Source organism: Ottowia sp., assembly GCF_035325765.1.
Classification (GTDB): Bacteria; Pseudomonadota; Gammaproteobacteria; order Burkholderiales; family Burkholderiaceae_C; genus Ottowia.
In genome coordinates this window covers 56,844-167,811 of the sequence record NZ_DAOKZG010000003.1, presented here as the reverse complement: position 1 = coordinate 167,811, position 110,968 = coordinate 56,844, and the positions used below count along the sequence as shown (strand labels likewise).

Genomic DNA, 110,968 nt, shown 5'->3' with positions numbered 1-110,968 from the left:
AAGGAGAATACTGGCGCCCCACCTGTCCGAGCTGCAGCGTGAAGCTGGTGGAACGCAAGAAGCGCCGTACCGGCTCTCGCTTCTGGGGCTGCACCAACTACCCGCGCTGCACATACACCCTGCCGATGAGCGGCGCCGCGACGGACATGGCGGCGATGCCACGCTGACCTGTCCCGACACCAGTCGCAGAAGATACTGGCCCGGCGTTTGACCTGATTCCGCTCAGCCACCCATCCAGATCGACCGGCAAACCTGCAACAGCCGACACTCCATCAGACGGGGTTACCATCGGCGCCCATGCTCGCCAACCTCACCCCCTTCCTCCTGCACTGGGCCATCACGGCCTTCGGCCTGTGGGTGGCTTCGCACGTGTTCAAGGGCCTGCGCTTCGACGGCACGGGCGCGCTGGCGGTGGCGGCCCTGCTGCTGGGCCTGGCCAATGCGATCGTGCGGCCGTTGCTGGTATTCCTGACGCTGCCGCTCACCCTGCTCACCTTCGGCCTGTTCCTGCTGGTGATCAACGCCCTGGTGCTGATGCTGGTGGCACGGCTGGTGAACGGCTTTCACCTGGACGGCTTCTGGACCGCGTTCTGGGCCAGCATCTTCATGTCGCTGCTGAGCCTGGTGCTGGGACTGGTGCTGGGCGGCACGCCGGAGTTCACCATCGAGACCAGTCCGGGGCCGGGGCAGACCTGGTTGTAAGCAGTGCACCCACGGCGGCGGCGTCCGCCTCGCCTGCCGGCACCACCCTGACGTGTGCAGTGGCGGCGCGGCGTTGCTACGATTCCGCCCATGACGATCCTTCAGACTCCCTTTCCGCTGGGCTGGCAGCATTACCTGTTCGGCGGCCTGTGCGTGGGCGGCGGCGTCGCGCTGCTGTTCCTGCTCACGGGGCGCGTGGGCGGCATGAGCTCGGTGTTTTCCAGCACCTGGTCGTTCGTGCTGCGGCGCCCGTTCTTCCAGCAGCCACGACTGGTGAACACGCGCGGCTGGCGGCTCGAGTACGCGCTCGGGCTGATCCTGGGAGCCTTTGCCTGGTGGCTGTGGCGCGGCGGCGGCGTGCCCGAGACCACCGGCGTGCCATGGTGGCTGCTGCTCGTCGGCGGCTTCATCGCCGGCTACGGCGCGCGTCTGGGTCATGGCTGCACCTCGGGGCACGGCATCTGCGGCCTGGGATCGCTGCAGTGGCCTTCGGCGCTGGCCGTGCTGACCTTCATGGCCACGGCCTTCCTGACCGCCAACCTGGTGACGAGGTGGCTGGTATGAATACGGCGAAGGGACTGGCCACGCTGGCCGCAGGCGCGCTGTTCGGCTTCGGGCTGGCGCTGTCCACCATGATCCGCCCCGAGGTGGTGCTGAGCTTCCTGCAACTGCAGGACCTGGGCCTGGCCCTGGTCATGGGCGGCGGCGTGGTGGTCACGCTGCTCGCCTACAAGCTGCTGCCACGCCTGCTGAAGCAGCCATTGCTGGGAGGCGCCTTCGGCGTGCACCCGAGCGACTGGAACCGGGACACGCTGGTCGGCGCGGCCCTGTTCGGCATTGGCTGGGGCCTCACGGGCGTGTGCCCCGGCCCGGCGATCGCGGGACTGGGCGCAGGCAACCTCACGCTGCTGTGGGCGATCGCCGGCCTCGCGCTGGGCGCGCTGGCGCAGGGCTGGATGGCCGATCGCTGATGCCGCGCGGAGGGTTGCGGGCGCTCAGGCGGCGCTCGCCAGCTCACGGGCCAGATGGGCGCCCGCCAGCGCCGCGACCTCGCTTGCGGGCAGGGGCTTGAGCCGATGGTCGCTCCAGACCTGGCGCCACAGGCGCGCGCCGCGCCGGCCATGGTGCAGGCCCAGCATGTGGCGCGCGATGGCCGACCAGGGCGTGCCGTCCTCGGCCAGTTCGCGCGCCATGTAATCGACCATCTCGAACTCGACCTCGTCCGGCGTCAGTGCGCAAGGCTGTCCTCCCAGGAAGTCGGCATCCCAGCGGCTCATGATCCAGGGATGGTGGTAGGCCTCGCGACCCAGCATCACGCCGTCGACATGCTGCAGGTGCGCGGCAATCTGTGCGTCGCTGGTGACGCCGCCATTGAGCACGATGGTGAGATCGGGGAAGTCCTGCTTGAGCCGATGGACCTGCTCGTGGCGCAGCGGCGGGATTTCGCGGTTTTCCTTCGGACTCAGGCCCTTGAGCCAGGCGTTGCGCGCATGCACGATGAAGACGCGGCAGCCGGCCTCGGCGACCGTGCCGACGAAGTCCCGCACGAAGTCGTAGCTCTCCACGCGGTCGACGCCGATGCGGTGCTTGACGGTGATGGGCACATCGACGACGTCGACCATGGCCTTGACGCAGTCGGCCACCAGCGCCGGTTCGGCCATCAGGCAGGCGCCGAAGGCGCCGCGTTGCACGCGCTCGCTCGGGCAGCCGCAGTTGAGGTTGATCTCGTCGTAGCCCCAGCGCGCGCCAATGCGCGCGCACTGCGCCAGCTCGGCCGGCTCGCTGCCGCCCAGTTGCAGCGCCAGCGGATGCTCCACCGGGTCGAAGCGCAGGTGCCGCCGCTCGGCCCCGTGCAGCAGCGCGCCGGTGGTCACCATCTCGGTGTAGAGACGCGTGCGCTTCGTCAGCAGGCGGTGCAGGTAGCGGCAGTGCTTGTCGGTCCAGTCGAGCATGGGCGCCACGGACAGGCGCCAGGGGTTCGGAGCAGTGGCAGCGCAGACAACGGGCATGGTGCGATTATCCCGTTCCCCCACGAAAAACCCCGCCGCAGCGGGGTTCGGTGCTCAGGCACGGCGCGCCGTCATTCCATGTGCAGGCCGCCGTTGCAGGCAAAGTTGGCACCCGTGGTGAAGCCGGCGTCGTCGCTGGCCAGCCAGGCGACGATGGAGCCGATCTCCTCGGGCGTGCCCAGGCGCTTGACCGGGATGGTGGCGACGATCTTCTCGAGCACGTCGGGGCGGATCGCCTTGACCATGTCGGTGCCGATGTAGCCGGGGCTGACGGTGTTGACGGTGACGCCCTTGTTGGCCAGTTCCTGCGCCAGCGCCATCGAGAAACCGTGCATGCCCGCCTTGGCCGCCGAGTAGTTGGTCTGGCCGGCCTGGCCCTTCTGGCCGTTCACCGAGCTGATCTGGATGATGCGGCCAAAGCCGCGCTCGACCATGTCGGGCACCACCTGCTTGGTGACGTTGAACATGCTGTTGAGGTTGGTGTCGATCACCGCGTCCCAGTCCTCGCGCGACATCTTCAGGAACATGCGGTCGCGCGTGATGCCGGCGTTGTTCACCAGCACGTCGATCGGTCCGTGCTCGGCCTTGGCCTTGGCGAAGGCATCGGCGGTCGACTGCCAGTCGCTCACGTTGCCGACGCTGGCGTGGAAGGTGTAGCCCTGCGCCTTCTGCTCGTCCAGCCATTTCTGGAAATCGCGCGTCGGGCCGCAACCGGCAATGACCTTGAAGCCCTCCTTGTGCAGGCGCTGGCAGATGGCGGTGCCGATGCCGCCCATGCCGCCGGTGACGTACGCTACTTTCTGACTCATGTGCTGTCTCCTAGAGGACCTATGAAAATCGGTGGCTGTCGGCACGCACGGCGCGACGACGCCAATCTAACCCAAAAAGTGGTGCCTGGACGATCCTGCGGCCGGATCGCCCGCCACCATCAGGCGCGCTCCACCGCCAGCGCCGCGCCCATGCCGCCGCCGATGCACAGGCTGGCCAGGCCCTTCTTCGCGCCGGAGCGCTGCATCTCGTGCAGCAGCGTGACCAGGATGCGGCAACCGCTGGCACCGATCGGGTGACCGAGCGCGATGGCACCGCCGTTGACGTTGACCTTCTTTGGGTCGACACCCAGCAGCTTGTTGACGGCGCAGGCCTGGGCCGCGAAGGCCTCGTTCAGCTCGAACAGGTCGACGTCGCCAACCTGCCAGCCCGCGCGCCCCAGCGCCTTCTGGGTCGCCGACACCGGACCGAGGCCCATGGTGGCCGGGTCCAGGCCGCTCATGCCGTAGCTGACGATGCGCGCCAGCGGCTTGAGGCCCAGGACCGCCGCCTTCTTCGCCGTCATCACCACCACGGCGGCGGCGCCGTCGTTGATGCCGCTGGCATTGCCCGCCGTCACGCTGCCCGCCTTGTCGAACGCCGGGCGCAGGCCGGCCAGGACCTCGGCCGTGGTTTTCTTGTTCAGGTGCTCGTCGGTATCGAACACGACGGGGTCGCCCTTGCGTTGCGGGATGCTGACCGGCGTGATCTCGTCCCTGAACTTGCCGGCGTCCTGCGCCGCGGCGGCCTTGTGCTGGCTGGCCAGCGCCAGTTCGTCCTGCATCTGGCGCGTGATGCCTTCCTGCTTGGCCACGTTCTCGGCCGTGATGCCCATGTGGTACTGGTTGTAGACGTCCCACAGGCCGTCGACGATCATCGAGTCGATCATCTTCCAGTCGCCCATGCGCTGGCCGTCGCGGCTGCCCAGCAGCACGTGCGGGCTGGCGCTCATGTTCTCCTGGCCGCCGGCCACCACGATTTCGCTGTCGCCGGTGGCCACCGCCTGCGCCGCCAGCATCACGGCCTTCAGGCCCGAGCCGCAGACGGCGTTGATGGTCATGGCCGGCGTTTCCTTGGTGATTCCGGCCTTGAGCAGCGCCTGGCGCGCCGGGTTCTGGCCGCTGCCGGCCGCCAGCACCTGGCCCATGATGACCTCGCCCACCTGGTCCAGCCCGACCTTGGCGCGCTCCAGTGCCGCCTTGATCGCGATGCTGCCCAGTTCAGGCGCCGGCACCTTGGCCAGGCTGCCGCCGAACCGGCCCACGGCGGTACGGGCCGCCGAAACGATGACGATTTCTTCCATTGCTGCTTTCTCCTGAAATTAAGGCTGCCCGCGCTTGCCGAACAAGCGCTGGAAGCCGCTTCTGACGATCGAATCAGTCTCCATCCCGCATGCGCCGCTCGCGCGGCGCATGAATCGGTTCCCGGCCCGCGCGGCGAGCACGTGGGGCGCGACGACACGGGGCGTGTGTCATCTCAGGCCTTGGCCTTGACATAACGCCCCGGGGCGGGCTCGATCACCTTGTATTTCGGTGCCTTGCCGTAGGACCTGGGCGCGGCCACCTGCTTGCCCGCATGGCTGGCCAGCCAGGCCGACCAGTCGTCCCACCAGCTGCCCGGATGTTCGGTGGCGCCAGCCACCCAGTCGTTCACGTTCGGCGGAAATTCGCCGTCCTCGCGCAGCCAGTGGCTGCGCTTCTTCGCGGCCGGCGGGTTGATGACGCCGGCAATGTGGCCGGACGATCCCATGACGAAGCGCTTCGCGCCGGGGAACACCTGGGTCGAGGCATAGGCGCCGCCGATCGGCACGATGTGATCCTCGCGCGAGCCGTACAGGTAGACCGGGATGTCGATCTTGCGCAGGTCGATCTTCTCGCCGCACACCGTCACCTTGTTCGGCTTGATCAGGTCGTTCTGCAGGTAGGTGTGGCGCAAGTACCAAGTGTAGAAGGGCCCGGGCAGGTTGGTCGAATCGCTGTTCCAGTAGAGCAGGTCGAACGGCGGTGGCGTCTGGCCCTTCAGGTAGTTGCCGACCACGTAGTTCCACACCAGGTCGTTGGGCCGCAAGAAGCTGAAGGTGCTGGCCATGTCCTGGCCCTTCATCAGGCCACCCTTGCCCATCTGCTTCTCGCGGTGGCGCACCATGGCCTCGTCGACGAACACGTCCAGCACGCCGGTGTCGCTGAAGTCGATCAGGGTGGTCAGCAGGGTGAACGCCGCCACGGGCTTCTCGCCGCGTGCCGCCAGCACGGCCAGGGCGGTGGTGAGGATGGTGCCGCCGACGCAGAAGCCGAGCGCATTGATCTGCCTGGCACCGGTGATGTCCCGCACGGTCTGGATGGCCTTGATCGCCGCATTCTCGATGTAGTCGTCCCAGGTCGCCTGGGCCAGCGACTGGTCGGGATTGCGCCAGCTGACGACGAAGGTGCGGTGGCCCTCGCTCACCGCATAGCGGATCAGCGAGTTGGAAGGCTGCAGGTCCATGATGTAGAACTTGTTGATGCACGGTGGCACCAGCAGCACGGGTCGCTCGTACACCTTGGCCGTGAGCGGCTTGTATTCGATGAGCTGGAACAGCTCGTTCTCGAACACCACGGCGCCTTCGGTCGAGGCGACGTTCTTGCCCAGTTCAAACACGCTCTCGTCGGTCATCGAGACATGCCCCTGGCGCAGGTCGGCGAGCATGTTCTGCACGCCGCGCGCCAGGCTCTCGCCCTTGCTCGCCACCGCCTCCTTGAGCGCCTCGGGGTTGAAGGCCAGGAAGTTGCTCGGCGCCGCGGCGGCGGCCCACTGCTCGACCGCGAACACCAGGCGTGCCTTGGTCTTCGGATCGGCCTCGGCGGCTTCGGCGAGCGACATCAGGGTACGCGTGTTCAGCAAATAGACGGCGGCCGAGAAGGCCGCCAGCGGATTGCGCTCCCAGGCTTCGCCGGCGAAGCGCTTGTCCTTGAAGGTGAGGCTCGATTGCAGCGACTGGTTCCACAACTCGGTCGCCTGGCGCACATAGTCCTGCTGCAATTCAGCCAGCCGCTCGGGGGGGAAGGTGATCTTCGGGGCACGGGGCGTGCCGGCGCCCGCTCCCGCACCATTGAACGACTGCAACTGCTCGAGCGCCTTGGTCCAACCCGTCATGAATCCGGCCTGCGGTGCCTGGTTCGGCATCTGGGTCATGCTGCTCGCCCACTGCTGCCACATGGAAATCGCTTGATCGGGGGTCATCCGATGTCTCCTGGTCGTTCGTTTCGGTACTGCGCTGCGCTGGATCGGCCCTGTCGGCACAAGCTCCAGTATCGCCCATGGACATGCTGCCCCTGGCGCGTGCGCCATGGCGCGTGGACAGATGATGACATGTATTGCACTTTCTTATCAATGGCGCCAGATGCAGGCCGCCATGCGGCCGGTGGCGCCCAGCGTGCGCTGGTCGCGCCGGTGGGAGAAGTAGCGCGACGCGTTGCCCACCGTGCACCAGGCGGAGCCGCCGTCGTTGCCGTACACGCGTGACACGCCCAGGCGCTGCAGGCGCTGGCGCGCCAGCGCCTGAAGGTCGGCCAGATACTTGCCTGGCCGGGCCGCAATGAAGCAGGCAGCCGCCATCGGATCGCCATCGACGAAGGCCGCGTGCACCTCCGGGCCCACCTCGAACGCCTCCGGGCCGATGCAGGGTCCGAGCCAGGCCAGGACGTCCGGGCCGGACGACGCGCCCGCGCCAGGCGCCGGCCCGGATGCCGACGAAGCCCGCAAGCGCGCCAGCGTCTGTTCAAGCACGCCCGCGGCCAGGCCGCGCCAGCCCGCATGAATCGCCGCCACCCGCTGGCCCCGCGCGTCGCTCAGCAGCACCGGCAGGCAGTCGGCCACCATGATGGTGCAGGCGAGCGCGCGCTCGCTGGTCAGCACGGCGTCGGCGCTGATGCCGTCTGGCGTGTCGCCCGCCAGCGTCGCCACCCCGGTGCCATGCACCTGGCGCAGAAACACGGGGCGCGCGCCCAGGGCGTCGCGCAGCCGGACGCGATTGGTCGCCACCGCGGCCGCGTCGTCGCCCACATGGTCGCCCAGGTTGAAGAAGCGCCACGGGCCTCGCGAGGCACCGTCGCGGGCATTCATGCCGCGCAGCGTGAACACCGCACGCACCCCGTCGGGCGCGGGCCAGTCCGGCACCAGCCAGGCGGACCCCACTACGCCGCGTCGGGGCAGGCCGACGGCTGGGCCTGCTGGAACGCCTCCAGCGCCATGCAGGCGTCGAACACGCCCATGATGCGCGTCAGGCCGGCAAGATCGCAGTCGAAACGCTGGGCGTTGAAGATCTGTGGCACCAGGCAGCAGTCGGCCAGGGTCGGCGCATCACCGTGGCTGAAGCGCCCGGGTTGTTCGGCCAGGTGTGCCTCGTAGGCTTCCAGCCCGAGACGCACCCAGTGCCGGTACCAGGCCATCTTGGCGGCCTCGTCGGCCTGGAGCTGGTGCACCAGGTACTTGAGCACGCGCAGGTTGTTCAGCGGATGCACCTCGCAGGCAATCACCTGTGCCAGCGCCCGCACGCGCGCGCGGCCACCGGCATCGGCCGGCAACAGGCCCGGCTGCGGGTGCGTCTCGTCCAGATATTCGATGATGGCCATCGACTGCGTCAGGCGCCGGCCATCGTCGAGTTCGAGCACCGGCACCAGATGTTCGGCCGTGAGCGCGCCGAAGGCCGCGCTCTTCTGCTCACCCTTGACCAGGTGCACCGGCACGTAGTCGTAGGGCAGGCCCTTCAGGTGCAGCGCGATGCGCACCCGAAATGAAGCCGACGAGCGAAAGTAATTGTGCAGCCGCATGGCGGATGACTATAGCGCCTCGGCGCGACGTCATCCGGCCATGGGCCTCAGCGCACCGGCTGGCTGCCCGCGACGTCGGCACGCTCCGCCAGGAAGATCTCCACCCGCCGGTTTTGCGCGCGGCCGGCCGCCGTATCGTTGCTGGCGATGGGCTCGTGCGAGCCGCGGCCCTCGGTGCGAATGATGCGCGAATCGACGCCCCGCGCCGCGAGGTAGTCGCGCACGCTGTTGGCGCGCGCCAGCGACAGCGGGTTGTTGATGGCGTCGCTGCCGGTGGAATCCGCATGGCCGACGATGAATACCTCCATGCCCGGCTGCTCGCCCAGGCCCTGCGCGAACTGGTCGAGAATCGGCCGCAGGCGCGGCTGGAGGTCGGCGCGCCCCGTATCGAAGGAAATGTCGTTCGGGATGTGCAGCTTGAGCTGATTGTCCGCAGTCTGCGACACCTGCACCCCCGTGCCGGCCGTGGCCTGCTGCATCTGCTGGCGCTTGTTCTCCATGTACTTGGACCAGGCGTAGCCACCCAGCGCGCCCACGCCCGCCCCCACGGCGGCACCCTTGCCATTCCCGATCATGGCCCCGGCCACGGCGCCGACGCCGGCACCGATGGCGGTACCGCGCTGGGTCTCGGTCATGTTGGCGCAGCCCGTGATGGCGAACAGCACCGCAGTGGCCGTCAGGGCCAGGCCACGCGCCGGAATCTGCATTCGATGGATCATGTCGACATCCTTTCCTCGATGGGTTCTCCAGAAACGCTTGGCGGCACGCGCCCGGCGTGCTGCCAACGTCCTGATTAAACCAGCAGCCAAGCCAGGCGCTGCCAATCGCTTCGATTCAACTGCAACGCCTTGTGAGCGAAGTCGTGGTAATTCACGGCGACGTGCCGTATCCGCAACGAATGGCGCGAAAGGCGCCGGGGCGGCCGCGTCGAAGCCGAATGCACCGTCGCGCTGGCCGGCGCCATCGCGCGGGCTGGCCACGCCGGCCGGCCGTGCGCTGCCAGGCCTTGCCCTAAACTGACTGTGTGAAGTCCTCCGACCCGATCCGATACTGCCAGGTCTGCGGCACGCCGGTCGTCCACCGCATCCCCGACGATGGCGACACGCGCGAACGCGCAGTGTGTCCGGCCTGCGGCAAGATCCACTACGTCAACCCGCTGATGGTGGTCGGCACGGTGCCCTACCTGGGCGACCGCGTGCTGCTGTGCAAGCGCGCCATCGAGCCACGCCTGGGCAAGTGGACCCTGCCGGCCGGCTTCATGGAACTGGGCGAAACCATGGCCGAGGGCGCGGCACGCGAGACCGACGAAGAGGCCGGCGCCCACATCGAGATGGGCGCCTTCTTCAGCGCGATCAGCATCCCGCGTGTCGGCCAGGTGCATTTCTTCTACCTCGCCGCGCTGCTGGACGATCGGTTCGCCCCCGGCCAGGAGTCGCTGGAGGCACGCCTGTTCGCCGAGGCCGACATGCCCTGGGACGAGATCGCCTTTCTCACGGTACGCTGGACCCTCGAGTATTTCTTCGCGGACCGGCGTCGCGGCCACTTCGGCGTGCACGAGGCCAGCGTGCCCTGGTCACCCAAGCTGTGAGCGCGCCATGAGCGAAACGCCGCCGCTCGCCCTGTTGGCACCTGGCGACCCCTTCCCCTCGCCCCGCCAGGCCTGGCCTGCGGGCTCGCCCGCGCCCGGCCTGGTCGCGGCCGGCGGCGCGCTCGACGTCGCCACGCTGCGCGCGGCCTACGCCAGCAGCCTGTTCCCCTGGTACAGCGCCGGCGAGCCGATCCTCTGGTGGAGCCCCGATCCGCGCATGGTGCTGACCGTGCAGAACTTCCGGCTGCACCGCTCGCTGCGTCGCGCGGTGCAGCACTTCGCCGCCAATCCGGCCTGCGAGATCCGCTTCGACAGCGCGTTCGCGCGTGTCATCACGGCCTGCGCCCAGGCACCACGCCGCGGTCAGTCGGGCACCTGGATCGGACCCGACATGCGCGCCGCCTACCTGGACCTGCACCGGGCCGGCCACGCCCACAGCGTGGAAACCTGGATCGATGGCGAACTTGCCGGCGGCCTGTACTGTGTCGCCATCGGGCGCGCCGTGTTTGGCGAATCGATGTTCACGCGCGCGGCCAACGGCTCCAAGATCGCCCTGGCAGCGCTCGTCGCCTGGTGCCGGGAGCACGGCCTGCCCCTGATCGACTGCCAGCAGAACACCGGGCACCTGGCCTCGCTCGGCGCGGCGGAAATGCCACGCGAGCAGTTCCTCCAGGCCCTGGGCCGGCTGGTCGACCAACCCGCCCCACCCTGGCGCTTCGAGCCCGTATACTGGGCTCACCTGCTTTCCACCCAGTCAAGCCCGCGGTGACGCACCTCAAGGATCTTCCGCTCGAGACACTGCAGTTCTACGCCACGGCGCCCTACCCGTGCAGCTACCTGCCCGGGCGCATGGCGCGTTCGCAAGTGGCGACGCCCAGTCACCTGATCAGCAACGAGCGCTACGGCGAACTGGTGCGACTGGGCTTCCGGCGCAGCGGCATGTTCACCTACCGACCGCACTGCGACGGCTGCCAGGCCTGCGTGCCGGTGCGCGTGCGCGTGCGCGAGTTCCAGCCCGACCGCAGCCAGCGGCGCGCGCGCGCGCGCCATGGCGGATTGCAGGCGCGCGTGCTGCGCCTGGGCTACGTGCCCGAGCACTATCAGCTCTACCTGCGCTACCAGGCGCGGCGCCACACGGGCGGCGGCATGGACCACGACAGCATCGACCAGTACACGCAGTTCCTGCTGCAAAGCCACGTCGATTCGCGGCTGGTCGAGTTTCGCGAGCCCGCGGACGCCGCCCAGCCCGGCGCGCTGCGCATGGTATCGGTGGTCGACGTGCTGGGCGATGGCCTGTCGGCCGTCTACACCTTCTACGACCCGGACCCGCACGCCAGCTACGGCACCTGGGGCGTCCTCTGGCAGATCGAGCAGGCACGGCATCTCGGCCTCCCCTATGTCTACCTCGGGTACTGGATCGAGCACAGCCCGAAAATGGCCTACAAGGCGCGCTTCCGCCCGCTCGACCGGCTGCTGGGCGGCCAGTGGCGCAGCGACGAGGCGCCGGTCCCGCGCGCCCCGATCCAGATCACGGCGCGACGCGCCCGGGGCTGACGCAGCAGCCCGCACCGATGACCCGGCCATGCCCCGACCCAAGCCCGAAACCCATCTGACGCCCACGATCCAGGTGATCGAGCGCATGTTCACCCTGATCGACGTGCTGGCCTCGCGCGAGGAGGCGATGTCGCTCAAGGACATCAGCGAGCGCGCCGGGCTGCACCCGTCCACCACGCACCGCATCCTGAACGACCTGGCGTGCGGGCGCTTCGTCGATCGTCCGACGCCCGGCAACTACCGCCTGGGCATGCGCCTGCTGGAGCTGGGCAACCTGGTCAAGGGCCGCCTGTCGGTACGCGACGCGGCACTGGCGCCGATGCGCGAATTGCACCGCCTCACCCAGCAGCCGGTCAACCTGAGCGTGCGCCAGGGCGATGAGATCGTCTATATCGAGCGTGTATTCAGCGAGCGCTCGGGCATGCAGGTGGTGCGCGCCATCGGCGGCCATGCTCCCCTGCACCTGACCTCGGTGGGCAAGCTGTTCCTGGCCACCGAGGACCTGCAGCGCGTGCGCGCCTATGCGACGCGCACCGGCCTGGCCGGACACACGCGCAACAGCATCACCGAACTGCCGGCCCTGGAGCGCGAACTGGTGCGCGCGCGTCACATGGGCATTGCCTACGACAACGAGGAGCTCGAAACCGGCGTGCGCTGCATGGCCGCCGGCATCCACGACGACCAGGGCGAACTGGTGGCCGGCCTGTCCATCTCCGCCCCTGCTGGGCGCCTGGACGATGCCTGGGTGAGCAAGCTGCAGCAGACCGTGCGCGAGATTTCAGCAGCGCTCGGACACGGCAAATAGGCGACAACCGGCCCCCGCCCCGCCAGTTCCCCGTCCGGCGCGGCGCGCGCCAGGCCCGCGCGGACAACACCGCGCCGCATGGAGGGCGCCCCTACCCGGCGTTCGCGTGCGCAGCCATCGCGCCGCCCGCATGGCCCAGCGATTCGACCCAGCGCCGCACGCGCTCGGCGTCCGCGATCCGGCTGTACTTGCCGGTGGAATCGAGGAACACCATGACCAGCTTGCGCCCGGCAATGCGTGCCTGCATCACCAGGCAACGGCCGGCTTCGGAGATATAACCCGTCTTCTGCACGCCGATGTCCCAGTCCGGGTCGTGCACCAGGCCATTGGTGTTGCCATACTGCAGCACGCGCGAGCCGACCGCGATCTCCGAGCCGGGCGAGGTGCTCAGCTGGCGCAGCAGCGGGTCGCGCGACGCAGCCGCGACCAGCAGGGCCAGGTCCTGGGCGCTCGACTGGTTGGCGCTGGACAGTCCGGTCGGTTCAACATACCGCGTGTCCATCATGCCCAGCATCAGCGCGCGTGCATTCATCAGCGCCACGAAGCGCGCCAGCCCACCCGGATAGGTGCGTCCCAGGGCGTGGGCGGCACGGTTTTCGCTCGACATCAGGGCCAGGTGCAGCAACTCGCCGCGCGTGAGCTGCGTGCCCACCCGCAGACGCGAACGACTGCCCTTCTCGGTATCCACGTCGGCTTCCGTGATGGTGATCACCTCGTCGAGCGGCAGTCCCGAATCGGACACCAGCAGGCCCGTCATGAGCTTGGTCAGCGAAGCGATCGGCAGTACGGCATGCTGGTTCTTGCTCAACAGCACCTCGTGCGTGTCCTGGTCGACCACCAGCGCCACGCTGGACTTCAGGTCGAGCGGATCACTGGTTTCATGCAGGCCCGCGAGCTGCCCGAACGAAGCCCGCGCAGCGGGCGTGCGACGGGCCTCGGTGGCCGGGCGCTGCGCGCTGCGCTGCGTCTTGCGCGCCGCCACGCGCGACGGCTTGCCCTTGGCCGCGCCAGCCTGGCTGCTTGCGCGTGCCGTGCCGGTGCGAGCCCGATTCCTGGCTGGCGCCCTGACGGCGCGCGCCGGCTGCGCCTTCGCCGCGACCACGGGCCTGGCGGCCTTGCGCGCCTGGGCTGCCGGGGCCGCCTGCGCGCCCAGCAGACCCAGCATCGCCACCGCGACCAGCAGCGTGAATCGGCGCCACGTCCTGCCCAATTGCCTGTGTTTGCTCGCCGACCCCTGCATCACGCCATCCCAACTCGAAATCCGTTCGGGGCGGAGTGTACAGACTCAGAAAAAAAGACGCAATAACAATTGCTTGCGTCTTCTTGTTGAAGTACTGGATGAAAAATCAGGAACAATTCAGCCTTGTGCCGCGACCCGATCCGATTTGCTGTGCAACTTGTTGAGCGCGCTCAGATAGGCCTTCGCTGACGCAACGATGATGTCCGGGTCCGCCCCCACGCCGTTGACCACGCGGCCACTGTTTTGCAGGCGTACCGTCACCTCGCCCTGGCTTTCCGTCGAGCCGCTGATCGCGTTCACCGAATACAGCACCATCTCGGCCCCGCTCTTGACCTGCGACTCGATCGCCTTGAGCGAGGCATCGACCGGGCCATTGCCCTCGGCAGCAGCCCGCACCTCCTTGCCGGCCATGGTGAACACGATCTCGGCATGCGGCATTTCCCCCGTCTCGCTGTGCTGGGCCAGCGAGATGAAGCCGTAATGCTCCTTCTGCGGCGAGACGCTCTCGTCGCTCACCAGCGCCAGGATGTCCTCGTCGAAGATTTCGCTCTTGCGGTCGGCCAGCTCCTTGAAGCGTGCGAACGCGGCCATGATCTCGCCCTCGGACTCCAGCTCGACGCCCAGTTCCTGCAGGCGCTGCTTGAAGGCATTGCGGCCCGAGAGCTTGCCCAGCACGATCTTGTTGGCGCTCCAGCCGACGTCCTCGGCGCGCATGATCTCGTAGGTGTCGCGCGCCTTGAGCACGCCGTCCTGGTGGATGCCGCTGGCGTGCGCGAAGGCATTCGCGCCCACCACCGCCTTGTTCGGCTGCACCACGAAGCCGGTGGTCGAGCTCACCAGCTTGCTGGCGGGCACGATCTGGCTGGTGTCGATGCCCACTTCCAGGCCGAAGTAGTCGCGCCGGGTCTTCACGGCCATCACGACCTCTTCCAGCGAGCAGTTGCCGGCCCGCTCGCCCAGGCCATTGATGGTGCACTCGACCTGGCGCGCGCCGCCGATCTTCACGCCCGCGAGCGAGTTGGCCACCGCCATGCCGAGGTCGTTGTGGCAGTGCACGCTCCAGATCGCCTTGTCGCTGTTGGGCACCTTCTCGCGCAGCGTCTTGATGAAGTTGCCGTACAGCTCGGGCACCGCGTAGCCGACGGTGTCGGGGATGTTGATGGTGGTCGCGCCTTCCTGGATCACGGCTTCGCAGATGCGTGCCAGGAAGTCGAGGTCGCTGCGGTAGCCGTCCTCGGCACTGAACTCGATGTCGTCCATCAGGTTGCGCGCGAAGCGCACCGACAGCCGTGCCTGCTCGAACACCTCGTCCGGCGTCATGCGCAGCTTCTTCTCCATGTGCAGCGGGCTGGTGGCGATGAAGGTGTGGATGCGCCCACGCGCCGCGCCCTTGAGCGCCTCGGCGGCGCGCGCGATGTCGCGGTCGTTGGCGCGCGAGAGCGAGCACACGGTGGAGTCCTTGATCACCTGGGCAATCGCCTTGACGCACTCGAAGTCGCCGTTGCTGCTGGCGGCAAAGCCGGCCTCGATCACGTCCACGCGCAGGCGTTCGAGCTGGCGCGCGATGCGCAGCTTCTCGTCGCGCGTCATGCTGGCGCCGGGCGACTGCTCGCCGTCGCGCAAGGTGGTGTCGAAGATGATGAGCTTGTCGGTCATGGCAGGGGTTCTCCGGATGGACTGGGTTCGGCCTCGTGAGCGCGGCGGCGGGCCGGAAGCAAAAAGGCCCGCTGCGGGTGCAAACGGGCCTTTGCTGGAAAGAATTGCGCGCGCTAGCGTACCGGCCCGTTCGAGATGGCCAGTAGTCGTAGCGCCAGCAATTGCTTCATGGCCTGAAAATATAGCACACGCGGGGCGGCGCCATCAGTCGCCGTGCAGGCCGCGTTCGTCGGGCTCGTCGGTGGAGGTGCTGACGATGCTGGCATGCTGTCCCTTGGCCTTGCGCCAGGCATAGATCACATAGCCCGACAGCGCGTAGCCCACGAACACCAGGAACAGCAGGGTCGCCGGTTCGATGCTGACCAGCGCGATCGCCAGCGCGGCAACCACCAGCACCGCGAACGGCACGCTGCGCCGCCCACGCAGGTCCTTGAAGCTGTAGTAGGGCGTGTTGGTCACCATGCTGAGGCCGGCAAACAGCGTGATCGCGAACATCACCCAGGAGAAGTCGCCCCGTGCCACGCGCGCGCCGCCGAGCAGCGAGACCAGGGCGTGGAACAGCGGCACCTCCCGGTGCGCCTCGATCATGGCGCTGGTGAGCCAGATGAAGCCCGCCACCAGGGCCGCGGCCGCGGGCGAGGGCAGGCCCTGGAAATAGCGCTTGTCGACCACGCCGACGTTGACGTTGAAGCGCGCCAGGCGCAGCGCCGCGCAGGCGCAGTAGATGAAGGCGGCGAACCAGCCGGCCTTGCCGAGCGGCTGCAGCGCCCAGACGTAGGCCACCAGGGCCGGCGCCGCGCCGAAGCTGACCATGTCGGCAAGCGAGTCCATCTGCTCGCCGAACGCGCTTTGGGTGTGCGTCATGCGCGCCACGCGGCCGTCCAGGCTGTCCAGCACCATGGCGGCGAAGATGCCGGTGGTGGCCTGGCCGAACTGTCCGTTCATGGCCATCACGATGGCGTAGAAGCCGCCGAACAGCGCCGCCAGCGTGATCATGTTGGGCAGCGCGTAGATGCCCTTGCGGCGCCGCGGCGGCGGCCCGGGCTCGTCCAGCGGTCGCAGGGGGTCTGGGGTGTCGGGCATCACTCGGCAGGCGCGGGGGGATCGACGGGGCCGCGTGGCGCGCTCATCGCGCCGGCATCGGCCACGGACTGGGCAACCAGTGTAGCGGCCCGGCGTGAAGCAAAGGGCCACGCACTGCGTGGCCCTCGCGTGCCAGCGGCCGGCGGATCAGTTCTTCGACTTGTCGACCAGCTTGTTGGCCTTGATCCAGGGCATCATGGCGCGCAGCTTCTCGCCCACGACTTCGATCTGGCTCTCGGCGTTCAGGCGCCGGCGGCTTTGCAGCGTCGGCGCGCCCGCCAGGTTCTCGGCGATGAAGCTCTTGGCGTAGACGCCGGTCTGGATGTCCTTGAGCGCGCGCCGCATGGCCGCGCGGGTCTCGTCGGTGACGATCTTCGGGCCGGTCTCGTACTCGCCGTACTCGGCGTTGTTGCTGATCGAGTAGTTCATGTTGGCGATGCCGCCCTCGTAGATCAGGTCGACAATCAGCTTGAGCTCGTGCAGGCACTCGAAGTAGGCCATCTCGGGCGCGTAGCCGGCCTCCACCAGGGTGTCGAAGCCGGCCTTGATCAGTTCCACCGTGCCGCCGCACAGCACCGCCTGCTCGCCGAACAGGTCGGTCTCGGTCTCCTCGCGGAAGCTGGTCTCGATGATGCCGGCGCGGCCGCCCCCGTTGGCCATGGAATACGACAGGGCCAGGTCGCGCGCCTTGCCGCTCTTGTCCTGGTGCACCGCGATCAGCTGCGGCACGCCGCCACCCTGGGTGTAGGTGCTGCGCACGGTGTGGCCGGGCGCCTTGGGCGCGACCATCCAGACATCGAGGTCCTCGCGCGGCACGACCTGGCCGTAGTGCACGTTGAAGCCGTGCGCGAAGGCGAGCGAGGCGCCCTGCCGGATGTTGGGCTCGACCTGCTCGCGATAGACACGGGCGATGTGCTCGTCCGGCAGCAGGATCATCACGACGTCGGCCTGCTTGACGGCGTCGGCGACTTCGGCCACCTTGAGACCGGCTTTCTCGACCTTGGACCAGCTGGCGCCGCCCTTGCGCAGGCCGACCACGACCTTGACCCCGCTGTCGCTCAGGTTCAGGGCGTGTGCGTGGCCCTGCGATCCATAGCCGATGATGGCCACGGTCTTGCCCTTGATCAGCGACAGGTCGCAGTCCTTGTCATAGAAGACTTTCACGGGTTTCTCCTTTGGTGATTGAAGCGTTGTTCGGACGGGGCGGCGGCGCCACCCCGGAAATCAGATGCGCAACAGGCGCTCGCCGCGGCCGATGCCGCTGGCACCGGTGCGCACGGTCTCGAGGATGGCGCTGCGGTCGATGGCGTTCAGGAAGGCGTCGTTCTTCGCCAGGTCACCGGTCAGTTCGACGGTGTAGCTCTTGTCGGTGACGTCGATGATGCGGCCGCGGAAGATGTCGGTGGTGCGCTTGATTTCCTCGCGTTCCTTGCCGACGGCGCGCACCTTGACCATCATGTGCTCGCGCTCGATGTAGGCGCCTTCCGTCAGGTCCACCACCTTGACGACCTCGATCAGGCGGTTCAGGTGCTTGGTGATCTGCTCGATCACGTCTTCCGAGCCATGCGTCTGGATCGTCATGCGCGACAGGCTGGCGTCCTCGGTGGGCGCGACGCTGAGCGACTCGATGTTGTAGCCACGGGCCGAGAACAGACCCACCACGCGCGACAGTGCGCCCGCCTCGTTTTCAATCAGTACAGCAATGATGTGTTTCATGATTCGATTCCTCTTTTCGCCGCCCTCCCCCGCGCACGGTAATGCGCCGGCTTGGCGGGCAATAGATTCCTCTGGCTGTCGATGAACAGGTCGCGGCGCCCCGGGGGCGCCATGTCCCGGCTTGCTACAGGTCTTCCGCTCCCAGCAGCATTTCGTTGATGCCCTTGCCGGGCTGCACCATCGGGAACACGTTTTCCGTCGGGTCGGTGCGGAAATCCATGAACACGGTGCGATCCTTCAGGCGTCGCGCCTCGCGCAGGGCCGGCTCCACGTCCTGCGGTCGCTCGATCAGCATGCCGACATGGCCGAAGGCCTCCGCCAGCTTGACGAAATTGGGCAGCGCGTCCATGTAGCTGTGGCTGTAGCGGCCCGCGTACTGCAGTTCCTGCCACTGGCGCACCATGCCGAGATAGCGGTTGTTGAGCGAGACGATCTTGATCGGCGTGTTGTACTGCAGGCAGGTGGAGAGTTCCTGGATGCACATCTGCACCGAGCCCTCGCCCGTGACGCAGTACACCTCGCTGTCGGGTCGGGCCAGCTTGATGCCCATGGCGTAGGGAATGCCCACGCCCATGGTGCCCAGGCCGCCGGAGTTGATCCAGCGGCGCGGCTCGTCGAAGTGGTAGTACTGGGCCGCCCACATCTGGTGCTGGCCGACGTCGGAGGTGATGTAGGTATCGACGCCGCGCGTGAGCTGCCACAGCGTCTCGATCACGTGCTGCGGCTTGATCACGTCCTGGTTGGCGCGGTCGTACTTGAGGCAGTCGCGTGCGCGCCAGCCCTCGATGGTCCGCCACCAGTCGGCCAGCGCGGCCTCGCTGGGCCTGCTGTCGCTCTCGCGGATCATGCCGATCAGCTCCGCCAGCACGTCCTTGACGTCGCCCACGATCGGCACGTCGACCTTGACGCGCTTGGAGATGCTGGAGGGGTCGATGTCGATGTGGATGATCTTGCGCTCGTTCTGCGCGAAGTGCCGCGTGTTGCCGATCACCCGGTCGTCGAAGCGCGCGCCCACCGCCAGCAGCACGTCGCAATTCTGCATCGCGTTGTTGGCTTCCCAGGTGCCGTGCATGCCGAGCATGCCGACGAAGCGCCGGTCGGTCGCCGGAAAGGCGCCCAGGCCCATCAGCGTGTGCGTGACCGGGAAATTGAGCAGGTCGACCAGGGTGCGCAGTTCGGCCGAGGCATTCGCCAGCACCACGCCGCCACCGGTGTAGATGTAGGGCCGCCTGGCCTTCAGCAGCAACTGCAGTGCCTTGCGGATCTGGCCGCTGTGCCCCTTGGTGACCGGGTTGTACGAGCGCATCTCGATGTGCTCGGGGTAGCCGTGGTAGAGCGTCTTCTCGAACGAGACGTCCTTCGGGATGTCCACCACCACGGGCCCGGGTCGACCCGAGCGCGCGATGTGGAAGGCCTTCTTCATGACGTCGGCCATCTGGCGCACGTCCTTGACCAGGAAGTTGTGCTTGACCACCGGGCGCGTGATGCCCACGGTGTCGCATTCCTGGAAGGCGTCCTGGCCGATCGCCGCCGTCGGCACCTGGCCGGTGATGATCACCAGCGGGATCGAGTCCATGTAGGCGGTGGCGATGCCGGTCAGGGCATTCGTCACGCCGGGGCCCGAGGTGACGAGCGCCACGCCGACGTCACCGGTGGCGCGCGCGTAGCCGTCGGCCGCGTGCACCGCCGCCTGTTCGTGACGCACCAGCACGTGCTGGATGGTGTCCTGCTTGTAGAACGCGTCGTAGATGTGCAGCACAGCGCCGCCGGGGTAACCCCAGACGTGCTTGACGCCCTCGGCCTGCAGTGCGCGCACCACGATCTCGGCGCCGCGCAATTCCTGCGGAGACTGCGCTGCCTCGCCGCGCGCCGAAGCAGCAGCAGCCGACTTGAGTTCTGCCTTGGAGATTTCCATGTCGATCAACCTTTCGAGAATTTCTCTGACGAAAAACCTTGGGTGCCCCTTGCCAGCCCTCGTGAGGCCGCTTCAGGACTTGAGACCACGCGCCATGGGCGGGACCCGGAATTGCCCGCCGGACGGTGATCCGTTTGCCTTCGAGACTCGGGCCGGCCCATGCCGCTTGCCGCCCTGAGCCTCGCATTATGGCACTTCGCGGGATCTGCCGATGCGCAGCCCGTCACCGCGGCGACGCAGGCACCGATGCCATAATCCCGGGCGCCCCAACGCCGCGGGACGGAGCAGCGCGCGGCCAGTGCAGCGCCTGCCCCGACCACGCCCGCCTGCCGCCTCTGCCCCTCCCTCAAGTCCTTGGCGACCGAATCAGAACTCAGCGACTTCCTGAAGGGCGTCGAGAAGCGGGCCTTCAAGCGCGCCGTCTACCACGTCCGCGACGAGGAGGCGGCGCTGGACATCGTGCAGGACAGCATGATGAAGCTGGCGGAGCACTACGGCGACAAGCCGCTGGCCGAACTGCCGCTGCTGTTCCAGCGCATCCTGTCCAACTGCACGCTCGACTGGTTTCGCCGCCAGAAGACGCGCCATGCCCTGTTCTCGAACCTGAGCGAGTTCGAAACCCATGGCGGCGACGGCAGCGAGGACTTCGACCTGCTGGAAACCCTGGTGGGCAACAGCGGGGCCGGCTTTGGCGAGAGTGCCGAGGATGCGACCCGGCGCAGCCAGATCCTGCAAGCGATCGAGCAGCAGTTGCGGGCCCTGCCGAGCCGTCAACGCGAAGCCTTCCTGCTGCGTTACTGGGAAGAAATGGACGTCGCGGAGACCGCCGCGGTGATGGGCTGCTCGGAAGGCAGCGTCAAGACGCACTGCTCGCGCGCCGTCCACACGCTGGCGCGGGCGCTGCGCGCCAGGGGAATCTGGCCATGAACACGAATCGAGACATGCAACGCGAGCAGATCCTGCAGGAACGCCTGGGCCTGCGGCTGGCGGCGCACCTGGCCGCCGGCGCGAGCGAACTGCCCCACGAAGTCCAGGAACGCCTGCGCGCGGCGCGCGTGCAGGCAGTCGCGCGCCGTCGGCGCGGTCCGGCGCGCGTGGCACCGCGCGCCGTAGCCGCGGCCGCCGAAGTGGTCGACGCGGGCGGCGCAGCCTTGCTGCGGGGCGGCGAGCGGTTCGACCGCATCGGCCGCGTGGCAACGGCAGCGCTGCTGGCGGCGCTTGGGATCGGACTGATGCTGGTGGTCAACCTGCAGGATGAAGACGGGGCGCGCGAGGCGGCCCGCGTCGACCAGGCCCTGCTGACCGACGACCTGCCGCCGCAGGCCTACACCGACCCCGGCTTCCTGCAGTTCCTCAAGACCCGGGGCGACGTCCCGAGCACGACGCCCCGCTAGCAACACCCTGCATGCCGCGCATTCCGGTCGCAACCACCGCTCTCCTGTTGCTGGCCCTGGCCGGCGCTGCGCCGGCGCTGGCACAGGGACGGAATGCGCCTGCGACCAGCGCCGCCGCCGGCAGCCTGCCCTGGTCCGCGCTCACCAGCGAGCAGCGGGCGGCCTTGCGGCCGCTGCGCGACCAGTGGTCCAGCCTGGGCGCCGATGACCAGCGCAAGTGGCTGGCGATGGCGCGGAACTTCAACCAGCTCGCGCCGGACGAGCGCACCACGCTGCAGCGGCGCATGAGCGACTGGGCGCGCCTGAGCCCCGCGCAGCGCGCGCGGGCGCGGCTGAACTTCGGCGAGGCGCGCCGCATTCCGAGCGAGGAAAAGCGGACGCGCTGGGAGGAGTACCAGGCCCTGACGCCGGAACAGCGCGAACAACTCGCACGCGAGCGCCCGAAGCCGCCGGCGGGTGCCGCCCCGGCGCTGCGACCGGCGCCGCCAGGCCAGATCGTGCGCCCGACGGTGCCGCCCGACGAGGCGAACCGGGGCGTGCGCGGCCGGCGCCCGATCAACCGCAACACGCTGCTGCCCAAGCCGCCGCCAGCGGAAAACGGGCGTTGAAGCAAACCACCGCCGTGGCTTCACGCGCAGCGCGGTGTCGCGCGTTCCCGTCCGAGGGGGCGCAGCGACTGGCCAGGGAAATCCCGGCCACGGCGGCCCCGGGCATGGCCTGCTCCACGGCCATCGGACCAGAGCGGTTCCAGACGCCGCGCGTGACGAACGCGGGGCGCTGGTCCACTGAACAAGGGCGACGCACTCCGTGCCCCGGAAGACCCCGGCCACGGGCGCACCGACTGGCCCGCGCAGCGGCCATCGAAGGGGCCCTGCTTCATGCACCGCGGGTGATGCAGTGCATCATGAGAAACTGATGCTGTTTCGCGTTGCACGAGGTGGCCCATGACGCCCGGGCGCGCCAGGGCGACGCATGACGAAGCGGCGCCATTGAGGCGCGCTCATGCATCAACCGTCATTCAAGCGCGAATCCGCATCACGCTCCGTTCCTGTCCCATGAAGCCGTCGCCATCCCGCCCTCAAACCGCCCTGCCCGCGCCCGCCAGCGCCGCCCCGTCGCTGCGGCGCCGCATGGCCTGCTGGCTCTACGAGGGCCTGCTGATGTTCGGTGTGGTGTTCATCGCCGGCTACCTGTTCGGCACGCTGACGCAGACGCGCCACGCGCTGAGCAACCGCCTGGGCCTGCAGTTCTTCGTGTTCCTGGTCTGCGGCGTCTATTTCGTCTGGTTCTGGCACAAGGGACAGACGCTGGCCATGAAGACTTGGCACATCCGCGTGGTCGACCGCGCCGGCCAGCCGCTCACCCAGCCGCGCGCCCTGCTGCGCTACCTGCTTGCCTGGCTCTGGTTCCTGCCGCCCCTGGCCCTGCTCGCGTCAATGCAGGCGGGGGGCGCGGTGGTGGCCCTGCTGCTGCTCGGCTGGGTGCTGGCCTGGGCCTTGCTCAGCCGCCTGCGGCCGGATCGTCAGTTCTGGCACGACGCCTGGGCCGGCACGCGCCTGATCGACGTGCGGCCGCGCCCGCAGGAGGAGTCCGCGTGAGCGTGCGTCCCGACCTGCCGGAGGCGACTCCCGGGTGCCGGACGCGGAGGGCACCGCGATGAGCGACGGCGACCCCCGCAACGACCCGTCCGCCCCGGTGCCCGGCAGCCAGCGCGCGAACCTGGCACGCCTGGGCCCGGCCCTGCAGCACTCGCTGGCAGGCCTGCGCGCCGCCTGGAGCGAAGCGGCGTTTCGCCAGGAAGTGATGGCAGCCGCCGTCCTGGTGCCGCTGGCATTCTGGCTCGGCAGTACCTGGGTCGAGACGGCACTGCTGGCCGGATCGGTGGCCTGGGTGCTGGTGGCCGAGTTGCTCAACAGCGGCATCGAGGCGGCCATCGACCGCATCGGGCCCGAGTGGCACCCGCTGTCCAAGCGCGCCAAGGACCTCGGTTCGGCTGCCGTCCTGCTGGCCCTGCTGCTGGCCGGTGGCATCTGGCTGGCGGCACTGTGGCAGCGCTTCCTGCACTGACCCGACAGGCGCAAGCGCTATGCTCGCGCCTGCGCGACCGGCAGGGCGTGCGACTGCCCCGGCGGCGGTCTCCCGATTGCACGACAAGATGACGAACCAGCACCCCCGTCCCCCCAATTTCTCGATTTGCGTCTACTGCGGCTCGCGCGCCGGCGCCGAGCCCGCGTTCGGGCAGGTGGCAGCCCAGGTCGGACGCTGGATCGGCGAGCGCGGGGGCCAGCTGGTGTATGGCGGTGGACGCAGCGGCCTGATGGGCCAGGTGGCGGACGCCGCGCTGGCGGCGGGCGGCCGCGTGATCGGCGTCATCCCGCAGGCGCTGGTCGAGCGCGAACACGCGCACCGGGGCTGCACCGAGTTGCTGGTGGTGCAAACCATGCACGAGCGCAAGCGCCTGATGGCCGAGCACGCCGATGCCTTCCTGGCCCTGCCGGGCGGCATCGGCACCTTCGAGGAATTCTTCGAGGCCTGGACCTGGCGCCAGCTCGGCTATCACGAGAAGCCGGTCGGCCTGCTCAACCAGGCAGGCTACTACGACGCGATGATCGAATTCCTGCGCCACAGCGTCGATGCCGGCTTCATGGAAGAAGCGCAGCTGCGTATGGTGACCACACACAACCATCCGCATCGCCTGCTGGAAGCGCTGGTGCACGCCGCCGGGTTCCCGACCCCGATGCGGCTCGACGAGATCTGACGCAGCGCCCGTGCGGCAGGCGCAGCGGTGGCGTCCGACTGCCGGATTCGGGTCAGTGCTCGGGCAGGAACAGCTCCTGCACGTCGCTGAGGAAGTCGAAGCCTCGCACCGTCGGCTGCACCCAGTCGCCGCTGCGCACGATCCAGCCGCGCTGCTCGGCGCGCGCCAGCGGTTGCGCCACGCATTCGCGAGGCAGACCGGTGCGGGCGCTGAAATCCTGCAGGCTGAAGCCCTCGCGCAGGCGCAGCGCATTCAGCATGAACTCGAACGGCAGCTCGGCGGCCGCCACCTCGTGCGCCTCGGCCACGGCGTTGCCGGCCAAGGCGCGCTCCATGTAGCTTGCCGGCTGGCGGTGCCGCGCCTGGCGCAGCACGCGGTGCGCGAAGCTGAGCTTGCCGTGCGCGCCGGCACCGATGCCGAGGTAGTCGCCGAACCGCCAGTAGTTCAGGTTGTGGCGGCAGCGCTGGCCGGCGCGCGCGTAGGCCGAGACCTCGTAGCGCTCGAGTCCGGCCGCGCCCGCCAGTTCGGTGATGCGGTCCAGCATGGCCCAGGCCGTGTCATCGCTCGGCAGCCGCGGCGGATGCCGCGCGAACACGGTGTTCGGCTCGATCGTGAGCTGGTAGATCGACAGGTGCGGCGGCGCGAAGCCGAGCGCCGTGCGCAGGTCCTGCTCCAGCGCCGGCACGGTCTGGCCGGGCAGCGCATACATCAGGTCCAGGTTGAAGGTCTCGAAGCTGCGCGCCGCCTCTTCCAGTGCCGCGCGCGCCTGCGCGCCGTCGTGCACGCGACCCAGGGCCTTGAGCCGAGCGTCGTCGAAGCTCTGCACGCCCACCGACAGGCGCGTCACGCCGGCGGCGCGGAAGGCGGCAAAGCGCGTGCGCTCGAAGGTGCCCGGATTCGCCTCCAGCGTGATCTCGCAGCCGGGCTCCAGCGGCAGCCGGGCCCGGATGCCGGCCAGCAGGCGCTCGATCGTCTCGGGAGCGAACAGGCTGGGCGTCCCGCCGCCGATGAACACGCTCACCACGGGCCGCCCCCAGACCAGTGGCAGGCTGGTCTCCAGGTCGGCCAGCAGGGCGTCGGTGTAGCGCCGCTCCTGCGCGGCCGCATCGACGTCGGCGCGCAGCGCGTGCGAATTGAAATCGCAGTAGGGGCACTTCTTCAGGCACCACGGGATGTGCACGTAGAGCGCCAGCGGCGGCGGCGCCGGCAGGCTGAGCGGCCCCGCGCCCATCAACGCCACGACGTCGGCGTCAGGATTCACAGCCAGCGCTCGCGGATCAGCGCCGCCATGGCGGCGGCGGCGCGGCCGCGGTGGCTGTGCGCGTTCTTCACCTCGGGCGGCAGTTCGGCAAAGGTCTTGCCGAAAGCCGGGATGAACATCACCGGATCGAAGCCGAAGCCGTGCTCGCCACGCGGCGCGCGCGTGATCTCGCCCACCACGCGCCCGACCGCGATCAGCGGCTCGGGGTCATCGGGCGTGCGCACCGCGACCAATGTGCTGACCAGCGCGGCCCGGCGCTGGTCGATGCCTTCCATCTGCTCGAGCAGGGCGCGCACGTTGTGGTCGTCGCCCTTGGGGTAGCCGAAGCGCGTGGCATAGAACGCCGTGTCCACGCCCGGCTGGCCGCCGAAGGCGTCGACGCACAGGCCGGCGTCGTCGGCCAGGGCCGGCAGGCCGGAAGCGGCGGCGGCGTGGCGCGCCTTGGCGAGCGCGTTCTCGACGAAGGTGCGAAAGGGCTCGTCGGCCGCGTCGATGCCGAGCTCGGACTGGGGCACCAGCGTCACCGGCAGGTCGGCGAACAGGGCCTGCAACTCGGCCAGCTTGCCCGGGTTGTGCGAAGCCAGGACGATTTTCATCGGGCCATGCCCAGACCCAGCAGGATGGGCCGCCGGACAGCCACCATCAGGCCGCCAGTGCCTGGCGCTGCAGGGCCACCAGCGTGCCGATCCCCTGGCTGGCGAGGTCGAGCAGGCGATCCATTTCGGCTCGCGTGAAGGCGGCGCCCTCGGCCGTGCCCTGGACTTCGACGAAGCCGCCGCTGCCCGTCATCACCACGTTCATGTCGGTGTCGCAGGCGGAGTCCTCGCCGTAATCGAGGTCGAGCATGGGCACGCCGCCGACGATGCCGACCGACACCGCGGCCACCGGCTGCAGGATCGGCGACTGCTCGATCTTGCGCTGCGCCAGCAGCCAGCCGACGGCGTCGTGAGCGGCGACGAAGGCCCCAGTGATGCTGGCCGTGCGCGTACCGCCGTCGGCCTGGATCACGTCGCAGTCGAGTTGCAGCGTGCGCTCGCCCAGCTTTTCGAGGTCGAACACGGCGCGCAGGCTGCGTCCGATCAGGCGCTGGATCTCCTGCGTGCGCCCGCTCTGCTTGCCACGCGCCGCCTCGCGGTCACCGCGCGTGTGCGTGGCGCGCGGCAGCATGCCGTATTCGGCCGTCACCCAGCCCGCGCCCGAGCCGCGGCGGTGCGGCGGCACCTTGTCCTCGACCGAAGCCGTGCACAGCACGCGCGTCTGTCCGAATTCGATCAGCGCCGAGCCTTCGGCATAGGCGGAGTAACGGCGCGTGATGCGCACCGGACGCAGTGCGTCGGCGGCACGCCCGTCGGCGCGTCCACGCGGGGATGATTCAGGAGCTGGAGTCATGGGGAGTTGAAAACCGGGCCACAGCCTGGCACGCCATGGCAGCGGGCACGGCCATCAGCGCCGTGCGGCACTGCGTGAAATCGCTTCGTTGATCTCGGCAATCGAGCGCTCGATCGCCTGGTCGTCCAGTTCCTCGTGCCAAGTGTCAACGTCATCGCCCTGGATGGTAGAGGAAAACCCTTCGTCGTCGAGCAGCGCGGTCTGCGTGAACCCGCTGTCGGCGCGCGCCGGCTCGGGTGTCTCCCATTCCATCGCGAGCGCCGTGACGTTGTCGGAACGCGCGCCGGCATTGCCCAGCGCCTCGTCGACCAGGGCCGGCACGGCTTCGTCGACCGGCCGCGTTGCCAGCGCATCGACAATGATGGCATCGTCCACGCTGTCCCAGAGCCCGTCCGAGCACAATAGCATCCTGTCCCCGGGGCGCAACGGCACCGGCCCGCCCAGGTCGAACATCGGCCGCGCCACCGAGCCCAGGCAGGTGAACAGCACGTTGCGATTGACGGGGCCTGCTCCGTTGCCTTGGCCCTGGGCCTCGCTGTAGGAGTGGTCGCGCGTGCGCGTGAGCAGCTGGCCATCGCGCACCAGGTACAGGCGCGAATCACCGCAGTGCACCCAGTGCAGGATGCCGGCCTGCACCAGGCCGGCCACCACGGTGGTGCGCGGCGTGTCCAGCAGGGCGCGGCTGCTGGCGTAGCGGATGATCTCATGGTGCGCCGCCATCACCGCGGCCGACAGGAAACCACCGGCGTCCGGCAGGCGTGGACGCGCCTGGCGCTGGAACAGCGCGGAAAACGCCTGCAGCGCCGTCTGCGCCGCCACCTCGCCGTCCGGATGCCCGCCCATGCCGTCGGCCAGCACGAACAACCCCGCCTCGCGCGTGTAGCTGTAGCCCATGCGGTCTTCGTTCTTCTCGCGACCGCCGATGCGGCTGAGCTGGTAGATGGAAAATTGCATCCGGGCTGCCTCAGCGCAGGCGCGTGCCGATGCGCGTTGCGCGCTTGAGGTTCTTCTTGGTGTCGGTCAGCATGTTGTCCAGGCCCAGGCGCATGCGTTCGGCCACCGACAGCCGGGTGTAGCGGCGCTCCCCTTCACGCGACAACTCCTTCTGCAGCGCGAACACCGACTGCGGTCGCGACAGGGGATCAAGCGCCATGCACCACTCGACCATCTCGATCAGGCTGTCGGAATAGACGCCGCGCATGCGCGTGAGCGACAGCGACAGGCGGTCCTTGTCGAGGCGCTGCGGCGCATCGTTGGGCGGATAGCCCTGCATGCACGAATAGATGCAGGCGCCAATCGCGTAGATGTCGGTCCAGGGGCCCATGGTGGCGTCGCGCCGATACATCTCGGGCGCCGCAAAACCGGGCGTGTACATCGGTCGGGTGAAGTTGCCTTCCTTGTTCAGGACTTCGCGTGCGGCGCCGAAATCCAGCATCACCGCCCGGTTGTCGTCGGTGATGAAGATGTTGGCGGGCTTGAGGTCCAGGTGCAGCATCTTGTGCTGGTGCACCACGCGCAGGCCGCGCAGGATCTCGTCGAACAGCGATCGGATGGTCGATTCGCGAAATACCTTGTCCTTCTTGCGCTCGCGCGCCGTGACGATGAAGTCCTGCAGGGTGGCGCCCTCCAGGTGGTTCATCACCATGTAGACGGTCTCGTTCTGGCGGAAGAAATTCAGCACGCTGACCACCGAGGCGTGCGAGATCTGCGCCAGCGAGCGCCCCTCCTCGAAGAAGCTCTTCAGTCCGAGCCGGTACAGCGACAGCTTCTCCGGCGCCACCTGGGGCACCAGTTCGCCCGGCGCGCGCGTGGTCAGGGCGGCGGGCAGGTACTCCTTGATCGCCACCTGCTGGCCGCTGGCGTCCTGCGCCAGGTAAACCATGCCAAAACCGCCTCCTGCGAGCTTGCGCAGCACGCGATAACCACCGATCACCGTGTCGGGTGGCAAGGGCGCCGGCTTCACTTTTGACATAATTTGCAACGCTTGTCGAACTCCTGCCCAGCCGCGCCCCAAAATTGGCAGACGCGGCCTGGCAACGCCCGGTCAGGCCAGGCACCGAGGAATTTGTAATGTCAGTTTACAGTATGACCGGCTACGCCAGCGGCCGGAAAGCCGCCTCGGACAACGGCCCGGAGCGCATGGCGTGGAAGACTGCGCGCGCCGGCCTGGCGCTGGAGTTGCGTTCGGTCAACAATCGCTTCCTGGATCTCTCGTTTCGCCTGCCGGACGAGCTGCGCGCGCAGGAGCCGGCGCTGCGCAGCCTGCTCGATCAACGCCTCAGGCGCGGCAAGGTGGAATTGCGCGTGACCCTCGAAGGGCGCGATGCCGGTGCGCTGGGCGACCCCCCGGCCGCCCTGCTGCAACGTCTGGCGGGCCTGCAGGACAAGGTGCACGCATGGCTGCCCGACGCGCCCGGACTTCCGGTGGCCGAGGTGCTGCGGCTGGCCGCGGCCACCGCTCCGCGCGCCGACGACAGCGAGGTCGCGCGCGAGTTGCTGGCGCTGGCGCAAACCGTGCTCGAGGACCTGTTGGCGGCGCGCGCCCGCGAAGGCGAGCGCCTGCGCGCCTTGCTGCTCGAGCGGATCACCGGGCTGCGCGCGCTGACCGCGCAGGCCGAGCCGCTGGTGCCGCAGGTCGTGCAGGCGCAGAAGCAGCGCTTCGTCGACCGCTGGAACGAGGCCCTGGCCGCCGCCGAAGCCCCGGCTCCGGCCGCGGCGACCGAGGAACGCGCGCTTGCCGAGGCCACGGCCTTTGCCATCCGCATCGACGTGGCGGAAGAACTCGGGCGCCTGGCCGCGCACCTGGACGAAATCGAGCGCGTGCTGACCCAGGGCGGCGAGATCGGCAAGCGGCTCGACTTCCTGATCCAGGAGCTGCACCGGGAGGCCAACACCCTGGGCTCGAAGTCGGCCGCGCTCGAACTCTCGCGCATCGGCGTCGACATGAAGGTGCTGATCGAGCAGATGCGCGAGCAGGTGCAGAATATCGAATAGGGCTGCAGGCCCCGCGCGCCTGCTCAGCGGTTCACGTCGACCACGACGCGGCCACGCACCTGGCCGGCCAGCAGGCGCGGCGCCACCTCGGTCGCCTCGGCCAGCCCGATCGTGGTGGTGTTGCCTGCCAGCAACGCGGCCGGCAGTTCGGCCGCCAGGCGCCGCCAGGCCTCGACGCGCCGGGCGTACGGTGCCATCACGCTGTCGACGCCCGCCAGCGTCACGCCACGCAGGATGAAGGGCGCCACCGTGGCCGGGAAATCCATGCCCTGCGCCAGGCCGCAGGCCGCCACCACGCCGCCGTAGCGGACGCTGGCGCAGACGTTGGCCAGCGTGTGGCTGCCCACGCTGTCCACCGCCGCCGCCCAGCGCTCCTTCTGCAGCGGCTTGCCCGGTGCATTCAGCGTGGCGCGATCGACCAGCTCGCTCGCCCCCAGGGCCTTCAGGTGCTCGGCCTCGTTCAGCCGCCCGGTCGAAGCGTGGACGGTGAAGCCCAGGCGCGCGAGGATGGCGATCGCGATCGAACCGACGCCGCCGTTGGCGCCGGTCACCAGCACCGGGCCGCCTTCGGGCGTCACCCCTTGCTCCTGCAGGCGCATCACGCACAGCATGGCGGTGTAGCCGGCGGTGCCGATCGCCATCGCCTGCTCGGCCGTCATGCCGGTCGGCAGCGGCACCAGCCAGTCGGCCCTGACGCGGGCCTTCTGCGCCAGGCCACCCCAGTGCGTCTCGCCCACGCCCCAGCCGTTGAGCAGCACGGCATCGCCCTTCTTGTAGCGCAGGTCGCTGGACTCGAGCACGCTGCCGGCGAAATCGATGCCCGGCACCATCGGCCACGTGCGCACCACCGGCGCCTTGCCGGTGATGGCCAGCGCGTCCTTGTAGTTGAGCGTCGAATGGCTGACCCGCACCAGCACGTCGCCCTCGGGCAGCCGGGCCTCGTCGAGCTCGGTGATGGCGGCCTGCGGTTGCGGCGTGTCGGTCTTGGTCAGCAACAGGGCTTTGAACACGGTGGGACTCCTTGCATCGGGGATTGAGCCCGGACCCCCTGCACGGCGTGCCCGTGGCCGGGGGCGTCTGCCGCACGCCGGCGACCGCCCCAGGCCCGGACGGGAAATCCGGGTTGATCGACAATCTTAGTCGCCCGCGCCCGAGCCCGACTCGCCCATCCATGCCACGCCCGCTCAAACCCAAGGATTTCACCGGCGACGCGCCCAGCGTCGCGCGCTCCCTGATCGGCGCCACCCTGCTGGTCGACGGCGTCGGCGGCCTGATCGTCGAGGTCGAGGCCTACGACGAAAGCGACCCGGCCTCGCACTGCCACCCCGGGCGCACGCCGCGCAACCGCGCCATGTTCGGTCCCCCCGGACACGCCTACGTCTACTTCAACTACGGCTTGCACTGGTGCCTGAACTTCGTCTGCGGTCCCGAAGGGCACGGCAGCGGCGTGCTGATCCGTGCCCTGCAACCGACGCGCGGGCTGGGCATCATGCGCGAGCGGCGCGGGCTCGACGACGAGCGCCTGCTGTGCGCCGGGCCGGGCCGCGTCGGCCAGGCACTGGGCATCACCCGGGACCTGTACGGCCTGCCGCTGGACCAGCCGCCGTTTCGCGTGCTGGCGCCGGACCCGCGCCATCCGATGGACGTGGTGTGCGGGCCGCGCGTGGGCATCCGGCGCGCCACCGAACTGCCGTGGCGCTTCGGCTGTGCCGGCTCGCGCTACCTGAGCCGCAAGTTCTGATCGACGCCGCCGGCATGCACGCCCGACCACGGCCGGATGGGGTCCCTCATGCCGCGATGCGCCGCGCGGCCGCGCGCTCCTCGGCCGCCTGCGCGAGCAGGGTCCAGGTGCCGATCACGCTGTCCGGGTTGAGCGAGATCGAGGCGATGCCCTCGTCCGCCAGCCAGCGCGCGAAGTCGGGGTGGTCGCTCGGTCCCTGGCCGCAGATGCCGACGTACTTGCCGGCCGCCAGGCAGGCGGCGATGGCGCGTTGCAGCAAGGCCTTGACGGCCGGATCGCGCTCATCGAAGTCGTGCGCCAGCAGTTCCATGCCGCTGTCGCGGTCCAGCCCCAGGGTGAGCTGGGTCAGGTCGTTGGAGCCGATGGAGAAACCGTCGAAATGCTGCAGGAACTCCTCGGCCAGGATGGCGTTGCTCGGCAGCTCGCACATCATCACCACCTTGAGGCCGTTGTCGCCGCGTCCCAGGCCCTGTTCGGCCAGCAGGGCCACCACGCGCTCGGCCTGCGCCAGCGTGCGCACGAAGGGCACCATGACCTGCACGTTGGTCAGCCCCATCTCGTCGCGCACGCGCTTGATCGCCTCGCACTCCATGGCGAAGGCTTCGCGGAACTCGTCGCTGACGTAACGCGCCGCGCCGCGAAAGCCGAGCATCGGGTTTTCCTCCTCCGGCTCGTAGCGGCTGCCGCCGATCAGCTTGCGGTACTCGTTGCTCTTGAAGTCCGACAGCCGCACGATCACCGGCTTGGGCCAGAAGGCGGCCGCGATCGTCGCCACGCCTTCGGCCACCTTGTCGACGTAGAAGGCGCGCGGACTGGCGTGGCCGCGCGCCACGCTCTCCACCGCCTTCTTCAGGTCGGCGTCGACCTGCGGGTAGTCGAGGATGGCCTTGGGATGCACACCGATGTTGTTGTTGATGATGAACTCCAGACGCGCCAGCCCCACGCCCTCGTTGGGCAGTTGCGCGAAGTCGAAGGCAAGCTGCGGGTTGCCCACGTTCATCATGATCTTCGTGCCGATCTGCGGCATCTCGCCGCGCTGCACCTCGGTCACCTCGGTTTCCAGCAGGCCGTCGTAGATGCGGCCGGTATCGCCCTCGGCGCAGCTCACCGTCACCAGGGTGCCGTCCTTGAGCGCCTCGGTGGCGTCGCCGCACCCGACCACCGCCGGGATGCCGAGCTCGCGCGCGATGATGGCTGCATGACAGGTGCGCCCGCCGCGGTTGGTGACGATGGCGCTGGCCTTCTTCATCACCGGCTCCCAGTTCGGGTCCGTCATGTCGGTCACCAGCACGTCGCCAGGCTGGACCTGGGCCATCTGGCCGAGGTCATGCACCAGCCGCACGCGTCCGGTGCCGACCTTCTGCCCGATCGCGCGGCCCTCGGCCAGCACCGCGCCGCTGCTCTTGAGCCTGTAGCGCTGCTCGGTCTTGCCGAAAGCCTGGCTCTTCACCGTCTCGGGCCGCGCCTGCAGGATGTAGAGCTGGCCGTCCTGGCCGTCCCGCCCCCATTCGATGTCCATCGGACGGCCGTAGTGCTGCTCGATCACCAGCGCATAGCGGGCGAGCTGCTCGACCTCGGCCTCGCTGAGCGAGTAGCGGTTGCGCAGCTCGGCCGGCACGTCCACCGTCTTGACCAGCTGGCCGCTGGCGGCCTTTTCCTCGGGCGTGGCAAACACCATCTGCACCAGCTTGCTGCCCAGGTTGCGCCGGATCAGCGCGCGCTTGCCGGCCTGCAGCATCGGCTTGTGCACGTAGAACTCGTCCGGGTTCACGGCGCCTTGCACCACCGTCTCGCCCAGTCCGTAGCTGCTGGTGATGAACACCACCTGGTCGAAGCCGCTTTCGGTGTCGATGGTGAACATCACCCCCGAGGCACCCAGGTCGGAGCGCACCATGCGCTGCACGCCGGCCGACAGCGCCACCACGTCGTGCGCGAAGCCCTTGTGCACGCGGTAGCTGATGGCGCGGTCGTTGTAGAGGCTGGCGAACACCTCCTTCATCTTGTGCAGCACGGCCTCGATGCCGACCACGTTCAGGAAGGTTTCCTGCTGGCCGGCAAACGAGGCGTCCGGCAGGTCCTCGGCCGTGGCCGAGGAGCGCACGGCGAAGCTGGCCGCGGCGTTGTCGCCCGACAGCGCCGCGAAGGCCTCGCGCACGGCCTGCTCCAGCTCGGCCGGGAAGGGCTGCGCCTCGACCCAGCCGCGGATCTCGGCGCCGGCCTCGGCCAGGGCCCGCACATCGTCCGCGTCCAGCGCCGCCAGGCGCGCGCTGATGCGCTCGGCCAGCCCCTGGTGCGCGAGGAACTGGCGGAAGGCATGCGCCGTGGTGGCGAAGCCCGTGGGCACGCGCACGCCCTCGGGCAGCTGCGAAATCATCTCGCCGAGGCTGGCGTTCTTGCCGCCGACCGCCTCGACATCGGTCATCCTCAGGTTCTCAAACGGTACGACCAGTGCGGTCGCCTCGAAACGTGCAGACATGGGAAGGCTCCGGAGTTTGAAAAGCGGCGTGCGGCGCGCGGGGCCCTGGGCCGGCCAGCGCGCGCGGGGCGGCAGAGCGAGGCGGCGGCCAGCTGCGCCGGCGGCCTCCATTCGGTCTGCGGCGTGCAAATTCGCATAATGCCCGCCATTGTAGGGAAGCGGGTGCCCAAGGGGGGCCCCGCCGCAGGAACACGCACGCCATGAGCCACCGCACCGTTTTCTACGTCTCAGACGGCACCGGCATCACCGCCGAGACCTTCGGCACCGCCATCCTGGCGCAGTTCGAGATCAAGCCGCGCCTGGTGCGCCTGCCGTTCACCGACACGCCCGACAAGGCGCACCAGGTGGTGCGCCAGATCAACCACACGTTCGAACTCGAAGGCCAGCGCCCCGTGGTATTCAGCACCCTGGTCGATCCCGAGGTGTTGCAGGTGCTGCGTGCGGGTTGCAAGGGCCTGCTGCTGGACATGTTCGGCACCTTCGTGCAGCCGCTGGAGACCGAACTCGGCCTCAAGAGCATGCACCGCGTCGGGCGCTTCTCGGACATCAGCCGCGACCAGGCCTACCACGACCGCATCGAGGCCATCAACTTCAGTCTGGCGCACGACGACGGCCAGAGCAACCGCGACCTGGAGGGTGCAGATGTCATCCTGGTGGGAGTCAGCCGCAGCGGCAAGACGCCCACCAGCCTGTACCTGGCGATGCAATTCGGCCTGAAGGCGGCCAACTATCCGCTGATCCCGGAGGACTTCGAGCGCCGCCAGCTGCCCCCGGCGCTGATCCCCTACCGCAAGAAGATCTTCGGCCTCACCATCGCGCCCGAGCGGCTCGCCGAAATCCGCGCCGAGCGGCGTCCCAACTCGCGCTACGCCGCGCTGGACAACTGCCGCATGGAAGTATCCGAGGCCGAGGCCATGATGCGCCGCGCCGGCATCCGCTGGCTGTCGACCACCACCAAGTCGATCGAGGAGATCGCCACCACCATCCTGCAGGCGGTGCGCCCGGAGCGCTGATCCGGCCGGAACGCCCGGTGCGGCGCCACGCCGCGCGTCACAACCGGCGCGGAATCACAGGCCCAGCGCCGCGATGCCGGCACGGGCGATCTGGGCGTCCTCGGAGGACTTCACCCCGCTCACGCCGACGGCCCCGATGCACTGGCCGTCCTTGATGATCGGAACCCCGCCCTCCATCAGCGCGTCCAGTCCGGGCACCGAGAGGAAGGCCGTGCGCCCGCCGTTGATCACATCCTCGAAACCCTTGCTCTCGCGCCGCCCCATGGCCGAACTGTGCGCCTTGGCGGGCGCGATGCGCGCCGTCATCGGCGCTGCGCCATCGAGGCGGTGCAGGTGCAGCAGGTGCCCGCCGGCATCGACCACGGCGATCGAGACCGCCCACTGGTTGCGCCGAGCCTCGGCCTCGGCCGCCTCAGCGATGGCCTTGACATCGGCCGCTTCGAGTACAAACTGGGTCTTCATCCGTGCCTTTCCGCTCAGGCAGGCCAGCCCATCCGGCCCGTGCCCACGGCGCAAGGATAGCGCACGCATGGCAAGGTGCCCCCTCCGGCCGCCAAGCGGCGCGGACCGCGCAAGGGAATTTTCTGTTGCAACAGGACTCTACATACAATTGGCGACAAAGGCGGGCGAAGCACGCCAGTCCGGACCGTGATCACGCAAGGAGAATCACCCCCATGAATCAACGCATGACCCCATTCGGCTACGCGGCAGGCGGCGCCCTGGCGCAGGCCGAGCGCAACAAGGTGCTGCGCAACACCTACTGGCTGCTCGCCCTGAGCCTGCTGCCCACCGTGCTGGGCGCCTGGCTGGGGGTGGCCACGGGCATCACCACCACGCTGACGCCAGGCGTCGGCCTGATGGTGTTCCTGGTGGGCGCCTTCGGCCTGATGTTCGTGATCGAGAAGACCAAGAACTCGGCCATGGGCGTGGTGGCCCTGCTTGCCTTCACCTTCTTCATGGGCCTGATGCTGTCGCGCCTGATCGCCATCGTGCTGGGCTTCAAGAACGGCAGCGAACTGGTGATGACCGCCATGGGCGGCACCGCCGGCGTGTTCTTCGTGATGGCCAGCCTGGCCAGCGTCATCAAGCGCGACCTCTCGGGCCTGGGCAAATGGCTGTTCGTGGGTGCCCTGGTGGTGTTCGTCGGCGCCATCGTCAACGTCTTCGTCGGTTCCAGCGCGGGCATGATGGTCATCAGCACGCTGCTCGTTGGGGTGTTCAGCCTCTACATGCTGTACGACCTCAAGCGCATCATCGACGGCGGCGAGACCAACTACATCAGCGCCACGCTGGCGCTCTACCTGGACCTGTTCAACGTGTTCCAGGGCCTGCTGGTGCTGCTGGGCATGGGCGGCAGCAACGACTGAGACGCGCCGGCAGGCGTCTCATGCGACGCCGGCCGAAACCAGCCCCCGGTCGGGGGCTTTTTTGTCCCGACCGGCAGGGCGCCGGCAGCGCGACCGGGCACCTCGCCACAAGCAGCGCAGCGCGCTCGACGTGCCGCTTGGCCGTTATAATTCAGGGTTTGCTACGGTGGCTGTAGCTCAGTTGGTAGAGTCCCGGATTGTGATTCCGGTTGTCGTGGGTTCGAGTCCCATCAGCCACCCCACACCCAATGATGAAAGCCCGCTAGCATTTGCATAGCGTTCTTCTTCTTTTCCGGGGTGCTGTAGGCACATCGTAGGCACTTTCGCCAAATTCAGGCCGAGCGTGAACTGTGCGCCGGGGCGGTGATGCCGCCACCAGCGCGGATGGGTCAGGATTTGCGCAGGGCCGTGGCGCCGATGGCCTCGGGGTGGTCCTTGAGTAGCGCGAGCGCTGCATTCATTGCCTCATCGGCGGTCGTGTAGTCGCCAGGCTGGCGCTCGGCGAAGCTCTGGCTGATGCCGGGCTCCAGGTCGGGGCAATTACAATGAGAGCGTCCTTGCCATCGCTTCGGGCGTTGGGATGCAGGGTCGAGATAATTTTCTCGGCATTCATCGTGGCGGGATATTTCCTCACCGACACAGCCGCCAATTCAGCGCGGCCTGTGCGAACCTCCTCCACGTACAAGCGCGGGCCAAGATGCGGCTGGCTGATGAATACGACGCGGCTCAGGCGCGCGGCGAGGTCGCAACCAAGGCAGATTCACTCAGGCGTGGCCCCGATGTTCCGGAAAGAAACAACGGGAAACCGACTGCAGCCGACATAGGCCTGAAGCCACTTTCACGCGTCACTGATTCACATGCGCCGCGATTCAATTTGTTCGTCCATCGCGCTACCATTCGTGCTGCCATGAAAGCCGAGCACTAGCACCCATTCCAGTTGAGCACCTGCCGCCCCATGGGATGGTCCCGTGCGGGTGTGGTGCTGTGACTGGAGCTTTCATGTATGTCCGCACTCCGCGCGCCTATTGCTGGCGTGATGATCCGCTTCCTGTTCAGCCAGCGCTTGAACCTTCCAGACAGGAACGCGTGGCCGCAACCGTCGCCCCGACACGCTGGGCGTTGCATCCCTGGCCCAGCAAGGCCGGCCCGCTTGTGGCTGTTCGCCTGGTGCTGGGGACGGTGCAGGTCGGCGTGCGCACCGGCAGCCGGCTGCAATGGATCACAGCCGACAACGTGCTGACGCCTCGCCAGGCGCAACTGTGGGCCAGCAGCGGGTTTTGACTGATGACGCCAGGGTTCAGGCCTGACCTTTGGCCTGTCTGCCGGCACCGGGGCGGGCATCAGGTCCAGGGTCTACCTGCGCCGCAGCCACGCCTGCAACATCCCCAGCGCCTGATTCGCGTAGGCGTCGTGTTCGGCGCACAGCTTCCAGAACGTTCGCCAATGCATCCCCTTGGGCTTGGTACCCCGCCCGTTGGCAATGCCAGGCTCCCAGCCCAGGCGACGGCGGATCCGACCTGCTCGGCGCAATGCGCGGTCTTCCTCCGTCTCACGCTCGCTCCGATAGGCCAAATTCCAGCAGTGGCGGCAGGCCATCGTGCGGCCCACGTAGAGCAGCGCCGCGCGCCGATGACAGCAGGGGCAGCGCCACCAAGTCTGGACGCCACCGAAGTGCATGGGTGTGTGGTCCAGCATGGCGGTGCAATCCACATCCTCCCAGGGGCCGCCACGCTCACTGTTGCAATAGACGAACCGCACTCGGTCCGCAGTCACAGCCACGGCGATGGCTGCCTCCGCCTTGCCGCGCCACGTCCAACTCAGCTCGAAAACCGAGCCCGGCTTGAGCAGCCCATCACGTCGCAGGTTCCGCACGTCCACGCTGCGCATGTTGTCGGTGCAGCGCTTCCCGTACTTGCGTCCGCTGCCCATCATCATCCCCCTGCCGGGAGGGGCTTCCCCAAATCACTTGGCAAGTTCGCCGGGATGATGGCCCGGATCAGCGGGACGCCTAGTTGTAGGTTCCCGTCACCAGGCCCTCCCAATACGGAGCTTCCGAGCCCTCGGTCTCCTTGCACTCCGCTGCCCGCTTCGCGTAGAAGGGCACGGAAGACAGCCGCGCGCGCAACCGTTCGCCAGCCTGCCTCACCTTTTCCTGGCGGGCTGCCAGCCAAGCCACGTCGCGTTCGGATGGATTGTCCAACCATGCGAGCCAATTGCTCTCGCGATAGTTGCTGCCCGGTATCGGCGCGTCGGAAGAATCGTCTGTCGGGGTCATATTCAATCAGCCTCGAAGAAGGAAACACATTCTCCAATGCCTGCACGCTGACGGCAATCATGGCGATGGCCGGCGCAGTTCAGATTCCTCACGTCGGCTGACTTCCTGACGTGCTCGCAGGATTTCCCTTCGCAGCGGACAGTCGTGTGCCGGCGGTTCCTTCGCTGCCGTGGCGCGCAGCTTGGCCAATTCCCCGGCCTCTTTCGCCTGTCGGTGCCGTTCGCGTTCGAGTTGTGCTTGCGCAGCGACTTCGGCCTGGCTCGGTCGAGTGTCATCCGGGCGCTCGGCCTGCAGCCCCAGCACGGTGTAGCCCGTCAGCTCGGTGATGCGTTCTTCCAGCCGCTGCCGGGAGCGCGCCAACACGGTGACGGTGCGGCCGAGTTCCTCCAACTCAGCGCAGTACGTGCTGACCTTGAGGTTCCCGTCTGCGAATTGGTTGCGCGCTTTGGCTTCTCCCAGCAGAAAACCTGCTTCCATGCCGGTGTTGAACAGGTCAGGGCGCAGGGTGATGGCGGCCTCGATGTCGATGATGACGAAGCCGGTGGATGCCAGTTGCTGATGGACGTACTTCAGGGCAGTGGTCATGGGTTTTCTCCTTCAAGAATAGAGGCGGGCCTCAGAAATCCAGCGACTCCGGCGCGCCTGCGTGCCAGCTTTCATCCGTGGCGCGCTCGGCTTTCGCTGGCGCCACGGCGTCGCGCCGGCGCTTGACGTGATAGGGGGTCAGCACGGCGTGCGCCAGCAGGTCCAGGGCTGGGCGTGGCTCGCCACCGTCCTTGGGCTGCCAGACCTTTGGCGTCATCTCGCCGGACAACGCCACGCTGTCGCCGTCGCCCAGTGCCAGCAATGCCGTCTGCGCTGTCGTGCTGAAAACGATGACGTTGACAAAGAAGCTGTCACCGTTGCCGGCCGGTGCCCGGACCTTGGCGGTGGTGAAAGGTTTGCCGGATGAACCCGTGCGCTGCTGGGGTGCGCCGTGCAGGCGACCTTGGATCAATGCGTCAATCATGCTTGCTGTCCTCGTCGTGCTGGCTGTCGTGGGCCGCCAGCAAATACCCGTCAGAATTGGCCCGGTGGTTCCCGGTGGTTCCCGGTGGTTCCCGGTGGTTCCAGAAGTCATGGGAACCACCACAGCGGGGAATGGGGCAACCAAGCCCATTCCCGCTGGTTCCCGCTGGTTTTTCCTTAGGGGAACCAGCGGAACGGGAACCAGCGGCGCGGGGTGTCATTCAGTGGCCTCTTTCTCGCTTTCTGGTTCGTTTTCGGCCTCCGGCTCGGGAACCAGCGGAATTGGCTTTTTCCAGCTCTCGGGAACGGCGGTTTTTTCCGTTGGCAGGGGCTCACCACGGCGCAATGCGTCGCGCTCATCGGTGGTCAGGTTCACCAGGAAATTCGAGCGGGCTGGATTGGCGCGCTCCTTCGCGGGAACGTGGATTTCCACCAGCCACGACTCTGACAGCAGAGCCTCGATGCAGCCCGCCACTTCGGCGGTCTTGCCGCGCACCTTGCCACGCAGGCCGCGGCGGCTTAGCGGGTGTCCCTCCTGCCAGGCCATCTGGACGGCGTCACGAACAGCCATCCGCAGCTCCGATTCCTCGCGCTGGCGGGCCTCCTGCCGCGCCTTGTCGGCCAGTTCCCGGCGTGTGCCTTCCGGCGGCCGTGCAATCGCCCAGCGCAGCGCCAGTTCCTCCGGCTCGCCCCAGGCGTCCAGGGCCTGCACAGTCTCGATGTAGCTGTGCACCTGCAGCTCGGGCCAGCGGGCTTCAAAGCGTGTTTTGCCGCGCACCAGCCAGCGGGTGGCGTCGTGGTCGGTGCCTTCCTTGACCAGGAACAGGACCTGATGGGCGTCGCCCTCGATTGCGCTCGCGCCCCTCGCGCTCAAGGCATCGCTGCGGTTCATGGCTGCCTTGGCCACGTGCGCCACCAACCACACAGGCAGGCCGGCAAATTGCTGCTTCAATGCCGCAATGGCGGCGGACAGCTCGGCGTTGTCGTTTTCGGACTCGACGGCCAGCACGGCAGCCTGAGTGTCCAGGACCACCAGCGGCGGCAGCTCCACACCTTGCGCGGTGCGCGTGAAGCGCCGACGATACAGCGCGCCCACCTGGGCCACTTCCTGGGGCGGCAGGCGGCGCGCCTCCACCAGGTGCAGGCGCTCGGCCACCAGCTCGCGCGCCACGCCCAGCCAGCTCGTCAGGCCAGCAATGATGCGCTGCGCCTGGGGCACATCCTCGGTCACGTAGACCACATGGCGCCAGTGCTTCGGAGCCAGCGGATAGCCCGGCTCATGGATGCCTGCGGCGGCCAGGGCCAGCGGCAGCAGGGCAGTTGTCTTGCCGAATCCATGCCCACCAGCAACCACGGCCAGGCCTTCGGCAATGAAGCCCGGCAGCAGCCAGCGCGGTGGGACAGGCTCGGCGGTCGGCTCCACGAATTGCGCCAGCGGGTGCGATTCCAGCGGGCTTGGCGGTTCGCTGGCTTGTTCCAGCAACTGGGCCAGCGCGTCGCCATCTTCGGTCTGGGCGTAGTCGTTCGCGTCGAAGTTGTCCGGCCGGCCATCGGGCAGCTTGGCGACAAGGCAATCATGCTCGCGTGCGATTTCGTCGGCGTCGGCCTCCTTGCCGGTGTCGGGTATCAGCACAAGGCTGGCCGATGCGTCACGCTGGCGCAGGTCAGCGGCCACACGGGCGACGTTGCCCCAGCCGAAGCAGCACACTGCAGCGCAGCCAGTCGCTTGCCAGCAGGCCCATGCGGCCCCGATGCCCTCGGCCAAGTAGACTGGCTGTCCCAGTTCGGGCGTGCCCACGGTGAACCGGGCGCCGGCCATACTGGCGCCGGGCAGGTTCAGCTTCTTGCCAACCCCGGGTGGCGGAATGAACTGCAAGCTCTGCAGCTCACCATCGGCGCCATGCGCTGGCACCACCAACCAACCCGCCACAGACTGCCCGGCAATGCGCAGGCTGTCGCCATGGGGCGTTTGCCTCAGCCCGGCCAGTGGTTCACCAGACAGGCGCTTTGCATGGGCGTAGGGGTGCTGGTCGGAAACGGGTTCACAGCGCGCCCAAACTTCAGCAGCGCCTTGCCCAGCGGCCGACCGGCGAATCGCCGCCACGGGCCGGGAAGGGGCCTTGCTGGGGCTTTTCTGCTGGGGCTTGTCGGCGGCGTGGTGTCCGTGTTCGGCAGCCATGCGAAACAAGGTGCCAGCGCCGATGCCCTTGCCGGGTTTGAAACTGCGCCAGGTGTCGCGTGCGTCCCGGGCGTTGTAGTTGCCAGCCTGGGCGCTCCAGTCGTTGAAGGCGTCGAAGTCAAGGCCGGCGGCTTGTGCAGCCATGCCAGCCTGCACCCATTCATCGCGCGGCAGGTCGGCAGGAATTGCAGCCAGCGCGGCGCGGGCGCGCTCGATGTCCGGGGTCATCATGCGGCACCCTTACGGGCCTGCCACTGATACACCTTGCGCCGGTCGACGGCAGTGAACGAGTAGACGCCTGGGCGGCACACGCGGCCGTCACGGTCGATGAACCTGATCCGCTGGCAAGGCACCTCCAGGCCGCGGGCGCGCAGCTCGGCCACCAGGTCGGGGCCATTGGCAGCACCCGAGCGGCTATCGAGTTCCTGCCGGCTGATGGGGCGCCGCAGGAGGGCGGCGATGGCGCGCAGGTGGCGCGGGTTGTCGGTGCCTTGAAACCGGTCGCCCGTGCTATTAAAATGATGGCGCTTGGTGGTTGTTTGTTTGACGCCTCGGGGTTGCAGCTCCGGGGCGTTTTTGTTTGCCGGGGCCATGTCACACCCCGAGCGCCGCGCGGATGCCTGCCACCGGCCAGGCCAGGCGGCCATTGATGCGGATAGGGGCCAAGCCCTCCGGGTATGTCTCCGCAGATGCCCAGCCGCGCAGGGTCTGGGGGCGTCGATTCAGGTAGTAGGCTGCCGCATTCGTGTCAACGGTCGGGCGAGTGATGCTCGCCAGCGGCGGCTGCTGCACGCCAGCGGCGCGGGATTCGGATGCTGCGATTTCCATAGTGCCATGTCGATTGGTGAAGGACATGGCAGCGGACTATTCCGGCCCCGGATTCATCCGGCAAAAGCCCATGAAAAGCCCATGAAAAGCCCAGACTCGCCCCGGATTCGGGGCGCCAGTTCAGACCTCCATCCGGTGCTTGCGCACGGCCCCGGGCCAGGGGCTGTTCAGTGGGCGCACGGATGCTTGCTGTCGCAGCTTGCCGCGCTGCTGCGCCCACTCGCGCGCCTTTTCCACGCGCCAGAATCCGCGCGTTCCAGCACGGGCAGCCTTGCCCAGCCCGTTGCGGCTGGCCTCGTTCAAGTCGGCTTCAATCGTGGGCCATTCGTGTTCCAGGCGCGCCACCAGTGCAGCGCGCTTGGCAGTGCCTGCGCTCGCCTCGGCTTGCGCCGCCTGGGCGTCCTCGTCCCCATCTGGCTCCATGTCCTCGGGCCGCAGGTCGCCGATGAGCAGGCGAACAATGTCGGCGGCGTTGGGCTTGACTTCGCGCCTTGGGTCTTGCGGCTGCCTCAGATGGCCGGCCCGCTTCAGTGCTTCGCCGTCGTCTGCCGGTAAGCGGCTGCGTAGCTCGTTGCCTGTGGCGTCTTCAAACTCCAGCAGCTCGACGCAAGTGAATGGGAACGGCAGCAGCGGAAGAGGGAGCATGTCGCCTGGTGCCGGCGGTCTCCCTACAAGCAGGCGGTCGGGGTCGCGCGGGTGATCCTTGGCTGTTGCACTGTCAAATCCGGCGATGTCTTCTTGCTCTTGCGGTGTGAGCGAGTGCCAATCAGAACGGGGGCTATCCAGCCAAATGCCGTCTGGCTCGAATTTGTAGGGGTCACCGTCGTCACCCACTGACAACAATGCATCCAGCAGCTCTCGGCGCGTGAATGTCTTTTCTGTGCTCATGGCTTGCACCCTCCCCGGTGCGCTCCCGTCTGTAGTGCCCCAGCAGGCCAGCGGGAGAACTGGCTTTTCGGCAGGATTGCGGCCCTGCCTAGCTGGGGCGATTCGGTCAGCCGTGCACCAGGCGCACCACGGCGCGATAGCCCACGGCCTGGGCGTAGCGTTGCACGCTGCGCAGCGATGGCGTGCCCCTGCCGCTTTCCAGCCGGGCCACCGTGCTCTGTCCGGTGCCCATGCGCGCGGCCACCTCGGCTTGCGTCAGGCCGGCTCTGGTGCGGGCAGCAATCAGCTCGCGTGCCATGGCGGATTCATCGGCCAGGGCGTCGTATTCGGCGCGGGTGTCGGGGTGCTCCAGCAGTTCGGTCTTCAGGTCTTTCAGCGTCTTCATGCGGCGTCCTTCAAGCGTTGCAGGGCGGTGTCTATCGCCTTGCGTGGTGTCGCCTGGGTCTTCTTGACGAACACATGCAGCACCAGCAGGCAGCGGCCCTGGACGGCGGCGTACACGGCGCGGGCGATGCCGTCCCTGCCTTTCATGCGCATCTCCCACAGCTTGCTTTCCAGCGGGCGCACATGGGGCAGGCCCACACGCTGCGGCCCGAATTCCTCCAGCAGCTCCGCAATGCGCAGGAATCGCGCTTGCATGTCGGCAGGCAGGGCCAGCAATTCGGATTCGGCCAGCGGGTGCAGTGCTACCGTCCAAGCATCCATATTATGCCTTTTTTAAGATATTGACGCAATAACGGCGCGCAGCTTGCCGGGCTCCTTGCTGGCGTCGAACTGCACGCCAGCCTGCTCCAGAATCCAGCGCTCCAGCTTCTCATGGTGCACGCGCAGCAGGTCCAGCGGCCGCACGCGGTAGTGTTTTTCGGCGGTGGCGCTGGGCTTGTGGCCCATGATTTGCGCCACCACGCCCGCGGGTACTTCTTGCCACTCGGCCAGCGTGCCGAAGCTGCGGCGCAGGCCGTGCAGTGTCAGACCCTCGATTCCAGCGATGCGGCAGGCCTTCGTGTGCTGCACGTTGGGCCGGTGCAGCGGCGCACCAGTCGCACCAGCGAACACGAACAGGCTGCGGCGCGGCAGGCCCGCCAGCAGGTAGTGCACGTAGGGCGTCAGGGGCACCAGGCGGAAGCCATCGCGCCCGCCTTTGGATTCGTCCTTGTCGCGCAGGGCCACGCTGCGCCAGCGGCTATCCACATCCTCCCAGCACAGGGCTTGCAGCTCGCCGGGCCGGGCGCCAGTCAGCAGCAGCGCCTGCAGGTAGGCCGCGTGCGCCGGGTTGTTCATGTCGCGCACAGCGGCGAACCAGGCCGGCAGTTGCTCCTTCAGCAGCGCATCGCGCTTGGCCTGGGGCTTGCCCAGCACTTCGCGCGCGCGGCGGTTGCGGGCCGGGTTCTTGTCTGGCACCAGGTCGGCAAGGTCGCGCTGCTCGGTGCACCAGGCCAGGAAGGCGTGCAGCAGGTGCAGCGCCAGGCGCGCGCGGGTCGGGCGGCTCTGCGCTTCCTCGGCAGCCCATGCCTGCACAGCCTCAGGCTCCATATCAACCAGACGCACGGCGGCGAACTGATGCAACGGGCCGGGCGTCGTGACGCCCTTGCCGCGCTTCTTGGGTTCGCCACCGGCGCGCATCATGTCTAGGTGGTCCTGATAGTGACGCTCGCCCCAGTGCGGGCGGCGCTCGGTCAAGTAGCGGCCCCAGATTTCGCCCACGGTTACGGCCTGCGCTTCGGCAGCCTTGCGCTCGGCTTCGGCCTGAGCTTCGGTGGCTTCGCGCTCGGCGTCCTGCTGGCGGGCCAGTTCGCGCGGGTCGTGGCCTGCGTCGATCAGCATTTTTAGGCGCATGGCCTCGATGCGGGCGGCGCCCAGCGGCCAGGCCGCAGGGTCGCCAATCGTCAGGCGCATCGTTTTGCCGCGTAGGCGTGCCTCCAGGACAAAGGATTTCCGACCTTGAGCACTGACGCGCAGCGCCAGGCCGGGCGTTTGTGTGTCCCAAAGGAAGGCTTGTCCCCGTCCTGCGGGACACGAGAACGCGGCAATTTTGGGGACTGTCAGGCGGGTTTTGCTCGGTGGCGTTTTCATATCTGTAGGCAATCTGTAGGCAATCTGTAGGCATTTTGACGCCATATTGCGGTATTTCAATCAACGCATGTCCGGGCTACAAACCAGATAAGACATTGATTTTCATGGATTTTACCTACACCAATCAACGCACGTAAACACCAACAACCCCGGATTGTGATTCCGGTTGTCGTGGGTTCGAGTCCCATCAGCCACCCCAGGATTTGAAGGAACCCGCCGGCGCGCGCCGTGCGGGTTTTTTTCATGGGCCTTGCGCCGACCCCGGCAGTGGGCTCAGCGTGGCGCGGCCAAGCCCACGGCCTCCAGCAGCCAGCCCGGCAGCGGGGCCGATTTCTGCGCCGGGAAGTCGACCCAGACGATGGTCGCACCGCCGCTGGCGCACAGGATGCCGGGCTGGTCGGCACGTTCCATGGTGGCCCAGGTGTCGAACGAACTGCGTCCGGGGTTGCTGACAAAGGTCCTGATCAGCACCGTGCCGGGATACTCGAACTGGCGGATGAAGTTGCAGAAGGCGTTGACGATCACGATGCCCTCGCCTTTCGGGTCGGGTTGCAGGCCGAGCGAGGTGAACCAGTCGATGCGCGCGGTCTCCATGTAGCGGAAATACACGGCATTGTTGATGTGCCCCATCGCATCCATGTCGCCCCAGCGGATGGGGATGGTCATCTCGTAGACCAGCTTCTTCTGTTCGGGGAGGTCGATCTTCATGCGAATGCCTTGGAAAGGATGGACGTGCGCGACGGCCGGAAATGCCGGGACCGGAACTGCGCAGAATACCCGAGGTGATGGGCGGCGCCGGCAACCCTGTCGCCCAGGCGTACCCGGGCGCCCCGCCGGTGCATAGAATCGGCCCAGCGGCCGGCGCGCATGACGGCCCGCCGAGCCGGCCGATTCGGCATTTCGTCAAATCCCCTTCCAGGACCTGCCCATGACCCCCGAGCAAATCCTTCAGCAGTACGGCCCGCGCGAAGCCATGGACTACGACGTGGTGATCGTCGGTGCCGGCCCGGGCGGCCTGTCGGCCGCCATCCGCATCAAGCAGCGCGCCGCCGAGAAGGGTCAGGACGTCTCGGTCGTGGTGTTGGAAAAGGGCTCGGAGCCAGGCGCCCACATCCTGTCGGGCGCGGTGATCGATCCCAGGGCCCTGAGCGAGCTGATCCCCGACTGGAAGGAGAAGGGCGCGCCGCTGCACCAGCCCGTCACCGACGATGCCTACGTGTTCCTGAGCGAGAAGGGCGGCGTGCGCGTGCCGGGGCTGTTCCTGCCGCCGTTCGCGCAGAACCACGGCAACTACATCGCCAGCCTGGGGCGGGTGGTGCGCTGGCTGGCCGAGCAGGCCGAGGCCCTGGGCGTGGAGATCTTCCCCGGCTTTGCCGCCGCCGAGATCCTTTACAACGAGGACGGCAGCGTCAAGGGCGTGGCCACCGGCAACGTCGGCATCGGCAAGGACGGCGAGCCGACCGAGAACTTCCAGCTCGGCATGGAGCTGCACGCCAAGTACACGATCTTCGCCGAGGGCTCGCGCGGCCACCTGGGCAAGCAGCTGATCGCGCGCTACAAGCTCGACGAGCTGAGTGACCCGCAGAGCTACGCCATCGGCATCAAGGAGGTGTGGGAAGTCGACCCCAGCCGCCACACCCCCGGCATGGTGATGCACACCGCCGGCTGGCCGATGGACGAACACACCTACGGCGGCGCCTTCATGTACCACGCCGAGGACCACAAGATCTACTGCGGCTTCGTCGTCGGACTCAACTACAAGAACCCCTACCTCAGCCCGTTCGAGGAATTCCAGCGCTGGAAGACGCATCCGCGCATCCGCTGGTACTTCACCGACAAGGCCGGCAAGGTCAACGCCAAGCGCCTGTCCTACGGCGCGCGCGCCATCACCGCGGGCGGCATCCTGGCACTGCCGAAGACCGTGTTCCCGGGCGGCGCGCTGGTCGGCTGCGACGCCGGCTACCTGAACGTCGGGCGCATCAAGGGCAGCCACGCCGCCATCAAGACCGGCTCGCTGGCGGGTGACGCCGCCTTCGACGCGATCCAGGCCGGGCGCCAGCACGATGAACTCACGGCCTACCCGGAGGCCTTCAACCAGAGCTGGCTGGCGGCCGAGCTGAACAAGGACCGCAACTTCAAGAACTGGTTCAAGCACGGCCTGACGGTGGGGACGGTGATGAACGGCTTCGAGCAGTACGCGCTGCGCGGCCACATGCCCTGGACCCTGCACCGCAAGCTGCCGGACCACGTGCAGCTCAGGCCGGCCGCCGAGTGCCAGCCGATCGACTACCCCAAGCCGGACGGCGAGCTGACCTTCGACCGCCTTTCCAGCGTCTTCATCAGCAACACCAACCACGAGGAAAACCAGCCCTCGCACCTGACGCTGAAGGACGCCAGCGTGCCGGTCAACGTCAACCTGGCCAAGTTCGCCGGTCCGGAGGGCCGCTACTGCCCCGCCGGCGTGTACGAGTTCGTGCCCGACGAGGCCAAGGGCGGCGGTGCCATGCGGCTGCAGATCAACGCGCAGAACTGCGTGCACTGCAAGACCTGCGACATCAAGGACCCGACGCAGAACATCGTCTGGGTCACGCCCGAGGGTGGCGGCGGCCCGAACTACGCGGAGATGTGAGCGATGACGCCGGCGCGCCCCCGCTGCGAGCACGGTCCGGCACTGCCGCTTTTCACGCGACACGCCGGGCGTCGTACACTTCGGGCCCGGTGCCGCCTGCGGTGGCCCGTTCCCTACCGGCTCAATACACAGATTCAGGAGATGAACGAATGAAGAAGTTGCCATGGATGACCCTGGGTGCACTGGCGCTGGCCATGGCAGCCATCGCCCCGGCCAGCGCGCAGGAAAAATCGGTCGCGGTGACGGCCATCGTCGAGCACCCGGCGCTCGACGCCGTGCGCGACGGCGTGAAGGCCGCGCTCAAGGAGGCCGGCTACGAAGAGGGCAAGAACCTCAAGTGGCAGTACCAGAGCGCACAGGGCAACACCGGCACGGCGGCGCAGATCGCGCGCAAGTTCGTCGGTGACAACCCGGATGCCATCGTCGCCATCGCCACGCCGTCGGCCCAGGCCGTGGTGGCAGCCACCAAGACGGTGCCGGTGGTGTTCTCTGCCGTCACCGACCCGGTCGCTGCCAAGCTGGTGCCGAACTGGGACGCCTCGCACACGAACGTGACCGGCGTGTCCGACCTGCTGGCGCTGGACAAGCAGATCGACCTGATCAAGCAGGTGGTGCCGGGCGCCAAGCGCGTGGGCATGGTGTACAACCCGGGCGAGGCGAACTCGGTGGTGGTGGTGAACCAGCTCAAGGAACTGCTGCCCAAGCAGGGCATGAACCTGGTCGAGGCCTCGGCACCGCGCTCGGTCGACGTCGGCAGCGCCGCGCGCAGCCTGATCGGCAAGGTCGACGTGGTCTACACCAACACCGACAACAACGTGGTGTCGGCCTACGAGTCGCTGGTCAAGGTCGGCCAGGAAGCCAAGCTGCCGCTGGTCGCGTCGGACACCGACAGCGTCAAGCGCGGCGCCATCGCGGCGCTGGGCATCAACTACCGCGACCTGGGCGAGCAGACCGGCCGCATGGTGGCGCGCATCCTCAAGGGCGAGAAGCCCGGCGACATCAAGCCCGAGACCAGCACCAAGCTGGAGCTGTTCGTCAACCCCGGGGCGGCCGAGAAGCAGGGCGTGAAACTGTCCGAGGACCTGGTCAAGTCGGCCACCGAAGTGGTCAAGTGACGGCAGGCGGCTGGGGTAAGCCGCTATTCCACGCACGCAGGAGCCATGACATCATGGCTCCTGCTTTTTCTTTCGCGACTCCACCATGTCCCTGTTTTCGATCCTGGGCGCCGTCGAGATCGGCCTGATTTTTGCGCTGGTGTCGCTGGGCGTCTTCATCTCGTTTCGCCTGCTGCGCTTCCCTGACCTGACGGTGGACGGCAGCTTCCCGCTCGGTGGCGCGGTGTGCGCGGTGCTGATCTCCCGCGGCAGCGATCCGTTCACCGCCACCGTGGCGGCCACCCTGGCCGGCGCCGTGGCCGGGTTCATCACCGGATGGCTGAACGTGCGCCTGAAGATCATGGACCTGCTGGCCTCGATCCTGATGATGATCGCGCTGTTTTCGGTCAACCTGCGCATCATGGGCGGACCCAACATCCCGCTGATCAACGACCCCACGGTGTTCAACCAGACCCAGCCGGTCGGGATGGATGACTTCTGGTGGCGCCCGACCCTGATGCTGCTGATCGTGATCGGCTGCAAGCTGGTCACCGACTGGTTCTTCTCCACCGAGCGCGGCCTGGCCATCCGCGCCACCGGCTCCAACCCGCGCATGGCGCGTGCGCAGGGCATCAACACCGGTGCCATGGTGCTGCTGGGCATGGCCTTTTCCAACGCCCTGGTGGGCCTGGCCGGCGCGCTGTTCGCGCAGACCCAGGGCGGCGCCGACATCTCGATGGGTATCGGCACCATCGTCATCGGCCTGGCCGCGGTGATCGTCGGCGAGAGCATCATCTTCTCGCGCCGCATCGTGCTGGCGACGCTGGGCGCCATCCTCGGCGCCATCGTCTACCGCTTCTTCATCGCCATGGCGCTGAACAGCGACTTCATCGGCCTGAAGGCCCAGGACCTGAACCTGGTGACCGCCGTGCTGGTGACGATCGCCCTCATCATCCCGCAGCTCAAGCGCAAGACGGCGGAAGCGCCGCGCAGCCTGTGAGCGGAGACCCGACATGCTGAGCGCCCAGGACCTGCACATCACCTTCAACGCCGGCACGCCGATCGAGACGCGCGCCTTGTGCGGCATGTCGCTGGAAATCCCGGCCGGCCAGTTCGTCACCGTGATCGGCTCCAACGGCGCCGGCAAGTCGACCTTCCTGAATGCCATCTCGGGCAACCTGAGCGTCGACTCGGGGCGCATCGTGATCGACGGGCTGGACGTCACGCGCGAGCCCGTGTGGTCGCGCGCGCAGCGCGTGGCACGCGTGTTCCAGGATCCGATGGCCGGCACCTGCGAAGACCTGACGATCGAGGAGAACATGGCACTGGCGCAGCAGCGCGGCACGCGCCGCGGCCTGCGCAGTGCCGTCAAGAGCGCCGAGCGCGCGCGCTTCCGGGAGCGCCTGGCCACCCTCGGCCTGGGGCTGGAGAACCGCCTCACGGACCGCATCGGCCTGCTCTCGGGCGGCCAGCGCCAGGCCGTCAGCCTGCTGATGGCGTCACTCCAGCCCTCGCGCATCCTGCTGCTCGACGAGCACACCGCCGCGCTCGATCCGCGCACCGCCGACTTCGTGCTGCGCCTGACCTGCCGGATCGTCGAGGAGAACCAGCTGACCACGATGATGGTCACGCACAGCATGCGCCAGGCGCTGGACGTCGGCGAACGCACCGTGATGCTGCACCAGGGCCAGGTGGTGCTGGACGTCTCCGGCGAGGAGCGTGCCCGCATGGACGTGCCCGACCTGCTGCGCATGTTCGCCAGGGTGCGCGGCGAGGAGCTGGCCGACGACGCCCTGCTGCTCGGCTGAGGCACGACCGCCGAGACGCCGCGGCGCACTGCCGCAAGACACCACGAAGGCACGACGCGCGCGTGACGCCGCTCACCCGCGGCACGCGCAGGCACCGGCCTGGACCCATCGCCTGGACCACGCGTGGTTCTAGGACCACGCGTCGGCTGCTCCTATCATCGATTGCAGCCACCCAGCCAGCATGGACCATGGTTCGGATGGTCGACCCCGACCGCCTGCGCATACCCCGCGCGGCGGGCGGTGATCGGGTACTGCACCACTTGCCGTGGCGATCTTCCAACCCGCAGCGGAGCATCATGGACATTCGAGAACTGCATCTCATCGTCGCCGAGAGCCACCCGCCCTCGGGCACGCCCGTCGCTCCGCCGGCGCTCAAGGTCGCCGCGTGCGCGGTGCTGCACAACCCGCACCAGGGCAGCGCGAGCACCGCGATCCTGGACGAGTGCGCCGCCGAGTCGGCACGCATCGGCGAGATCCTGGTGCAGAAATGCCTGCAGGCGATGGGCGAGCGCAAGCCGATCGCCTTCGGCAAGGGCGTGCTGGTGGGCGAAGCCGGCGACCTCGAGCAGGGCGCCGCGATGATCCACTGCCGGATCGGGCTGGCGATGCGGTCGGCAATCCGGGCCGGCTACGCGCTGATCCCCGGCAACGCCAAGCGTGGCGGACCCGGAGCTTCACTCGACGTGGTGCTGGGCGGCATCGATGACGGCTGGCACTACGACGCGATGGACACGCTGGAAGTCCGGATCCCGGGCGCGCCGCGCGCCGATGAAATCGTGCTGGCCGTGGCTTTCGGCACGGGGCGGCCGAACGCGCGCATCGTCGGGGCCAGCGAGGCAACCGTGCGCGCCCTGGTCGATCGCATGCGCGGTGCCGGCTGACCGCGGCAACCGGGTTCCCGATGCAGCCCGCGCACCCACCGGTCCGAGCGGCCGCGACGGCAAGCCACGACACCTCGCCAACGGAGACATCATGAAATCACGCAACTTCCTGATCGGCCTGTGCCTCGCCCTGGGCCTGGCCTGCGGTGCCAGCCAGGCACAGACGGTGATGCGCATCAGCATCGCCACTTCGCAGGACTCGCACCAGGGCGTGGCCATCGACACCTTCGCGCGCGAGGTGGAGCAACGCACCCAGGGGCGCTACGTCATCAAGACCTTCTACAGCGGCGCGCTCGGGGGCGAACGCGAGTACGACGAGGCGGTGCAACTGGGCACGCAGGAACTGGCCTTCTCCACCACGGGGCCGATCCCGAATTTCGTGCCCGAGACCAAGATCCTCGACATGCCCTTCCTGTTCCGCGACAAGGCGCACGCGCGCGCCGTGCTGGACGGACCCATCGGCCAGGAGCTGCTGGCGAAGTTCGAGAAGCACGGCTTCAAGGCGCTGGGCTGGGGCGAGAACGGGGTCCGGCACATGACGAACAACGTGCGCCCCATCAACCAGCCGGCCGACGTCAAGGGGCTCAAGATGCGCACCATGGAAAACCCGGTCCACATGGCAGCATTCAAGGGCCTCGGGATCATCACCACGCCGATGGCTTTTCCCGAAGTCTTCACGGCACTGCAGCAGGGCACGGTGGACGGGCAGGAAAACCCGCTCTCGATCATGATCGCCGGCAAGTTCGACCAGGTGCAGAAATACCTGACGCTCACCGGCCACGTCTATTCGCCCTGCGTCTGGCTGATGAATCCGGGCGCCTGGGCCCAGCTGAGCGCGGCCGACCAGCAGGCCTTCCTGGACGCCGCGCGCGAGGGCACCCGCGCCAACCGGGAGCGCGTCGACAAGGACGACGCCTCCGGCGTCGCATATTTCCGCTCGCATGGCGTGCAGGTCATCGAGAACGTCGACAAGGGCCGATTCGTCGACGCCCTGGCCCGGGTGAATGCGCAGTTCGAGAAGGATTTCGGCGCCGAAAACATCCAGCGCATTCGCGACCACAAAGGCTCCTGAAGCCGCGGCAGCGGCCCGCCGCGGCACCGCGCACGCAGGCGTGACTGCCAGCACCAGCGGTGGGGAAATACGCGAAAACCCCGTACCGGCGTCGCCGTTGCATGCCCATAATGGCCGACCTGCGTGGCGCGCGTCTGCCTGCGCCCGGTCATCCCCATCCGCCATCTCTTCAGGAGTTCCCTTCCATGAAACTTCACGCTTTGGTTCTTGGTGTCGCCCTGACGCTCGGCCTGACCGCCGGTGTCAGCGCGCAAACCTCCATGCGCATCAACATTTCCGTGGCGCAGAACTCGCACCAGGGCATCGCCATCGACACCTTCGCGCAGGAGGTGGAGAAGCGCACCAACGGCCGCTACAAGATCCAGACCTTCTACAACGGGGCCCTGGGCGGCGAGCGCGAATCGGTCGAGGCCGTGCAGCTGGGCACGCAGGAGCTGACCTTCACCTCCACCGGGCCGATCCCCAACTTCGTGCCCGAAACCAAGATCCTCGACGTGCCGTTCCTGTTCCGCGACAAGGCACACGCGCGCGCCGTGCTCGACGGCCCGATCGGCCAGGACCTGCTCAAGAAGTTCGAGCCCAAGGGCATGGTCGGCCTGGCCTGGGCCGAAAACGGCTTCCGCCACATGACCAACAGCAAGCGTGACGTGCGCACGCCCGAGGACCTCAAGGGCCTGAAGATGCGCACCATGGAGAACCCGGTGCACATCGCCGCCTACAAGGGCTTCGGCATCATCACCACGCCGATGGCCTTCCCCGAGGTGTTCACCGCCCTGCAGCAGGGCACGGTCGACGGGCAGGAAAACCCGCTGCCGGTCATCATCTCGGCCAAGTTCGACCAGGTGCAGAAGCACCTGTCGCTGACCGGCCACGTGTACTCGCCCTGCATCTTCCTGATGAACAAGGAAGCCTTCGACAAGCTCAGCGCCGAGGACAAGCAGGCCTTCATCGAGGCCGCCAAGGAAGGCACCAAGGCCAACCGCGCGCGCGTGGACGAGGATGACGCCAAGGGCGTGGCCGACCTGCGCAGCAAGGGCATGACGGTGATCGACGATCTCGACAAGTCCAAGTTCGTCGCCGCACTGGCGCCGGTGAACGCGCAGTTCGAGAAGGAATTCGGCAAGGACAACCTGGATCGCATCCGCAACTACAAGTAATGCCCGGCGACCAGCAGTCCGCCGCGCGGCACGCCCCGGCGTGACCGCCGACAGCGCCCGTCCGCACCGCGCGGCGGGCGTTTTCGTCTGCCACCAAGCATCATGAGAATCCTGATCCTGCGCGTGGAACACTGGACCAGCCGCATCGCCCTGGTGCTGGCCTGCGCCATGCTGGCCATCGCCTCGGGCCTGGGCGTGTTCCAGGTGTTCATGCGCTTCGTGCTCGAGCAGCCGGCCGAATGGACCGAGGTCCTGATCCGCTTCTCGCTCATCTGGATGGTGTTCCTGGCCTGCCCGATCGCCTTCCGCCAGGGCTCCATGATCAGCGTCGACGCGCTCTACCGCGCCGTGCCGCCGCGCCTGCGCCGCGTGCTCGACCTCGTGATCTCGCTGGCGGCGCTGACGCTGATGGTGATCATCCTGTGGTGGGGCTGGGACTACGCGCTGCGCGGTCGCGTGCAGAGCATGGCCGGACTGGAATCGATCTCGATGTTCTGGGCCTACATCGCGCTGCCGGTGGGCGCGGTGTCCTCGATGCTGGGCATCGTGGCCCACTACCTGGATCCGCGCCACCTCGAACTGGAGACGGCGCAATGAGCGGCAGCCCCGAAACCCGCGTCATTGCGCGCCCGAGCGCCACCAGCGGTAGCACGCCATGACCGGCGCCATGCTCATCACCATGATGCTGGGCTTCGTGCTCAGCGTCTCGGTCGCGGTGTCGATCGGCCTCGCGGCCATCGTCGGCATGCAGGTCAACCACGCGCCGATGCTCATCTCCGTCAAGGAGATGTTCAACGCGCTGAACAAGTTTCCGCTTGCCGCCATCCCCTTCTTCATCCTGGCCGGCAACCTGATGGAGACCGGCGGCATCTCGCGCCGCCTGGTCGACTTTGCCAAGAGCATCGTCGGCGGCATCCAGGGCGGCCTGCCGATGACCTGCGTGCTCACCTGCATGATCTTTGCCGCGGTCTCGGGCTCGTCGGTGGCCACCACCTTCGCGATCGGCGCGATCCTGATCCCGGCGCTGATCAAGGCCGGCTACCCGACCACCTGGGCCGCGGCGCTGCAGGCCACCAGCGCCGAGCTCGGCGTGATCGTGCCGCCCTCGATCCCGATGATCCTCTACGGCGTGGCGGCCGAGGTCTCTATCGGCGAGCTGTTCATTGCCGGCTTCGGCCCCGGCATCGTGATCGCCGGTGGCCTGATGCTGTTCATCTGGCTCTACTGCAAGGTCAAGGGCTGGGGCAAGCACGACGGCGACGGCCGCATGGGCGTGCTGGCGGCCACGCGCAAGGCCGTCTGGGCCCTGCTCATGCCGGTGGTGGTGCTGGGCGGCATCTACGGCGGCGTCTTCACCCCGACCGAGGCGGCGGCGGTGGCCGTGCTCTACGCCCTCGTGATCGGCGTCGGCATCCACCGCGAGATCGGCCTCAAGGACCTGGCCGAGGCGCTGCGCAAGTCGGTGATCTCGTCGACCGTGATCATGTTCATCATCGCCAATGCCGGCCTGTTCGCCTTCCTCATCACGCGCGCCGGCATCCCCGAGGCGATCGGTCTGTGGCTGGCCGAAACGTTGAAGTCGCCGCACTGGTTCCTGCTCGGCGTCAATGCCGCGCTGTTCGTCATCGGCATGTTCATCGAAACCAGCGCCGCCATCATCGTGCTCGGGCCGATCCTGGCGCCGGTGGCGGCGCACTTCGGCGTCGATCCGGTGCACTTCGGGCTGATCATGGTGGTCAACCTGGCGCTGGGCATGATCACGCCGCCCTTTGGCGTCAACCTGTTCGCGGTCTGCACCGTGGCCAGGGTCTCGCTCGACCGCATCATCAGGCACCTCGTGCCCTTCGTGCTGGTGGTGCTGGGTTGCCTGATGGTGATCACCTACGTGCCCTGGATCTCGCTGGCACTGCGCGATCTGGTGTATCGCGGTTAGCACGTAGAATCCGCCTCTGTCAGGAGAGTGCGCCACCCGCCGTCGGTGACGCCGCCGAAGGCGCGAGGCGCGGCCAAAACGCTCAGGCAAAAGGACTGGCAAGCGTCCGGGGCGACCCGGGCGTCCCCTGCTGGAGAGAGAAGGCCGCGCCAGCGGCCTTCCACCGAAGGAGCAAGCGCCGCATCGCCGACGCGAATCTCTCAGGTAAAGCGGACAGCCGGGCATGGCCACGACCTGCAAGGGTCGTGGGTTGCCCCTTCATGAAGGAGACCCCCAGCATGTCCGACGCCGAACTGAAGAAGACCCCGCTGCACGCGCTGCACGTCGAACTGGGCGCGCGCCTGGTGCCCTTTGCCGGCTACGCGATGCCGGTGCAATATCCGAGCGGCCTGATCGCGGAGCACAAGCACACGCGCGAGGCCGCCGGCCTGTTCGACGTCTCGCACATGGGCCAGCTCGAACTGCTCGGCCCCGATGCCGCGGCGGCCCTGGAAACCCTGATGCCGGTCGACGTGCTGGGCCTGGCCATCGACCGGCAGCGCTACGGCCTGCTGCTGTCGGAGGAAGGCACGATCCTGGACGACCTGATGTTCGTCAACCGCGGCGGTGACCGGCTGTTCCTGATCGTCAACGGCGCCTGCAAGGCGGCCGACATCGCCCACATCCAGGCGCGCATCGGCGATCGCTGCGAAGTGCGCCCCATGCCGGAGCAGGCGCTGCTGGCCTTGCAGGGGCCCCAGGCAGCGCTGGCGCTGGAGCGCCTGGTGCCGGGCGTGCGCGCGCTGGTGTTCATGACCGGCGGCGCCTACAACTGGCAGGGCACGCCGCTCTACGTCACGCGCAGCGGCTACACCGGCGAGGACGGCTTCGAGATTTCGCTGCCGGGCGAGCGCGCCGAGGCCTTTGCACGCGCCCTGCTGGCGCAGTCCGAAGTCCGGCCGATCGGCCTGGGCGCGCGCAACTCGCTGCGGCTGGAAGCCGGCCTGTGCCTCTACGGCAACGACATCGACACCACCACCACGCCGATCGAAGCCGGGCTGAACTGGGCGCTGCAAAAGGCCCGGCGCAGCGGCGGCGCACGCGCTGGCGGCTTTCCGGGCGCGGAACGCATCCTGGCCCAGCTCGAGGGCCGCACGCCGCTGGCGCGCCAGCGCATCGCCCTGATGGCCAGGCAGCGGGTGCCCGTGCGCGAGCCAGCCGAGTTGCAGAACCTGGACGGCCAGAGCGTCGGCCAGGTCACCAGTGGCCTGCTCAGTCCCACGCTCGATCGGCCGATCGCCATGGGCTACGTGCGACCGGGCTACGCCACCATCGGCACCGAGCTGTTCGCCATGGTGCGCGGCAAGCCGGTGCCCATGGAGGTCGTCGCCACGCCGTTCGTGCCGACGCGCTATTACCGCGGCTGAGCCAGCGCGCATCGATTCCCGACACCCACCCTCTCTTTTTCAGGAGCAAGCATGAGCCTCAAGTACACCGAAGACCATGAATGGATCCGCGTCGAGGGCGACATCGCCACGGTCGGCATCACCGAACATGCCCAGGACGCCCTGGGCGACGTGGTATTCGTCGACCTGCCCGAGGTCGGCCAGAACTACGCTCAGAAAGAGACTGCCGGGGTGGTCGAAAGCGTGAAGGCCGCCGCCGACATCTACATGCCGGTCGGCGGCGAGGTCACCGAGGTGAACGAAACCCTGCGTGCCGAGCCCAGCCTGGCCAACAGCGACCCGCTGGGCGCCGGCTGGTTCTTCAAGGTCAGGCTCAGCGATCCCGCGCAGCTGGACGCACTGATGGACGAGGCCGCCTACCGCGCCTTCAGCGCGGGGTGACTCGCGCGGGTCCAATGGGACCCGGCATCGAGAACAGAGCATCCGTACGCAGAGGACGCGAAGGTCACGCAGAGGACGCAGAAGAGACTTCAAACGTTTTTTCCGCGTCCTCCGCGAAATCCCTGCGCCCCCTGCGCATGGATGTTTTTTCGCATCCCGCTTGCATACCTCCGGCCCCCACTCTTTTGCTTCACACCGCCATGAGCCGCCCCACCCTGTCCGAACTCGAGAACCCGAGTGAATTCGTCGCCCGCCACATCGGCCTTGCGCCCCAGGACGAGCAGCGCATGCTGGCCGTCATCGGTGAACCGTCGCGCCGCGCCCTGATCGACTCCATCGTGCCGCGCAGCATCGTGCGCAGCGCGCCGATGGACCTGCCCGCGGCGGCAAGCGAGGCCGATGCGCTGGCCGAGCTGAAGGCGATCGCAAGGCGCAACCGACACGAGATGAAGAGCTTCATCGGCCAAGGGTACTACGGCACGCACACGCCCGGAGTGATCCTGCGCAACATCCTGGAGAACCCCGCCTGGTACACGGCCTACACTCCCTACCAGGCCGAGATCAGCCAGGGCCGCATGGAAGCGCTGGTCAACTTCCAGACCATGGTGATGGACCTCACGGGCATGGACATCGCCAACGCCTCGATGCTGGACGAGGCCACGGCGGCGGCCGAGGCCATGACCCTTGCGCGCCGTTCGGTCAAGGCCAAGGGCAACGTGTTCATCGTCTCGGGGGACTGCCACCCGCAGACCATCGAAGTCATCCAGACGCGCGCTGCGCCGCTCGACTTCGTCGTCAAGATCGTTCGCTCGACGGAGGAATGGATCGCCGCCATCGACGGCGACGACTACTTTGCCGCGCTCAACCAGTATCCCGGATCCAGCGGCTGGCTGGCGGACTGGCAGCAGAGTGCCGACGCGATTCACGCGAAGGGCGCCGCCTTCATCCTCGCCGCCGACCTGCTGGCCCTCACCCTGCTGAAGAGCCCCGGCGAGATGGGCGCGGACATCGTCGTCGGCACCACGCAGCGCCTGGGCATGCCGATGGGCGCGGGTGGTCCGCACGCGGGCTACATGGCCTGCAAGGACGCCTTCAAGCGCAGCCTGCCGGGACGCCTGGTGGGCGTAAGCATCGACGCGCATGGCGACCCGGCCTATCGCCTCGCGCTGCAGACGCGCGAGCAGCACATCCGGCGCGAGAAGGCCACCAGCAACATTTGCACCGCCCAGGTGTTGCCGGCGGTGATCGCCAGCATGTACGCGGTCTACCATGGCCCCGCGGGGTTGACCCGCATCGCTCGGCGCGTGGCGCGCCTGACGGCGACGCTGGCTGCCGGCCTGGCCCAGCTCGGCCTGGCCCCGCTGCATGCCAGCGCCTTCGACACGCTCACCATCGACCTGGGCAGCGCCGATGCCGCCCAGGCCGTGATCGAACGCGCCCTGCGGGCTGGCGCCAACCTGCGCCTGCTGCGCAGCCAGTGCGTGGGCATCTCGCTGGATGAAACCAGCACGCGCGCCGACCTCGTCCTGCTGTGGCAGGCTTTTGCGGGCGCGGGCCAGGCACTGCCTGACGCGGCCACGCTGGAACAGGGCGCGCCCGACCTGATCCCGCCGGCGCTGCGCCGCACCAGCGCCTTTCTCACGCATCCGGTGTTCAACACCCACCACAGCGAAACGGCGATGCTGCGCTACATCCGCAGCCTGAGCGACAAGGACCTGGCGCTGGACCGCAGCATGATCCCGCTGGGCAGCTGCACCATGAAGCTCAACGCCACCAGCGAGATGATTCCCATCACCTGGCCGGAGTTCGCCCACATCCACCCGTTCGCCCCGGCCGATCAGCGCCAGGGCTATGCCGAGCTCGATCGCCAGCTGCGCCGCTGGCTGTCGTCCATCACCGGCTACGCCGACGTCAGCCTGCAACCCAACGCCGGCAGCCAGGGCGAATACGCCGGCCTGCTGGCCATCCGCGCCTACCACGCCGCGCAGGGCCAGGGCCAGCGCGACATCTGCCTGATCCCGGCCAGCGCGCACGGCACCAACCCGGCCAGCGCCATGATGGTGGGCCTGAGGGTCGTGGTCACGGCCACCGACGCCAGCGGCAACATCGACGTCGACGACTTCCGCGCCAAGTGCGAGGCGCACGGCGAGCGGCTCGCCTGCGCCATGATCACCTACCCCAGCACGCACGGCGTGTTCGAGACGCAGATCAAGGAAGTCTGCGCGCTGGTGCACCAGCACGGCGGCCGGGTCTACCTCGACGGTGCCAACCTGAATGCCATGGTCGGCCTGGCGGCGCCGGGCGAGTTCGGCGGCGACGTGAGCCACCTGAACCTGCACAAGACCTTCTGCATCCCGCACGGCGGCGGCGGACCCGGCGTCGGCCCGGTGTGCGTGGTGGAAGACTTGGTGCCCTATCTGCCGGGGCACGCCACCGCCGGCGACCGCCGCGCCATGGGTGCCGTGAGTGCCGCACCCTACGGCAACGCAGGGGTCCTGCCGATCTCCTGGATGTACATCCGCATGATGGGCGCCGACGGCCTGACGCAGGCCACCGAGGCCGCCATCCTCTCGGCCAACTACATCAGCAAGCGCCTGGCCGGCCACTACCCGACGCTCTACGCCAGCGGCAACGGCCATGTGGCGCACGAGTGCATCCTCGACCTGCGCGGCTTCAAGGACAGCAGCGGCGTGCTGGCCGAGGACGTCGCCAAGCGGCTGGCCGACTACGGTTTTCACGCGCCCACGCTGTCGTTCCCGGTCGCGAACACGCTGATGGTCGAACCCACCGAGAGCGAGGACCTGGCCGAACTCGACCGCTTCATCGACGCCATGATCGCCATCCGCGCCGAGATCGCCCAGATTGAGCGGGGCGAGTGGCCGCAGGACGACAATCCGCTGAAGAACGCCCCCCACACCGCCGCCAGCCTGCTCGTCGCCGACTGGCCGCATCCGTATGCGCGCGCGATCGGCGGCGCACTCGGGGCCGCGGCGGCGGGCAGTGTCAAGTACTGGCCGCCGGTGGGTCGGGTGGACAACGTCTACGGCGATCGCAACCTGTTCTGCAGTTGCCTGCCGGTCGAGGAGCTGGCTTGACGCCGTCGCGCACGGGAGTCCCGGGATGCCCAGCGAAAATCTGAAACCGGAGAAGCTGGCCGTCCTGATCGACGCCGACAACACGACCGCCGCATGCGCGCAGGACCTGCTGGAGGAGATCGCGAAGTACGGCATTGCCAACGTCAAGCGCATCTATGGAGACTGGAGCAGCCCGGCGCTGGGCGGCTGGCGCAGCATCCTCCTGAAGCACGCGCTCGTGCCGATCCAGCAGTTCGCCTATACCAGGGGCAAGGACGCGACCGACGAGGCCAACCGGATGTATTGCCGAAAAATCCCCTTCATCGATCTCGTCAAGCTGCTCGATGAAGCCTTCAACAAGTTCAGGAGCGCCAAGGGCTGGGCCAACCTGGATGTGGTCGAGAAATACGTGAAACCGCGCTGGAACTGGCAGGAATACGGGTTCGACAGCTTCCCCGACCTGCTGGCGAGAGTGGATCACGTTGACGTCGGAAGCGACGGCATGCGCATGCAGGCGCCCCCCGCGTCGTAGGCCAGACCTTGCCATCCACGCCCGCTTCATGGCGCAAGTGACCGTCCGCCGCGTCGACTACGCCAGCGCACCGGACCGCGCGGCGCTCGTCGCCCTGCTCGATGCCTACGCGCGCGACCCCATGGGCGGCGGCGTGGCGCTCGCCGACGAGGTGAAGGCCCGCCTGTGCGACGACCTGGCGCGCCTGGCCACGGCCGCCAGCTTCATCGCCTGGATGGACCGCGAGCCGGTGGGCCTGGTCAACACGTTCGCAGGCTATTCCACCTTCAAGGCGCGACCGCTGCTCAACGTGCACGACATTGCGGTATTGCCCGCGCACCGGGGACGCGGCATCGCCCAGGCCCTGCTGGGCGCCTGCGAGGCCCATGCACGCCAGCAGGGCTGCTGCAAGCTGACGCTGGAGGTGCTCCAGGGCAACACCCGCGCCCTGCGCAGCTATGCGCGTTTTGGCTTCGCACCCTATGTGCTGGATCCAGACGCAGGCCAGGCACTGCTGATGCAGAAGTGCCTGACGCCCGATGGATGAAGCCGACCCGAGCCGAGCGTCGTGATCGCCCCCGCCTCCACTGGCCACGTACTGCCGGATTTTCCTGGCACTCTGGGCCAGTCTCGACGCCGGATTTCGTTCCTGTCCATTTGTTGCCGCCGAACCCGACCGTGAACATCCTGCCCTGGTACCCTGCAAGCTGGCGCGAAAAGCCGGCGCGTCAGCTGCCCGCATATCCGGATCCCGCTGCGCTGGCCGACGCGTGCCAGCAGCTCGGCGCCTTCCCGCCGCTCGTGGCCGAGAGCGAGGTCGCCGCCCTGCGCGCCGACCTGGCCGAGGTCGCGGCTGGCCGCGCCTTCCTGCTGCAGGGCGGCGACTGCGCCGAGGACCTCGATGCGCAAGGCGGCACGCCGGCGCGCGAGACCCTGCGCGTGCTGCTGCAGATGGCGGTGGTGCTGACCTATGGCGCGGCGCGCCCGGTCGTGAAGGTCGGCCGCATCGCCGGCCAGTACGCCAAGCCGCGCTCGGCCGACACCGAGACCCGGGACGGCGTCACCCTGCCGAGCTATCGCGGCGACATCGTCAACGGCGCCGAGTTCAGCGCGGCCGCGCGCATGCCCGACCCGCAGCGCCTGCTGCGCGCGTATTCGGCCAGCGCCGCGACGCTCAACCTGCTGCGCGCGCTGACCCAGGGCGGCTTTGCCGACTTGCACCAGCTGCACCGCTGGACCAGCGACTTCGTGCGCGCCAGCCCGCAGGGCCAGCGCTATGCGCAACTGGCCGATCGCATCGGCGAGGCGCTGGCCTTCATGGCGGCCTGCGGGTTCACCCAGGACAGCGCTGCGCCGCTGCGTGCGGTGCGCTTCTACACCTCGCACGAGGCCCTGCTGCTGCCCTATGAGGAAGCGCTGACGCGCCGGGACGACGCGGTCGGGGACTGGCATGCCACCTCGGCGCACCTGCTGTGGCTGGGCGAGCGCACGCGCCAGCCCGACGCGGCACACGTCGAATACCTGCGCGGCATCGCCAACCCCGTGGGCGTGAAGATCGGGCCAGGCGCGCCCCCGGACGACGTGCTGGCCCTGCTCGAGCGCCTCAACCCCGCGCGCGCTCCGGGCCGCGTCGTGCTGATCACGCGCATGGGCGCCGGCCGACTGCCCGAGCGCCTGCCACCCCTGCTGGAGGCGGTCCGGCACAGCGGCCACCCGGTGGTGTGGAGCTGCGACCCGATGCACGGCAACACCGTCACCAGCAGCCACGGCGTGAAGACGCGCGACTTCGGCCGCATCGTGCAGGAGGTGCGCGGGTTCTTCGCCGCGCACGCGGCCTGCGGCACGGTGGCCGGCGGCCTGCACGTCGAGCTCACCGGCCTGGACGTGACCGAATGTCGCGGCGGCGGGCAGAACCTGGGAGACGACGACCTGGCGCGGCGCTACACCAGCGCCTGCGATCCGCGGCTGAACGGCTCGCAGAGCCTGGAGCTGGCCTTCCTGGTGGCGGATCTGCTCAAGGCGCAGCGCGGCTGAAGCGACACCCCTGCGTCGCTGCGCGCCATCCTCCCAAGGGGAAACGCATCCGTGGCCAGGGGAGCCGTGCCCCTGCGCGCACCGGCTGGCCTGCTCCACGGCCAACGCAGCGGTGCTCCCTCATGCAGCGCAAGCGGCACGAGCCGCGGCGGAGCCATGGGGACGAACGCGCGTTCCCCGCGACCAGCGTCAGAAGACCTTGCTGCGCGTCAACCCAAATCCCGCAGCTGGATACGCCCGTCGGTGCCGTCCTCGGCGTGCCAGGCCGGGGCGAGCACCGCTGCCCCAAAGGGGCATGCGCGCCCCTGGGCGAAGCGAACGGGTGTGCCGCGCGACGCGCCACGTCCCATGGCGCGGCGAGGGTGGTGCTGGCGGGTGCATGGCGCGCTCACCCAACCGGTGCGCGTGATCGAAGCGTCCAGGCTCGATGCGCATGCGGCGCTCGAGAAGTCACCAAGCGGTCAACTGCCGTTTTTAGGTTCAGGCAACGCTGAACAAGTCCCTCGCGCGCTGCGCATCCCTGCCTGCGGCGGTCTGCGGCGTTGCAAATGCTCGCAATAGCTTCGGCTATTGCTGCGCTTCGCGCCTTGCATCCCATCCCCATGCAGGGTGCGCCGCATCACGGAGACTTATTCAGCGTCGCCTTCAATGACAAGGCGGCCATTCACCTTGCCCGCATGGCCCAGCGCCACGCCTCATGTCTTTCAGCGCCGCAAGGGTATCAGGCGGCAGCGCGCCTGGGCCTTCAATTCCAGCGCCCGCTCACCCCGCCCAGGCTGAAGCGGCCCGCGCCCTGCAGCAGCAACACCACGCTCATCAGCAGGTAAAAGCCCTGCAGTTCCAGTTCCCAGCCACCGGTCTTGCCGATCGCCCACAGGTGATCCATGTGCATCAGGCCAATGGCAAACAACATGCTGACAATGGCCAGCAGCGCCCCGACGCGTGAAAACAGCCCCAGGATGATGAGCACGGGCGCCAGCACTTCGCCGGCGTATACGCCGTAGGACACGAAGGCTGGCAGGCCGCGCGCCTTGAGCGGCCCTTCCAGCCAGTCGACGCCGTAGCGCAGCTTGGCGATCCCGTGCAGCAGCAGCAGGATGCCCAGCGTCAGGCGCAGGACCAGCTTGCCCAGATCATCGGCGGTGGAATTCGGCATCCGTATTGTTCCTCCTGGTTCGGCCGTGCCGCGCTTGCACGCCAGACCTTCCGGCAAGGAGCCGGGCTGGAGCCGCGCAACGCCTGCGGTCGGCAGGGTTTATATCATGGACGGGTGCAACGCCGGCGCGCGATGATGGCCCGGCGCCGCGCCGCGCTGGAAGGCGCGCCATCGCCCACTCCACTCACAGGAACCGATTCCCATGCCCGAATTCGTCGACCCCTCGCCACCGGGCGAATGCATCTTCTGCAGGCTGGTGGCCGGCCAGATCCCCGCCGCCCGCGTCCACGAAGACGAGTTGACCCTGGCCTTCATGGACCTGGGCCAGGTCAACCCCGGCCACGTGCTGGTGGCCACCAAGCGCCACGCCGAGACCCTGCTGGACATCACGCCGGAAGAAGCCGGCGCGGCCATGTGCACGGCGCGCCGCATCGCGCTCGCGGCACAGGCGGCGTTCGCGCCAGAGGGCTTCACCGTGCTGCAGGCCAACGGCGCCGTGGCCAGCCAGACGGTACGTCATTTCCACCTGCACGTGTTGCCGCGCCATGCGGGCGACGGCGTCGACCTGGCCTGGCCGCGCAAGGAGCCCGGTCCGGCGGTGCTGGAAGGCTACGCCGCGCAGTTGCGCGCGGCGCTGCGCCGGGGCGAGGCGGCGTGAGCATGGCAGCACGGGAATCCGGAGCCATCACCGACGTCCGCGGCATCCGGGTCGGCCACCATACCGACGCGCGCCGCCCGACCGGCTGCAGCGTGGTGCTGGCGCACGGCGCGAGTGGCGGCGGCGCCGTCGGTGGCGTGGACGTGCGCGGCGCCGCGCCCGGTACCCGGGAGACCGATCTGCTGGACCCGGCCAACCTGGTCGGCGAGGTGCATGCCGTGCTGCTGGCCGGCGGCAGCGCCTGGGGCCTGGACGCCGCAGCCGGCGTGATGCGCTGGCTGGACGAGCAGGGCCGTGGCCTGACGGTCGGCGACGCGCCGGGCCAGCGCGTGCCGATCGTGCCGGCCGCGGTGCTGTTCGACCTGCACCTGGGCGATGCGCGCATCCGGCCCGATGCCCGCGCCGGCTATGCGGCCTGCCAGGCGGCCAGCGCGGAGGCCCCGGCGCAGGGCAACGTCGGCGCCGGCGCCGGGGCCAGCGTGGGCAAGCTGTTCGGCATGGCACACGCGATGAAGGGCGGCATCGGCAGCGCCAGTGTGACCCTGGCCGGAACCACGGTGGGCGCGCTGGTCGCCGTCAACGCGCTCGGCGACGTGGTCGATCCGGCCACCGGCGCAGTGCTGGCCGGCGCCCGCAGCGACGATGGCCGGGGCTTGCGCCACAGCGTGCGCGCAGCGTTGGCGGGGGAGCCGCCGCTGGCCATCCTGGCGGGCAGCAACACCACCATCGGCGTCATCGCCACCGACGCCCCGCTTGGCAAGGCGCGCGCGCGCCGCCTGGCCGGCGCCGGCCACGACGGCCTGGCACGCGCCATCCGGCCCGTGCACACCCTGAGCGACGGCGACACCCTGTTTGCCCTGGCCACCGGCCAGGCACCGGCACTGGACTTCAACGTACTGTGCATCATGGCCGCCGAGGCGGTGGCGCAGGCCTGCGCCAATGCCGTGCGCGCGGCGCACAGCCTGCGCCTGGACGGCTCGTGGCTGCCCGCGGCCGACGACCTGGCGCGCCCCCGCGCAAACCCGGGAGCGGGCGGCGCATGAGCCCGCCCACCCTGCCCGGCCCGGACGGCCTGGAACGCTGCGGCTGGTGCCTGGCCACGCCGCAGTACCTCGCCTACCACGACACCGAATGGGGCTTTCCGGTGACCGAGGATCGGCGCCTGTTCGAGAAGCTGTGCCTCGAAGGCTTCCAGGCCGGCCTGTCGTGGCGCACCATCCTGGAAAAACGCGAGCAGTTCCGCCGTGCCTTTGCCGGCTTCGACTTCGACCAGCTCGCACGCTGGGGCGAGCCGGAGGTGGCGCGTCTGCTGCGGGACGCCGGCATCGTGCGCCACCGCGGCAAGATCGAGGCGACGCTGAACAACGCGCGCCGGGCGCAGGAACTGGCGCGGGCGGAGGGCTCCCTGGCGGCCTACTTCTGGCGCCACGAGCCGAACGCCGACGAACAGGCCGCGTGTCGCCACGCGCCCACCTCGCCCACCTCGATCGCCCTGTCGCGCGAATTGAAGCGGCGCGGTTGGCGGTTCGTCGGCCCGACCACGCTGCAGGCCTTCCTGCTGGCGATGGGGCTGGTGAACGGCCACGCCGAGGGTTGCGTCGTGCGCGGCCAGGCTGCCGCCGCGCGCGTCGCCCTGGCACGGCTGCCTCAATAGCGCCAGAACACCTGCTGGATCCGCTCCGGATCGCGCTCCTGCGTGAGCGCCAGGGCGGCCAGCAGTCGCGCGCGCTGCGGATTCTGGTCGTCGGTGACGACCCAGCCGAGCGCTTCGTCGTCCACGCAGCCACCGCGCGCCAGCGGCCCGCCGGTGCGCGAGGCGCGCACCAGCAGCACGCCGCGCGCGCGCAGCTCGGCCAGCGGCGCCTTCAGGTATGCGGGCACCGTGCCGCCGCCAAAGCCGGCGTGCACGATGGCGCGCGCACCCAGGCTGGCCCATTGGTCGTAGATCTCGCGCCGCATGTTGCCGTGGCTGGTCACCACGCCGACCAGCGGCAAGGCCTCGATGTCTTCGATGTCGAATGCGCTGGCCACCGTGTGCGGGCGCTCCAGCGCCCGGTACCAGCGCGGCATGCCTTCCACCACCAGCCCGAGGGGACCGTGGGGCGACGCAAATGCTTCGACGCGCTGGCTGTGCGTCTTGGCGACGTCGCGCGCGCTGTGCACCTGCTCGTCCATCACGACCAGCACGCCGCGCCCGGCGGACGATGGCTGCGCCGCCACCGCCACCGCGTGCAGCAGATTGGCCGGCCCGTCGGCCGACACTGCCGTGCCGGGGCGCATCGAGCCCGTCAGCACGATCGGCTTGGACGAATGCACCGTCAGGTGCAGGAAGTATGCCGTTTCTTCCAGCGTGTCGGTGCCGTGCGTGATGACCACGGCATCGACATCATCCTGCCTGCACAGCGCCGCCACCTTGCGCGCCAGCTGCAGCAGGCGCTCGTCGGTGAAATCGGCCGAGTCGATCTGGAACAGCTGCTCGGCGCGCAGCCGCGCGAGCTGGCGCAGGCCGGGCACCTGGCGCGCCAGCTCGTCGATGGTGACCACCGCAGCCTGGTAGGCGGCCGAACCGGCCCCGGTCGTCGCGCCACCACCGGCGCCGGCAATGGTGCCACCCGTTCCCAGCAGGACCACATGTGACAAAGCCGATGCATCCATCCCCTGCATGCCGCTCCAGAAGCAAGAAACCCCAACAAGACGTCAGTCTCGTTGGGGCCGCAATTGGTAGGCGCGATTGGACTCGAACCAACGACCCCCACCATGTCAAGGTGGTGCTCTAACCAGCTGAGCTACGCGCCTGAAGATCGATTCGAAGCGCGCAAGTTTAGCAGAAACGAGGCGCTTCAGCGCCGGCGCGCGCGGCGCACGCCGGCCACTTCCTGCACCTGGCGCAGCACCTGGGCCAGGCGCCGCGTGTCGTCGACCTCGACCACGAAGGTCATCTGCGCCCAGCCGCGCACGGTCTGGGTGCGCACGCCGATCACGTTCATCTTCTCGCGCGAGAACACTTCGGAGATGTCGCGCAGCAGGCCCTGGCGATCGACCGCCTCGACCGAGACGTCGACCGGGTAGGACGGCGCGCGACCCGAGGCCGGCGTGCTCCAGTCGACCTCGATCACGCGCTCGGGCTCGCGCGCGGCGAGGTCGCGAAAGCTCGGGCAGTCGCGCCGGTGCACGGTGACGCCGCGCCCGCGCGTGACGTAGCCGGCAATCTCGTCGGGCGGCGCCGGCTTGCAGCAACGTGCCGGTTGGGTGAGCAGCGAGTCCTGCCCCACCACCAGCACGCCGCCGCGTGCCTTGCGCTCGGCCGGCAGCTTGCGCTGCAGCAGTTGGGCATCGGGGTCGGGCGCCGGCTCGGGCGGGTGCAGCACGGCCTCGATGCTGCGCAGCGACAGCTCGTCCTTGCCCACGGTCTCGAACAGCGCGTCGTGCGACTTGAAGCCCAGATCGGCGGCGAGCTGGTCGAGCGACAGTGCGGTGCGGCCCTGGCGCTGCAGCAGCTTCTCGACCATCTCGCGGCCGCGCGCGATGGTCTCGCGCGCGTGCTGGGCGTTGAACCAGGCGCGCACCTTGGCGCGCGCGCGCGGCGAGGCCAGGTAGCCGAGCTCGGCGTTCAGCCAGTCGCGCGAGGGGCCGCCCTCCTTGGCCGCCGTGATCGCCACCGTCTGGCCGTTCTGCAGCGGGGTGTTGAGCGGCACCATGGCGCCGTCGACGCGCGCGCCGCGACAGCGGTGGCCGAGTTCGGTGTGCACGGCGTAGGCGAAGTCGACCGGCGTGGCGCCGGCGGGCAGCTCGACCACCGCCGCTTCGGGGGTGAGCACGTAGATGCGGTCGTCGAACAGGCCCTGCGCCGCCGCCCCCGACAGGTCGCGCTCCCAGGCCAGCAGCTGGCGCAGCACGGCGATCTTGGCGTCGTAGTCGCTGCTGGCCGACACGCCGCCATAGCCCTTGGTGCCCGCCTCCTTGTAGGCCCAGTGCGCGGCCACGCCGTGCTCGGCGTGCTCGTGCATGGCCTGGGTGCGGATCTGGATCTCCCAGGCGCGGCCGTCCGCGTCGCGCACCACGGTGTGCAGCGACTGGTAGCCGTTGATCTTGGGCCGCGCGATGTAGTCGTCGAACTCGCCCGCCACGGCGGCGTAGTGCTGGTGCACCCAGTCGAGCGTGAGGTAGCAGTCGGCGACGCTCGGCACGATGACGCGCAGCGCACGGATGTCGAACACCTGGTCGAACGCCAGGCCCTTGCCGCGCATCTTGCGCACGATCGAGCTGATGTGCTTGGGCCGGCCGGTGACCACGGCCTCGATGCCCTGCGCACGCAGCGCGCGCTCGATCTCGGCCCGGCGCTGCTCCAGCGCGGCCTCGCGCTCGGAGCGCTTGGCATCCAGCAGGCGTGCGATCTCGCGGTAGGCCTCGGGCTCCTGGGCACGGAAGATCAGGTCTTCCATTTCCCACTTGATCTGCCAGATGCCCAGGCGGTTGGCCAGCGGCGCGAACACCTCGTGCGCCTCGCGCAGCAGGCTCGGCGCCGGCGGCTGGCGCGTAGCCGTGCAGAAGCGCAGCGTCTGCAGGCGCGAGGCCAGGCGCAGCAGGATCACGCGCAGGTCGCGCGAGAACGCCAGCAGCATCTTGCGCACCGACTCGGTCTGCTCGGCCGCGTCGCTGGCATCGTCGACGCGCTCCGCCCGGCCGTCGCGCGAACGGCGTTGCAGGCGCTCGAGCTTGGCGGTCTCGATCGCCAGGCGGGCAAAACCCGGTCCGAAGGCCTTGGCGATCACCTCCTCGGGCCGGTTCAGCTGGGCGCTGGCGTAGCTCAGGTAGGCGGCCGCCTGCACCGTCTCGTCGCCGCCGATGCCCGCCAGGATGCCCGCCACCCCGTCGGCGTGCGCCAGCAGGTTCTCGCCGGAGTGCGTGGATTCTCCTGCCAGCAGCGGCTCGGCAAAGGCCCGCGCGCGCGCGCAGACTCCGGCCTGGGCCAGCGGCTCGTTGACCGCGACCACGACTTCCGCCAGCGCGGTCTCGCCGGGCGCGTTGCGCTCGACCGGCTTCATCACGGCTGCCCCTCCCGCGCCGCCGGCGGCAACAGGAAATCCAGCACGCACTGCACCTGGTCCGGGTCGCGCAGCATCGGTGCATGCCCGACGCCGCGGATCTGGATGCAGCGCGCACGCGGCCCGCGCTGGGTCATGGCATGTGCCGTGGCAGCCGACAGCAGGTCCGACTCGGCGCCGTGCAGCAGCAGGGTTTCGGCCGTGATCTGGTCGTACAGGCGCCACAGCAGCTGCTCGGCCTGCGCCAGCGCCGCAGGCGTGAGCCCGGCCATCGGCGCGGCGATCGCCGGGTCGTAATGCAGGCGCCAGCGCCCGTCCGCGCCCTGCCGGAGCATGGGCCGCGAAAAATCGAGCCAGTCGGCGTCGCTGCACGGCCCGAAGCCCTGCGACAGCGTGCGCAGGTAGGCGACGCCCGCCTGCAGCGTGTCGAAGTCCGGCGCCCGGCCGACGTAGTCGCGCATCTGGGCGATGGCCGGCCACTCGATGCGCGGCCCGACGTCGTTGAGCAGCAGGCGGCCAAGCGGGGCCGGCAACGGCAGTCCGGACATGCCGGCCAGCGTCATGCCGATGATGCCGCCCATGCTGGTGCCGACCCAGTCGAAGCCGGCCAGCGGCGCCTGTTCGTGCAGTTGCCCCAGCAGGGTCAGCAGGTCGGCCACGTAGAGGGGGTAGTCGTAGCCGGCAGGGTCGCGCAGCCAGTCGCTGCGCCCACGTCCCACCACGTCCGGGCAGATGACACGCAGGCTGCGCCCCCGGGCCTGCGTGCGCGCCAGCAGGGCCCGCGCCAGCACGTCGAAGTCACGCCCCTGGCGCGTCAGGCCATGCACGCACAGCACGGCGTGCGGTGCCCGCGCGTCGCCCCACTGCCACCAGGCCATGCGGTGCTCGCCCCCCGGATCGGGGCAGGCGAGGTGGCAAAGCGTGGGGTCCGACATGGCGCTCAGCGGGCTGGGCAGGGCGCGGCGAAAACCGCACGACCTGCAGCCTGGATGCTAAGACAAACGGGAATTTCCGGCAGGCTGGCTGCCCGGCGCCATGGCCGGCCGCCCCCCGCATCGGCGGCATGACTGCCTCGGGGCCGGGCGCAACGGGGGATTCGTGCGCGGCCGCTGGGTCCGTCAGGGCTGGATGGGCACCTGATCGGCGGCCGAAGCGGTGGCCTGGCCGGCATGCAGGCCATGCCAGGCCTGGCGGACCTGTTCGCGCAGTTCAAGCCGCTGCTCGGGCGTGAGTCGCCGATCCTGGGCCAGCACCTGTGCATCGTCCGGGCGGCTCTGCGCCTCGATGATCTTCCACAGCGCGCTGCGTTGGGCCGCTGCCTCGTCGACCTGCGCCGCACCGGGCGGCGTGGCAGCCGCGGGCGTCGCCGCCGACTCACCGACAGCCTGCCCCCATCCGGCCAGCGGCAGCGCCAGACCCGCGACCAAGGGGATAAAAACAAATCGCTTCATGACAAATCCTGCAGCTGCAACCATCTCACAGCCGCCGCGTCGAAGTCCGCTTCATCCGCGCTTGTCGGGGCAACAGATGTAACATGCTGAAAATCAAGGCGAAAACCCCGGGTCCCGCGTGGTATCCGGGTCACAATGGGCTTGTTACATTTTCGGGACCCGGACTGAAGCACACATGAACCAGACCACCCACCGCACCGACAAGATCGTCGTCGTCGATGACGACGCACGCATCCGCGACCTGCTGCGCCGCTACCTGGCCCAGGAAGGCTTTGAAGTCATCGTGGCCGAGGACGCCAAGGCCTTGTCGCGCATCATGCTGCGTGACACCATCGACCTGATCGTGCTGGATCTGATGATGCCCGGCGAAGACGGCCTGTCGGTGTGCCGGCGGCTGCGCGCGGCAGGCGACAAGACGCCCATCATCATGCTCACGGCCAAGGGCGAGGACGTGGACCGCATCGTCGGCCTGGAAGTGGGCGCCGACGACTACCTGGGCAAGCCGTTCAACCCGCGCGAACTGCTGGCGCGCATCCATGCCGTGCTGCGCCGTCGCCCGCCCCAGGAGGCCCCGGGCGCGCCGTCGGCCGAAAACGAGTCCGTCGCCTTCGGGCCGTTCCAGTTCGACCTGGGCGCGCGCGCGCTGCACAAGAATGGCGAGGAGATCTCCCTGACGACGGGCGAATTTGCCATGCTCAAGGCGCTGGTGCGCCACCCGCGCCAGCCGCTGTCGCGCGAAAAGCTGGCGCAGCTGGCGCGCGGGCGCGAGTTCGAGCCGTTCGATCGCAGCCTGGACGTGCAGGTCTCGCGCCTGCGCAAGCTGATCGAGCAGGACCCGGCCAACCCGAGGTTCATCCAGACCGTGTGGGGCGTGGGCTACGTGTTCGTACCGGACGGCAGCTCCTGACCCCCACCGTCCCCTCCCCTCTCCCGCCGGAGATGAGCGCGGCCACGTCGCCATCCCAAACGGGCGCCATCGAGCCGACCCGCCCCGACCAGCTGGGCGACTCGATGAACGCGCCGCTCGAGCTCGAGCCCGGCCCGCGTCCACCGCGCGTCAGCGTCAGCCTGTTCTGGCGCACCTTCTTCCTGCTGATCCTGCTGCTGGTGGGCAGCACCCTGGGCTGGTACCAGTTGTTCCGTACGCTCGAATACGAGCCCCGCGTGATCGACAATTCCCGCCAGATCGCGTCCCTGGTGAACCTCTCGCGTGCTGCGCTGATCCACTCGGACGCGATTGCCCGGGTGTCGCTGATCAAGACCCTGGCCGAGCAGGAAAAGGTGCGCATCCTGCCACGCGAGCCGGGCGACCGGTTCGAGCCGTTCGCCCTGAACGAGCTGGAGCAGGGCATGAGTCGCGAACTGCAGACGCGCCTGGGCCCGGGCACGGTGGTGGCGCGCAATGTCAATGGCGAAGACGGCCTGTGGGTCGGCTTCTCCATCGAGGGCGACTCCTACTGGCTGCTGATGGATCGCTCGCGCGTGGGCGCGCTGGTGGGCGGGCCGACCTGGCTGCTCTGGCTGGCCACCATCGGCGCGCTCTCGCTGGTGGGGGCGGCGATCCTGGCGCGCCTGATCAACCAGCCGCTCAGGCAGCTCTCGCTGGCGGCAGCGCGCGTGCGCGAGGGCGACTACCTGCGCCACCGGCTGGACGAGGGCGCGCTGTCAAGCGAGATCCGCGAGGTCAACATCGGCTTCAACCGCATGGCCGAGCAGCTCTCCAAGATCGAGCAGGAGCGCGCCGAGATGCTGGCCGGCATCTCGCACGACCTGCGCACGCCGCTGGCCCGGCTGCGGCTGGAAACCGAGATGAGCGTGCCCGACGCCGAAGCGCGCGAGCACATGGCGGCCGACATCAGCCAGGTCGACACCATCATCAGCAAGTTCCTCGACTACGCGCGCCCGGACCACATCGCGCTGGAGACTATGCCGCTGGCGGAGGTCGTGAAAGCCAGCGTGCTGCCCTTCACCGGCCGCGAGGACATGCAGGTGCAGGTCACGATCCCGCCCGAGTACCGCGTTGTGGGCGACGAGATCGAGCTGTCGCGCGTGCTCTCCAACCTGCTGGAAAACGCGCGCCGCTACGGTCAGTCCAACGACGGCGTGACGCGCGTGCGCATCGCCGCCACGCTGCAGGACAACTGGGTCGTTCTGCGCGTGCGCGACCACGGCCCGGGCGTGCCCGCCGAGCAGCTGGCGGATCTGACGCGGCCGTTCTACCGCGGCGACAGCGCGCGCACCTCGGCCTCCGGCGCCGGCCTGGGACTGGCGATCGTCGTCAAGATGGTGGAGAACATGGGCGGCACGCTGCAACTCGTGAACAGCCCGAGCGGCGGACTGATGGCGGTGATCCGGCTCACCAGGGGCTGATCAGCCGCGCACCAGCAGCACCACGGCGCGTGCCTCGATCGCCGCGCCCTGCCCCACCGGCCCCAGGCGCTCGGCAGTCTTGGCCTTGACGTTGACCTGCCCGGCGGCGACGCCCAGCGCGCGCGCGATGGCCGCCACCATGGCGGCGCGGTGCGGCGCCAGGCGCGGCGCCTGCGCGATGACGGTGGCGTCGACGTTGCCCACGCGCCAGCCCGCCGCGCCCACGCGTCGCATGGCCTCGGCCAGCAGACTGGAAGAATCGACCCCCCGGAAGGCCGGATCGCTGTCGGGAAAGTGCGTGCCGATGTCGCCCAGGCCGGCCGCGCCGAGCAGCGCATCGGTGATCGCGTGCAGCAGGACGTCGGCATCGGAATGGCCGAGCGCGCCGCGATCGTGCGCCAGCGTCACGCCGCCAACGACGAGCGGGCGGCCCGGCACCAGGGCGTGCACGTCCCAGCCTTCGCCGATGCGCCAGGGCATTGGATGGTTCATGAGCAGTCTGCCTGTGTTGGTGACGAAATGACGGATTGATGAAGTGACCGCGGCGCTGGCACGCTGGCGATGACGCCATGGCTCCATACGCGGCCCATGGCCGGCCGCGCCAGCGGCCGGCTCTCAGCGTGCCAGCACGGTCATTCCATCGCCGGTGATTGTTTCACGCGCGCCGCCAGCAGCGCCTCGGCCAGCGCGAAATCCTCTGGCCAGGTGACCTTGATGTTCTGCGCGCTGCCGCGCACCAGCAGTGGGCGCAGGCCGGCACGCTCGATGGCACTGGCCTCGTCGGTGATGCCGGCAAAACCGCTTGCCGCATGAGCCGCCAGCGCCGCGTGCAGCGTGCCGAGACGAAACATCTGCGGCGTCTGCGCCAGCCATTTGCCGGCGCGCTCGATGGTGGCGGCAGCGCGCCCGCCGACCTCGCTCTTGAGGGTGTCGGGCAACGGCAGCGCGAGCAGGCCGCCCACCGCGTCGGGCAGGCAGGCGTCGATCAGGGCATCGACCAGGGCAGGCGTGACCAGGCAGCGCGCGGCATCGTGCACCAGCACCCAGTCGGTATCGGGAACGCCATCGGAGCGCAGTCGCCCCAGGCCGTTGAACACGCTTTCGGCGCGCGTGGCGCCGCCGCAATCGGCCCAGTCCCAGGGCGCATCGGCCACGCGCAGGGTGAGGTCACCGGGCGCCGCCACGACCAGCACGCGCTCGATGCGCGCCACCCGGACCAGCGCGGCCAGCGTATGCCGCACCAGTGGCTGGCCAGCCAGGAACTGGTACTGCTTTGGCCCCGGCGTGCCGGCGCGCGAGCCGCTGCCGGCGCAGGGCACGAGGGCGTGGCAGCGTGGTGGCACGGCGTTCATCAGACACCTGCGCCCGAGGGCTGCCTGCGGTGGTCATGCGAGCAGCGAAACCACATGGCCCGTGCATCTCCAACCATCACGCGCCACCCGGCGCGTCATCGAAGCGCAGCAAGATCATCTCGTCACTCCTCATGCAGCAGCGCCCACAGGCGCGCCGGCGTGAGCGGCATCTGCAGGCGCGGCGCCAGCTCGGGACGGCCGCCGCGCGCCAGCGCGTCGGCCACGGCGTTGACCACGCAGGGCGTGGCGCCAATGGTGCCGAGTTCGCCCACGCCCTTGACGCCCATGGCGTTGTTGGTGCAGGGCGTGGACTCGTCCATTTCGGTGCGAAAGCACGCCGCGATGTCGTCGGCCCGCGGCGCGGCATAGTCCATCAGGCTGCCGGTCAGCAACTGGCCCGCGTCGTCGTACACCACGCGCTCGAGCAGGGCCTGGCCGATGCCCTGCACCGCGCCGCCGTCGAGCTGGCCGCGCACGATCATCGGGTTGACCACGCGGCCGACGTCGTTGACGCTGGCGTAGGCGATCACGGCGATGGCACCGGTCCGCGGGTCGAGCTCGACTTCGCAGATGTGGGCGCCGTTGGGCCAGGTCGGGCCAGCGACGGTGTGCGTGTGGTCAACGAAGATGCGGCTGCCCGGCTGCCTGGCCGCCAGCTCGAACAGGCCGATCGCGTGGTCGGTCCCGGCGACGCGGAAACGCCCGGCGGCGTACTGCACGTCCTCGGGCGCTGCCTCCAGCTCGCGCGCCGCCAGCTGGCGCGCTTCCGCGACCGTGCGCTCGGCGCCCGCGTGCATGGCCGAGCCACCGGTGAAGAGCGAGCGCGAGCCGGCGCTGCCGAAGCCGTTGCCGCGATCGGTGTCGCCCAGCACCACGCGCACGCGCTCGATCGGCACCTGGAAGGTATCGACCACCAGTTGCGCCAGCGAGGTGGCGATGCCCTGGCCCATCTGGTTGACGGCGGAGAACACTTCGATGATGCCGTCGGCTTCGAACGCCTCCGGATCGCCCCGAGGCGCGAGGGCGCCCTCGGGGCTGGGGGCCCCGGCTCCAGGCTCGCCAGTGCGCGCCTGGACGGTCCGAGGAGGAGCCGACTCTGGCGGCTCCGCGGCCTGCAAGGCCGGCGAACCACGCGCAGCGGGGAGCGTGGGGGCCTTGATCTCGACCGTGACCCGTTCCTCGAACACGTTGCCACCGGTCCACTCCAGAAACGTGGCGATGCCCAGCCCGCGCCACAGGCCGCGCGCCCGTGACGCTGCGGCACGCGCTTCAAAGCCGTCCCAGTCCGCCAGCGGCAGGGCCTGGTCCAGCACGTGCTCGAAGCGGCCGACATCGTAGGTCTGGGCCATCGGGTTGGTGTAGGGCATCTGCTCGGGGCGGATGAAGTTGCGCCGGCGCAGCTGCACGCGGTCGATGCCGGTCTGGCGCGCCGCCTCGTCCAGCAGGCGTTCGATGTTGAAGATCGCCTCGGGCCGGCCCGCCCCGCGGTAGGCGCCGGTCGGCGCCTGGTGCGTCAGCACGGCGCGCGCGTGGAAGTCGACCACCGGTACGTCGTACACGCTGGTCTGCACCCACAGGCCGATCAGGAGCTGGATGGAGACGCCGGTGCCGAGCGCGTAGGCGCCGACGTTGCCCCAGGAATGCACGCGCAGGGCGAGGATGCGGCCATCCGCCGCCAGCGCCAGCTCCAGGTGCGCCTGCAGGTCGCGCCCGTGGGTGGTGGTCAGGAACTCCTCGCCGCGCTCGCCGCTCCAGCGCACGGCGCCGCCAGTGGCGCGCGCCGCCCAGGCCGTGAGGATGTATTCGGGATACGGCGAGATCTTCATGCCGAAGCCACCGCCGACGTCGCCCACGCGCACCCGCACCGCCTCGGGCTCCAGGCCGAGCGCGGCGGCGACGGCGCGACGCACCGCCGTCGGCATCTGGGTCGACACATGCATGTCGACGCGCCCGCTGGCGCCGTCCCAGCGCGCCCGCGCGGCGCGCGGCTCCAGCGTGAGCGCCGCGACGCGCTGGTGCGTCAGGTCCAGCCGCACCACGTGCGCAGCCTGCGCGAAGGCGGCATCGGTGGCCGTGGCGTCGCCGTGGCGCGCCTCGCAGGCGATGTTGTCGGGAGCCTCGGGCGTGACGCAGTGCTCGGCCGCCAGCGCTGCCGCCAGGCTGGGCACGGCCGGCAACGCCTCGTAGTCGACGAATACCGCCTCGGCGGCGTCACGCGCCTGCTGCAGCGTGTCCGCCACTACCGCGGCCACCACCTCGCCCACGTGGCGCACCACGTCCACGGCCAGCGCGTGACGTGCCGGCGTCGCGCAGGCGCTGCCGTCGGCGCGCTTGAAGGGCGCGCCGGCATCGAGTGCCGGCACGCCCGCGGCCACCAGGTCGGCGCCGCTCCAGGCACCGCGCACGCCCGGCATGGCGCGCGCCGCCTCCAGATCGATGCCGGCGATGCGCGCATGGGCATGGGGCGAACGCACCAGCACCAGCCAGCCATCACCCGCCTCCCCCAGATCGTCGACATAGCGGCCGCGCCCCTGCAGCAGGGCGTCGTCTTCCTGGCGCAACACGGCCTGGCCACTGCCAAAACGCCGGGCGATGGATTCGGGAGCTTGGGACATGGAGCTGAAGTGCAAGTGGCCGACCAGCCTCGGACTATAGAGGGCGCGGCGCGACCGTGGACAGGTGGCGCCCGACCAGTGCGTCGGCGGTCGGACGGGTGGCTGCGCGCAACGTAAAATTGCGGTTTCATCCCCCCGTCCAGCCCGGCCGGGGGTTTTTGTCGTTTCCGCATTTGCGCGCGCTCCATGGACCTGCCTTCGCTCACCCCCGGCAAACGCCACGCCCTGCCCCGCCCGCCCGGCTCCGCCGACGCGCTGCTGCTGGCGCGGCTGGCCGCGCGCGAGCAGGCCGCGGGCCGCCTCTGCGCCATCGTCACAGCCGACGCCGCCGATGCGCGCCGCCTGCAGGGGGAGCTGGCGCTGTTCGAGCCGACCCTGCGCGTGACGCTGTTCCCGGACTGGGAAACGCTGCCCTACGACAGCTTCTCGCCGCACCACGACCTGATCAGCGAGCGCCTGGCCACGCTCTGGGCGATCCGCCAGCGCCAGGCCGACGTGGTGTTGCTGCCCGCCACCACGGCGCTGTACCGTCTGGCGCCGCCGGCCTTCCTCGCGGGCCACACCTTCCACTTCAAGCAGGGGCAGCGGCTGGACGAGGCGGCGCTGAAGAGCCAGCTCACGCTGGCCGGCTACAGCCACGTGTCGCAGGTGGTGAGCCCGGGCGAATACGCGGTGCGCGGCGGCCTGATCGACCTGTTCCCGATGGGCTCGCCCCAGCCGCTGCGGGTCGACCTGTTCGACGACGAGATCGACTCGATCCGCGCCTTCGACCCCGACACCCAGCGCAGCCTGTATCCGGTGCCCGAGGTGCGCCTGCTGCCCGGGCGCGAGTTCCCGCTGGACGAGGAAGCGCGCGCGCGCTTTCGCCACCGCTGGCGCGAACTGCTGGAGGGTGATCCGACCCGCAGCCGCATCTACAAGGACATGGCCGACGGCGTGGCCAGTGCCGGCATCGAGTACTACCTGCCACTGTTCTTCGAGCACACGGCCACGGTGTTCGACTATCTCGGCGAAGACGCCACGCTCGTGTTGCACGGCGATCTGGAAGCGAGTTTCCAGCAGTTCGCCCAGGACACGCGCGAGCGCTGGCGCCTGGCGCAGGGCGATCCCGAGCGTCCGGTGCTGCCGCCCGAGGCCCTGTTCCTGTCGGCCGAGGCGTTCTATCGCGACGCCAGCGGCTACCGCCAACTCGCGCTACGCGTACGCGCGGCCGAGCCGGACGGCGCACCGGCGCCCGCCGCATCCACGCCATTTGCCGCCCTGCCCGACCTGAGCGTGGCGCGCAACGCCGAGGATCCGCTCGGGCGCCTGGCCGCGCACCTGCGCGCCACGCCGCGGCGCGTGCTGATCGTCGCCGAGAGCGCGGGCCGGCGCGAGAGCCTGCTCGACTTCCTGCGCGCCTCGCACATCGATCCACCGTCCTTTGATTCGCTGGCCGAATTCGAGAGCGCCGGCGGCGCACGCCTGGGCATCACGCACGCGGCCCTGGCCACCGGCTTCGCCTGGCTCGAGGGTGACATCGACTTCGTCACCGAGGCCGAGCTGTTCGCCAGCAGCGCCGGCGCGCGCCGGCGCCGGCGCCAGGAGCAGGCCAGCGACCTGGAGGCGCTGATCAAGGACCTGTCGGAGCTGAAGGTGGGCGACCCGGTGGTGCACGCCCAGCACGGCATCGGACGCTACCGCGGCCTGGTCAACCTCGACGTGGGCGCCACCAACCCTGACGGCAGCCCGGCGCCGCAGGAATTCCTGCACCTGGAATACGCCAAGGAGGCGGTGCTCTACGTTCCGGTGTCGCAGCTGCACCTGATCAGCCGCTACACCGGCGTCGCGGCCGAGGAGGCGCCGCTGCACCGGCTCGGCGGCAACCAGTGGGAAAAGGCGCGGCGCAAGGCGGCCGAGCAGGTGCGCGACACTGCCGCCGAGCTGCTCAACATCTACGCGCGGCGCGCCGCGCGCGCGGGCCACGCCTTCCGCTTCAGCGCGCCCGACTACGAGCAATTCGCGGCCGACTTCGGCTTCGACGAGACACCGGACCAGAACGCCGCCATCCACGCCGTGATCCAGGATCTGATCAGCCCGCGGCCGATGGACCGGCTGGTGTGCGGCGACGTCGGCTTCGGCAAGACCGAGGTGGCGCTGCGCGCCGCCTTCATCGCCGTCACCGGCGGCAAGCAGGTGGCGCTGCTCGCGCCCACCACCCTGCTGGCCGAGCAGCATTACCAGACCCTGGCCGACCGCTTTGCGCGCTGGCCGGTGAAGATCGCGCAGATGAGCCGCTTCGCCTCGGGCAAGGAAACCACGGCGGCGCTCAAGGGCCTGGCGGATGGCAGCGTCGACATCGTGGTCGGCACGCACAAGCTGCTCAGCCAGAAGACGCAGTTCAAGAACCTGGGCCTGTTGATCATCGACGAGGAGCACCGCTTCGGCGTGCGCCAGAAGGAGGCGATCAAGCAGCTGCGCGCCGAGGTCGACGTGCTGACGCTGACGGCGACGCCGATCCCGCGCACCATGGGCATGGCGCTGGAAGGCCTGCGCGATCTGTCGGTGATCGCCACCGCGCCCGAGCGACGCCTGGCGATCAAGACCTTCGTGCGCAGCGAGAGCAACGGCATCATTCGCGAGGCGGTGCTGCGCGAGTTGAAGCGCGGCGGCCAGGTCTACTTCCTGCACAACGAGGTCGAGACCATCCAGAACCGCCGCGAAGCGCTGCAGAAGATCCTGCCCGAGGCGCGCATCGCCGTGGCGCATGGCCAGATGCCCGAGCGCGAGCTCGAGCGCGTGATGCGCGACTTCGTGGCGCAGCGGCACAACCTGCTGCTGTGCTCGACCATCATCGAGACCGGCATCGACGTGCCCACCGCCAACACCATCGTCATCACGCGCGCCGACAAGTTCGGCCTGGCGCAGCTGCACCAGCTGCGCGGGCGCGTGGGCCGCAGCCACCACCAAGCCTACGCCTACCTGCTGGTGCCCGACCTGCAGAGCCTGTCCAGGCCTGCCGAGCAGCGCCTCGACGCCATTCAGCAGATGGAGGAGCTGGGCTCGGGCTTCTACCTCGCCATGCACGATCTGGAAATCCGCGGCGCCGGCGAGGTGCTGGGCGAGCACCAGAGCGGCAACATCATGGAGATCGGCTTCCAGCTCTACAACGACATGCTGGCCGAAGCCGTGCGCAGCCTGAAGGCCGGCCGCGAGCCCGACCTGCTGGCGCCCATGCAGGCAGCGACCGACATCAACCTGCACGCCCCCGCCCTGCTGCCGACCGACTATTGCGGCGACGTGCAGCTGCGCCTGTCGTTCTACAAGCGGCTGGCGACGGCGCGCACGGACGAGCAGCTCGATCGCCTGGTGGAGGAGATCGTGGACCGTTTCGGCAAGCTGCCGAAGCCGGCCCAGACCCTGATCGACGTGCACCGCCTGCGCGTGCTGGCGCAGCGCTACGGCGTGCTCAAGGTCGACGCAGCGCCGGGCGTGATCCACGTCAGCTTCCAGCCCAATCCGCCGATCGACCCGCTGGCCATCATCCACCTGATCCAGAAGAACCGTCACGTCAAGCTGGCCGGCAACGACAAGCTGCGCATCGAGAAGGCCCTGCCCGAACCGCGCGCGCGCGCCCAGATGGTGCGCGACGTGCTGCGCAGCCTGGGCCAGCCGCGCGCATCCGAAACCGCAGCGGAGACGGCCGCGGCGCTGGCGTGATGCCGTGCCGCGCCGTGCAGGCCGGGACCAATGCCCGCGTCGCGCGTTGTCCCGGGCCTGCACGTGCCACATTGAGCAGCGGCGCAACCGCCGCGCGACGCTGATCCCACTCGATGGCTTCCCCTGCACGCCCCGACGCACACGACCTCGCCGTCTGCTGCTTCACCGCGGGCGCGCGGTGCGGCGCGAACCCGCCCCCGATCTCATCTGCCGCACCGCCCGCAGGCCTGGCAGCGCCCCGCGCGGCCGATCGCGCTGGGCTGATCCCGCCCGCCGCCCGGTCCCTGCCCCGCTTTCATGAAACACCCCGACGCCATGCGTCAGGCGCGGGGTGGGATCTGTTCACGCCTCTGACCCATGAGATCGCATGTCTTCGAAGTCCTCCTCGTGGAGCGCCGCCGTGGCGATGTCCACCTTCGTGCTGCTGTGGGCCAGCGGCGCCATCGCCACCCGCTGGGGCCTGGACCACGGCTCGGTCTTCGCGCTGCTGATCCTGCGCTACGCGCTGGCCCTCGTCGCCCTGCTGCTGATCGGCCTGTCGGGCCTGCCGGTCTGGCCGCAGCCCGGCACCCACAGGCTCGCGGCCGCGGCCGGCCTGCTGCTGATCGCCGGCTATTCGGTCGGCTACTTCCAGGCCATGGCGCACGGCATCACGCCGGGACTGCTGGCCACGCTGTTGGGCGTGCAGCCGATCCTGACGCTGCTGCTGACCGAGCGACGGTTCTCACCGTGGCGCCTGCTGGGCCTGCTGCTGGCGCTGGCGGGACTCGCCCTGGTGGTCTACCAGAGCCTGGTGCAGGCGCGGCGGTCGTGGCTCGGCCTGGCCTGCACCCTGGGCGCCTTGCTGTGCGCCACCTTCGGCGCCCTGCTGCAAAAGCGCCTGCGGCAGCCACCATCCCGGGTGCTGCCCTTGCAGTACCTGGTGACGCTGGCGGTGTATGGCGGCCTGGCGCCGCTGCAACCCTGGCACTTCGAGGCCGACTGGGGCTTCGTCCTGCCGCTGCTGTGGCTCGGGCTGGTGATTTCGGTCGGCGCGCAGCTGTTGCTGTATCGGCTGATCCGCAGCGGCAACCTGGTGAACGTCACCAGCCTGTTCTATCTGGTGCCCGTGGCGACCGTGGTGCTCGACTGCCTGCTGCTGGGCAATGCCATGCCGCCACTGGCGCTGGCGGGGATGGCCGGCATCGTGGCCGGATTGATCCTGGTGTTTCGCCAGCCGGCGACGCGGCCGGGCCTGGCCAGCGACGCCGGCGCCTGATCCTGGAAACGGCAGTTGACCGCTTGCAACCTTCTCCAAACCCGCATGGCCATGGACGTTGGCAGCTTCTCTGCCGTTCACCACATGGGTGAGCACGCCACACGCCCGCCAGTACCACTCTCGCCGCGCCATGCGTCGTTGATCGTCCTTGCAGGCGCTGCCTGCCGCGCCCTCCCGCCTCGCCGGACACGCCGAAAGCGGCACGGGCGGACGCGCCCAACTGCCGTTTCTAGGATGATTGCATGGCCTCCGCGCGAGCGCCGGAGCGCGCGCCCGCGATCATCCAGCGCGCCGCGCGTCCAAATTCGCCTTCACCTTCAAAACGACGGGTGGCGAATGCCTTCGCTGCGCATCCATGACAAGGCCGTCATTCGTCATGCCGGCGCCTGCCGGCGTCATTTGTCATCCGCGAAGCGGCATCAGGCGTAGACGCCCTGCCCACGCTGGCGGCGCGCGCGCAGCTCGGCCAGCATCTGGCGCTCGGGCAGGTCCAGCGCCCAGGTCGGGCGCAGCTGGTAGTGCGGCTGATCCACGATGGTGCGCCAGTTGCCGCCCCACTCGAGCCCCAGGTCGACCCCGAGCACGCCCACCGCCTTGTATTTGGGTGAGTCGGACAGGTAGCGGCTGCCCTCGAACACGCCGATGTCGAAGGCGATGCCGAAATTGTGGTTCGAATAGCCGGCGCGTGCATTCGTCACCACCGGGCCGGGCGCGCTGCGCCCTTGCGCATACAGCGCATCCTGCTCGGCATAGCTGCGCAGGCCGCTGATGACCTTGATCGTGATGCCCGAGGCCCGGGCGCGCTGCACCAGCGCACGCGCCATCGGCCGCACCTCGGGCTGCAGGGTGGCGATGCTCTTCTCGCTGCGGCTGTCGACCTCCGCAATCGCCTCGGCCGGATCGACGCCGTCGATGTGCTTGCGCACCAGGCGCGCGTAGATCGCGCCCCAGGTCTCCGGCCCCGCCTTGCCGTCCACGGTCACGCCGAGCACGCCTTGCACGGCAGCAATCATCTCGTCGATGCGCATGATGGTCTCCTCGTCCCGGCTCTTCAAGACCCGGGGCGGACCCGCCCACCACGGGCTTCTGCGTTCGCAGGACAGGCCCATGATTCCACAGGCTGGCCATCCGAGGCAAGCCACGCCGCGCGGCAAGGACCTGCCAGCGCGAAGCGGATAGGATCGGCGCAACCCGTTCGTCGTGATGCCGCGATCCGCCCCCATCCTCGCCTGCCCGCTGGCGCGCCCTCTGGCCGCCGTGGCGGTCGGTCTCGCACTGACGCTGGGGGCATCTGCCGCGCAGCCGCTGGCCGAGCCACCGCCGCCCATCGCGCGCTTCGCGGCGGCGGTCCACCACAGCGGCGATGCGCAGGGGCGCGCCTTTGCCGTGCTCGACAAGCCGGCGGCGCACCTGTGGGTGTTCGACCGCCAGGGACGGCTGCTGGGCGAAGCGCCGGTGCTGCTCGGCGCGGCGCGGGGCGACACCGCGCCGGCCGACATCGGCAGCCGGCCGCTTGCGCACGTGCTGCCGCACGAGAAGATCACCAGCGCCGGCCGCTACCCGACCGAGCCCGGCCGCAACACGCGGGGCGAGGACATCGTCTGGCTCGACTACGATGCCGCCCTGTCGATGCACCGCGTGCGCGACGTCCCGGGCGAAGAACGCCCCGCGCGCCTGAGCACGCCCAGCGCCGCCGACAACCGCATCTCGTTTGGCTGCATCAACCTGCCACCGGCCTTCTATGAGCGCACCATCGCGCCGCTGTTCCGGCGCCGCTCCGGCATCGTCTACGTGCTGCCCGAGACCCGCGCGATCGAGCAGGTGTTCCCGTTCGCGCGCGGCATCGCGCTGCCGCCATCCTGACCGGTCTCGCGCTGCACGTCCACCTTCCAACGCCTTTCGCACCCGCCTTCCATGACGCCTGCCCCACGCACCGACAAGCCCCGCGAGATCAGTCCCGGCCTCGTGGTGCGCGGCCTGCGGCCGCCGCTGAAGCTGGGCGACTTCAAGCTGATCGCCTTCGACATGGACTCCACGCTGATCAACATCGAGTGCGTGGACGAGATCGCCGACGCCGCCGGGCGCAAGGCCGAGGTGGCGGCCATCACCGAGGCGGCGATGCTGGGCGAGATCAGCGACTACAAGGAAAGCCTGCGTCGGCGCGTGGCCCTGCTCGCGGGAGTGACGGAAGAGCATCTGATGCAGGTCTACCGCGCGCGCCTGCGCCTGAACCCGGGCGCGGCCGAGCTGGTGCTGGCGTGCAAGGCCGCGGGCCTGAAGGTGCTGCTGGTCTCGGGCGGCTTCACCTTCTTTGCCGACCGCCTGCGCGACCGCCTGGCACTGGACTTCGCGCGCAGCAACCGGCTCGAGATCGTGGAAGGGCGTCTCACCGGGCGGATCCTGCCGCAGAGCTGGGGCGACATCTGCGATGGCGCCATGAAACGCGAGACCGTGCTGACGACCTGCAGCCTGATCGGTTGCGAGCCGAGCCAGGCGATCGCCATGGGCGACGGCGCCAACGACCTCGAGATGATGAGCGCCGTGGGCCTGTCGGTGGCCTACCGCGCCAAGCCGCGCCTGCGCGCCCACGCCAAGGTGGCGATCGACCTGGGCGGGCTCGACCGCCTGCTGGAGATCTTCGAGACAGGCACCCAGGCGTGAACTCGCAGGCCAGCACCCGCGCCCCGACATGAGCGAAAGCCGCAACTACCGCCTGCGCAGCACCGCGCTGCTGGCAGCCGCCTTCCTGGTCGCCCACTACGTGCTGCGCTTCGGCGTCGCCGCCGGCATCGATGCGGGCCACCCGGCGCGCTGGCACCAGTACCTGCCGCTGCTGGAAAAGCTCAGCCTGTCGCTGTTCGCGATCACGGTCCTCATCCTGGTCGGCAAGCTGATCGAGCGCCTGATCGACCGCTCGAGCAACGCCCTGGGCGTGCGCTACAACCTGGTGCGCCTGACGCACCTGGTCACCTACACCCTGGTGGCCATCGTCGCGGTGTCCTTCCTGTTCCAGAACCTGTACGCGGCGGCCGTCAGCTTCGGCCTGATCTCGCTGGTGCTGGGCTTTGCCCTGCAGGCACCGATCACCTCCTTCATCGCCTGGATCTATATCGTGTTCCGCCGCCCCTACCAGGTGGGCGATCGCATCCAGCTGGGCAAGCTGCGCGGTGACGTGCTGGAGATCGGCTACCTGGACACCATGATCCGCGAATGCAGCGGCGACTACCTCGGCAACGACCGCGCCAGCGGGCGCATCATCCACTTTCCCAACAGCACCATCCTGCGCTCCGAGGTCATCAACTATTCGGGGCCATGCAAGCCCTTCATCTGGAACGAAACCGCGATCCAGATCGCCTACACCAGCGACCTGCGCTTCGTCGAGTCGTGCCTCGCCGAGGCGGCCGACGCCGACTTTCGCGCGCGCCATGGCGACTCCGGCCTGGACGACAGCGCTGCGAGCGTCTATTTCCGCGTCAACGCCTACGCCTGGCTGGAGGCGGTCGTCACCTACCCGGTCGTGCCCGAAGACACCACCGGCCGGCGCAACCGCATCCTGCAGCACGCCCTGCCGGCACTCAACGAAGCGCCCGAGCGCGTGCAGTTTCCCGACGGCGCCCGGCGCTGAGCGCCGACAGCCTGGCGGAACACCCCACTCCCGGCAGTTGCATTGCCACACGCCTGCCGGAGCGGCACGCGCGGTGCTATCACTGCGCCGTGGTGCCACGCGCATCAGGACCCATGGGCGACCCGGCCCGAGGAGCATCGACATGAAACCAACCCTTGCGGCGCTCGCTGCCGCGTTGCTGGCCACCGGCGGCCTGGCTGGCTGCGTCAGCAGCAGCGACTCCGCCCCCACCACGCAAAGCTACATCGCGCAACTGCAGCCGATGAACACGGCGGTCACACGCACTGCCGCCACCGGCACCGCGCGCTTCACGGTGAGCGGCGACCGCCTGACGATCGACATCGACGCCCAGGGCACGCCGCCGAATACCGTGCACTGGCAGCACTTCCACGGCCTCACGGGCCCCGGCGGCGCGCGCTGCGCGACGATGGCGGCCGATGCCAATCACGACGGCATCGTCGACCTGATCGAAACCGGCCCGGCCTCGGGCACCACCATGGTGCCGTTCACGCAGGATCCGGCCAGCATGGAGGTGGCGCACGGCCAGTACCCGAGCGCCGGGCCCGACGGCCGCTACCACTACCACCAGGTGGTATCGCTGAAGGCCCTGGACGCCGCCTTCGCCAAGGCCTTCCCCGGCCAGGCGCTGGACCTGGACCGGCGCGTGGTGCTGATCCACGGCGTGCCGGCGAGCACGCCGCTGCCCCACAGTGTGCAGTCACTCGGGCCGATCCCGGCCACCACCACGCTGCCCATCGCCTGCGGCCAGATCGTGCGTGCGGGTTGAGCACGCGGCACGGGGTTGACGCGGCGTCCGAGGCGTCGCGCGATGACGGGTCAACGGGTTGCGCGCAGCAGGCTGATCGCCGATCGTCATTCCAGGATGAATGGCTCCAGCAGCCGCCCGTCCGCCACCGCCAGCACGCTGCCCTGCGGCAGCGGCTGCCAGGGTCCGCGGCTGAGCGGCACGCTGGCAAACAGCACGATGTGCTCGCTCAAGTTCTCGATCGCAGCGCCGGCGCAGTCGTGCCGCCCACGCAGGGCGTGGCCCTCGGAGCGCAGCATGTGCAGGCCCGGTGCGCGCGGCGCGCTCAGGCCCTGGTCGGTTTCGTGGCGGCGGCGGTCGGCGTGCACGAACAGCGTGTCGCCGTCGAGCCAGATGAAATTGGCCGGGCCGAGCGCCGCCATGTCACGGCAGAACGCGGCGAACACGCGCTGGCGCGCGGGGCGATCCGAGCCTTCGGGCGCCTGCTGCTCCAGGCGCTCGAGCAGGAGCAGGAAGGCCAGTTCGCTGTCGGTCTCACCCACGCGCTCGGCCAGCAGCGGCGCCGCCTCGGCCAATTGCTCCAGCCCGTGCAGCGTGCCGTTCTGCGCGAAGTGCTGGACCCGGCCGTGGCGCACGCGCCGGAACGGATGCGTGTTGGCGAGCGAGCGCACGCCCTGCGAGGAGCGTCGCACATGTGCCAGTGCCAGCCGATGCGGCGCCGCGTGCGTGCGCACGAAGCGATCCAGCGGGCTGTTGCTGGCGGGCTCGGGCTCACGAAACCAGTGCGCGTCGTGCCCGTCCGAGAACACGATGCCCCAGCCATCGCGGTTCTGGTGCCGCTCGCCGCCTTCGGCCGCAAAACGGTCGAGGTCGTAGCGCACGCGCATCGGCGCGCTGGCGGACATGGCATACAGCTCACACATCGCAACATCTCTCCATCTCGGCGCCCGCGCGCGGCCTCGGCCACCGCGCGGGTCGGTCCGCTGCCCGCGCCCACGAGACGCCGCGGTGTCGATCGCCTACACTTTTCGGATCGTGCAGGCGAGACGGTAACGCATCGCCCGCCTGATGCGCGCGACGCCCGCCAACGCCGCGCCGAACCCGAGCGAAAGAAGCCCACCATGCCCACGCCGCGCAAACCAGACCCCAAGATGCAGTGGAACGTCGGCTACTGGCTGATCGCCCTGCTCGCCCTGCTGATGCTGCAGACCGTTTGGCAGGCGCGCACGATCGAGCCGGTGCCGTTCAGCGAGTTCGAGCAGGCGCTGGCCCAGAAGCGCGTTTCGGAGGTAGTGATCGGCGAGAACACCATCACCGGCAAGCTAAAGGACCCCGACGCCGGCAAGACCATGATCGTCGCCAACCGCGTCGACGCCCCCACCGCCGAGTGGATGGACAAGTACGACGTGCCGTACTCGCGCGCCATCGAGAGCACCTGGCTGCGCGACCTGATGAGCTGGGTGCTGCCGGCGGTGATCTTCTTCGGTCTGTGGTTCTTCCTGATCCGCCGCTTTGCCGAGCGCGCCGGTGGCGGCATCGGCGGCTTCATGAGCATCGGCAAGAGCCGCGCCAAGGTCTATGTCGAGCAGAACACCGGCGTCACCTTCGCCGACGTCGCCGGCGTCGACGAGGCCAAGGCCGAGTTGCAGGAGATCATCGCCTTCCTGAAGGACCCGCAAGGGTATGGCCGCCTGGGCGCGCGCATGCCCAAGGGCGTGCTGCTGGTAGGCCCACCAGGCACCGGCAAGACCCTGCTGGCCAAGGCCGTCGCCGGCGAGGCCGCCGTGCCGTTCTTCAGCATCAGCGGCAGCGAGTTCGTCGAGATGTTCGTCGGCGTGGGCGCCGCGCGCGTGCGCGACCTGTTCGAGCAGGCGCGCGCCAAGGCACCGGCCATCATCTTCATCGACGAGCTCGATGCCCTGGGCCGCGCGCGCGGCTCCAGCGGCATGATCGGCGGGCACGACGAGCGCGAGCAGACACTGCAGCAGCTGCTGGTCGAGCTCGACGGCTTCGACAGTTCCTCGGGGGTGGTGCTGCTGGCCGCCACCAACCGCCCCGAGATCCTCGACCCGGCGCTGCTGCGCGCCGGCCGCTTCGACCGCCAGGTGCTGGTGGATCGCCCCGACAAGCCCGGGCGCGTGCAGATTCTCAAGGTCCACATCAAGAAGATCCGCCTGGCCGCCGGCGTCGACCTGGAGCAGGTGGCCCAGCTCACCACCGGCTTCTCGGGCGCGGACCTGGCCAACCTGTGCAACGAGGCCGCGCTGGCCGCCACGCGCCGCGACGCCCAGGAAGTCACGCTGCAGGACTTCACCGTCGCCATCGAGCGCATCGTCGCCGGCCTGGAAAAGAAGAACCGCGTGCTCAGCGAACGCGAGCGCGAGGTGGTCGCCTACCACGAGATGGGCCACGCCCTGGTGGCGCTGGCCCTGCCGGGCACCGACCCGGTGCACAAGGTCTCGATCATCCCGCGCGGCATCGGCGCGCTCGGCTACACCCTGCAGCGCCCGACCGAGGACCGGTTCCTGATGACGCGCACCGAGCTGGAACGCAAGATCATGGTGCTGCTGGGCGGCCGCGCCTCGGAAAAGCTGGTGTTCGATCACCTCTCGACCGGTGCCGCCGACGACCTGGCCAAGGCCACCGACATCGCGCGCGACATGGTCACGCGCTACGGCATGGACGAGGAGCTCGGCTACATCGCCTACGAAACCCAGCGCCCGCGCTTCCTCGACGTGCCCGGCTACCCCGCCCCCGGCCCCAGCGTCAGCCCCCAGACCCAGCAGCACATCGACACCGCCGTGCGCGGCATCGTCATGGACGCCTTCGAAGGCGCCACCGCCATCCTGGCCGAGCACCGCGAGGTGCTTGACAAGGCGGCGCGGGAGCTGCTGGTGAAGGAGACGCTGGACGAGGCGGCGCTGATGGAGCTGACGGCGGGGGTGCGGCCCGCCGGCTGAAGTTCCGGGTCAGGCGGAAGCGGTGGCTCGCCGCCACACCTTCCGCAGACCTGATGGATGCTCGTAGCTACCGACTCACTCAGTTTCGATATCGCGACACGCGCGGGGAGCGATCCGCAGCATCCCCGGACCCGCTCGACACGACCAGGACACCTCGCCCGCCGCGCTGATGTCTGGAACGAGCCGGAGCGTGCCACTGCCCGCCGGCGCGCCCAGGGCGATTCGCAGCTCGATCTCGCCGCTGGCCGGATCGATGTCCATGCGCTCGATGGCCGGGCTGGACGGCGCCGCACCCTGCAACTCGTCGAGACGCTCCGGCATGCGGCCCGTACGCTCGTAGTGCTCGCCCGCGAGCCGGGCCACCGACATGCCGGCCAGGTAGGCCTCGGCGGTCTTCGCGCGATCGAGGTAGTCCCGATAGGCCGGCACCGCCACGCCGGCGATCACACCGACGATGAACAGGCTCATCAGCACCACCACGATGGCCAGCACGACCCGGCTGGTGCCGCCCCGGGCCTGGAGCAGTGCCAGGAATTCCTGGCGCGAACCGGCCTCGGCACGGCAGCGCTCGATCAATGAGCGACAGCGCGCGTAGTAGAGCGAATTGGCCAGCAGAGGCGGCCCGAAATACAGCGCCAGCACGAACACCAGGCCGAGCAGGCTCGCCCGCGTGCCCTCCTCGCCACCCGTCGCCATGCCGATGCCGATCGCGACGGCGTTGGGCAGGATGAAATAAAGCGCCGCCAGGCCCCACTGCTTGCGATACAGCAGCCAGTACAGGGTGACGAAGAACGCCGGCCAGTGCCACCAGGACCGCTGACCGGTGGTAGCCTGCCGACGAAAGCGCGGCAGGTAATAGCCCTGCTTGCCGGGGCCGATCGCGGCACGCCAGGCTTCTTCGTCGAAGCCCGGGTCCGTGGTTGGCCCCCCATCGGCGGCAGGCCGTGCCTGCGACGGGACGCCGGGCGCTGCCGCCATCATCCCCTCAGGCCGACACCGCTGGCAGCCCCGACAGCGCCTGCGCCAGTTCCTTCTCGTCGTAATGCTCGTCCCTGAGCTGGCCGGCAAAGTAGGCCTGATAGGCGCTCATGTCGAAGTGGCCGTGGCCGCTGAGGTTGAACAGGATGGTCTCGGACTTGCCCTCGCGCTTGCAGCGCAGGGCCTCCTCGATGGCACCCTTGACGGCGTGGTTGGCCTCGGGCGCGGGCACGATGCCCTCGGCGCGCGCGAAGGCCACGCCGGCGGCAAAGCACTCGCCCTGGGTGTAGGCCACGGCTTCCAGCAGGCCGAGCTCCTTCAGGTGGCTGACCAGCGGCGCCATGCCGTGGTAGCGCAGGCCGCCGGCGTGGAAGCCCGGTGGGGTGAAGGTGCTGCCCAGGGTGTGCATCTTGGTCAGCGGCGTCAGGTGCGCGGTGTCGCCGAAGTCGTAGGCGTACTTGCCGCGCGTCAGGCTCGGGCAGGCAGCCGGCTCCACCGCCAGCACGCGCGGGCGGGCGCCGCCGCGCAGGCCGTGGCCGACGAAGGGAAAGGCCAGGCCGGCGAAGTTGCTGCCGCCGCCGGTGCAGCCCACCAGCACGTCGGGCCAGCAGTCGGCCATGTGCATCTGCTCCATCGCCTCCAGGCCGATGATGGTCTGGTGCAGCAGCACGTGGTTCAGCACCGAACCGAGCGCGTACTTGGTGTCGTCGTGCTTGGCCGCGACCTCGACCGCCTCGCTGATGGCGATGCCGAGACTCCCGGGGTGGTCCGGGCGCTGCGCCAGCACGGCGCGACCGTACTCCGTCTCGTTGCTGGGCGAGGGAATGCAGCGCGCGCCATAGGTCTCCATCAGCGCACGACGATACGGCTTCTGGTCGTAGCTGACGCGCACCTGGAACACGGTGACGTCGAGGCCGAACATCTGCCCGGCCAGGGCCAGCGAGCTGCCCCACTGGCCGGCGCCGGTCTCGGTGGCCAGGCGCTTGACGCCCTCCTGGGCGTTGTAGAAGGCCTGCGGAATGGCCGAGTTGGGCTTGTGGCTGCCGGCCGGGCTGACGCCCTCGTACTTGTAGAAGATCTTGGCCGGCGTGCCCAGGGCCTGCTCCAGGCGATGGGCGCGGAACAGCGGCGACGGGCGCCACAGGCGGAACACCTCGCGCACCGGCTCGGGAATCTCGATCTCGCGCTCGGTGCTGACCTCCTGCTGGATCACGGCCATCGGGAACAGCGGCGCCAGGTCGTCCGGCCCGATCGGCTGCTTGGTTCCGGGGTGGAGCACCGGCGGCACCGGCTTGGGCAGGTCGGCCTGAATGTTGTACCAGAACTTGGGCATCTGGCTTTCCTGCAGCAGGTACTTGGTCGGGGTGCTCATGCAGTGTGCTCCTTTGAATGGCCTGGAATGGCGAGAGGAAAGCAGGAACCCGCGCGCCGGAGGCACGCCGGAAAATGGCAATACTACCCGCTGCGCCGGACGCCCCACCCTGCGGCGCCGGCCGGGGTGGCCACCTTAGGGCAGCGCTGAACAAGTCCCTCGCGCGCTGCGCATCCCTGCCTGCGGCGGTCTGCGGCGTTGCAAATGCTCGCAATAGCTTCGGCTATTGCTGCGCTTCGCGCCTTGCATCCCATCCCCATGCAGGGTGCGCCGCATCACGGAGACTTGTTCAGCGTCGCCTCAGACGGCACGCGAGGGGCGGGCCTGACCGTCGACCAGGGCGCGCGCAGTCATCACGGCCTCGGTGCGATTGCGCGCATTGAGGGCGCGGAAGATGGCGGCCAGGTGGATCTTGACGGTGCCTTCGCTGATGCCCAGGCTGCGCCCGATCACCTTGTTGGGCTGGCCCTGCGAGAGCAGGCGCAGCACGTCGATCTGGCGCTCGGTGAGCAGGTCGCGCAGCGAATCGAGTTCCTGCTCGGAATGCGGCGGCGCGCCCTCGGGGACGGCCGCCCGCGCCTCGCCAACGCCGGCCAGCAGCATCGGCGGCACGTAGACGCCGCCCGCCAGCACCAGCCGCACGGCCGACACCATGACGGCGGGGGAATAGGCCTTGGGGATGAAGCCGCGCGCGCCGCAGTCGAGCACGTCGCGCATGATGCCGGGCTCCTCGTGGCCGGACAGCACGATCACGGGCAGGCCGGGCGCGCGCCGCAGCACCTCCTGCACGTGGCTGAGGCCGTCGGCGCCGGGCATGCTGAGGTCGATCAGCGCCAGGTCGAGCGGCGCGCCCACGCATTCCAGCAGGCCGGGCACGTCGACCGCCGACACCACCTCGACGTCCGGCCCGAGCTCGCTCAGCTTGTCGGCAACCGCGTCGATGATGAGGCGGTGGTCGTCGGCAATCAGGATCTTCATGGCGGGTCGGCGGCAAGGGCACGCAAGAGGCGCGGCTCGTGCCGATCACGATAAACGCGAAGCCACGCGCGGGCAAGCTGGCCACGGTCGTCCAAACGGCCTAGACACGCCCAGGGTGGCCCCCTGGGTGCGGTCGGCAGCACCTCGATGGGCCGGTTTCTCGCGCGTTGCAGCCGGCGCACCTGCTGCCGCCCACGCTCCTGGCCGGGCGCCGCATCCACCGCGACGCGGCCGACCGGGGCGGCCCGCTGCTCAGCGTCGCGTCACGTCGATGCCCTGCGCGCCGTAGGTGATCACCAGCGCCAGCGGCGCGCCAGGCGTCACCGGCACGCCCTGGCGCCAGCGCGCGCGGTTCAGGTCGCGGTAGGCGCCGATGAAGCCGAGCGCGGCGACGTCGGCTGGCAGCACCAGCTGCAGGCTCTTCTGCTCGCCAGGGCGCATGATCAGCTCCTCGCGCTGCACCAGGTCCGCACCGAGCGTGACGCTGTCCTTGTCCTGCAGTGAAAAGAAGTCGGCCGCGTCGAAGGCGCCCGGCGCCTTCAACGCGTAGACGCGCGCCAGCACGGGCGAGGCGCGTCCGCGCGCGTCGGGGTTGACATCGGGCGCGGCGACGAACTGCAGCGTCACCGGGGTCGTCACGGGCTTGGATGCGCAGCCGGCCATCAGCCCCAGTCCCAGTGCAGCTCCCGCAGCCAGCCAGGCACGCCGGTGCAGGTCCGGGCGCGGCGCCGGCGACATATAGGACAAATGGACAGTATCAGCTTGCAACACGCTATCTCCTTTGTGGCATTGACCCTGCGCGGGCCCTCTTTGATTATCCGGTGGTGAAAAGCGAAATGGCAACATGCTGACCCCCGACCTCGTTGGCACCCTGCTCGAGCCGATTGCGGGCGACGCCCCGAGCGGCCCGGACCTGGAGTACGACCCGGCCTTCCTGGCGCTGGCCGTCGCGGCCGAGGGCAAGCCCGAGCAGCAGTTCGGCGAGACCATCATCGCGGCGGTCGAGCCCGACTGGGCCGACGTGGCGGCCCAGGCCCAGGCCCTGCTCGAGCGCAGCAGGGACCTGCGCCCGGCCGTGCTGCTGCTGCGCGCGGCAACGCGCATGCAAGGCCTGGCCGGGACGCGCCTCGGGCTGGAGCTGCTCACCGGCCTGCTGGAGCGATTCTGGGACAGCGTGCATCCGCAGCTCGACGCCGACGACGACAACGACCCGACCATGCGCCTGAACGCGCTGGCAGCGCTGAACGACGACAGCGCCCTGGTGCGCGACCTGTACGAGGCACGGCTCGGCATTGCCGCGGGCATCGGCCCGATCCGCGTGCGCGACCTGGCGATCGCGCGCGGCCTGCTGACGCCGGCCGACGACGCCTCGCCCTTGTCGGCGGCGGCCGTCCAGGGCGGATTGGACGACATCCTCGCAAGCGTCCCCGAGACGGCCGACGCCATGCGCGGCCTGGGGCGGATGCTGGATCGGCTGTCCGAGCTGGTGGCCGAGCACAGCGCGCGCGGCGAGGGCCTGGATCTCGGGCGCCTGAAGGGCATCACCCATCTGTTGGCCCAGGCCGCACCGGGCGCCACCGAGGCCGCGCCGCAAGACGCGGACGGCGCCGCCCCGGAAGCCGCCGTCGCGCCGGCCGGCGCGCGCGCCGCCGTGCCGGGCGAGATCCGCACGCGGCAGGACGCGCTGCTGGCGCTCGACCGCGTCATCCATTACCTGGAGCAGTCCGAGCCGGGCAACCCCGCGCCGCTGCTGATCGCGCGCGCCAAGCAGCTGATCGGCGTCAGCTTCCTGGACATCATGGCCAACCTGGCCCCGAACGCGCTGGAAACCATCGAAGTCATCACCGGGCCCCGGCCCGAATCCTGAAGCGAAGGAGTCGCACCATGGCACAAAGCAGCCAGAAATTCATCGCCCGCAACCGCGCGCCACGGGTGCAGATCGAATACGACGTCGAGCTCTACGGCGCCGAGAAGAAGATTCAGCTGCCCTTTGTCATGGGCGTGATGGCCGACCTCTCGGGCAAGCCGGAAAACCCCCTGCCCCAGGTGGGCGAGCGCAAGTTCCTGGAGTTCGACGTCGACAACTTCGAGTCGCGCATGAAGGCGATGAAGCCGCGCACCGCGTTCTCGGTCGAGAACACGCTGACCGGCGAAGGCGAGCTGAAGGTCGAGCTCACCTTCGAGAGCATGGACGACTTCTCGCCCGCCGCCGTGGCGCGCAAGGTGGACGCGCTCAGCAAGCTGCTGGAGGCGCGCAACCAGCTCTCCAACCTGGTCACCTACATGGACGGCAAGGGCGGCGCCGAGGAACTCCTGGCCAAGGTGCTGGACGACCCGGCGCTGCTGCAGTCGCTGGCCGCCACCGCCAAGCCTGCCGACACGCCCGCCGCCGGCGAAGGCGAAGCGTCGGCCGGCTGACCGGCCCCGGCACGCCCCCGCACACCCGCATCCGGAGGACACGATGGCACAGACCCAGACCGAGCAAAGCCCGCTGCAGGGCGTCGAATACGCCGGCAGCGAATTCGCGGCCCTGCTGCAGAAGGAATTCAAGCCACGCAGCGACGAGGCCCGCAGCGCCGTCGAGGTGGCAGTGCAGACGCTGGCGCAGCAGGCGCTGGCGCAGACCCAGCTGATCGGCAAGGACGTCACGCAGTCGATCATGGCGATGATCGCCGCGATCGACGCCAAGCTCACCGAGCAGGTCAACAAGATCATCCACCACCCCGACTTCCAGCAGCTCGAAAGCGCCTGGCGCGGCCTGAGCTACATGGTCAACAACACCGAGACTGACGAGAACCTGAAGATCAGGGTGCTGGACATCTCCAAGAAGGATCTGGCCAAGACGCTCAAGAAATTCAAGGGCACGGCCTGGGACCAGAGCCCGATCTTCAAGAAGGTCTACGAGCAGGAATACGGCCAGTTCGGCGGCGAACCCTACGGCGCCATCGTCGGCGACTATTTCTTCGACCAGACACCGGCCGACGTCGAACTGCTGGGCGAGATGGCGAAGATCGCCGCTTCGGCGCACGCGCCCTTCATCAGTGGCGCCAGCCCGACGCTGATGCAGATGGAAAGCTGGCAGGAGCTGGCCAACCCGCGCGACCTCACCAAGATCTTCCTGACGCCCGAATACGCGGCCTGGCGCAGTCTGCGCGAGTCGGACGACGCCAAGTACATCGGTCTGTGCATGCCGCGCTTCCTGGCGCGCGCTCCCTATGGCGCCAACACCAACCCGGTGGAGGAGTTCGATTTCGAGGAGGACACCGCAGGCGCCGACCATTCCAAGTATTCGTGGGCCAACGCCGCCTACGCCATGGCGACCAACATCAACCGCTCGTACAAGCTCTACGGGTGGGGTTCACGCATCCGCGGCATCGAGTCGGGCGGCGCGGTGGAGAACCTGCCGCTGCACACCTTCCCGAGCGACGACGGCGGCGTCGACCAGAAGTGCCCGACCGAGATCGCCATCAGCGACCGGCGCGAGGCCGAACTGTCCAAGGCCGGCCTGCTGTCACTGATCCACCGCAAGAACAGCGACTTCGCCGCCTTCATCGGCGCGCAGTCCCTGAACAAGCCGTTCGAATACGACGACCCCGACGCCACGGCCAACGCCAACCTGGCGGCGCGCCTGCCCTACCTGTTCGCCTGCAACCGCTTCGCGCACTACCTCAAGTGCATCGTGCGCGACAAGATCGGCAGCTTCAAGGGCCGCGAGGAAATGGAGCGCTGGCTCAACAAGTGGATCATGAACTACGTCGACGGCGACCCCGCGAACTCGTCGGAAATCACCAAGTCCAAGCGCCCGCTGGCGGCAGCGGAAGTGGTGGTTGAGGAAGTCGAGGGCAACCCCGGCTACTACACCTCCAAGTTCTTCCTCAAGCCGCACTACCAGCTCGAGGGCCTGACGGTGTCGCTGCGCCTGGTGTCGAAGCTGCCGTCGGCCAAGGCCGCATAGGCCAAATGGCCGATTGGAAAGGCGCCCGGCGATTCGTCTTGCCACTGACCAGGTGATGCGGGCGCGCTCGCGCACCTGGCCCGATCATCGTCCACCAACCGCCCGGGACACGGGCTCAAAGGAGAACCCACATGTCATCCGATTTCCACGTCAAGCTCAGCAACGTCGCCGGCGAGTCCGAGCACAAGGACCATAAGGGCGAGATCGAGATCCATTCCTGGAGCTGGAGCGTGAGTAACGCGGCTTCGGGGGCTGGTGGTGGCCTGGGCAAGGGCAAGGCCGTGCCGGGCGACCTGATGTTCACCCACAACTACGACAAGGCTTCGCCCAACCTGGCTCGAAACTGCGTCACGGGCACCCACTTCGACGAGCTGCTGCTGTCCTGCCGCAAGGCCGGCGACGACAGCCAGCAGCTCTACCTGACGATCAAGCTCAAGTCGGCGTTCATCACCAGCGTCCAGGTTGGTGGCGCGGCCGGTGGCGACGTGGTCGAGACCGTGACCGTGGCCTACAAGGACATCGAGTTCAACTACAAGGCCCAGAAGGACGAGAAGGGCAAGACCGACGGCGATGTGACCTTCGGCTGGGAAGTCAAGTCCACGGCGACGCGTTGAGCGGGAGCCGAGGCCGGTCACGGCTGGAGAAGATCATGGCTTTTTCCTATCCGCTCAACGAGCCTGGCATTCCTTACTTCTACAACGTCGACTTTTCGGTCGGCGCCAGAGGCCACAACCGGCGCGAAGACGTCCTCCTGGTGCAGGCATTGCTACGCATCTTCTATTACGAAGTTGGCTTCGAAAACTGCCCGCCGCCACCGGGAGAAAACGGCATTGCGGTCGATGGTTTCTACGGCAGCTCGACGCAGCGCCACATCAACCACGTCCAGCAGCAGTTCATCGCTGTTGGCAACGATACCGGCAACGACGGGCTGCTTGATCCGTTCCGCAGCCCGCCCTATAGCACGAGCTTGATCACCAAGCAGTACTACACGCTGGTACTGTTGAACGATGCCTGTGCCTATGGCTGCATCGAGACTGGCCTCGATAATTTCGTCGACTTGCCGCTACGGGCCGACATCCCGATCCAGTTGCGCAACGCACTTGCGACAGTCAAGACCGAGGCTACGCGCTACCATGGGCAGACTCCCGAGCAGGTTTACAGCGAAGCCGGGGCCATGACCCGTAAGATTTTTTCTACGCTATCCAACAAACTCAGGGCCAAACAGAGGTCGGCTTGAACTATCCCGACGTCGCCCTGCCGGAATCTGGCACGGGCGGCAGCAGGCGCATTCGGTCCGAATCGTCGCCTTCGCGCATCCACAAGGCAAGTGCGGTGCAATTATCTTGACCCGGCTTGCCGAGCGCGTTGACCTGCGCATCGATCAGTTCGAACCATTGGTCGGGATCGTGCGCAGCATGCGCCGATTCGATCAGGCGCTCGTCGCCCAGTAGCTCCCACACGCCGTCGGAGCACAAGAGCAGCACATCGCCCGGCAGCAGTCGCATGCACTCGGACACGTCGATGTCCGGCGGCTCGTCCCTGGAGCCGAGCGCCGACAGCAGCATGTTGCGCTGCGGGTGCGGCGCGCGGAACGCCGCCAGCCGGCGGATCCCGAGGCCGCCGCCGGGCCGGCCGACCCCTGCTCAGTACGGCAACAACCGGGTCTGCTCCTCTTCCGCAGCGACCCAGGCAATCAGCGCCGTGTAGTTGTCCTGCCTTGGGTCGGCCAGTGCGGTGATCTCGGCATCGAGACGCCCGGCGAGTTGGCCGGGCGAGCCGCTGTCCCGCAGCAGTTCGCCCAGGCGCGCGTCGCCCAACGGCTCCCACACGCCATCGCTGCACAGCAGCACGACGTCGCCCGGCTCCAGCCGCAGCGGCTCGGAGACGTCGACCACCACGCTGCCGTCCTCGCTGCCCAGGGCCGACAGCAGCACCGAGCGCTGCGGATGCAGGCGTGCCTGCTCGTCGCCCAGCAGGCCGCTGCGCACCATCTGCTGCACCAGGCTGTGGTCGCTGGTGCGCGCGGCGATGACGCGGTCGCGAAACAGGTAGGCGCGGCTGTCACCCGAGTGCACCCAGACCATGCGCCCCTGCTCGAGGTCGACCACCGCCAGCACCAGGGTCGAGCGCATGCGCGCGAGCTGGCCACCCTCGCCCTGGCGTCGGACGATGTCGTGATTCGCGCGCTCGGCCAGCGCGCGCAGCAGCGCCGGATCGAGCGTCGGCTCGGCCTCGAAGCCCTGCAGCACGGTCTGCCGCGCGATCGCCGACGCGACGTCGCCGCCGCCATGACCGCCGGCGCCGTCGGCGACGACGCAGGCCAGGTAGGGACCGGTGCTGCAGTGGCCGACACTGTCCTCGTTGTAGGTGCGTCCGCCTTGGCGGGACAGGGTCACGAGCTCGGCCTGCATGTCGTCAGTGGCCGTCCATGGCCTTGAACTTGGCCATCTGCTCTTCGTAGGCCTGCAGGAAGGCCTTGCCGAACAGGCTGTGGAAGTCATCCTCGGCGTCGCGCGCGATCTCGGCGTAGAGCTTGACGAACTGGTCCCACAGCCTGGCCTTGCGATTGGCGGAGAAGATCGCGTCGAGCCGCGAACGGGTGGCGATGTTCTGCTCCAGCGCATCGGGCTCGAACTGGTGGATCACATGCTCCAGCGCGGCGCGGATGCCGACCATGACGCCGAACTCATGCGCACGCAGGTCCTGGTAGGCATCGCGCATGGCGACCTCGGCCGGCATGAAGCCGCGCACGCCCGGGCCGAGCAGGTGCGCCAGCGCGACCTCGACGGTGGGCGAGAACTTGAGCGGGTTGTTGGCCTGCGCCGCGATCATCGTGACCTGGGCGCGCACCTCGCGCTTGAATTCCTGGCGCGTGTGCAGCAGCTGCAGCGTGCCTTCGGTGGCGCTGCGCAGCATGGCGCCGATGCGCTCCAGCAGGCCCGGCGTCAGCGCCTCGATCGGCTGCTGCAGCGGACCCAGGCCGCGCAGCAGGGCCGCCAGCAGGACGTCGTCGCCGGCGGCCGGGGTATCCGCCGGCTCGGCGTGACCGGTTGGCGCAGCCCGCACCGGAGCCGGGGGAGGCGACGCCGCGACCGGCGGCGCGGACTGGGCGAGTGCGGACAGGTCGACCGGCGGGATGGCCAGCGGGTCGGGTTCGGGCGCGCGCTCCGGCGTCGGTGGCGCACTGACAGCGGGCGCAGCGGGCGGCGGGACGTAGCCGAAGGACTCGATCGGCAGGTGATCGCTGCGCGCCGGTGGCTGCAAGGGAAGCTGGCTGCCGAACGCGGCGAGCGGGTCCTGCGCCGCGGCGGTGTTGGGCTGCGCCACCGGGTCGGCCAGCGGTGACTGGGCCAGCGGGTCGTTCGACAGGGCGCTGCCGAGGCCGAACAGCGCGTCGATGGACTCGGCGCGACCGCCGGCTCCTGGCCCCGCCAGGTCGGAAAAGTCATCCGGCGGCAAGGCCGGCGCCGCGCCAACCGGCGTGGAAGCGGGCGTGCCGGGCGCCAGCAGGTCGGCGAACGGATCGTCGGCTGCGGCGCGGGATGCCGGCCGGCCCAGTGGATCGGGAAGCGACCTGGCGGCCGGGTCCAGGGTGGCTGGCCCGGATGCCGGAACCGCCGGCGGACCGGGCGGCGCGCCCAGGCCCTCGAGCAGGTGCGCGAAGGGGTCGTCGCTGTCATCCGGCCCCAGCGCCGCGGTCGCGGGTTGCTGGGCGGTGGCCGGCGCGGCGCCGGCCAGCTCCCGCACGCGCAACTCAAAGCTGCCGATCGTGAGAACGTCGCCGTCGGCCAGCCGGGCCTCGTTGCCCGCACCCAGGACGCGGCCGTTGTGCGACAGTGGATTGCTGCCCCGGTCGACGATGAACCACTGGCCATCGCGCTGGCTGATCTGCGCGTGCAGGCGTGAGACCGTGCGGTCCGGGTCGTCGAGCACCAGGGTGTTGGACGGCGCGCGGCCGATGGTGCCGCCGGTCGCGTCGAAGCTCGCGGACGGGGCAGGCACGGCGGGGGCGCCATGATGGCTGGTGACGGTCAGTTCGATCACGCCAGGGAGTCCTCCAGTTTGCGGCTCATGGCGCCAGCAGCAGCACCTTGGGCTGGCTGGGGACGAGCCGGCACCCCGGAGCGTTCGTGCTGTTCTGCAGCGAGACGCTGGTCATGCGGGTGGCCGGCAGGCCCTTGAGCAGGACGCTGAACGCCCCGGTCAGATGCCGCCCCGGCCCCATCACGACGCCGGATGCAACGCCGGTTGCCAAACCCGCATTGTCGCCGTTCGTCATGGGGATGGTGGTGCCCATGTTGTGCGCCGGCGCGCCGGCAAACAGGATCGTCGGCACGTTGGGCACGGCCATCGGCCCCATGGCCACGTTGGGATACGGCACGGGGACCGGTCCGGCCGGGCTGGGGGTGAGGCAGACGTCCGGAAACGCCATGTCGGTTCCCATGAGCTGGCAATTGGCAAACATGGCAAGGCTCCTCAACCGATGTGGATCTGCTCGCCGTCGGCCTTGAACAGCTTGTCGGCGTTGGCGATCACGGTGTGGGCCTGCAACTGCAGGATCTGCTCGGCACGGTAATCGATCTGGCGGCTGCGTACCTGGTCGGGACCGTCGATCATGCGTTGACTCCAGCGCGCGAACTGCAGCACGCGTTCGGCAAACGATTCGAGCAATTCCGTCGTCACCTTGACGGCGCTGTAGGACCACGAGGCCTTGCGGCCCACCGCATTCACCTGCTCGACGTTGAGCTGCGCCTGTTCAGCCTCGAGGTGGAAGCTGCGCGCGGCCAGGGTGAGCGCGTCGGCCTGCAGGGTCAGGGCGCCATCCTGCGCGGCGATGACCGAACCTGCGGGCAGGCACAACGTCAGCGGCACGCCGGCGGCGCGCTCGAGCACGGCGGTGACGTGAGATGCACCAGCCTCGGTGCCGACATGAGCGACCAGATCGCCCACCCGCGGCAACACCAGGCAGCTCGCCGCGCGCCGCGCCGTCCAGGTCTGGTCGCCCACCTGCAACACGCACTGCCGGCCGGACTGGTCGACGGCCAGGACGCGCGCGGTACCGGGCTCCAGGGCGGGTGCCGCCATTTGCAGCAGGTTTTCGTCGCGGGCTCCCATGGCATCGGCCTCCGATGGTGTCATGCCGGCGCCTGCCAGCGCTCGGCGGCCAGCAGTTCCGGGTCGGATTCAAGGGCACGGGCACGATCGCTGAAGCGCGCGCCGCGGTCGGAAATTTCGTGCAATCTGGCCCGGTACAGAGCGCTGCCGCTCAGGTCGGCCTCGTCCAGCACCGCATGGGAGAAATCGGCGTAGGTCAGCTCGCAGTCGCGCAGGCTGGCCTGCTCCAGCCGGGCCTGGGTCCAGTTGGTCTGGTACAGGTCGGCGCCATCGAAGCGGCAGCGCGCCGCCTGCGCGCCGTTGAACAGGGCCTGGCGCAACCGCGCACGCTCGAAGCGGCTGCCGACCAGGTCGGTCTCGACGAACAGGGCGCAGGGTGCATGGGCATCGACGAACACCAGGCCAGGCGCCTTCGCCTGCTGGAAATTGACCTGGGCCAGGTGCGCGCCGGTAAAGTCACAGCCGCTCAGGTCGGCGCCGATGAACTGGACGTTGGCCATCCGCTGGCCCGCGAAGGACTGGCCCGCGAGCACGCTCTTGATCATCACGACGGTATCGAAGGAGGCGTCGCGAAAGTCGGCCTGGCGCAGGTCGCATTCCAGCAGCACGACGCGCTCGAGTCGGCTGCGCCGCAAGCTCAGCACGCCGGTCCGGCAGTCCGCCAGCGTCACCTTCTGCAATTGGCTGTCGTCCAGCAACAGGCGCTCGATGCGGCAGTTGGCGAAGTTGACGAAGTCCAGCGTGCTGCGCACCAGGGCCAGGCCGTCGATCTGGCAGGCCATCCAGTGCGTGTTCTGCAGCGCGACCTCGGCCATCGCCACGCGCTCGAAGCGGCTTTCGATGAAGGCCGCGCCCTCGGCGACGCAGCGGTTCATGGCGTTGTGCACGAAGGTGCAGGCATTGAACCGCGCATCGGTGAGGTCGGCGCCTTCCAGGTTGGCGCCGCGGAAATCGCAGTGATCGAACAGCGTGGCCGACAGGTCGCAGCCTGCGAGGTCCATGCCCGCCAGCACCTGCTCGCGCACCGGCTCGGCCTGCTGCACCGCGCGCAGGATGTCATCGCGCGTCATCCGGCAGCCTCCCCGGGCGCGCTCGCGCGGTGGCGCGGGTAGATGCGCATGCGCGTGCGCAGGGCGCCGTCCAGCCGCACGCCCGGCGCCACGCGCACACGCGCGAAATCGCTCTGGAACAGGTTGGCGTGGCGAAAGTCGGTGTCCTCCAGCCTGGCGTGCTGAAGCACCGCGTCCGTGAGGTTGGCGCCGTCGAAGCGCGCCTGCGCCAGCCGGGCGCGCACGAAGCGCGCCGCGCGCGCATCGGCACCGCGCAGGTCGGCGCCGGTCAGGTCGCATTCGCTGAAGTCCGAACCGTGCAGGCTCGCGCCGCGCAGCACGGCCCCCGTCAGCACGGCGCCACGAAGACTCAGGTTGGACAGCAGCGCACCAGAAAAATCCGCCTGCGCGAGCTCGCAGGCCTGCGCGAAACAGCCGGAGTCGATGCGCAGGCCGCCAAAGCACGCGCCGGGCGCCTTCAGGGTGACGAAGGCGCATTTCTCGAACACGGCGCCGCTGAAGTCGACGCCGCTCGCGTCGCACTCGATGAAGACCGCCTGGGCCAGCCGGGCACCGGCAAAAGAGCACCCCCGCAGGTCGAGGCGGTAGAACACCAGCATCCTGGTGGCGCGTGCCCCGCTGCAGTCGACGCCGCGCAACTGGACCTCTTCGAGCCGGATGCCGTCCAGCATCGCGCCGCGCCAGTTCACTTCGGACAGCCGCGCCTTCGCGAACAGGGCGCCCGTGAGGTCCGCACCCTCGAAATCGGCCTGATCGATGCGTGCCGCGCCGAGATTCGCGCCGACCAGCACGGCGTGCTGAAACTGTGTCGATTGCAGGTCGGCATGCGCCAGCACGGCATCGCGCAGGTTGGCGCCGGAAAGCCGGGTGCCGGTCAGGTTGGCGCGCTCCATCAGCGCGCCCTGGAAATTGGCGCCCGAGAGGTCGAGACCCGACAGGTCGGCGCCGGTCAGGTCCCAACCCCGAAAGTCGCGGCCGGAATGGGCCAGGACCCGCTGACGCAAGGCCCGGGCGGCGTCGGGCCGGATGCGATCCGCCGGCACCTGAAGATGAGCGCCAAGGCGATAGGCAGCCAACTGGCTGGCCTCGCCCGCGCGCCACTGGGCGTGCAATTTCTCGTCCGCCACCATGTGCTCGAGCTCGGCGATGCCGGCCTTGTTGGACTGACCCGCGGCAATGTGGTCGTGCAGGCTTTCGAGCAACGCGTCCACGAAGGGCCTGGGTGGACCCCGGGTTTCCAGACCCGCCATCTCGCGTTCGATCGGGCCGAAATCCTTGCCTTCGCGTTGGAACACTGCCCGGGCGTCGGCCAGGCTCATGGCACGCTCCGACTCCATCTGCTGCCTGGCCTGCGCCATGCGCTGGTCCGCCTGGTGCCGCAGGCGCAGCAGGTCGTCCACGGTCCTGACTTCCGGCACCGGTTCGCCCTGGACGGGAGGGGCATGCTCGTCCGGATCGAGGCCGTGGCGCGCGACCTCGTCACGAACCCGTGCCCGTTCGATTTCGGCGCGCTGCAAACCCCGCTCCAGCGCGCGATTCTTGCGCGGCGTGAAGTCAACCAGCGGCACCACCAGGTCTGCCGGCATCAGGTCTTCCTCGCGCAGCGATTCGATCAGCCCGTTGTCCTTGTCCAACCGCTTGTCGCGCACCTGCAGGTAGTGCGCGGCCGGACGAGGTTGATCCGCGTGTTCCAGCGCGGCGAGCAGGTGGATGATGTCCGAGCCATCGTCCTCGGCGATCTCGTGCATGCCCTGGAACACCAGGATCGCGCGCTCGACATCGGGGAAAAACCACAGGGTGTTCAGGCGGGTCCGGATCTCCCGGAACTTTTCCACGCCGGCCACGCGTTGCGTGGCGAAGCCGCGCACGCGCAAGCCCGGCAGGCGGCCGGCGAGCAGCGGCTGGGTCGGATGCAGGTTCTGGAACGCGTACTCCTCGGTGCCGGCAAACGGCTCGGCCTGCTGCTGGTCCTCAGGAGCCACGTTGAAGTAGCGCCAGTCGGTGTCCGCCGCCACCGCCGGGAACTGGGTCTTCAGCCAGTCGTCGTCGTAGGTGCCCTGATGGCGCATGCGCTGCGGCCACATCGGGTCGATCGGGCCAAAGCCCACGGTCCTGACGCGGTCGCGCGGCGACGCCAGCGGCTGGCGCGGGTCCTCGACATTCGGCAACGGGTGCAAGCGAACGCCATCGCGTTCGACCGGCGCGGCGCCGCAACCCAGGGGGTTCTCGGGCACGCCTTCGCCGCCCCAGGAGCGCGCCCACGTCAGCGGCAAGGCCGCGAAGGGGCGCGCAGGCGTCGGGCGATCGCCCTCCCAGGCGCGGTCGCCGAACACCAGCAACTGCTTGCTGAGCTGGCCACAACGCGCCGCGACCGCGCAGGCGCGACCGTCGCTGGCATGTGGATATGCAATGCCGGAAACAAGGTACTCGCCGTGGATGCGCGGGATGCCCTCTTCCAGCGGCGCCGCCGATTCGGGGCGCGTCGCCCACAGGGCCCAGAGCTCGGCCTCGGTGAAGACCCTGGCGCGCTCGGTCAATTCGACGCAGACCAAGCCCGAGAACCCAAGCATCGTGCGCTGCCTGAATTCGAACGGGCGTGCCAGGATCGACACGGAAAGCGGCTTCATGACCTTCAAGGAGCAAGCCTCCTAGAGAAACACCTTGAGCGTGTCCATCTCGATCCCGGTTGCCGTGCTCAAGGCCTCGAGGCCGACCATCTGCTCGACCGACAGGTTGCCACTCTTCAACTCCGCGCCCACGGTCTCTGCCTTGGCTCCGATCGCAGCCGCGGTGAAGCCTGTCATCTCGGTCTTGGCCGCATTGGCCTCGTTCGAGATGCCATTGAAGTCGAACTTCATGGCATAGCCCTCCTTGATCGTGCCGCCCATCTGGCTCAGTTCCATGTCGATGATCTTGGTGCCACCCGGTGCAACGATGGTGAAGCCGCCTGCCGCCGTGAACGTGGCCGGACCGCCCACCGTGACGTTCAGCGCGCCGCCGATCGTCTGGGTCACCGCGCCTGCGACGGTCTGCGTCACCCCACCAGCAATGGTCTGCGCCAGGTCGGCGCCGATCAACTCGGTGCGCGAGGCGCCGACGATGACGGTCTCACTGCCGCCCACCGTGAGGTCGCGATCGGCCCCGATCGTGACGCTCTCGCTGGCAGCCACGCTCTCGGCGCGGGAGCCGCCGATCTTGATGGCCTCGTCGGCGCCCACGCTCTCGTTGCGGTTGCCACCAATGCTGATGTCCTCGTTGCTGCCGACCTCCTCGATGCGGTTGTTGCCGATCTTCGTCTGCTCGTTGTTGTCGACCTTCTTCTTGCGGTCGTTGCCGACCCAGTGCGTCTCGTCGTTTTCGACCTCGATGTCCTGGTTCTTCTCGGCGTGCAGGAACACCTGCTCGCTGCCCTTCTTGTCCTCGAAGCGCAACTCGTTGCAGTTGCCGGCGCCGCCGCCCGGGGTGGAACGGGTCTTGAAGCCGCTTTGCGTGGGCGAGTCGTAGGGGATGGGCTGGTCGTCGTTGTAGACGCGACCCATGATGATGGGGCGATCCGGGTCGCCATTGAGGAAGTCGACGATCACTTCCTGCCCGATGCGCGGAGCGAAGTAGCCGCCCCAGCCCTGCCCGGCCCAGGGCTGCGAGACACGGATCCAGCAGGTGGACTTCTCGTTGCGCTCGTCGTAGCGGTCCCAGTGGAAATGCACCTTGACGCGGCCGAATTCGTCGACGTGCAGCTCCTCGCCATCGGGCCCGACGACGATCGCCGACTGCGGCCCCGGCATGCGCACGCGCGGCGTCAGGCGCGGCGGCTTGTAAGGCACGGACTGGGGCGCCAGGCCGAGCACGAACAGGCGCGCGCCGGGCGCGCCGGCGCGCGGCAGCAGGTGGGTCTGGGCCAGGTCCTGCAGCACGTCGGGATTGCCCTGGTTGAAGGCGTCGCCCGCCAGCATCTGGCGCAACTCGGCACGCGGCGGCGCGGCGGCGCCCACGTCGCCCATGCCTTCGTAGCCGGCATGGACGAGGACGAAGGTGCAGGAGCCGATCAGGTATTCGCCGTTGCGACTGGCGTCGGGGTCGCCCTGGTACTTGAAGTTGCGGCCGGCAGCGACGTCGGGCCACTCCGTGACGGCCCAGTGGCGCGTGCGGCGCGCCTGCAGTTCGTCGCCGCGCCACTGGGCGGCCAGCTCGCCCTGGTCCGCGTCGAAATAGTCGCCCGGGAACTCGAATTCCTCGAAATCGGCCAGTTCGTGCTCGGCCGAGACGTCGGCCTCGGCGTCGAGCTTCTTGCGGATGGTCTTGAAGTTGCTGTCGAGCGCGGCCCACTTGCCGGTCTCGAGCCGGTCGCCGGCAATCCAGGCGATGATCTCGCCGAAGCGCACGTCACCGCGGCCGAACGGCCGGTACTCGAGCGTGCCGATCACCGGCAGGGGTTCGTGCGCGACACTGCTGGTATCGGCCAGGCGCATCGTGCCGGGCGCATCGTGCGCGTCGAACCAGTAATAGATGCCCTCCTCCTCCAGCAGGCGCGCGAGGAAGTCCTGGTCGCTTTCCTCGAACTGCACGCAGTAGCGATGCGGCTTGTGGGTGTCGATCACCTGGTCGACGTTGGTCTTCTTGAAGCGCTTGACCGGGCTGTCCTCGAGCACGGCATCCAGCACCTCGAGCACCGGCTTGTCCTGCAGGATGCGGGCATTGCGGCGCTTGGCCAGCAGGCCGAACCAGGACACCAGGGTGAGGCGGTACTGGTAGTAGCGCCCGACCTGGCGCTCGCGCCGGAAGCGCACGGCGTGGCCCTGGCAATGGCGTTCGTGCCGGGCCTGTCCCGGGTCGTCGAAGCGCACGATGACATCGAACGGGTGGCCCAGCACGTCCCCGGCGGCGATGGTCTTCTTCTCGGACAGCACGGTGAGCTCGTAGCACGACGGGCGTGACAGGCTCTCGTGCCCGAGCAGGCTCCAGAACATCAGGTCGGACGCGGCCGGGGCGTCGCTCTTGATTTCGTAGAGATCATCGGCCATGGGTCTGCACCTCGCGGATGGGCCTCAATCAAAGGCGTAGTGGAAGTCGCCGTCCCGCACGTCGAGCGCGACACGGGCGATGGCGCCGCCGCTGGCCAGGCGCTTCAGGTACTCGACGGAAATCGTCGGCAGCACGGTGTTGGTGAGGATGGCGTCGATCACGCGGCCGCCCGACTCGGCGTCGTTGCAGCGCGCCACCACCTGGTCGACCACGGCGTCGGTGTAGCTGAAGGGCACGCCGTGGTTGGCCTGCACGCGCTTCTGGATGCGCCCGAGCTGCAGGCGGACGATCTGCTTCATCATGTCGGGCGACAGCGGGTAGTAGGGGATCGTCACCATGCGCCCCAGCAGCGCCGGCGGGAACACCTTCATCAGCGGCGCCTTGAGCGCGTCGGCCAGGGCCTCGGGGCCGGGCATCAGCTCGGGGTCCTTGCACAGGCTCATCACCAGCTCGCTGCCGGCGTTGGTGGTCAGCAGGATGATGGTGTTGCGAAAGTCGATCATGCGGCCTTCGCCGTCTTCCATGCGGCCCTTGTCGAACACCTGGAAGAAGATCTCGTGCACGTCGGGGTGCGCCTTCTCGACCTCGTCCAGCAGCACCACGCTGTAGGGCCGCCGGCGCACGGCCTCGGTCAGGATGCCGCCCTCGCCATAGCCGACGTAGCCCGGCGGCGCGCCCTTGAGCGTGGAGACGGTGTGCGCCTCCTGGAACTCGCTCATGTTGATGGTGATGACGTTCTGCTCGCCACCGTAGAGCGCCTCGGCCAGCGCCAGCGCGGTCTCGGTCTTGCCGACGCCCGAGGTGCCGCACAGCATGAAGACGCCGATCGGCTTGCCCGGGTTGTCCAGGCGCGCGCGGCTGGTCTGGATGCGCCGCGCGATCATCTCCAGCCCGTGCTGCTGGCCGATCACGCGCTGGCCGAGGGTGTCGGCGAGCTGCAGGATCGCCTCGACCTCGTTCTTGACCATGCGCCCGACCGGGATGCCGGTCCAGTCGGACACCACCGAGGCCACGGCCTGGGCGTCGACGCTGGGCAGGATCAGCGGCGTCTCGCCCTGCAGGGCGTGGATGCGACCCTGCAGCTCGTGCAGTTCGGCCAGCAGGGCGGCGCGTTCGGGGACAGGCTCGGCCGCGCTGGCCACCGGCGCTGCCTCGGCTTCGGGCACCGCATCGGCGGCCGGCGCATCAGCCCCCGCTGGCGCGTCCACCGCCTGGGCGCCGGCGCGCAGGGTGGCGCGCAGCTCCAGCAGGCGATCGACCAGGGCCTTTTCCTCCTGCCAGCGCGCAGTCAACCCGGCCAGTTCGGCGTCGGCCGCGGCGCGCAGCGCGGCGACCTGGTCGGCGCGCGCCGCGACGTCGATGCCGATGGCGGCTTCGCGTTCGATGATTTCCTGCTCCACCGTGAGCGCCTCGATGCGGCGCTGACAGTCCTCCACCGCCGCCGGCGTGGCGTGCTGCGACACGGCGACGCGGGCGCAGGCGGTATCGAGCAGGCTCACGGCCTTGTCCGGCAGCTGGCGCGCCGGGATGTAGCGGTGCGACAGGCGCACCGCGGCCTCGATCGCCTCGTCGAGCAGCTGCACGCGGTGGTGCTTCTCGAGCACGCTGGCGACACCGCGCAGCATGCCGATGGCCTTGGCCTCGTCGGGCTCGAGGATCTGCACCACCTGGAAGCGCCGCGTCAGCGCCGGGTCCTTCTCGATGTATTTCTTGTATTCGGCCCAGGTGGTGGCGCCGACGGTGCGCAGGTTGCCGCGCGCCAGCGCCGGCTTCAGCAGGTTGGCGGCGTCGCCCGTTACTGCGGCACCGCCGGCGCCGATCAGGGTGTGGATCTCGTCGATGAACAGGATGATCGGCGTCGGCGAGGACTGCACCTCGTCGATCACGCTGCGCAGGCGCTGCTCGAACTCGCCCTTCATGCTGGCGCCGGCCTGCAGCAGGCCGATGTCGAGCGACAGCAGGCGCACGTCCTTCAGC

The 110,968-nt window shown here is 69.0% G+C and carries 107 protein-coding genes, 2 tRNA genes and 2 riboswitches (2 of these 111 only partly in view); of the genes, 52 read left to right on the top strand and 57 right to left on the bottom strand.

Features of this window, described 5'->3' with window-relative positions:
- The 4 genes from PKA16_RS02500 to PKA16_RS02485 all read left to right on the top strand — a co-directional run.
- Positions 1–167 carry part of the coding region annotated (locus tag PKA16_RS02500; RefSeq protein WP_324400055.1) for a restriction endonuclease on the top strand (this coding region is incomplete at its 5' end). Its footprint begins 614 nt before the window's first position, so 167 of the 781 annotated nt are shown.
- A 130-nt stretch (positions 168–297) separates the two neighbouring features.
- Entirely contained in the window at positions 298–702 is a 405-nt protein-coding gene (locus tag PKA16_RS02495; RefSeq protein ID WP_324400054.1) for a phage holin family protein, read from the top strand.
- A 90-nt stretch (positions 703–792) separates the two neighbouring features.
- Entirely contained in the window at positions 793–1,266 is a 474-nt protein-coding gene (locus tag PKA16_RS02490; protein ID WP_324400052.1) for a YeeE/YedE thiosulfate transporter family protein, read from the top strand.
- Positions 1,263–1,673, top strand: a complete 411-nt coding sequence (locus PKA16_RS02485; protein WP_324400050.1) for a DUF6691 family protein — start codon at positions 1,263–1,265, stop codon at positions 1,671–1,673. Before PKA16_RS02490 ends, PKA16_RS02485 begins: the two co-directional genes overlap by 4 nt.
- Before the next feature lie 24 nt (positions 1,674–1,697).
- Here PKA16_RS02485 and dusA read toward each other — a convergent pair whose 3' ends face one another.
- From dusA to PKA16_RS02450, 7 genes are all read right to left on the bottom strand, one after another.
- Positions 1,698–2,711, bottom strand: a complete 1,014-nt coding sequence (gene dusA / locus PKA16_RS02480; protein ID WP_324400048.1) for a tRNA dihydrouridine(20/20a) synthase DusA — start codon at positions 2,709–2,711, stop codon at positions 1,698–1,700.
- A 71-nt stretch (positions 2,712–2,782) separates the two neighbouring features.
- Positions 2,783–3,520, bottom strand: coding sequence for an acetoacetyl-CoA reductase (gene phbB / locus PKA16_RS02475; RefSeq protein WP_324400046.1), 738 nt, complete (start codon positions 3,518–3,520; stop codon positions 2,783–2,785).
- Positions 3,521–3,639: 119 nt separating this feature from the next.
- Positions 3,640–4,821 carry an acetyl-CoA C-acetyltransferase gene (locus PKA16_RS02470; protein WP_324400044.1) on the bottom strand — a complete coding sequence of 394 codons (1,182 nt, stop codon included), beginning with the start codon at positions 4,819–4,821 and terminating at the stop codon, positions 3,640–3,642.
- Between the two features lie 173 nt (positions 4,822–4,994).
- Positions 4,995–6,737, bottom strand: coding sequence for a class I poly(R)-hydroxyalkanoic acid synthase (phaC, locus tag PKA16_RS02465; RefSeq protein ID WP_324400043.1), 1,743 nt, complete (start codon positions 6,735–6,737; stop codon positions 4,995–4,997).
- Between the two features lie 147 nt (positions 6,738–6,884).
- Entirely contained in the window at positions 6,885–7,619 is a 735-nt protein-coding gene (gene pgeF, locus PKA16_RS02460; RefSeq protein ID WP_324400041.1) for a peptidoglycan editing factor PgeF, read from the bottom strand.
- A 71-nt stretch (positions 7,620–7,690) separates the two neighbouring features.
- Positions 7,691–8,326 carry a maleylacetoacetate isomerase gene (maiA, locus tag PKA16_RS02455; RefSeq protein WP_324400039.1) on the bottom strand — a complete coding sequence of 212 codons (636 nt, stop codon included), beginning with the start codon at positions 8,324–8,326 and terminating at the stop codon, positions 7,691–7,693.
- A 47-nt stretch (positions 8,327–8,373) separates the two neighbouring features.
- Entirely contained in the window at positions 8,374–9,033 is a 660-nt protein-coding gene (locus PKA16_RS02450; protein WP_324400068.1) for an OmpA family protein, read from the bottom strand.
- 317 nt (positions 9,034–9,350) lie between these two features.
- Between PKA16_RS02450 and PKA16_RS02445 the strand changes: the two genes are divergently transcribed.
- Genes PKA16_RS02445 through PKA16_RS02430 form a run of 4 tightly spaced genes read left to right on the top strand, consistent with a single transcriptional unit; the run spans position 9,351 to position 12,273 of the window.
- Positions 9,351–9,914, top strand: coding sequence for an NUDIX hydrolase (locus PKA16_RS02445; protein ID WP_324400037.1), 564 nt, complete (start codon positions 9,351–9,353; stop codon positions 9,912–9,914).
- 7 nt (positions 9,915–9,921) lie between these two features.
- Positions 9,922–10,683, top strand: coding sequence for a leucyl/phenylalanyl-tRNA--protein transferase (gene aat / locus PKA16_RS02440; RefSeq protein WP_324400035.1), 762 nt, complete (start codon positions 9,922–9,924; stop codon positions 10,681–10,683).
- Positions 10,680–11,468, top strand: coding sequence for an arginyltransferase (locus PKA16_RS02435; RefSeq protein WP_324400033.1), 789 nt, complete (start codon positions 10,680–10,682; stop codon positions 11,466–11,468). Before aat ends, PKA16_RS02435 begins: the two co-directional genes overlap by 4 nt.
- 28 nt (positions 11,469–11,496) lie before the next feature.
- A complete protein-coding gene (locus tag PKA16_RS02430; RefSeq protein WP_324400031.1) occupies positions 11,497–12,273 on the top strand; it encodes an IclR family transcriptional regulator in 777 nt (258 codons plus the stop codon).
- Positions 12,274–12,364: 91 nt separating this feature from the next.
- Here the strand turns inward: PKA16_RS02430 and PKA16_RS02425 are convergent, their stop codons facing one another.
- The 6 genes from PKA16_RS02425 to PKA16_RS02400 form a co-directional block, all read right to left on the bottom strand.
- On the bottom strand, positions 12,365–13,438 hold the full coding sequence (locus PKA16_RS02425) for a serine hydrolase (protein WP_324400066.1): 1,074 nt from the start codon (positions 13,436–13,438) through the stop codon (positions 12,365–12,367).
- A 192-nt stretch (positions 13,439–13,630) separates the two neighbouring features.
- Positions 13,631–15,169, bottom strand: a complete 1,539-nt coding sequence (locus PKA16_RS02420) for a 2-isopropylmalate synthase (RefSeq protein ID WP_324400029.1) — start codon at positions 15,167–15,169, stop codon at positions 13,631–13,633.
- A gap of 204 nt (positions 15,170–15,373) precedes the next feature.
- Complete coding sequence (pssA, locus tag PKA16_RS02415; protein ID WP_324400027.1) at positions 15,374–16,252, bottom strand: CDP-diacylglycerol--serine O-phosphatidyltransferase; 879 nt, start codon at positions 16,250–16,252, stop codon at positions 15,374–15,376.
- Between the two features lie 147 nt (positions 16,253–16,399).
- Positions 16,400–17,416: a ketol-acid reductoisomerase gene (ilvC, locus tag PKA16_RS02410; protein WP_324400025.1), complete on the bottom strand. Its 1,017-nt coding sequence runs from the start codon at positions 17,414–17,416 to the stop codon at positions 16,400–16,402.
- 60 nt (positions 17,417–17,476) lie between these two features.
- A complete protein-coding gene (gene ilvN, locus PKA16_RS02405) occupies positions 17,477–17,968 on the bottom strand; it encodes an acetolactate synthase small subunit (protein WP_324400023.1) in 492 nt (163 codons plus the stop codon).
- A 124-nt stretch (positions 17,969–18,092) separates the two neighbouring features.
- Positions 18,093–19,883 carry an acetolactate synthase 3 catalytic subunit gene (locus tag PKA16_RS02400; RefSeq protein ID WP_324400021.1) on the bottom strand — a complete coding sequence of 597 codons (1,791 nt, stop codon included), beginning with the start codon at positions 19,881–19,883 and terminating at the stop codon, positions 18,093–18,095.
- Between the two features lie 354 nt (positions 19,884–20,237).
- Here PKA16_RS02400 and PKA16_RS02395 point away from each other — a divergent pair, with 354 nt between their 5' ends.
- From PKA16_RS02395 to PKA16_RS02370, 6 genes are all read left to right on the top strand, one after another.
- Positions 20,238–20,810, top strand: coding sequence for an RNA polymerase sigma factor (locus PKA16_RS02395; protein WP_324400019.1), 573 nt, complete (start codon positions 20,238–20,240; stop codon positions 20,808–20,810).
- Positions 20,807–21,277 carry a DUF3619 family protein gene (locus PKA16_RS02390; RefSeq protein ID WP_324400018.1) on the top strand — a complete coding sequence of 157 codons (471 nt, stop codon included), beginning with the start codon at positions 20,807–20,809 and terminating at the stop codon, positions 21,275–21,277. The genes PKA16_RS02395 and PKA16_RS02390 overlap by 4 nt, the downstream gene beginning before the upstream one ends.
- Positions 21,278–21,288: 11 nt before the next feature.
- On the top strand, positions 21,289–21,885 hold the full coding sequence (locus tag PKA16_RS02385) for a DUF3106 domain-containing protein (RefSeq protein WP_324400016.1): 597 nt from the start codon (positions 21,289–21,291) through the stop codon (positions 21,883–21,885).
- Positions 21,886–22,332: 447 nt separating this feature from the next.
- Positions 22,333–22,875 (top strand): RDD family protein, encoded by a 543-nt coding sequence (locus PKA16_RS02380; RefSeq protein WP_324400014.1) that lies wholly within the window; start codon positions 22,333–22,335, stop codon positions 22,873–22,875.
- Positions 22,876–22,933: 58 nt separating this feature from the next.
- The gene (locus PKA16_RS02375) at positions 22,934–23,344 is read left to right on the top strand and encodes a diacylglycerol kinase (RefSeq protein ID WP_324400012.1); all 411 of its coding nucleotides are present in this window, start codon (positions 22,934–22,936) and stop codon (positions 23,342–23,344) included.
- Positions 23,345–23,432: 88 nt separating this feature from the next.
- Positions 23,433–24,035 carry a TIGR00730 family Rossman fold protein gene (locus PKA16_RS02370; RefSeq protein ID WP_324400010.1) on the top strand — a complete coding sequence of 201 codons (603 nt, stop codon included), beginning with the start codon at positions 23,433–23,435 and terminating at the stop codon, positions 24,033–24,035.
- A 52-nt stretch (positions 24,036–24,087) separates the two neighbouring features.
- Here PKA16_RS02370 and hemW read toward each other — a convergent pair whose 3' ends face one another.
- From hemW to PKA16_RS02345, 5 genes are read right to left on the bottom strand one after another with little or no spacing between them, the layout of a single operon-like run.
- Positions 24,088–25,266, bottom strand: a complete 1,179-nt coding sequence (hemW, locus tag PKA16_RS02365) for a radical SAM family heme chaperone HemW (RefSeq protein ID WP_324400065.1) — start codon at positions 25,264–25,266, stop codon at positions 24,088–24,090.
- Positions 25,267–25,292: 26 nt separating this feature from the next.
- Positions 25,293–25,892 (bottom strand): RdgB/HAM1 family non-canonical purine NTP pyrophosphatase, encoded by a 600-nt coding sequence (gene rdgB / locus PKA16_RS02360; RefSeq protein ID WP_324400008.1) that lies wholly within the window; start codon positions 25,890–25,892, stop codon positions 25,293–25,295.
- Positions 25,893–25,938: 46 nt separating this feature from the next.
- Entirely contained in the window at positions 25,939–26,685 is a 747-nt protein-coding gene (rph, locus tag PKA16_RS02355; protein WP_324400006.1) for a ribonuclease PH, read from the bottom strand.
- A 54-nt stretch (positions 26,686–26,739) separates the two neighbouring features.
- The gene (locus PKA16_RS02350; RefSeq protein ID WP_324400005.1) at positions 26,740–27,639 is read right to left on the bottom strand and encodes a PP2C family serine/threonine-protein phosphatase; all 900 of its coding nucleotides are present in this window, start codon (positions 27,637–27,639) and stop codon (positions 26,740–26,742) included.
- A gap of 10 nt (positions 27,640–27,649) precedes the next feature.
- Complete coding sequence (locus tag PKA16_RS02345; protein ID WP_324400003.1) at positions 27,650–28,657, bottom strand: serine/threonine-protein kinase; 1,008 nt, start codon at positions 28,655–28,657, stop codon at positions 27,650–27,652.
- A gap of 98 nt (positions 28,658–28,755) precedes the next feature.
- Here PKA16_RS02345 and PKA16_RS02340 point away from each other — a divergent pair, with 98 nt between their 5' ends.
- Complete coding sequence (locus PKA16_RS02340; protein ID WP_324400001.1) at positions 28,756–29,679, top strand: YicC/YloC family endoribonuclease; 924 nt, start codon at positions 28,756–28,758, stop codon at positions 29,677–29,679.
- A gap of 23 nt (positions 29,680–29,702) precedes the next feature.
- On the opposite strand, the gene PKA16_RS02335 is transcribed toward PKA16_RS02340, so the two are convergent.
- Entirely contained in the window at positions 29,703–30,689 is a 987-nt protein-coding gene (locus PKA16_RS02335; protein WP_324399999.1) for an MDR family oxidoreductase, read from the bottom strand.
- Positions 30,690–30,850: 161 nt separating this feature from the next.
- On the opposite strand from PKA16_RS02335, the gene PKA16_RS02330 reads away from it, so the two are divergent.
- Entirely contained in the window at positions 30,851–31,420 is a 570-nt protein-coding gene (locus tag PKA16_RS02330; RefSeq protein WP_324399997.1) for a DNA-3-methyladenine glycosylase, read from the top strand.
- Between the two features lie 46 nt (positions 31,421–31,466).
- Here the strand turns inward: PKA16_RS02330 and ppsA are convergent, their stop codons facing one another.
- Positions 31,467–33,896 (bottom strand): phosphoenolpyruvate synthase, encoded by a 2,430-nt coding sequence (gene ppsA, locus PKA16_RS02325; protein WP_324399995.1) that lies wholly within the window; start codon positions 33,894–33,896, stop codon positions 31,467–31,469.
- 200 nt (positions 33,897–34,096) lie between these two features.
- On the opposite strand from ppsA, the gene PKA16_RS02320 reads away from it, so the two are divergent.
- Positions 34,097–34,909, top strand: a complete 813-nt coding sequence (locus PKA16_RS02320; protein ID WP_324399993.1) for a pyruvate, water dikinase regulatory protein — start codon at positions 34,097–34,099, stop codon at positions 34,907–34,909.
- A gap of 54 nt (positions 34,910–34,963) precedes the next feature.
- On the opposite strand, the gene PKA16_RS02315 is transcribed toward PKA16_RS02320, so the two are convergent.
- Positions 34,964–35,371, bottom strand: coding sequence for a heme-binding protein (locus PKA16_RS02315; protein ID WP_324399991.1), 408 nt, complete (start codon positions 35,369–35,371; stop codon positions 34,964–34,966).
- Positions 35,372–35,583: 212 nt separating this feature from the next.
- Between PKA16_RS02315 and PKA16_RS02310 the strand changes: the two genes are divergently transcribed.
- The 3 genes from PKA16_RS02310 to PKA16_RS02300 all read left to right on the top strand — a co-directional run bounded on the left by PKA16_RS02310 (position 35,584) and on the right by PKA16_RS02300 (position 37,557).
- Positions 35,584–36,276: a Bax inhibitor-1 family protein gene (locus PKA16_RS02310; RefSeq protein ID WP_324399989.1), complete on the top strand. Its 693-nt coding sequence runs from the start codon at positions 35,584–35,586 to the stop codon at positions 36,274–36,276.
- A 166-nt stretch (positions 36,277–36,442) separates the two neighbouring features.
- Positions 36,443–36,518, top strand: a tRNA-His gene (locus PKA16_RS02305).
- A gap of 757 nt (positions 36,519–37,275) precedes the next feature.
- Complete coding sequence (locus tag PKA16_RS02300) at positions 37,276–37,557, top strand: hypothetical protein (protein WP_324399987.1); 282 nt, start codon at positions 37,276–37,278, stop codon at positions 37,555–37,557.
- A gap of 72 nt (positions 37,558–37,629) precedes the next feature.
- On the opposite strand, the gene PKA16_RS02295 is transcribed toward PKA16_RS02300, so the two are convergent.
- From PKA16_RS02295 to PKA16_RS02240, 12 genes are all read right to left on the bottom strand, one after another.
- Complete coding sequence (locus tag PKA16_RS02295; protein WP_324399985.1) at positions 37,630–38,211, bottom strand: hypothetical protein; 582 nt, start codon at positions 38,209–38,211, stop codon at positions 37,630–37,632.
- Between the two features lie 73 nt (positions 38,212–38,284).
- Positions 38,285–38,551, bottom strand: a complete 267-nt coding sequence (locus PKA16_RS02290; RefSeq protein ID WP_324399983.1) for a hypothetical protein — start codon at positions 38,549–38,551, stop codon at positions 38,285–38,287.
- A 57-nt stretch (positions 38,552–38,608) separates the two neighbouring features.
- Positions 38,609–39,136, bottom strand: a complete 528-nt coding sequence (locus tag PKA16_RS02285; RefSeq protein WP_324399981.1) for a hypothetical protein — start codon at positions 39,134–39,136, stop codon at positions 38,609–38,611.
- A gap of 31 nt (positions 39,137–39,167) precedes the next feature.
- Positions 39,168–39,671 carry a single-stranded DNA-binding protein gene (locus PKA16_RS02280; RefSeq protein ID WP_324399979.1) on the bottom strand — a complete coding sequence of 168 codons (504 nt, stop codon included), beginning with the start codon at positions 39,669–39,671 and terminating at the stop codon, positions 39,168–39,170.
- A gap of 105 nt (positions 39,672–39,776) precedes the next feature.
- Complete coding sequence (locus PKA16_RS02275) at positions 39,777–41,969, bottom strand: AAA family ATPase (protein ID WP_324399977.1); 2,193 nt, start codon at positions 41,967–41,969, stop codon at positions 39,777–39,779.
- The gene (locus PKA16_RS02270; protein WP_324399975.1) at positions 41,966–42,331 is read right to left on the bottom strand and encodes a hypothetical protein; all 366 of its coding nucleotides are present in this window, start codon (positions 42,329–42,331) and stop codon (positions 41,966–41,968) included. Before PKA16_RS02270 ends, PKA16_RS02275 begins: the two co-directional genes overlap by 4 nt.
- Before the next feature lies 1 nt (position 42,332).
- Positions 42,333–42,566: a hypothetical protein gene (locus PKA16_RS02265; RefSeq protein ID WP_324400063.1), complete on the bottom strand. Its 234-nt coding sequence runs from the start codon at positions 42,564–42,566 to the stop codon at positions 42,333–42,335.
- 120 nt (positions 42,567–42,686) lie between these two features.
- Positions 42,687–43,454, bottom strand: coding sequence for a hypothetical protein (locus PKA16_RS02260; RefSeq protein ID WP_324399973.1), 768 nt, complete (start codon positions 43,452–43,454; stop codon positions 42,687–42,689).
- Positions 43,455–43,560: 106 nt separating this feature from the next.
- Positions 43,561–43,839: a helix-turn-helix transcriptional regulator gene (locus PKA16_RS02255; protein ID WP_324399971.1), complete on the bottom strand. Its 279-nt coding sequence runs from the start codon at positions 43,837–43,839 to the stop codon at positions 43,561–43,563.
- Complete coding sequence (locus tag PKA16_RS02250) at positions 43,836–44,114, bottom strand: type II toxin-antitoxin system RelE/ParE family toxin (protein ID WP_324399969.1); 279 nt, start codon at positions 44,112–44,114, stop codon at positions 43,836–43,838. The genes PKA16_RS02255 and PKA16_RS02250 overlap by 4 nt, the downstream gene beginning before the upstream one ends.
- Before the next feature lie 57 nt (positions 44,115–44,171).
- Positions 44,172–45,587, bottom strand: a complete 1,416-nt coding sequence (locus PKA16_RS02245; protein ID WP_324399967.1) for an integrase family protein — start codon at positions 45,585–45,587, stop codon at positions 44,172–44,174.
- Positions 45,588–45,800: 213 nt separating this feature from the next.
- Entirely contained in the window at positions 45,801–46,235 is a 435-nt protein-coding gene (locus PKA16_RS02240; RefSeq protein WP_324399965.1) for an acyl-CoA thioesterase, read from the bottom strand.
- A 220-nt stretch (positions 46,236–46,455) separates the two neighbouring features.
- On the opposite strand from PKA16_RS02240, the gene PKA16_RS02235 reads away from it, so the two are divergent.
- From PKA16_RS02235 to PKA16_RS02165, 15 genes are all read left to right on the top strand, one after another.
- The gene (locus PKA16_RS02235) at positions 46,456–48,156 is read left to right on the top strand and encodes an electron transfer flavoprotein-ubiquinone oxidoreductase (protein WP_324399963.1); all 1,701 of its coding nucleotides are present in this window, start codon (positions 46,456–46,458) and stop codon (positions 48,154–48,156) included.
- Between the two features lie 149 nt (positions 48,157–48,305).
- The gene (locus PKA16_RS02230; RefSeq protein ID WP_324399961.1) at positions 48,306–49,271 is read left to right on the top strand and encodes an ABC transporter substrate-binding protein; all 966 of its coding nucleotides are present in this window, start codon (positions 48,306–48,308) and stop codon (positions 49,269–49,271) included.
- A gap of 85 nt (positions 49,272–49,356) precedes the next feature.
- Positions 49,357–50,250 carry an ABC transporter permease gene (locus PKA16_RS02225; RefSeq protein WP_324399959.1) on the top strand — a complete coding sequence of 298 codons (894 nt, stop codon included), beginning with the start codon at positions 49,357–49,359 and terminating at the stop codon, positions 50,248–50,250.
- A gap of 13 nt (positions 50,251–50,263) precedes the next feature.
- Entirely contained in the window at positions 50,264–51,058 is a 795-nt protein-coding gene (locus tag PKA16_RS02220; RefSeq protein ID WP_324399957.1) for an ABC transporter ATP-binding protein, read from the top strand.
- 296 nt (positions 51,059–51,354) lie between these two features.
- A complete protein-coding gene (locus PKA16_RS02215) occupies positions 51,355–51,939 on the top strand; it encodes an amino acid synthesis family protein (protein ID WP_324399956.1) in 585 nt (194 codons plus the stop codon).
- A gap of 91 nt (positions 51,940–52,030) precedes the next feature.
- Complete coding sequence (locus PKA16_RS02210) at positions 52,031–53,011, top strand: TRAP transporter substrate-binding protein (protein ID WP_324399954.1); 981 nt, start codon at positions 52,031–52,033, stop codon at positions 53,009–53,011.
- Positions 53,012–53,196: 185 nt separating this feature from the next.
- A complete protein-coding gene (locus PKA16_RS02205) occupies positions 53,197–54,168 on the top strand; it encodes a TRAP transporter substrate-binding protein (protein ID WP_324399952.1) in 972 nt (323 codons plus the stop codon).
- 102 nt (positions 54,169–54,270) lie between these two features.
- Positions 54,271–54,765 (top strand): TRAP transporter small permease, encoded by a 495-nt coding sequence (locus tag PKA16_RS02200; protein ID WP_324399950.1) that lies wholly within the window; start codon positions 54,271–54,273, stop codon positions 54,763–54,765.
- Positions 54,766–54,823: 58 nt separating this feature from the next.
- Positions 54,824–56,101: a TRAP transporter large permease gene (locus PKA16_RS02195; RefSeq protein WP_324399948.1), complete on the top strand. Its 1,278-nt coding sequence runs from the start codon at positions 54,824–54,826 to the stop codon at positions 56,099–56,101.
- A 10-nt stretch (positions 56,102–56,111) separates the two neighbouring features.
- A riboswitch (glycine riboswitch) is annotated at positions 56,112–56,209 on the top strand.
- Positions 56,210–56,221: 12 nt separating this feature from the next.
- Positions 56,222–56,328, top strand: a riboswitch (glycine riboswitch).
- Between the two features lie 51 nt (positions 56,329–56,379).
- Positions 56,380–57,507 carry a glycine cleavage system aminomethyltransferase GcvT gene (gene gcvT, locus PKA16_RS02190; protein WP_324399946.1) on the top strand — a complete coding sequence of 376 codons (1,128 nt, stop codon included), beginning with the start codon at positions 56,380–56,382 and terminating at the stop codon, positions 57,505–57,507.
- A gap of 51 nt (positions 57,508–57,558) precedes the next feature.
- A complete protein-coding gene (gene gcvH / locus PKA16_RS02185) occupies positions 57,559–57,927 on the top strand; it encodes a glycine cleavage system protein GcvH (RefSeq protein WP_324399945.1) in 369 nt (122 codons plus the stop codon).
- A gap of 200 nt (positions 57,928–58,127) precedes the next feature.
- Complete coding sequence (gcvP, locus tag PKA16_RS02180; RefSeq protein ID WP_324399943.1) at positions 58,128–61,022, top strand: aminomethyl-transferring glycine dehydrogenase; 2,895 nt, start codon at positions 58,128–58,130, stop codon at positions 61,020–61,022.
- A 25-nt stretch (positions 61,023–61,047) separates the two neighbouring features.
- Positions 61,048–61,533, top strand: coding sequence for an NYN domain-containing protein (locus PKA16_RS02175; protein WP_324399942.1), 486 nt, complete (start codon positions 61,048–61,050; stop codon positions 61,531–61,533).
- A 28-nt stretch (positions 61,534–61,561) separates the two neighbouring features.
- The gene (locus tag PKA16_RS02170) at positions 61,562–62,059 is read left to right on the top strand and encodes a GNAT family N-acetyltransferase (protein ID WP_324399940.1); all 498 of its coding nucleotides are present in this window, start codon (positions 61,562–61,564) and stop codon (positions 62,057–62,059) included.
- 137 nt (positions 62,060–62,196) lie between these two features.
- On the top strand, positions 62,197–63,546 hold the full coding sequence (locus PKA16_RS02165; RefSeq protein ID WP_349255494.1) for a class II 3-deoxy-7-phosphoheptulonate synthase: 1,350 nt from the start codon (positions 62,197–62,199) through the stop codon (positions 63,544–63,546).
- Positions 63,547–64,291: 745 nt separating this feature from the next.
- On the opposite strand, the gene PKA16_RS02160 is transcribed toward PKA16_RS02165, so the two are convergent.
- Positions 64,292–64,702, bottom strand: a complete 411-nt coding sequence (locus PKA16_RS02160; protein ID WP_324399936.1) for a DoxX family protein — start codon at positions 64,700–64,702, stop codon at positions 64,292–64,294.
- A gap of 202 nt (positions 64,703–64,904) precedes the next feature.
- Here PKA16_RS02160 and PKA16_RS02155 point away from each other — a divergent pair, with 202 nt between their 5' ends.
- Genes PKA16_RS02155 through PKA16_RS02145 form a run of 3 tightly spaced genes read left to right on the top strand, consistent with a single transcriptional unit; the run spans position 64,905 to position 67,014 of the window.
- Complete coding sequence (locus PKA16_RS02155) at positions 64,905–65,360, top strand: HIT family protein (protein ID WP_324399934.1); 456 nt, start codon at positions 64,905–64,907, stop codon at positions 65,358–65,360.
- 2 nt (positions 65,361–65,362) lie between these two features.
- The gene (locus PKA16_RS02150; protein ID WP_324399932.1) at positions 65,363–66,403 is read left to right on the top strand and encodes a P1 family peptidase; all 1,041 of its coding nucleotides are present in this window, start codon (positions 65,363–65,365) and stop codon (positions 66,401–66,403) included.
- Positions 66,400–67,014, top strand: a complete 615-nt coding sequence (locus PKA16_RS02145; protein ID WP_324399930.1) for a DNA-3-methyladenine glycosylase I — start codon at positions 66,400–66,402, stop codon at positions 67,012–67,014. The genes PKA16_RS02150 and PKA16_RS02145 overlap by 4 nt, the downstream gene beginning before the upstream one ends.
- On the opposite strand, the gene PKA16_RS02140 is transcribed toward PKA16_RS02145, so the two are convergent.
- The 5 genes from PKA16_RS02140 to PKA16_RS02120 form a co-directional block, all read right to left on the bottom strand.
- Positions 67,008–68,024, bottom strand: a complete 1,017-nt coding sequence (locus tag PKA16_RS02140; RefSeq protein WP_324399928.1) for an asparaginase — start codon at positions 68,022–68,024, stop codon at positions 67,008–67,010. The two genes, PKA16_RS02145 and PKA16_RS02140, sit on opposite strands and share 7 nt — an antisense overlap.
- Before the next feature lie 55 nt (positions 68,025–68,079).
- Positions 68,080–68,156, bottom strand: a tRNA-Val gene (locus PKA16_RS02135).
- A gap of 44 nt (positions 68,157–68,200) precedes the next feature.
- Entirely contained in the window at positions 68,201–70,405 is a 2,205-nt protein-coding gene (locus tag PKA16_RS02130; protein WP_324400061.1) for a bifunctional (p)ppGpp synthetase/guanosine-3',5'-bis(diphosphate) 3'-pyrophosphohydrolase, read from the bottom strand.
- A complete protein-coding gene (locus tag PKA16_RS02125; RefSeq protein ID WP_324399926.1) occupies positions 70,405–71,340 on the bottom strand; it encodes an alpha/beta hydrolase in 936 nt (311 codons plus the stop codon). Before PKA16_RS02125 ends, PKA16_RS02130 begins: the two co-directional genes overlap by 1 nt.
- 183 nt (positions 71,341–71,523) lie before the next feature.
- Entirely contained in the window at positions 71,524–71,856 is a 333-nt protein-coding gene (locus tag PKA16_RS02120) for a hypothetical protein (protein ID WP_324399924.1), read from the bottom strand.
- A gap of 175 nt (positions 71,857–72,031) precedes the next feature.
- Between PKA16_RS02120 and ompR the strand changes: the two genes are divergently transcribed.
- Both ompR and PKA16_RS02110 read left to right on the top strand, forming a co-directional pair.
- Positions 72,032–72,763, top strand: coding sequence for a two-component system response regulator OmpR (gene ompR, locus PKA16_RS02115; RefSeq protein ID WP_324399922.1), 732 nt, complete (start codon positions 72,032–72,034; stop codon positions 72,761–72,763).
- Between the two features lie 104 nt (positions 72,764–72,867).
- Positions 72,868–74,226, top strand: coding sequence for an ATP-binding protein (locus tag PKA16_RS02110; protein WP_324400059.1), 1,359 nt, complete (start codon positions 72,868–72,870; stop codon positions 74,224–74,226).
- Here the strand turns inward: PKA16_RS02110 and ispF are convergent, their stop codons facing one another.
- From ispF to PKA16_RS02095, 3 genes are all read right to left on the bottom strand, one after another.
- Positions 74,227–74,706, bottom strand: coding sequence for a 2-C-methyl-D-erythritol 2,4-cyclodiphosphate synthase (ispF, locus tag PKA16_RS02105; RefSeq protein WP_324400057.1), 480 nt, complete (start codon positions 74,704–74,706; stop codon positions 74,227–74,229).
- A gap of 152 nt (positions 74,707–74,858) precedes the next feature.
- The gene (gene ispD / locus PKA16_RS02100) at positions 74,859–75,578 is read right to left on the bottom strand and encodes a 2-C-methyl-D-erythritol 4-phosphate cytidylyltransferase (RefSeq protein ID WP_324399920.1); all 720 of its coding nucleotides are present in this window, start codon (positions 75,576–75,578) and stop codon (positions 74,859–74,861) included.
- A gap of 122 nt (positions 75,579–75,700) precedes the next feature.
- Positions 75,701–78,193, bottom strand: a complete 2,493-nt coding sequence (locus PKA16_RS02095) for a xanthine dehydrogenase family protein molybdopterin-binding subunit (RefSeq protein ID WP_324399918.1) — start codon at positions 78,191–78,193, stop codon at positions 75,701–75,703.
- A 186-nt stretch (positions 78,194–78,379) separates the two neighbouring features.
- Between PKA16_RS02095 and mfd the strand changes: the two genes are divergently transcribed.
- Positions 78,380–81,892 carry a transcription-repair coupling factor gene (gene mfd, locus PKA16_RS02090; protein WP_324399916.1) on the top strand — a complete coding sequence of 1,171 codons (3,513 nt, stop codon included), beginning with the start codon at positions 78,380–78,382 and terminating at the stop codon, positions 81,890–81,892.
- Between the two features lie 367 nt (positions 81,893–82,259).
- The gene (locus PKA16_RS02085; protein WP_324399915.1) at positions 82,260–83,150 is read left to right on the top strand and encodes a DMT family transporter; all 891 of its coding nucleotides are present in this window, start codon (positions 82,260–82,262) and stop codon (positions 83,148–83,150) included.
- Between the two features lie 419 nt (positions 83,151–83,569).
- Here PKA16_RS02085 and PKA16_RS02080 read toward each other — a convergent pair whose 3' ends face one another.
- Complete coding sequence (locus tag PKA16_RS02080; protein ID WP_324399913.1) at positions 83,570–84,178, bottom strand: M15 family metallopeptidase; 609 nt, start codon at positions 84,176–84,178, stop codon at positions 83,570–83,572.
- Between the two features lie 175 nt (positions 84,179–84,353).
- Between PKA16_RS02080 and PKA16_RS02075 the strand changes: the two genes are divergently transcribed.
- The 4 genes from PKA16_RS02075 to PKA16_RS02060 all read left to right on the top strand — a co-directional run bounded on the left by PKA16_RS02075 (position 84,354) and on the right by PKA16_RS02060 (position 87,562).
- Positions 84,354–85,013 carry a L,D-transpeptidase gene (locus PKA16_RS02075; protein WP_324399911.1) on the top strand — a complete coding sequence of 220 codons (660 nt, stop codon included), beginning with the start codon at positions 84,354–84,356 and terminating at the stop codon, positions 85,011–85,013.
- Between the two features lie 51 nt (positions 85,014–85,064).
- Positions 85,065–85,811 carry a phosphoserine phosphatase SerB gene (serB, locus tag PKA16_RS02070; RefSeq protein ID WP_324399909.1) on the top strand — a complete coding sequence of 249 codons (747 nt, stop codon included), beginning with the start codon at positions 85,065–85,067 and terminating at the stop codon, positions 85,809–85,811.
- Positions 85,812–85,839: 28 nt separating this feature from the next.
- Positions 85,840–86,775 carry a mechanosensitive ion channel domain-containing protein gene (locus tag PKA16_RS02065; RefSeq protein ID WP_324399907.1) on the top strand — a complete coding sequence of 312 codons (936 nt, stop codon included), beginning with the start codon at positions 85,840–85,842 and terminating at the stop codon, positions 86,773–86,775.
- 142 nt (positions 86,776–86,917) lie between these two features.
- The gene (locus tag PKA16_RS02060) at positions 86,918–87,562 is read left to right on the top strand and encodes a hypothetical protein (RefSeq protein ID WP_324399905.1); all 645 of its coding nucleotides are present in this window, start codon (positions 86,918–86,920) and stop codon (positions 87,560–87,562) included.
- Positions 87,563–87,648: 86 nt separating this feature from the next.
- On the opposite strand, the gene PKA16_RS02055 is transcribed toward PKA16_RS02060, so the two are convergent.
- Positions 87,649–88,464: a class II glutamine amidotransferase gene (locus PKA16_RS02055; RefSeq protein ID WP_324399903.1), complete on the bottom strand. Its 816-nt coding sequence runs from the start codon at positions 88,462–88,464 to the stop codon at positions 87,649–87,651.
- A gap of 198 nt (positions 88,465–88,662) precedes the next feature.
- On the opposite strand from PKA16_RS02055, the gene ftsH reads away from it, so the two are divergent.
- Positions 88,663–90,501: an ATP-dependent zinc metalloprotease FtsH gene (ftsH, locus tag PKA16_RS02050; protein WP_324399901.1), complete on the top strand. Its 1,839-nt coding sequence runs from the start codon at positions 88,663–88,665 to the stop codon at positions 90,499–90,501.
- A 75-nt stretch (positions 90,502–90,576) separates the two neighbouring features.
- Here ftsH and PKA16_RS02045 read toward each other — a convergent pair whose 3' ends face one another.
- The 4 genes from PKA16_RS02045 to tssJ all read right to left on the bottom strand — a co-directional run bounded on the left by PKA16_RS02045 (position 90,577) and on the right by tssJ (position 94,597).
- On the bottom strand, positions 90,577–91,479 hold the full coding sequence (locus PKA16_RS02045) for a DUF2628 domain-containing protein (protein WP_324399900.1): 903 nt from the start codon (positions 91,477–91,479) through the stop codon (positions 90,577–90,579).
- 7 nt (positions 91,480–91,486) lie between these two features.
- Positions 91,487–92,851, bottom strand: a complete 1,365-nt coding sequence (locus PKA16_RS02040; protein ID WP_324399898.1) for a TrpB-like pyridoxal phosphate-dependent enzyme — start codon at positions 92,849–92,851, stop codon at positions 91,487–91,489.
- Positions 92,852–93,151: 300 nt separating this feature from the next.
- A complete protein-coding gene (locus PKA16_RS02035; RefSeq protein ID WP_324399896.1) occupies positions 93,152–93,829 on the bottom strand; it encodes a response regulator transcription factor in 678 nt (225 codons plus the stop codon).
- 252 nt (positions 93,830–94,081) lie between these two features.
- Positions 94,082–94,597: a type VI secretion system lipoprotein TssJ gene (tssJ, locus tag PKA16_RS02030; RefSeq protein WP_324399894.1), complete on the bottom strand. Its 516-nt coding sequence runs from the start codon at positions 94,595–94,597 to the stop codon at positions 94,082–94,084.
- 76 nt (positions 94,598–94,673) lie between these two features.
- Between tssJ and PKA16_RS02025 the strand changes: the two genes are divergently transcribed.
- The 5 genes from PKA16_RS02025 (at position 94,674) to PKA16_RS02005 (ending at position 99,021) form a co-directional block, all read left to right on the top strand.
- Complete coding sequence (locus PKA16_RS02025) at positions 94,674–95,696, top strand: type VI secretion system ImpA family N-terminal domain-containing protein (protein WP_324399892.1); 1,023 nt, start codon at positions 94,674–94,676, stop codon at positions 95,694–95,696.
- 17 nt (positions 95,697–95,713) lie between these two features.
- Positions 95,714–96,247 (top strand): type VI secretion system contractile sheath small subunit, encoded by a 534-nt coding sequence (gene tssB, locus PKA16_RS02020; protein WP_324399890.1) that lies wholly within the window; start codon positions 95,714–95,716, stop codon positions 96,245–96,247.
- 43 nt (positions 96,248–96,290) lie between these two features.
- A complete protein-coding gene (gene tssC, locus PKA16_RS02015) occupies positions 96,291–97,784 on the top strand; it encodes a type VI secretion system contractile sheath large subunit (RefSeq protein ID WP_324399887.1) in 1,494 nt (497 codons plus the stop codon).
- Between the two features lie 131 nt (positions 97,785–97,915).
- Positions 97,916–98,398 carry a type VI secretion system tube protein Hcp gene (locus tag PKA16_RS02010; protein WP_324399885.1) on the top strand — a complete coding sequence of 161 codons (483 nt, stop codon included), beginning with the start codon at positions 97,916–97,918 and terminating at the stop codon, positions 98,396–98,398.
- Between the two features lie 35 nt (positions 98,399–98,433).
- Positions 98,434–99,021 (top strand): peptidoglycan-binding protein, encoded by a 588-nt coding sequence (locus PKA16_RS02005; protein ID WP_324399883.1) that lies wholly within the window; start codon positions 98,434–98,436, stop codon positions 99,019–99,021.
- 1 nt (position 99,022) lies between these two features.
- Here PKA16_RS02005 and PKA16_RS02000 read toward each other — a convergent pair whose 3' ends face one another.
- From PKA16_RS02000 to tssH, 9 genes are all read right to left on the bottom strand, one after another.
- Positions 99,023–99,349, bottom strand: a complete 327-nt coding sequence (locus tag PKA16_RS02000) for a hypothetical protein (RefSeq protein WP_324399881.1) — start codon at positions 99,347–99,349, stop codon at positions 99,023–99,025.
- A gap of 78 nt (positions 99,350–99,427) precedes the next feature.
- Positions 99,428–100,195, bottom strand: coding sequence for a protein phosphatase 2C domain-containing protein (locus PKA16_RS01995; protein ID WP_324399879.1), 768 nt, complete (start codon positions 100,193–100,195; stop codon positions 99,428–99,430).
- A gap of 4 nt (positions 100,196–100,199) precedes the next feature.
- A complete protein-coding gene (gene tagH / locus PKA16_RS01990; protein ID WP_324399877.1) occupies positions 100,200–101,828 on the bottom strand; it encodes a type VI secretion system-associated FHA domain protein TagH in 1,629 nt (542 codons plus the stop codon).
- Between the two features lie 25 nt (positions 101,829–101,853).
- Entirely contained in the window at positions 101,854–102,249 is a 396-nt protein-coding gene (locus PKA16_RS01985; protein WP_324399875.1) for a DUF4150 domain-containing protein, read from the bottom strand.
- A gap of 11 nt (positions 102,250–102,260) precedes the next feature.
- Positions 102,261–102,923, bottom strand: coding sequence for a DUF3540 domain-containing protein (locus PKA16_RS01980; protein WP_324399873.1), 663 nt, complete (start codon positions 102,921–102,923; stop codon positions 102,261–102,263).
- The gene (locus PKA16_RS01975) at positions 102,920–103,969 is read right to left on the bottom strand and encodes a pentapeptide repeat-containing protein (protein ID WP_324399871.1); all 1,050 of its coding nucleotides are present in this window, start codon (positions 103,967–103,969) and stop codon (positions 102,920–102,922) included. Before PKA16_RS01975 ends, PKA16_RS01980 begins: the two co-directional genes overlap by 4 nt.
- Positions 103,966–106,596: a DUF2169 domain-containing protein gene (locus PKA16_RS01970; RefSeq protein WP_324399869.1), complete on the bottom strand. Its 2,631-nt coding sequence runs from the start codon at positions 106,594–106,596 to the stop codon at positions 103,966–103,968. Before PKA16_RS01970 ends, PKA16_RS01975 begins: the two co-directional genes overlap by 4 nt.
- Before the next feature lie 21 nt (positions 106,597–106,617).
- Positions 106,618–108,990, bottom strand: coding sequence for a type VI secretion system tip protein TssI/VgrG (gene tssI, locus PKA16_RS01965; RefSeq protein ID WP_324399867.1), 2,373 nt, complete (start codon positions 108,988–108,990; stop codon positions 106,618–106,620).
- Positions 108,991–109,014: 24 nt separating this feature from the next.
- Positions 109,015–110,968, bottom strand: the 3' portion of a protein-coding gene (gene tssH / locus PKA16_RS01960; protein WP_324399865.1) for a type VI secretion system ATPase TssH. Its footprint extends 788 nt past the window's final position; only the last 1,954 of its 2,742 coding nucleotides appear in the window; its start codon lies beyond the right edge, outside the window; the stop codon is at positions 109,015–109,017.

Excerpts from the sequence above, each read along its gene's own strand:
- PKA16_RS02495 (WP_324400054.1), top strand. The coding sequence starts at position 298 with ATGCTCGCCAACCTCACCCCCTTCCTCCTGCACTGGGCCATCACGGCC.
- PKA16_RS02490 (WP_324400052.1), top strand. The coding sequence starts at position 793 with ATGACGATCCTTCAGACTCCCTTTCCGCTGGGCTGGCAGCATTACCTG.
- PKA16_RS02485 (WP_324400050.1), top strand. The coding sequence starts at position 1,263 with ATGAATACGGCGAAGGGACTGGCCACGCTGGCCGCAGGCGCGCTGTTC.
- dusA (WP_324400048.1), bottom strand. The coding sequence starts at position 2,711 with ATGCCCGTTGTCTGCGCTGCCACTGCTCCGAACCCCTGGCGCCTGTCC.
- phbB (WP_324400046.1), bottom strand. The coding sequence starts at position 3,520 with ATGAGTCAGAAAGTAGCGTACGTCACCGGCGGCATGGGCGGCATCGGC.
- PKA16_RS02470 (WP_324400044.1), bottom strand. The coding sequence starts at position 4,821 with ATGGAAGAAATCGTCATCGTTTCGGCGGCCCGTACCGCCGTGGGCCGG.
- phaC (WP_324400043.1), bottom strand. The coding sequence starts at position 6,737 with ATGACCCCCGATCAAGCGATTTCCATGTGGCAGCAGTGGGCGAGCAGC.
- pgeF (WP_324400041.1), bottom strand. The coding sequence starts at position 7,619 with ATGAATGCCCGCGACGGTGCCTCGCGAGGCCCGTGGCGCTTCTTCAAC.
- maiA (WP_324400039.1), bottom strand. The coding sequence starts at position 8,326 with ATGCGGCTGCACAATTACTTTCGCTCGTCGGCTTCATTTCGGGTGCGC.
- PKA16_RS02450 (WP_324400068.1), bottom strand. The coding sequence starts at position 9,033 with ATGCAGATTCCGGCGCGTGGCCTGGCCCTGACGGCCACTGCGGTGCTG.
- aat (WP_324400035.1), top strand. The coding sequence starts at position 9,922 with ATGAGCGAAACGCCGCCGCTCGCCCTGTTGGCACCTGGCGACCCCTTC.
- PKA16_RS02430 (WP_324400031.1), top strand. The coding sequence starts at position 11,497 with ATGCCCCGACCCAAGCCCGAAACCCATCTGACGCCCACGATCCAGGTG.
- PKA16_RS02425 (WP_324400066.1), bottom strand. The coding sequence starts at position 13,438 with ATGCTGGGTCTGCTGGGCGCGCAGGCGGCCCCGGCAGCCCAGGCGCGC.
- PKA16_RS02420 (WP_324400029.1), bottom strand. The coding sequence starts at position 15,169 with ATGACCGACAAGCTCATCATCTTCGACACCACCTTGCGCGACGGCGAG.
- pssA (WP_324400027.1), bottom strand. The coding sequence starts at position 16,252 with ATGCCCGACACCCCAGACCCCCTGCGACCGCTGGACGAGCCCGGGCCG.
- ilvN (WP_324400023.1), bottom strand. The coding sequence starts at position 17,968 with ATGAAACACATCATTGCTGTACTGATTGAAAACGAGGCGGGCGCACTG.
- PKA16_RS02400 (WP_324400021.1), bottom strand. The coding sequence starts at position 19,883 with ATGGAAATCTCCAAGGCAGAACTCAAGTCGGCTGCTGCTGCTTCGGCG.
- PKA16_RS02390 (WP_324400018.1), top strand. The coding sequence starts at position 20,807 with ATGAACACGAATCGAGACATGCAACGCGAGCAGATCCTGCAGGAACGC.
- PKA16_RS02385 (WP_324400016.1), top strand. The coding sequence starts at position 21,289 with ATGCCGCGCATTCCGGTCGCAACCACCGCTCTCCTGTTGCTGGCCCTG.
- PKA16_RS02380 (WP_324400014.1), top strand. The coding sequence starts at position 22,333 with ATGAAGCCGTCGCCATCCCGCCCTCAAACCGCCCTGCCCGCGCCCGCC.
- PKA16_RS02375 (WP_324400012.1), top strand. The coding sequence starts at position 22,934 with ATGAGCGACGGCGACCCCCGCAACGACCCGTCCGCCCCGGTGCCCGGC.
- PKA16_RS02370 (WP_324400010.1), top strand. The coding sequence starts at position 23,433 with ATGACGAACCAGCACCCCCGTCCCCCCAATTTCTCGATTTGCGTCTAC.
- hemW (WP_324400065.1), bottom strand. The coding sequence starts at position 25,266 with ATGGGCGCGGGGCCGCTCAGCCTGCCGGCGCCGCCGCCGCTGGCGCTC.
- rdgB (WP_324400008.1), bottom strand. The coding sequence starts at position 25,892 with ATGAAAATCGTCCTGGCTTCGCACAACCCGGGCAAGCTGGCCGAGTTG.
- rph (WP_324400006.1), bottom strand. The coding sequence starts at position 26,685 with ATGACTCCAGCTCCTGAATCATCCCCGCGTGGACGCGCCGACGGGCGT.
- PKA16_RS02350 (WP_324400005.1), bottom strand. The coding sequence starts at position 27,639 with ATGCAATTTTCCATCTACCAGCTCAGCCGCATCGGCGGTCGCGAGAAG.
- PKA16_RS02345 (WP_324400003.1), bottom strand. The coding sequence starts at position 28,657 with ATGTCAAAAGTGAAGCCGGCGCCCTTGCCACCCGACACGGTGATCGGT.
- PKA16_RS02340 (WP_324400001.1), top strand. The coding sequence starts at position 28,756 with ATGTCAGTTTACAGTATGACCGGCTACGCCAGCGGCCGGAAAGCCGCC.
- PKA16_RS02330 (WP_324399997.1), top strand. The coding sequence starts at position 30,851 with ATGCCACGCCCGCTCAAACCCAAGGATTTCACCGGCGACGCGCCCAGC.
- ppsA (WP_324399995.1), bottom strand. The coding sequence starts at position 33,896 with ATGTCTGCACGTTTCGAGGCGACCGCACTGGTCGTACCGTTTGAGAAC.
- PKA16_RS02320 (WP_324399993.1), top strand. The coding sequence starts at position 34,097 with ATGAGCCACCGCACCGTTTTCTACGTCTCAGACGGCACCGGCATCACC.
- PKA16_RS02315 (WP_324399991.1), bottom strand. The coding sequence starts at position 35,371 with ATGAAGACCCAGTTTGTACTCGAAGCGGCCGATGTCAAGGCCATCGCT.
- PKA16_RS02310 (WP_324399989.1), top strand. The coding sequence starts at position 35,584 with ATGAATCAACGCATGACCCCATTCGGCTACGCGGCAGGCGGCGCCCTG.
- PKA16_RS02300 (WP_324399987.1), top strand. The coding sequence starts at position 37,276 with ATGTATGTCCGCACTCCGCGCGCCTATTGCTGGCGTGATGATCCGCTT.
- PKA16_RS02295 (WP_324399985.1), bottom strand. The coding sequence starts at position 38,211 with ATGATGATGGGCAGCGGACGCAAGTACGGGAAGCGCTGCACCGACAAC.
- PKA16_RS02290 (WP_324399983.1), bottom strand. The coding sequence starts at position 38,551 with ATGACCCCGACAGACGATTCTTCCGACGCGCCGATACCGGGCAGCAAC.
- PKA16_RS02285 (WP_324399981.1), bottom strand. The coding sequence starts at position 39,136 with ATGACCACTGCCCTGAAGTACGTCCATCAGCAACTGGCATCCACCGGC.
- PKA16_RS02280 (WP_324399979.1), bottom strand. The coding sequence starts at position 39,671 with ATGACTTCTGGAACCACCGGGAACCACCGGGAACCACCGGGAACCACC.
- PKA16_RS02275 (WP_324399977.1), bottom strand. The coding sequence starts at position 41,969 with ATGATGACCCCGGACATCGAGCGCGCCCGCGCCGCGCTGGCTGCAATT.
- PKA16_RS02270 (WP_324399975.1), bottom strand. The coding sequence starts at position 42,331 with ATGGCCCCGGCAAACAAAAACGCCCCGGAGCTGCAACCCCGAGGCGTC.
- PKA16_RS02265 (WP_324400063.1), bottom strand. The coding sequence starts at position 42,566 with ATGGAAATCGCAGCATCCGAATCCCGCGCCGCTGGCGTGCAGCAGCCG.
- PKA16_RS02260 (WP_324399973.1), bottom strand. The coding sequence starts at position 43,454 with ATGAGCACAGAAAAGACATTCACGCGCCGAGAGCTGCTGGATGCATTG.
- PKA16_RS02255 (WP_324399971.1), bottom strand. The coding sequence starts at position 43,839 with ATGAAGACGCTGAAAGACCTGAAGACCGAACTGCTGGAGCACCCCGAC.
- PKA16_RS02240 (WP_324399965.1), bottom strand. The coding sequence starts at position 46,235 with ATGAAGATCGACCTCCCCGAACAGAAGAAGCTGGTCTACGAGATGACC.
- PKA16_RS02235 (WP_324399963.1), top strand. The coding sequence starts at position 46,456 with ATGACCCCCGAGCAAATCCTTCAGCAGTACGGCCCGCGCGAAGCCATG.
- PKA16_RS02230 (WP_324399961.1), top strand. The coding sequence starts at position 48,306 with ATGAAGAAGTTGCCATGGATGACCCTGGGTGCACTGGCGCTGGCCATG.
- PKA16_RS02225 (WP_324399959.1), top strand. The coding sequence starts at position 49,357 with ATGTCCCTGTTTTCGATCCTGGGCGCCGTCGAGATCGGCCTGATTTTT.
- PKA16_RS02220 (WP_324399957.1), top strand. The coding sequence starts at position 50,264 with ATGCTGAGCGCCCAGGACCTGCACATCACCTTCAACGCCGGCACGCCG.
- PKA16_RS02215 (WP_324399956.1), top strand. The coding sequence starts at position 51,355 with ATGGACATTCGAGAACTGCATCTCATCGTCGCCGAGAGCCACCCGCCC.
- PKA16_RS02210 (WP_324399954.1), top strand. The coding sequence starts at position 52,031 with ATGAAATCACGCAACTTCCTGATCGGCCTGTGCCTCGCCCTGGGCCTG.
- PKA16_RS02205 (WP_324399952.1), top strand. The coding sequence starts at position 53,197 with ATGAAACTTCACGCTTTGGTTCTTGGTGTCGCCCTGACGCTCGGCCTG.
- PKA16_RS02200 (WP_324399950.1), top strand. The coding sequence starts at position 54,271 with ATGAGAATCCTGATCCTGCGCGTGGAACACTGGACCAGCCGCATCGCC.
- PKA16_RS02195 (WP_324399948.1), top strand. The coding sequence starts at position 54,824 with ATGACCGGCGCCATGCTCATCACCATGATGCTGGGCTTCGTGCTCAGC.
- gcvT (WP_324399946.1), top strand. The coding sequence starts at position 56,380 with ATGTCCGACGCCGAACTGAAGAAGACCCCGCTGCACGCGCTGCACGTC.
- gcvH (WP_324399945.1), top strand. The coding sequence starts at position 57,559 with ATGAGCCTCAAGTACACCGAAGACCATGAATGGATCCGCGTCGAGGGC.
- gcvP (WP_324399943.1), top strand. The coding sequence starts at position 58,128 with ATGAGCCGCCCCACCCTGTCCGAACTCGAGAACCCGAGTGAATTCGTC.
- PKA16_RS02175 (WP_324399942.1), top strand. The coding sequence starts at position 61,048 with ATGCCCAGCGAAAATCTGAAACCGGAGAAGCTGGCCGTCCTGATCGAC.
- PKA16_RS02170 (WP_324399940.1), top strand. The coding sequence starts at position 61,562 with ATGGCGCAAGTGACCGTCCGCCGCGTCGACTACGCCAGCGCACCGGAC.
- PKA16_RS02160 (WP_324399936.1), bottom strand. The coding sequence starts at position 64,702 with ATGCCGAATTCCACCGCCGATGATCTGGGCAAGCTGGTCCTGCGCCTG.
- PKA16_RS02155 (WP_324399934.1), top strand. The coding sequence starts at position 64,905 with ATGCCCGAATTCGTCGACCCCTCGCCACCGGGCGAATGCATCTTCTGC.
- PKA16_RS02150 (WP_324399932.1), top strand. The coding sequence starts at position 65,363 with ATGGCAGCACGGGAATCCGGAGCCATCACCGACGTCCGCGGCATCCGG.
- PKA16_RS02145 (WP_324399930.1), top strand. The coding sequence starts at position 66,400 with ATGAGCCCGCCCACCCTGCCCGGCCCGGACGGCCTGGAACGCTGCGGC.
- PKA16_RS02140 (WP_324399928.1), bottom strand. The coding sequence starts at position 68,024 with ATGCAGGGGATGGATGCATCGGCTTTGTCACATGTGGTCCTGCTGGGA.
- PKA16_RS02130 (WP_324400061.1), bottom strand. The coding sequence starts at position 70,405 with ATGAAGCCGGTCGAGCGCAACGCGCCCGGCGAGACCGCGCTGGCGGAA.
- PKA16_RS02125 (WP_324399926.1), bottom strand. The coding sequence starts at position 71,340 with ATGTCGGACCCCACGCTTTGCCACCTCGCCTGCCCCGATCCGGGGGGC.
- PKA16_RS02120 (WP_324399924.1), bottom strand. The coding sequence starts at position 71,856 with ATGAAGCGATTTGTTTTTATCCCCTTGGTCGCGGGTCTGGCGCTGCCG.
- ompR (WP_324399922.1), top strand. The coding sequence starts at position 72,032 with ATGAACCAGACCACCCACCGCACCGACAAGATCGTCGTCGTCGATGAC.
- PKA16_RS02110 (WP_324400059.1), top strand. The coding sequence starts at position 72,868 with ATGAACGCGCCGCTCGAGCTCGAGCCCGGCCCGCGTCCACCGCGCGTC.
- ispF (WP_324400057.1), bottom strand. The coding sequence starts at position 74,706 with ATGCCCTGGCGCATCGGCGAAGGCTGGGACGTGCACGCCCTGGTGCCG.
- ispD (WP_324399920.1), bottom strand. The coding sequence starts at position 75,578 with ATGAACGCCGTGCCACCACGCTGCCACGCCCTCGTGCCCTGCGCCGGC.
- PKA16_RS02095 (WP_324399918.1), bottom strand. The coding sequence starts at position 78,193 with ATGTCCCAAGCTCCCGAATCCATCGCCCGGCGTTTTGGCAGTGGCCAG.
- mfd (WP_324399916.1), top strand. The coding sequence starts at position 78,380 with ATGGACCTGCCTTCGCTCACCCCCGGCAAACGCCACGCCCTGCCCCGC.
- PKA16_RS02085 (WP_324399915.1), top strand. The coding sequence starts at position 82,260 with ATGTCTTCGAAGTCCTCCTCGTGGAGCGCCGCCGTGGCGATGTCCACC.
- PKA16_RS02080 (WP_324399913.1), bottom strand. The coding sequence starts at position 84,178 with ATGCGCATCGACGAGATGATTGCTGCCGTGCAAGGCGTGCTCGGCGTG.
- PKA16_RS02075 (WP_324399911.1), top strand. The coding sequence starts at position 84,354 with ATGCCGCGATCCGCCCCCATCCTCGCCTGCCCGCTGGCGCGCCCTCTG.
- serB (WP_324399909.1), top strand. The coding sequence starts at position 85,065 with ATGACGCCTGCCCCACGCACCGACAAGCCCCGCGAGATCAGTCCCGGC.
- PKA16_RS02065 (WP_324399907.1), top strand. The coding sequence starts at position 85,840 with ATGAGCGAAAGCCGCAACTACCGCCTGCGCAGCACCGCGCTGCTGGCA.
- PKA16_RS02060 (WP_324399905.1), top strand. The coding sequence starts at position 86,918 with ATGAAACCAACCCTTGCGGCGCTCGCTGCCGCGTTGCTGGCCACCGGC.
- PKA16_RS02055 (WP_324399903.1), bottom strand. The coding sequence starts at position 88,464 with ATGTGTGAGCTGTATGCCATGTCCGCCAGCGCGCCGATGCGCGTGCGC.
- ftsH (WP_324399901.1), top strand. The coding sequence starts at position 88,663 with ATGCCCACGCCGCGCAAACCAGACCCCAAGATGCAGTGGAACGTCGGC.
- PKA16_RS02045 (WP_324399900.1), bottom strand. The coding sequence starts at position 91,479 with ATGGCGGCAGCGCCCGGCGTCCCGTCGCAGGCACGGCCTGCCGCCGAT.
- PKA16_RS02040 (WP_324399898.1), bottom strand. The coding sequence starts at position 92,851 with ATGAGCACCCCGACCAAGTACCTGCTGCAGGAAAGCCAGATGCCCAAG.
- PKA16_RS02035 (WP_324399896.1), bottom strand. The coding sequence starts at position 93,829 with ATGAAGATCCTGATTGCCGACGACCACCGCCTCATCATCGACGCGGTT.
- PKA16_RS02025 (WP_324399892.1), top strand. The coding sequence starts at position 94,674 with ATGCTGACCCCCGACCTCGTTGGCACCCTGCTCGAGCCGATTGCGGGC.
- tssB (WP_324399890.1), top strand. The coding sequence starts at position 95,714 with ATGGCACAAAGCAGCCAGAAATTCATCGCCCGCAACCGCGCGCCACGG.
- tssC (WP_324399887.1), top strand. The coding sequence starts at position 96,291 with ATGGCACAGACCCAGACCGAGCAAAGCCCGCTGCAGGGCGTCGAATAC.
- PKA16_RS02010 (WP_324399885.1), top strand. The coding sequence starts at position 97,916 with ATGTCATCCGATTTCCACGTCAAGCTCAGCAACGTCGCCGGCGAGTCC.
- PKA16_RS02005 (WP_324399883.1), top strand. The coding sequence starts at position 98,434 with ATGGCTTTTTCCTATCCGCTCAACGAGCCTGGCATTCCTTACTTCTAC.
- PKA16_RS02000 (WP_324399881.1), bottom strand. The coding sequence starts at position 99,349 with ATGCTGCTGTCGGCGCTCGGCTCCAGGGACGAGCCGCCGGACATCGAC.
- PKA16_RS01995 (WP_324399879.1), bottom strand. The coding sequence starts at position 100,195 with ATGCAGGCCGAGCTCGTGACCCTGTCCCGCCAAGGCGGACGCACCTAC.
- PKA16_RS01985 (WP_324399875.1), bottom strand. The coding sequence starts at position 102,249 with ATGTTTGCCAATTGCCAGCTCATGGGAACCGACATGGCGTTTCCGGAC.
- PKA16_RS01980 (WP_324399873.1), bottom strand. The coding sequence starts at position 102,923 with ATGACACCATCGGAGGCCGATGCCATGGGAGCCCGCGACGAAAACCTG.
- PKA16_RS01975 (WP_324399871.1), bottom strand. The coding sequence starts at position 103,969 with ATGACGCGCGATGACATCCTGCGCGCGGTGCAGCAGGCCGAGCCGGTG.
- PKA16_RS01970 (WP_324399869.1), bottom strand. The coding sequence starts at position 106,596 with ATGAAGCCGCTTTCCGTGTCGATCCTGGCACGCCCGTTCGAATTCAGG.
- tssI (WP_324399867.1), bottom strand. The coding sequence starts at position 108,990 with ATGGCCGATGATCTCTACGAAATCAAGAGCGACGCCCCGGCCGCGTCC.